Source organism: Dehalobacter sp., from assembly GCA_023667845.1.
Lineage (GTDB): Bacteria > Bacillota > Desulfitobacteriia > Desulfitobacteriales > Syntrophobotulaceae > Dehalobacter.
The window spans coordinates 1-115343 of the sequence record JAMPIU010000125.1 but is presented as its reverse complement, the minus strand read 5'-3'; the positions used below and the strand labels follow the sequence as shown (position 1 = coordinate 115343).

General features: G+C 43.1%; 115 protein-coding genes (1 of these 115 running past the window's edge). 93 read left to right on the top strand and 22 right to left on the bottom strand.

The window, feature by feature from the left end:
• From NC238_09830 to NC238_09820, 3 genes are all read left to right on the top strand, one after another.
• Positions 1-534, top strand: the 3' portion of a protein-coding gene (locus tag NC238_09830) for a manganese catalase family protein (GenBank protein ID MCM1566228.1). The gene continues 21 nt to the left of window position 1, outside the view; the window shows 534 of its 555 coding nt (coding positions 22-555); its start codon lies beyond the left edge, outside the window; its stop codon occupies positions 532-534.
• A 59-nt stretch (positions 535-593) separates the two neighbouring features.
• Positions 594-1928, top strand: a complete 1335-nt coding sequence (locus NC238_09825; GenBank protein MCM1566227.1) for an aminotransferase class V-fold PLP-dependent enzyme — start codon at positions 594-596, stop codon at positions 1926-1928.
• 76 nt (positions 1929-2004) lie between these two features.
• On the top strand, positions 2005-2487 hold the full coding sequence (locus tag NC238_09820; protein ID MCM1566226.1) for a DsrE/DsrF/DrsH-like family protein: 483 nt from the start codon (positions 2005-2007) through the stop codon (positions 2485-2487).
• Between the two features lie 43 nt (positions 2488-2530).
• Here the strand turns inward: NC238_09820 and NC238_09815 are convergent, their stop codons facing one another.
• Positions 2531-2812 carry a hypothetical protein gene (locus NC238_09815; protein MCM1566225.1) on the bottom strand — a complete coding sequence of 94 codons (282 nt, stop codon included), beginning with the start codon at positions 2810-2812 and terminating at the stop codon, positions 2531-2533.
• 261 nt (positions 2813-3073) lie between these two features.
• On the opposite strand from NC238_09815, the gene NC238_09810 reads away from it, so the two are divergent.
• The 4 genes from NC238_09810 to NC238_09795 all read left to right on the top strand — a co-directional run bounded on the left by NC238_09810 (position 3074) and on the right by NC238_09795 (position 6234).
• Complete coding sequence (locus tag NC238_09810; GenBank protein ID MCM1566224.1) at positions 3074-3574, top strand: hypothetical protein; 501 nt, start codon at positions 3074-3076, stop codon at positions 3572-3574.
• 15 nt (positions 3575-3589) lie between these two features.
• Positions 3590-4591 (top strand): flotillin-like protein FloA, encoded by a 1002-nt coding sequence (floA, locus tag NC238_09805; protein MCM1566223.1) that lies wholly within the window; start codon positions 3590-3592, stop codon positions 4589-4591.
• A 10-nt stretch (positions 4592-4601) separates the two neighbouring features.
• Positions 4602-5228, top strand: a complete 627-nt coding sequence (locus NC238_09800) for a hypothetical protein (protein ID MCM1566222.1) — start codon at positions 4602-4604, stop codon at positions 5226-5228.
• 667 nt (positions 5229-5895) lie between these two features.
• On the top strand, positions 5896-6234 hold the full coding sequence (locus NC238_09795; GenBank protein ID MCM1566221.1) for an arsenate reductase family protein: 339 nt from the start codon (positions 5896-5898) through the stop codon (positions 6232-6234).
• A 42-nt stretch (positions 6235-6276) separates the two neighbouring features.
• Here the strand turns inward: NC238_09795 and hisC are convergent, their stop codons facing one another.
• Complete coding sequence (hisC, locus tag NC238_09790) at positions 6277-7344, bottom strand: histidinol-phosphate transaminase (GenBank protein ID MCM1566220.1); 1068 nt, start codon at positions 7342-7344, stop codon at positions 6277-6279.
• Between the two features lie 232 nt (positions 7345-7576).
• Here hisC and NC238_09785 point away from each other — a divergent pair, with 232 nt between their 5' ends.
• The 12 genes from NC238_09785 to ligA all read left to right on the top strand — a co-directional run bounded on the left by NC238_09785 (position 7577) and on the right by ligA (position 19759).
• The gene (locus NC238_09785) at positions 7577-7882 is read left to right on the top strand and encodes a YerC/YecD family TrpR-related protein (protein MCM1566219.1); all 306 of its coding nucleotides are present in this window, start codon (positions 7577-7579) and stop codon (positions 7880-7882) included.
• A 30-nt stretch (positions 7883-7912) separates the two neighbouring features.
• The gene (hisZ, locus tag NC238_09780; GenBank protein ID MCM1566218.1) at positions 7913-9070 is read left to right on the top strand and encodes an ATP phosphoribosyltransferase regulatory subunit; all 1158 of its coding nucleotides are present in this window, start codon (positions 7913-7915) and stop codon (positions 9068-9070) included.
• A gap of 74 nt (positions 9071-9144) precedes the next feature.
• Complete coding sequence (gene hisG / locus NC238_09775) at positions 9145-9807, top strand: ATP phosphoribosyltransferase (protein MCM1566217.1); 663 nt, start codon at positions 9145-9147, stop codon at positions 9805-9807.
• A 33-nt stretch (positions 9808-9840) separates the two neighbouring features.
• Entirely contained in the window at positions 9841-11127 is a 1287-nt protein-coding gene (hisD, locus tag NC238_09770; protein MCM1566216.1) for a histidinol dehydrogenase, read from the top strand.
• A gap of 70 nt (positions 11128-11197) precedes the next feature.
• On the top strand, positions 11198-11782 hold the full coding sequence (gene hisB, locus NC238_09765; protein MCM1566215.1) for an imidazoleglycerol-phosphate dehydratase HisB: 585 nt from the start codon (positions 11198-11200) through the stop codon (positions 11780-11782).
• A 71-nt stretch (positions 11783-11853) separates the two neighbouring features.
• Positions 11854-12465 (top strand): imidazole glycerol phosphate synthase subunit HisH, encoded by a 612-nt coding sequence (hisH, locus tag NC238_09760; protein ID MCM1566214.1) that lies wholly within the window; start codon positions 11854-11856, stop codon positions 12463-12465.
• A complete protein-coding gene (gene hisA, locus NC238_09755) occupies positions 12462-13193 on the top strand; it encodes a 1-(5-phosphoribosyl)-5-[(5-phosphoribosylamino)methylideneamino]imidazole-4-carboxamide isomerase (GenBank protein ID MCM1566213.1) in 732 nt (243 codons plus the stop codon). Before hisH ends, hisA begins: the two co-directional genes overlap by 4 nt.
• Before the next feature lie 102 nt (positions 13194-13295).
• Positions 13296-14054 (top strand): imidazole glycerol phosphate synthase subunit HisF, encoded by a 759-nt coding sequence (gene hisF / locus NC238_09750; GenBank protein ID MCM1566212.1) that lies wholly within the window; start codon positions 13296-13298, stop codon positions 14052-14054.
• 114 nt (positions 14055-14168) lie between these two features.
• Positions 14169-14849 (top strand): bifunctional phosphoribosyl-AMP cyclohydrolase/phosphoribosyl-ATP diphosphatase HisIE, encoded by a 681-nt coding sequence (gene hisIE, locus NC238_09745; GenBank protein MCM1566211.1) that lies wholly within the window; start codon positions 14169-14171, stop codon positions 14847-14849.
• 56 nt (positions 14850-14905) lie between these two features.
• The gene (locus NC238_09740; protein MCM1566210.1) at positions 14906-15223 is read left to right on the top strand and encodes a MazG-like family protein; all 318 of its coding nucleotides are present in this window, start codon (positions 14906-14908) and stop codon (positions 15221-15223) included.
• Between the two features lie 149 nt (positions 15224-15372).
• Positions 15373-17643, top strand: coding sequence for a DNA helicase PcrA (gene pcrA / locus NC238_09735; GenBank protein ID MCM1566209.1), 2271 nt, complete (start codon positions 15373-15375; stop codon positions 17641-17643).
• A gap of 115 nt (positions 17644-17758) precedes the next feature.
• Positions 17759-19759: an NAD-dependent DNA ligase LigA gene (gene ligA / locus NC238_09730; protein MCM1566208.1), complete on the top strand. Its 2001-nt coding sequence runs from the start codon at positions 17759-17761 to the stop codon at positions 19757-19759.
• Between the two features lie 102 nt (positions 19760-19861).
• Here the strand turns inward: ligA and NC238_09725 are convergent, their stop codons facing one another.
• Positions 19862-20587 carry a hypothetical protein gene (locus tag NC238_09725; GenBank protein MCM1566207.1) on the bottom strand — a complete coding sequence of 242 codons (726 nt, stop codon included), beginning with the start codon at positions 20585-20587 and terminating at the stop codon, positions 19862-19864.
• 416 nt (positions 20588-21003) lie between these two features.
• Between NC238_09725 and gatC the strand changes: the two genes are divergently transcribed.
• From gatC to NC238_09680, 9 genes are all read left to right on the top strand, one after another.
• The gene (gatC, locus tag NC238_09720; GenBank protein MCM1566206.1) at positions 21004-21288 is read left to right on the top strand and encodes an Asp-tRNA(Asn)/Glu-tRNA(Gln) amidotransferase subunit GatC; all 285 of its coding nucleotides are present in this window, start codon (positions 21004-21006) and stop codon (positions 21286-21288) included.
• Positions 21289-21439: 151 nt separating this feature from the next.
• Entirely contained in the window at positions 21440-22903 is a 1464-nt protein-coding gene (gene gatA, locus NC238_09715; protein ID MCM1566205.1) for an Asp-tRNA(Asn)/Glu-tRNA(Gln) amidotransferase subunit GatA, read from the top strand.
• Positions 22904-24355: an Asp-tRNA(Asn)/Glu-tRNA(Gln) amidotransferase subunit GatB gene (gene gatB, locus NC238_09710; protein ID MCM1566204.1), complete on the top strand. Its 1452-nt coding sequence runs from the start codon at positions 22904-22906 to the stop codon at positions 24353-24355.
• Positions 24356-24494: 139 nt separating this feature from the next.
• Positions 24495-25688 (top strand): homocitrate synthase, encoded by a 1194-nt coding sequence (gene nifV / locus NC238_09705; protein MCM1566203.1) that lies wholly within the window; start codon positions 24495-24497, stop codon positions 25686-25688.
• A 27-nt stretch (positions 25689-25715) separates the two neighbouring features.
• Positions 25716-26402 (top strand): CPBP family intramembrane metalloprotease, encoded by a 687-nt coding sequence (locus tag NC238_09700; protein MCM1566202.1) that lies wholly within the window; start codon positions 25716-25718, stop codon positions 26400-26402.
• A gap of 81 nt (positions 26403-26483) precedes the next feature.
• Positions 26484-27824: a 23S rRNA (uracil(1939)-C(5))-methyltransferase RlmD gene (rlmD, locus tag NC238_09695; GenBank protein ID MCM1566201.1), complete on the top strand. Its 1341-nt coding sequence runs from the start codon at positions 26484-26486 to the stop codon at positions 27822-27824.
• A 132-nt stretch (positions 27825-27956) separates the two neighbouring features.
• Positions 27957-29204, top strand: a complete 1248-nt coding sequence (locus NC238_09690; GenBank protein ID MCM1566200.1) for a recombinase family protein — start codon at positions 27957-27959, stop codon at positions 29202-29204.
• 97 nt (positions 29205-29301) lie between these two features.
• Positions 29302-29616: a hypothetical protein gene (locus NC238_09685; GenBank protein ID MCM1566199.1), complete on the top strand. Its 315-nt coding sequence runs from the start codon at positions 29302-29304 to the stop codon at positions 29614-29616.
• Positions 29617-29789: 173 nt separating this feature from the next.
• Positions 29790-29966, top strand: coding sequence for a hypothetical protein (locus NC238_09680; GenBank protein ID MCM1566198.1), 177 nt, complete (start codon positions 29790-29792; stop codon positions 29964-29966).
• Positions 29967-30091: 125 nt separating this feature from the next.
• Here the strand turns inward: NC238_09680 and NC238_09675 are convergent, their stop codons facing one another.
• A complete protein-coding gene (locus tag NC238_09675) occupies positions 30092-32404 on the bottom strand; it encodes a molybdopterin-dependent oxidoreductase (GenBank protein ID MCM1566197.1) in 2313 nt (770 codons plus the stop codon).
• Positions 32405-32485: 81 nt separating this feature from the next.
• Positions 32486-32701, bottom strand: coding sequence for a 4Fe-4S binding protein (locus NC238_09670; protein MCM1566196.1), 216 nt, complete (start codon positions 32699-32701; stop codon positions 32486-32488).
• 110 nt (positions 32702-32811) lie between these two features.
• Between NC238_09670 and NC238_09665 the strand changes: the two genes are divergently transcribed.
• The 5 genes from NC238_09665 to NC238_09645 all read left to right on the top strand — a co-directional run bounded on the left by NC238_09665 (position 32812) and on the right by NC238_09645 (position 37237).
• Positions 32812-33486 carry a MerR family transcriptional regulator gene (locus NC238_09665; GenBank protein MCM1566195.1) on the top strand — a complete coding sequence of 225 codons (675 nt, stop codon included), beginning with the start codon at positions 32812-32814 and terminating at the stop codon, positions 33484-33486.
• Between the two features lie 138 nt (positions 33487-33624).
• Positions 33625-34677 (top strand): amidase domain-containing protein, encoded by a 1053-nt coding sequence (locus NC238_09660; GenBank protein ID MCM1566194.1) that lies wholly within the window; start codon positions 33625-33627, stop codon positions 34675-34677.
• Positions 34678-34759: 82 nt separating this feature from the next.
• Entirely contained in the window at positions 34760-35206 is a 447-nt protein-coding gene (locus tag NC238_09655) for a DUF4829 domain-containing protein (protein MCM1566193.1), read from the top strand.
• Positions 35207-35497: 291 nt separating this feature from the next.
• A complete protein-coding gene (locus NC238_09650) occupies positions 35498-36535 on the top strand; it encodes a virulence RhuM family protein (GenBank protein ID MCM1566192.1) in 1038 nt (345 codons plus the stop codon).
• Between the two features lie 201 nt (positions 36536-36736).
• On the top strand, positions 36737-37237 hold the full coding sequence (locus tag NC238_09645) for a hypothetical protein (GenBank protein ID MCM1566191.1): 501 nt from the start codon (positions 36737-36739) through the stop codon (positions 37235-37237).
• A 132-nt stretch (positions 37238-37369) separates the two neighbouring features.
• Here NC238_09645 and NC238_09640 read toward each other — a convergent pair whose 3' ends face one another.
• Positions 37370-37603: a DUF2922 domain-containing protein gene (locus NC238_09640; GenBank protein MCM1566190.1), complete on the bottom strand. Its 234-nt coding sequence runs from the start codon at positions 37601-37603 to the stop codon at positions 37370-37372.
• Positions 37604-37640: 37 nt separating this feature from the next.
• Positions 37641-37871, bottom strand: coding sequence for a DUF1659 domain-containing protein (locus NC238_09635; protein ID MCM1566189.1), 231 nt, complete (start codon positions 37869-37871; stop codon positions 37641-37643).
• A 310-nt stretch (positions 37872-38181) separates the two neighbouring features.
• On the opposite strand from NC238_09635, the gene NC238_09630 reads away from it, so the two are divergent.
• Positions 38182-39147 (top strand): DUF3102 domain-containing protein, encoded by a 966-nt coding sequence (locus NC238_09630; protein MCM1566188.1) that lies wholly within the window; start codon positions 38182-38184, stop codon positions 39145-39147.
• Positions 39148-39616: 469 nt separating this feature from the next.
• Here NC238_09630 and NC238_09625 read toward each other — a convergent pair whose 3' ends face one another.
• Together NC238_09625 and NC238_09620 are read right to left on the bottom strand one after the other, a co-directional pair.
• Positions 39617-41287 carry an ATP-binding protein gene (locus tag NC238_09625; GenBank protein MCM1566187.1) on the bottom strand — a complete coding sequence of 557 codons (1671 nt, stop codon included), beginning with the start codon at positions 41285-41287 and terminating at the stop codon, positions 39617-39619.
• Positions 41288-41333: 46 nt separating this feature from the next.
• Positions 41334-44228, bottom strand: coding sequence for a PAS domain-containing protein (locus tag NC238_09620; GenBank protein MCM1566186.1), 2895 nt, complete (start codon positions 44226-44228; stop codon positions 41334-41336).
• A gap of 226 nt (positions 44229-44454) precedes the next feature.
• Between NC238_09620 and NC238_09615 the strand changes: the two genes are divergently transcribed.
• The 10 genes from NC238_09615 to NC238_09570 all read left to right on the top strand — a co-directional run bounded on the left by NC238_09615 (position 44455) and on the right by NC238_09570 (position 53379).
• Entirely contained in the window at positions 44455-45426 is a 972-nt protein-coding gene (locus tag NC238_09615) for a DUF3231 family protein (GenBank protein ID MCM1566185.1), read from the top strand.
• A 79-nt stretch (positions 45427-45505) separates the two neighbouring features.
• The gene (locus NC238_09610) at positions 45506-46474 is read left to right on the top strand and encodes a DUF3231 family protein (protein ID MCM1566184.1); all 969 of its coding nucleotides are present in this window, start codon (positions 45506-45508) and stop codon (positions 46472-46474) included.
• Between the two features lie 757 nt (positions 46475-47231).
• Positions 47232-48182 carry a rhodanese-like domain-containing protein gene (locus NC238_09605; protein MCM1566183.1) on the top strand — a complete coding sequence of 317 codons (951 nt, stop codon included), beginning with the start codon at positions 47232-47234 and terminating at the stop codon, positions 48180-48182.
• A 2-nt stretch (positions 48183-48184) separates the two neighbouring features.
• Positions 48185-49138, top strand: coding sequence for a flippase-like domain-containing protein (locus tag NC238_09600; protein MCM1566182.1), 954 nt, complete (start codon positions 48185-48187; stop codon positions 49136-49138).
• Entirely contained in the window at positions 49119-49592 is a 474-nt protein-coding gene (locus tag NC238_09595; GenBank protein MCM1566181.1) for a C-GCAxxG-C-C family protein, read from the top strand. Before NC238_09600 ends, NC238_09595 begins: the two co-directional genes overlap by 20 nt.
• The gene (locus tag NC238_09590; protein ID MCM1566180.1) at positions 49528-50214 is read left to right on the top strand and encodes a TIGR04283 family arsenosugar biosynthesis glycosyltransferase; all 687 of its coding nucleotides are present in this window, start codon (positions 49528-49530) and stop codon (positions 50212-50214) included. The genes NC238_09595 and NC238_09590 overlap by 65 nt, the downstream gene beginning before the upstream one ends.
• Positions 50211-50915 carry a TIGR04282 family arsenosugar biosynthesis glycosyltransferase gene (locus tag NC238_09585; protein MCM1566179.1) on the top strand — a complete coding sequence of 235 codons (705 nt, stop codon included), beginning with the start codon at positions 50211-50213 and terminating at the stop codon, positions 50913-50915. Before NC238_09590 ends, NC238_09585 begins: the two co-directional genes overlap by 4 nt.
• Before the next feature lie 3 nt (positions 50916-50918).
• Positions 50919-51605 carry a TVP38/TMEM64 family protein gene (locus NC238_09580; GenBank protein MCM1566178.1) on the top strand — a complete coding sequence of 229 codons (687 nt, stop codon included), beginning with the start codon at positions 50919-50921 and terminating at the stop codon, positions 51603-51605.
• Positions 51606-51621: 16 nt separating this feature from the next.
• Positions 51622-52632 (top strand): arsenosugar biosynthesis radical SAM protein ArsS, encoded by a 1011-nt coding sequence (gene arsS / locus NC238_09575; GenBank protein ID MCM1566177.1) that lies wholly within the window; start codon positions 51622-51624, stop codon positions 52630-52632.
• Between the two features lie 282 nt (positions 52633-52914).
• Positions 52915-53379 (top strand): VOC family protein, encoded by a 465-nt coding sequence (locus NC238_09570; GenBank protein ID MCM1566176.1) that lies wholly within the window; start codon positions 52915-52917, stop codon positions 53377-53379.
• A gap of 208 nt (positions 53380-53587) precedes the next feature.
• Here NC238_09570 and NC238_09565 read toward each other — a convergent pair whose 3' ends face one another.
• From NC238_09565 to NC238_09545, 5 genes are read right to left on the bottom strand one after another with little or no spacing between them, the layout of a single operon-like run.
• Positions 53588-54358, bottom strand: coding sequence for an ABC transporter permease (locus NC238_09565; GenBank protein ID MCM1566175.1), 771 nt, complete (start codon positions 54356-54358; stop codon positions 53588-53590).
• A 49-nt stretch (positions 54359-54407) separates the two neighbouring features.
• Positions 54408-55172 carry an ATP-binding cassette domain-containing protein gene (locus NC238_09560; GenBank protein ID MCM1566174.1) on the bottom strand — a complete coding sequence of 255 codons (765 nt, stop codon included), beginning with the start codon at positions 55170-55172 and terminating at the stop codon, positions 54408-54410.
• The gene (locus tag NC238_09555) at positions 55169-55522 is read right to left on the bottom strand and encodes a DUF1048 domain-containing protein (GenBank protein MCM1566173.1); all 354 of its coding nucleotides are present in this window, start codon (positions 55520-55522) and stop codon (positions 55169-55171) included. The genes NC238_09560 and NC238_09555 overlap by 4 nt, the downstream gene beginning before the upstream one ends.
• A 2-nt stretch (positions 55523-55524) precedes the next feature.
• Positions 55525-55896 (bottom strand): DUF1048 domain-containing protein, encoded by a 372-nt coding sequence (locus NC238_09550; GenBank protein ID MCM1566172.1) that lies wholly within the window; start codon positions 55894-55896, stop codon positions 55525-55527.
• A 2-nt stretch (positions 55897-55898) separates the two neighbouring features.
• On the bottom strand, positions 55899-56222 hold the full coding sequence (locus tag NC238_09545) for a PadR family transcriptional regulator (GenBank protein MCM1566171.1): 324 nt from the start codon (positions 56220-56222) through the stop codon (positions 55899-55901).
• 747 nt (positions 56223-56969) lie between these two features.
• Between NC238_09545 and vanR the strand changes: the two genes are divergently transcribed.
• Positions 56970-57668, top strand: coding sequence for a VanR-ABDEGLN family response regulator transcription factor (gene vanR / locus NC238_09540; GenBank protein MCM1566170.1), 699 nt, complete (start codon positions 56970-56972; stop codon positions 57666-57668).
• A complete protein-coding gene (locus tag NC238_09535; protein MCM1566169.1) occupies positions 57658-58812 on the top strand; it encodes a HAMP domain-containing histidine kinase in 1155 nt (384 codons plus the stop codon). Before vanR ends, NC238_09535 begins: the two co-directional genes overlap by 11 nt.
• Positions 58813-58833: 21 nt before the next feature.
• On the opposite strand, the gene NC238_09530 is transcribed toward NC238_09535, so the two are convergent.
• A complete protein-coding gene (locus NC238_09530; protein MCM1566168.1) occupies positions 58834-59544 on the bottom strand; it encodes a VanZ family protein in 711 nt (236 codons plus the stop codon).
• A gap of 282 nt (positions 59545-59826) precedes the next feature.
• Between NC238_09530 and NC238_09525 the strand changes: the two genes are divergently transcribed.
• Positions 59827-60852 (top strand): D-alanyl-D-alanine carboxypeptidase, encoded by a 1026-nt coding sequence (locus NC238_09525; protein ID MCM1566167.1) that lies wholly within the window; start codon positions 59827-59829, stop codon positions 60850-60852.
• Between the two features lie 326 nt (positions 60853-61178).
• Here NC238_09525 and NC238_09520 read toward each other — a convergent pair whose 3' ends face one another.
• From NC238_09520 to NC238_09510, 3 genes are all read right to left on the bottom strand, one after another.
• Complete coding sequence (locus NC238_09520; protein ID MCM1566166.1) at positions 61179-62483, bottom strand: hypothetical protein; 1305 nt, start codon at positions 62481-62483, stop codon at positions 61179-61181.
• A gap of 2 nt (positions 62484-62485) precedes the next feature.
• Complete coding sequence (locus NC238_09515; GenBank protein MCM1566165.1) at positions 62486-64054, bottom strand: glycosyltransferase; 1569 nt, start codon at positions 64052-64054, stop codon at positions 62486-62488.
• 386 nt (positions 64055-64440) lie between these two features.
• Positions 64441-64974, bottom strand: a complete 534-nt coding sequence (locus NC238_09510) for a hypothetical protein (protein ID MCM1566164.1) — start codon at positions 64972-64974, stop codon at positions 64441-64443.
• 558 nt (positions 64975-65532) lie between these two features.
• On the opposite strand from NC238_09510, the gene NC238_09505 reads away from it, so the two are divergent.
• The 33 genes from NC238_09505 (at position 65533) to NC238_09345 (ending at position 97925) form a co-directional block, all read left to right on the top strand.
• Positions 65533-66093 carry a DNA-3-methyladenine glycosylase I gene (locus NC238_09505; GenBank protein ID MCM1566163.1) on the top strand — a complete coding sequence of 187 codons (561 nt, stop codon included), beginning with the start codon at positions 65533-65535 and terminating at the stop codon, positions 66091-66093.
• Positions 66094-66138: 45 nt separating this feature from the next.
• On the top strand, positions 66139-66309 hold the full coding sequence (locus tag NC238_09500; protein ID MCM1566162.1) for a MazG-like protein: 171 nt from the start codon (positions 66139-66141) through the stop codon (positions 66307-66309).
• 183 nt (positions 66310-66492) lie between these two features.
• Entirely contained in the window at positions 66493-67686 is a 1194-nt protein-coding gene (locus NC238_09495) for a radical SAM protein (protein MCM1566161.1), read from the top strand.
• A 90-nt stretch (positions 67687-67776) separates the two neighbouring features.
• On the top strand, positions 67777-68178 hold the full coding sequence (locus NC238_09490) for a hypothetical protein (GenBank protein MCM1566160.1): 402 nt from the start codon (positions 67777-67779) through the stop codon (positions 68176-68178).
• Positions 68178-68714, top strand: a complete 537-nt coding sequence (locus NC238_09485; protein ID MCM1566159.1) for an L-2-amino-thiazoline-4-carboxylic acid hydrolase — start codon at positions 68178-68180, stop codon at positions 68712-68714. Before NC238_09490 ends, NC238_09485 begins: the two co-directional genes overlap by 1 nt.
• A gap of 1 nt (position 68715) precedes the next feature.
• Complete coding sequence (locus tag NC238_09480; protein MCM1566158.1) at positions 68716-69999, top strand: FAD-dependent oxidoreductase; 1284 nt, start codon at positions 68716-68718, stop codon at positions 69997-69999.
• Between the two features lie 394 nt (positions 70000-70393).
• Complete coding sequence (locus NC238_09475) at positions 70394-71032, top strand: cobalamin-dependent protein (protein MCM1566157.1); 639 nt, start codon at positions 70394-70396, stop codon at positions 71030-71032.
• 3 nt (positions 71033-71035) lie between these two features.
• Positions 71036-72208, top strand: a complete 1173-nt coding sequence (locus tag NC238_09470; protein MCM1566156.1) for a uroporphyrinogen decarboxylase — start codon at positions 71036-71038, stop codon at positions 72206-72208.
• Positions 72209-72221: 13 nt separating this feature from the next.
• Positions 72222-72365: a hypothetical protein gene (locus NC238_09465; protein ID MCM1566155.1), complete on the top strand. Its 144-nt coding sequence runs from the start codon at positions 72222-72224 to the stop codon at positions 72363-72365.
• A gap of 247 nt (positions 72366-72612) precedes the next feature.
• Positions 72613-73248, top strand: coding sequence for a cobalamin-dependent protein (locus tag NC238_09460; GenBank protein ID MCM1566154.1), 636 nt, complete (start codon positions 72613-72615; stop codon positions 73246-73248).
• 3 nt (positions 73249-73251) lie between these two features.
• Positions 73252-74421, top strand: coding sequence for a uroporphyrinogen decarboxylase (locus NC238_09455; protein MCM1566153.1), 1170 nt, complete (start codon positions 73252-73254; stop codon positions 74419-74421).
• A 16-nt stretch (positions 74422-74437) separates the two neighbouring features.
• Complete coding sequence (locus NC238_09450) at positions 74438-74581, top strand: hypothetical protein (protein ID MCM1566152.1); 144 nt, start codon at positions 74438-74440, stop codon at positions 74579-74581.
• A 555-nt stretch (positions 74582-75136) separates the two neighbouring features.
• Positions 75137-75853: a Crp/Fnr family transcriptional regulator gene (locus NC238_09445; protein MCM1566151.1), complete on the top strand. Its 717-nt coding sequence runs from the start codon at positions 75137-75139 to the stop codon at positions 75851-75853.
• 137 nt (positions 75854-75990) lie between these two features.
• The gene (locus NC238_09440) at positions 75991-76296 is read left to right on the top strand and encodes a dehalogenase (GenBank protein MCM1566150.1); all 306 of its coding nucleotides are present in this window, start codon (positions 75991-75993) and stop codon (positions 76294-76296) included.
• Positions 76297-76311: 15 nt separating this feature from the next.
• On the top strand, positions 76312-77703 hold the full coding sequence (locus NC238_09435; protein MCM1566149.1) for a reductive dehalogenase: 1392 nt from the start codon (positions 76312-76314) through the stop codon (positions 77701-77703).
• Between the two features lie 308 nt (positions 77704-78011).
• On the top strand, positions 78012-79667 hold the full coding sequence (locus NC238_09430) for a reductive dehalogenase (protein MCM1566148.1): 1656 nt from the start codon (positions 78012-78014) through the stop codon (positions 79665-79667).
• A 21-nt stretch (positions 79668-79688) separates the two neighbouring features.
• Positions 79689-80006 carry a tetrachloroethene dehalogenase gene (locus tag NC238_09425; protein MCM1566147.1) on the top strand — a complete coding sequence of 106 codons (318 nt, stop codon included), beginning with the start codon at positions 79689-79691 and terminating at the stop codon, positions 80004-80006.
• 122 nt (positions 80007-80128) lie between these two features.
• Positions 80129-81397, top strand: coding sequence for a 4Fe-4S binding protein (locus NC238_09420; protein ID MCM1566146.1), 1269 nt, complete (start codon positions 80129-80131; stop codon positions 81395-81397).
• Between the two features lie 129 nt (positions 81398-81526).
• Entirely contained in the window at positions 81527-82504 is a 978-nt protein-coding gene (locus NC238_09415) for an FKBP-type peptidyl-prolyl cis-trans isomerase (protein ID MCM1566145.1), read from the top strand.
• Between the two features lie 33 nt (positions 82505-82537).
• A complete protein-coding gene (locus NC238_09410; GenBank protein MCM1566144.1) occupies positions 82538-83236 on the top strand; it encodes a Crp/Fnr family transcriptional regulator in 699 nt (232 codons plus the stop codon).
• Positions 83237-83573: 337 nt separating this feature from the next.
• Positions 83574-83882 (top strand): dehalogenase, encoded by a 309-nt coding sequence (locus NC238_09405; protein ID MCM1566143.1) that lies wholly within the window; start codon positions 83574-83576, stop codon positions 83880-83882.
• Positions 83883-83895: 13 nt separating this feature from the next.
• On the top strand, positions 83896-85263 hold the full coding sequence (locus NC238_09400) for a reductive dehalogenase (GenBank protein ID MCM1566142.1): 1368 nt from the start codon (positions 83896-83898) through the stop codon (positions 85261-85263).
• A 350-nt stretch (positions 85264-85613) separates the two neighbouring features.
• Positions 85614-86897 carry a methyl-accepting chemotaxis protein gene (locus tag NC238_09395; protein MCM1566141.1) on the top strand — a complete coding sequence of 428 codons (1284 nt, stop codon included), beginning with the start codon at positions 85614-85616 and terminating at the stop codon, positions 86895-86897.
• Positions 86898-87209: 312 nt separating this feature from the next.
• A complete protein-coding gene (locus NC238_09390; GenBank protein MCM1566140.1) occupies positions 87210-88862 on the top strand; it encodes a reductive dehalogenase in 1653 nt (550 codons plus the stop codon).
• Positions 88863-88880: 18 nt separating this feature from the next.
• Complete coding sequence (locus NC238_09385) at positions 88881-89198, top strand: tetrachloroethene dehalogenase (GenBank protein ID MCM1566139.1); 318 nt, start codon at positions 88881-88883, stop codon at positions 89196-89198.
• Between the two features lie 128 nt (positions 89199-89326).
• Positions 89327-90586 carry a 4Fe-4S binding protein gene (locus NC238_09380; GenBank protein ID MCM1566138.1) on the top strand — a complete coding sequence of 420 codons (1260 nt, stop codon included), beginning with the start codon at positions 89327-89329 and terminating at the stop codon, positions 90584-90586.
• Between the two features lie 155 nt (positions 90587-90741).
• Complete coding sequence (locus tag NC238_09375) at positions 90742-91692, top strand: trigger factor (GenBank protein ID MCM1566137.1); 951 nt, start codon at positions 90742-90744, stop codon at positions 91690-91692.
• 37 nt (positions 91693-91729) lie between these two features.
• Positions 91730-92434 (top strand): Crp/Fnr family transcriptional regulator, encoded by a 705-nt coding sequence (locus NC238_09370; GenBank protein MCM1566136.1) that lies wholly within the window; start codon positions 91730-91732, stop codon positions 92432-92434.
• A 216-nt stretch (positions 92435-92650) separates the two neighbouring features.
• The gene (locus tag NC238_09365) at positions 92651-94306 is read left to right on the top strand and encodes a reductive dehalogenase (protein MCM1566135.1); all 1656 of its coding nucleotides are present in this window, start codon (positions 92651-92653) and stop codon (positions 94304-94306) included.
• A gap of 15 nt (positions 94307-94321) precedes the next feature.
• Positions 94322-94642, top strand: coding sequence for a tetrachloroethene dehalogenase (locus tag NC238_09360; GenBank protein MCM1566134.1), 321 nt, complete (start codon positions 94322-94324; stop codon positions 94640-94642).
• Between the two features lie 124 nt (positions 94643-94766).
• Positions 94767-96032: a 4Fe-4S binding protein gene (locus NC238_09355; protein MCM1566133.1), complete on the top strand. Its 1266-nt coding sequence runs from the start codon at positions 94767-94769 to the stop codon at positions 96030-96032.
• Between the two features lie 128 nt (positions 96033-96160).
• Positions 96161-97144: a trigger factor gene (locus tag NC238_09350; protein MCM1566132.1), complete on the top strand. Its 984-nt coding sequence runs from the start codon at positions 96161-96163 to the stop codon at positions 97142-97144.
• 37 nt (positions 97145-97181) lie between these two features.
• On the top strand, positions 97182-97925 hold the full coding sequence (locus NC238_09345; GenBank protein ID MCM1566131.1) for a Crp/Fnr family transcriptional regulator: 744 nt from the start codon (positions 97182-97184) through the stop codon (positions 97923-97925).
• A 90-nt stretch (positions 97926-98015) separates the two neighbouring features.
• On the opposite strand, the gene NC238_09340 is transcribed toward NC238_09345, so the two are convergent.
• The 3 genes from NC238_09340 to NC238_09330 form a co-directional block, all read right to left on the bottom strand.
• The gene (locus NC238_09340) at positions 98016-99266 is read right to left on the bottom strand and encodes a 4Fe-4S binding protein (protein ID MCM1566130.1); all 1251 of its coding nucleotides are present in this window, start codon (positions 99264-99266) and stop codon (positions 98016-98018) included.
• Positions 99267-99350: 84 nt separating this feature from the next.
• Entirely contained in the window at positions 99351-100643 is a 1293-nt protein-coding gene (locus tag NC238_09335; protein MCM1566129.1) for a reductive dehalogenase, read from the bottom strand.
• Positions 100640-100951: a hypothetical protein gene (locus NC238_09330; GenBank protein ID MCM1566128.1), complete on the bottom strand. Its 312-nt coding sequence runs from the start codon at positions 100949-100951 to the stop codon at positions 100640-100642. The genes NC238_09335 and NC238_09330 overlap by 4 nt, the downstream gene beginning before the upstream one ends.
• A gap of 360 nt (positions 100952-101311) precedes the next feature.
• On the opposite strand from NC238_09330, the gene NC238_09325 reads away from it, so the two are divergent.
• From NC238_09325 to NC238_09265, 13 genes are all read left to right on the top strand, one after another.
• Complete coding sequence (locus NC238_09325; GenBank protein ID MCM1566127.1) at positions 101312-102964, top strand: reductive dehalogenase; 1653 nt, start codon at positions 101312-101314, stop codon at positions 102962-102964.
• A gap of 15 nt (positions 102965-102979) precedes the next feature.
• Entirely contained in the window at positions 102980-103297 is a 318-nt protein-coding gene (locus NC238_09320; GenBank protein ID MCM1566126.1) for a tetrachloroethene dehalogenase, read from the top strand.
• A 122-nt stretch (positions 103298-103419) separates the two neighbouring features.
• Complete coding sequence (locus NC238_09315; GenBank protein MCM1566125.1) at positions 103420-104676, top strand: 4Fe-4S binding protein; 1257 nt, start codon at positions 103420-103422, stop codon at positions 104674-104676.
• A 159-nt stretch (positions 104677-104835) separates the two neighbouring features.
• Positions 104836-105789 carry a trigger factor gene (locus NC238_09310; GenBank protein MCM1566124.1) on the top strand — a complete coding sequence of 318 codons (954 nt, stop codon included), beginning with the start codon at positions 104836-104838 and terminating at the stop codon, positions 105787-105789.
• A gap of 270 nt (positions 105790-106059) precedes the next feature.
• Positions 106060-106752: a Crp/Fnr family transcriptional regulator gene (locus NC238_09305; protein MCM1566123.1), complete on the top strand. Its 693-nt coding sequence runs from the start codon at positions 106060-106062 to the stop codon at positions 106750-106752.
• Positions 106753-107098: 346 nt separating this feature from the next.
• On the top strand, positions 107099-107785 hold the full coding sequence (locus tag NC238_09300; protein MCM1566122.1) for a Crp/Fnr family transcriptional regulator: 687 nt from the start codon (positions 107099-107101) through the stop codon (positions 107783-107785).
• A gap of 352 nt (positions 107786-108137) precedes the next feature.
• The gene (locus tag NC238_09295; protein MCM1566121.1) at positions 108138-108449 is read left to right on the top strand and encodes a dehalogenase; all 312 of its coding nucleotides are present in this window, start codon (positions 108138-108140) and stop codon (positions 108447-108449) included.
• 14 nt (positions 108450-108463) lie between these two features.
• Positions 108464-109819, top strand: coding sequence for a reductive dehalogenase (locus tag NC238_09290; GenBank protein ID MCM1566120.1), 1356 nt, complete (start codon positions 108464-108466; stop codon positions 109817-109819).
• A 364-nt stretch (positions 109820-110183) separates the two neighbouring features.
• Positions 110184-110954 (top strand): creatininase family protein, encoded by a 771-nt coding sequence (locus tag NC238_09285; protein ID MCM1566119.1) that lies wholly within the window; start codon positions 110184-110186, stop codon positions 110952-110954.
• 132 nt (positions 110955-111086) lie between these two features.
• Positions 111087-111398, top strand: a complete 312-nt coding sequence (locus NC238_09280; protein MCM1566118.1) for a dehalogenase — start codon at positions 111087-111089, stop codon at positions 111396-111398.
• Between the two features lie 16 nt (positions 111399-111414).
• Complete coding sequence (locus tag NC238_09275; GenBank protein MCM1566117.1) at positions 111415-112788, top strand: reductive dehalogenase; 1374 nt, start codon at positions 111415-111417, stop codon at positions 112786-112788.
• A gap of 271 nt (positions 112789-113059) precedes the next feature.
• Positions 113060-113695 (top strand): cobalamin-dependent protein, encoded by a 636-nt coding sequence (locus NC238_09270; protein ID MCM1566116.1) that lies wholly within the window; start codon positions 113060-113062, stop codon positions 113693-113695.
• A gap of 92 nt (positions 113696-113787) precedes the next feature.
• Entirely contained in the window at positions 113788-114954 is a 1167-nt protein-coding gene (locus NC238_09265; protein MCM1566115.1) for a hypothetical protein, read from the top strand.
• Positions 114955-115255: 301 nt separating this feature from the next.
• Here the strand turns inward: NC238_09265 and NC238_09260 are convergent.
• On the bottom strand, positions 115256-115343 hold an 88-nt coding region (locus tag NC238_09260), incomplete at its 5' end, for an IS3 family transposase (GenBank protein ID MCM1566114.1).

Here is a 115343-nt window from a genome sequence, read left to right as displayed (position 1 = left end):
TTACTATATCCGGTTTATGTTGAGCAGAAAAATGAGAAGCTGGCCTGGACCTTATTGGAACATATCGGCGGGAAAGACGGGGAATTTACTGCTTTTACACGTCATATGTATCAACGCCTGCATGTGATCAATCCATATATTCGTGATCTTTTGGGTATGATTGCTTCGGAAGAGCTTGCGCATATGGAGATTATTGCAGCTGCAGTCAGAAAGCTTGGCCTTGCTGATTTGCCGCTTGCCAATTCCGGGCAGGAGTCCTGGAATATGGAATATGTTGAGAAGAGTACGGATATTAATGAGATGCTCAAAATCAATGAAGAAGCGGAGATCAGGGCTAAGAGACTGTACCTGCGGCATCTCACACTGACTGAGGACACTTCACTAAAGAAAATGCTCCAATTCTTAGTCAACCGGGAAGAAGTTCATCAAAGATTACTAAAAAAAAGCGGTGTTTTAGTGGCTCAGGAAGCCAATAATGAGCAGTTCTCGACGCTGATTCATGAATATAAAATGAGTCTGCGCGTAATGAAGTAACAAATTTTTGCTTGGTCAATAAACTATGAGGGGATCATTATGTTATAGGGGAGAGGAAAATGAGTATTGCTATTACCAAAATGAATTACGGTAAACTGGTTATCGGAATTGATGCGGAGGTTGAGCTCAAAAACGGTAAAAACTGCAGGGGAATCAATTTTGACAATGCAGCAACGACGCCGCCTTTTGTTTCAGTGCTCCAAGAAATCAGCAGTTTTGCGCCGTATTATTCGTCAATTCACAGGGGGTCCGGCTACAAGTCCAAATTGTCTTCGGAAAAATATGAAAATGCCAGGAAAACAGTGATGGATTTTGTGGGTGCAGACCACAAAAGGGATGTGGTGATCTTTGTTAAGAATGCCACAGAAGCTATCAATAAAGTGGCCTTCAGACTGTCACAGGACATGGATCCATACATAAAAAGTGTTATCCTTTCCACTTCCATGGAGCATCATTCCAATGACCTTCCCTGGCGGGAAAAGTATGAGGTCGACTATATTGAGGTGGATGAATGCGGCAGGCTAATTTTTAACGATTTCATTGAAAAGCTGGAAAAATATAAAGGCCGGGTCAAGCTGGTAACTGTAGCCGGAGCTTCAAATGTAACAGGTTATGTCAATCCCGTACATCGAATTGCTGAATGGGCCCATAAATATGGCGCCAAGGTCATGGTTGACGGATCACAGCTGCTTCCTCATCAGCCGTTTGATACGAAGCCTTCCGCTTCCAGTAAGCATATCGATTTTCTTGTTTTCTCCGCACATAAGATGTATGCGCCTTTTGGGACCGGCGTTCTGATTGGCCCCAAAGACTTTTTCCTGAAGGGAAGCCCCGATTATCAGGGCGGAGGAACAGTCAAAGCCGTAACCCGCGATTTTGTAATCTGGAATGATCCTCCTTCCAAAGATGAGGCTGGAACGCCCAACTTAATGGGCGTGCTGGCCTTGGCCGCAAGTATAAAAACCTTAAGTGCAGTCGGGATGCGAAATGTGTACAAGCATGAAAAAACCCTAACATCTCAACTGATTCAGGGACTAAAAAAAATAGACTGTATCGACATATATTGTGCAGAAGATCAAAGTCAGGAACGAGTCGGGATTGTTCCCTTTAATATGAAGGGCGTTTATCATGAGAAACTGGCGGATATACTAGCTGGAGAAGCCGGTATTTCTGTCAGGAGTGGGTGTTTTTGCGCGCATCCTTACGTCCAAAAGCTCATGAAAGTCGAACCAGCCATCTTAAGCGCAGTTGCAGATCATCTTCCGGAAAACAGACCCGGGATGGTCAGAGTCAGTTTTGGTTTATACAATGAACCTCACGAAGTTGGCAGGCTACTGGAAGTATTGCAGGAAATTGCCAAAGACAGAAGACGATATTTGAAAATGTACAGCTAAGGCAGTCAAGCCTGCATAAAGATAAGAACCATTACCGAGAATAAAAGCATACATCTAAGAAATGGTGGTGCTTATCATGGAAAAAGAGAAGAAACTCAGCCTGATTTTGTTCAGCGGGGATTATGACAAGGCGATGGCTGCCTTGATCCTGGCCAATTCGGCCCGCGAGCTCAACATGAAAGTCAGTATCTTTTTCGCTTTTTGGGGTCTGTGCCTGATACGCGATCCGGAGAAGATGTCTTTGGAAGACAAAACGGTTTATGAAAAAATGCTGGGAATGACGGCACCGAAAGGTCCGGAAGACCTGCCGCTTTCCCGGATGAATATGGCTGGTATTGGAAAAGCCATGCTGAAACAAATGATGGAAGACCAGGACGCACCCAATCTTTCCGCTTTTCTGAAAGGAGCGCAAAAAAAGGGGGTAAGCTTTTACATATGCAAGCTTTCCCTTGAGATCATGGGTTTTACACTTGAAGAAATGATTCCGGATGTCAAAATCATGACAGCGAAAGATTATCTGCAGGATGCCCTGGAAGCGGACATAGAGCTTTTTATCTGAACTGGTTATCGACTTCTTGTTTTACACGGTTTCCTTAAAGTTGTTATATCTTCGGTATCCGGTATTCGTTCTCTGTATTATCCGCATCAATTACAGTCATATATTCCCGCTGACTGTCATTGGCAGTTTTATTCCACGTCCCTTGGCGAAAGGCATTTGCCCCGAGTGCGGTCTTTTTCTTCTTGCTGAAAAATTTCTGATAGATGACGCGGGTGGAAATCCCGATGCCCAGGAGAAGCAAGAAGACCCAAGAAACTATTGCTGCCAGGAAAATCGTTCCCAAAGCAAAAATGGAATATAGAAGATATTTTAATAAATCAGGCATTTATATCACCTCTGACTATTATTATAAGCAGTAAGCTTAAGATATGATTAATGCAGACAAATGATTAATGCAGATCATTAATATGCAGAATGAATCATACATTATCGAATAAGCTCTAAGGTGAATTTAATCATTGCCGGATATTGTAAGGTTTAGGAAACGGCTGTCTTTACGAATGAATTCATGAATCTGGCGTGACAGCACGAAGAAAGAATAGCCCGAAAAGTAAAATTATGCTAAAATAAGCGAAGAAAGGGGGATGTGAATTTGGATGTTTTTGTCGGGATTTCTCTTTCCCTGATTATTGTAGGAATCATTCTGGTTATTCTGGAAATATTCATTATTCCAGGCTTTGGCGTCTCTGGAATCATCGGACTTTTGATGATGATCGGCGGAGTATTTTTAGTGGCTGATTCGTTCGCCGAGGGTGTCGTGTATCTTCTGATCATACTTATTGTGGCAGGGCTGCTGATCTATATTGGGTATAAAACAGGTCGGCTGAAAAAACTCTGGCGCAAGGTAGCTTTGGGGGAAAAGCAGAGAACCGAAGAAGGCTTCGTAGCACCCAAAACAGATTATATACACTATCTCGGGAAAACCGGAAAAGCCCTGACCCTGCTCCGTCCGGCAGGCACAGCGCAGATTGAAGGGGAACGGGTCGATGTCGTCACAGATGGAAGTTTTATCCCGAAAGATTCTGCGATAAAGGTCATCGCGGTTGAGGGTACAAGAATCATTGTGAGCAGGGAAGAAAATGAATAGGAGGTCATAAAACATATGACAACAGCACTTGTTACAACGGTGATACTGATTATGCTGGTTCTGATTATTCTAATGGTTCTCTTTACGTTTATTCCGGTCGGTCTCTGGATTTCGGCTTTGGCAGCCGGTGTTAATATCGGCATATTCACGCTGATCGGGATGAGACTTAGGCGAGTCGCACCGATCAGGATTGTGAACCCATTGATTAAAGCACATAAAGCTGGTCTGGGACTTACCCCGGCACAGCTTGAGGCCCATTACCTTGCCGGAGGAAATGTCGACAAGGTCGTTAACGCATTAATTGCTGCGGAAAGAGCAGCTATACCGCTTAAATTTGAAAGAGCCGCAGCCATTGATTTGGCAGGACGTGATATTATGCAAGCGGTGCAAATGTCCGTTAATCCGAAAGTTATCCAAACACCCACTGTCTCTGCTGTTGCACAAAATGGGATTGAATTAAGAGTCATAGCAAGAGTCACAGTTCGGGCAAACATTGACCGTCTGGTTGGCGGAGCTGGTGAAGAAACGATTATTGCACGCGTCGGAGAGGGCATAGTAACAAGTATCGGCAGTTCCTCTTCCCATGCCAATGTCCTCGAAAATCCGGACATGATATCCCAGGCCGTTTTGAATAAAGGGTTGGATTCCGGAACAGCTTTTGAAATCCTCTCAATTGATATTGCCGATGTCGATGTCGGCAAAAACATCGGAGCGCAGCTGCAAACAGATCAGGCTGAGGCGGACAAGAGGATTGCCCAGGCCAAAGCGGAGGAACGCAGAGCGATGGCGGTGGCCAGGGAACAGGAAATGAAAGCGTCCGTTCAGGAAATGAGAGCAAAAGTTGTGGATGCGGAAGCCGAGGTGCCGCTGGCACTGGCGTCAGCTTTAAAAGAAGGACGCCTTGGCGTTATGGATTATTACAATCTGCAAAACGTGATTGCAGATACCCGCATGCGGGATAATATCGCTGTCACAGCCAAAGGAGATGAACCGGAAACGACGATACCCAAGAAGTAGGTGATGTTCAGTGGATATCATAACATTTATCATTATTGCGGTTGTAATTTACAGCTTCTTTGCCAATAAAGACAAACCTCCGCAGCGCAGGCCTGTTAGGCCGGAGGACAATATGCCGCCGTCCGAACCTCTGATAGCCGAGATGGACAGGGACATTTCCCGGATGGAAAGAAAGAGAAAAGGAAATTTCTTCGAAGATCTGGAAAGACAGCTCAGGGAATCTGTGGAAAAGGCTGAGAGAGAGCTGCAGGTTGGACCGTACGGATCAACCGTCAAGAAAAAGGCTGCTGCCCCTCCAACTTCTGCTTCTTCAGTTCCGCGGAAAGCTGAAACCGTCCAAAAAACAGAAAACAAATGGAGAGAAGAAGGACGATCGGACTATGATCGGTATATTTCGAACGAGGGCACCCAGGGCACTGAAGGCCTTGGCGGTGATGAAGGAGCCGCAGACCAGGAAGGAACCTGGGGAGCCGAAGGCAGTGATTATGCCAACAGGCAGATCACACCGAGAGATCAAATTTCCCAAAAAAGAGCGGCTTTCAGTCTGGGTTTGTCATCTTCGGAAGTGATGCGTGGCGTGGTCTGGGCTGAGGTTCTAAAGGAACCAAGGGCCAGGAGAGCATTCCCGCGAAGATAAACAAGATAAAAGTTTCAATATATTACAAATGAGATGAAGAAACTCAAAATATACTCTCCCATTGGCAGTGAACTGCTCGGGAGGGTATATTTTTGCCCCTTGAACAAAAATAAAGTACCATATTATGGAAATATGAATAGAATAAAGCGAATACAGAATAGCAGGAGGTGCAAAAAATGGCTGTTGACGGTGCTGTAGGCGCTTATGGCGGAGGCTTAGGCGGCGGATGTCTTTGTGGGATCGCTATTGTCGTTGTAATCATATTATTGTTGATTGCAATGGGAATCGTATTCTAGGATAACGAAATAATACAAGTGTCCCGGAAAGGAGGCCCAAAGGATGTATAGAGGTGGCTGTTGCTGCAGTATGCCGGTTGCCAGACCAGTGGCTGTACCCAATTATGGGGTAGCAATTATTGCGATTGCAATTTTGATTCTAATTGCCCTTGGCGTAATATTCTAATTCTTACGGCTGAATCTGCTGGATGGTAAGACAAAAAATAAATGAAAATTGCTTGCGTAGTCGGGGATGTCCAAGAAATTTGGACATCTTCGTTTTTACGTGTTATTCTTTATTTTTGATACAAAAAATGGACAACAAGCTTTATTTAGCCAAAAAGAACAGAAGATACCGGGTCGAAGCCTGATCCGGAGGTTAAGGAGAGTTCATGAACATACAGATATTTGGGATCAAAAAGTGTTTTGATACAAAAAAAGCGGAACGCTGGTTTAAAGAACGCCGCATTCAATATCAGCTGATTGATCTGGACCAAAAGGGATTAAGTAAAGGGGAACTGCAGAGCATCAAAGCAGCGGTTGGCCTGAACAACCTGTTTAATACCGGAAGCAAGGACTATTTCCGATTAAACCTCGACAAAATCAGCAGTTCCAATGTCAGGGAAGAATTGCTGCTGAACAATCCAAGTCTCTACCGGACACCGATCGTCCGCAACGGCAAACAAGCCACGGTAGGGTATGTGTCTGAAGTTTGGGAATCATGGGATTAGTCCTTGTCTTATAAAAAATCTGCTCGCCATTATATTACAATTTTAGAGTTGACAAGGTACTAGTTTACTAAGTGCTTGGAGCAAGCTGTCCATCTCCTCGTCACTGCCGATACTGACACGCAGGTAATTGTCAATCTTGGGTTGGCGGAAGTACCTAACCAGAATGCCCTGCTGTCGGAGTGCGGTAAAGGTCCCTTCGGCTTGGAGCATGGGATGGGATATGAAAATAAAATTCGCCTGTGAAGGAATCACTTGCCAGCCCATTTGCCTGAGTATCGGAACAATTCTTTCCCTGGTTTGCATCACTTTCTGTCTTGTGGCTTGAAAGTAAGCTTCATCCTTCATGGCTGCGATTGCTCCGGCCATTGACAGGCGGTCTAACGTATAGGAATTAAAGGAGTTTTTGATCCGGTCCAAGCCTTCCATCAGCTCATCCTGACCTAAAGCAAAGCCTACCCTTAAGCCTGCCAGAGACCGGGACTTGGACAGAGTCTGGATCACCAGCAGATTCGGATACTTCGTAATAAGCGGAATGGCAGTTTCACCGCCAAAATCGATATAAGCTTCATCAACGATGATCACCTTATCTGGATTGCGGATAAGGATTTTTTCTATCATTTCCATCGTTACATAGTTGCCGGTAGGGGCATTGGGGTTTGGGAAAATGACGCCGCCTTCGGAATCGTAGAAATCAGGCGGGTATAAAGAAAATTCTTCCCGCAGCGGAACTAGCCGGTAGTTCAGCTGAAACAGATTGGTATAGACCGGGTAGAAACTATAGGTAACATCCGGAAACAAGATCGTGCTGCCCGGATCAAAAAAAGCCATAAACGCAAAAGCCAGGATTTCATCGGAGCCGTTTCCAACAAATACCCACTCCTTCTTCAGGCCGTAATATTCGGCTACGGTCCGGCGCAAGTCCTCTCCGTTCGGATCGGGGTATAACTTCAGTTTTTCATTCGCAGCTTCTTTGATCGCTTCGAGAACTAAGGGCGAAGGTGGATAGGGACATTCGTTCGTATTCAGCTTGATATATTTTTTGTCTTTCGGCTGTTCTCCCGGTATGTACGGTCTCTGACCAGCCGCAATTTTGCTCCAGTATTTGCTCATTTGCTCACTCACTCTTTTCAGTAAAATAAACCACCGATTTCCTTCATTTCTGGGTAAAAAAATAAGACGTTGAGTAGATTATATCCTGAGTATATCGGGCCTGCAAGCCAATTCTGATTAATCTTTTTAAACGGAATTACGATTAAAGATTTTTATTCATATTGTACTTGACACCGGGCGAATACTTTAATAAACTAAAGTGTAAAAGAGATAACCCCGGAGGTAAGTAATCATGTTGAGTGACGAAAGGATCAGGGACACCCTGACCGATTCTCTTTTTGAAGCGATCCTTCTGCTCAAGACGAAAGAAGAATGTTACAGCTTCTTTGAGGATCTGGCTACGGTAGCGGAGATCAAGGCCCTAGCGCAGCGGCTGGAAGTTGCCCGCATGCTGGAGGAAGATGTGACCTATTCCAGGATTGCTGAAATTACCGGAGCAAGCTCTGCCACCATCAGTAGGGTCAAACGCTGTTTAAACTATGGCGCCGACGGTTACAAGATGGTTCTCGAGCGGATGGAGAAAAAACACAAAGAATAAGAACTTTCAGAAAAAAGAGGTGCAATAATTATGGAACGTTCATCATTGGGGCTTAAAATTCCGGAGGGGATGATCGATCTTCTGCCGGCTGAATTAGCACAGCTGGAGGAACTGGAAGGAAAAGCAATCAGTGTGTGTAAAAATTGGTCCTATCAGAAAGTTGCGACTCCCGGGCTCGAATACCGAGCCTGTGTGGAGCCTGACGCAGACAAGGATGACCATCTATATAAATTCTTTGACAAAAATGGTCATATTCTCGCGTTAAGACCGGAATTTACGACCCCGATTGCCAGGATGGTTGCCACAAGACAGAAAGGCGGACAATTTCCTCTGCGGTTCTGTTATAGCGGTGATGTTTACAGGAATGATTCCGCCCGTTACCGGGAGTTTAGACAGGTGGGTGTTGAACTGATCGGCTCGGATAATGACATTGCAGACGCTGAAGTCATTGCGCTGGCCATAGAAATCATGAAGACGCTTGAAATCAAAAATTTTCAGCTGAACCTCGGGCATAACGGGATTTTCTCGGGGCTTGCCGAAGAAATGAAGTTTGAAACCAAAGTCAGGGAGGAGCTGGAAGACGGTATAGCCCGCAAGGACATGGTCAAACTTGAAAAAATCATTTCTTCCAACGATTTGCCTGAGTCGGCAAAGGAACTTCTTCTTTCCCTGCCTTATCTGACCGGCAAAGAAGAAGTCCTTGATAAGCTCCAGAACTGGACACATATCAAACCGATAAGAAAAGCTGTTGAATCTTTACGGACCATCTATTTGTATTTAAAGGAATTCGGAGTTCAGGACTACGTATCCCTGGACCTTGGAATTTTAAGAGGGTTCTCGTATTATACCGGCGCAATCTTTGAAGGCTATCTTCCGGGGATTGGCGTTCCGCTGATTGAAGGAGGACGTTACGATGGCCTCTATGCAGATTTTGGAATGAACCACGGCGCAACAGGCTTTGCGGTTAATCTTGGCTTTATACTTGAGAAGGCTGCAGATTTTGAATTGGATATGGCCGATGTTCTGGTTTACGGACAATCCCCCGGAGCTGTGATCAAACGCTGCCGGGAACTCAGAAAGAGCGGCAAAAAAGTTGAGATGGCCCTCGGATTCCTGGCAGACACCGATGCCAGAAACATGGCGTCCAGCCGCGGAATTGCGCTGCTGGAGAAGATTGAAATTACATAATCAATAATCAATGATTTACCATTTACTTTTAGACCATTGGTCTAATCATGAATCTTTGGAAGGGGCTTTGCATTGTGCCGAAGAATTATTTAACCATAGCGCTGCCAAAAGGAAAATTACTGACGGATTCAGTGGCGCTTCTGACGGAAGCAGGGCTGGACTGCAGATCAGTAGAAAATGATTCCCGTAAACTGTTGTTTGATCTTCCTGGATCAGAGGCGAGAATCATCATTTGCCGCCCGACGGATATCCCGACCTATGTGGAGCAGGGAGCTGCGGATATCGGTTTTGTCGGCAAGGATACTGTAATCGAACAAAACAAAGATGTCGCCGAGCTGGTCGACTTAAAATTCGGGTACTGCCGCTTTGTCGTGGCGATGCCGGAGGAAAGCCTGCCGCAAAAGCTGCCGGATGGCCTGTATGACCTGAGCGTGCTGAATCATAAGAGAGCGGCAACCAAGTTCCCGAGAGTCGCCCAGCTGTTCTTCAATGAGCACGGCATGCAGGTCACACCAATCAAGCTGCATGGTAATATTGAACTTGCTCCCCGGGTGGGTCTGGCTGAAATGATTGTGGATATTGTCTCAACCGGCAAGACCTTAAGGGAGAATAAACTGGCCGAGGTTGCCCAGATCCTCGAAGCTACGAGCAGAATGATTGCCAACCGTGTGTCCTATCGTGTAAAATACGAACGCATTCAGGGACTTGCAGAAAAAATCAGAGTCCTTGTCCAGTAGTACGACTGACATTGCCAAAGGAGGCTTAAGACGATGAAGACTGTGCAAAAAATTCAGGATATTGACCTGAAGAAGCTTATTAATAAATCCTACGGCGATAACCACGACCTCGAAGAAAAAGTTGCAGGAATTCTGCAAAAGATTCGTGAGCAGGGGGATGAAGCCCTATATGACCTGACTGCCGCGTTTGACGGGGTTGACCTGAAGGCCTCGGGACTGCGGGTCACCGATCAGGAGATCTGGGAAGCTTATAAAAAAGTAGATGATGTGTATCTGGAAGCAATTAGCCAGGCGATCAACAACGTCAGAACCTACCACGAAAAGCAAAAAAGGGCTTCCTGGTTTGACGCAGCTGAAGACGGCAGTGTCCTCGGCCAGATCATCCGCCCCCTCCAGCGGGTAGGTATTTATGTTCCGGGAGGAACAGCGGCTTATCCATCCTCCGTTCTAATGAATGCGCTTCCGGCAGCCGTAGCCGGAGTCGAGGAGATCGTGATGGTATCTCCGCCGCTGAAAGACGGAAGCCTTTCGCCGGAGGTTTTGGTCGCTGCCGCAGAGTGCGGCGTAAAAGAGATCTATAAGGTCGGAGGCGCGCAGGCGGTTGCTGCTCTTGCTTTTGGCACAGTGTCGATTGCGCCGGTGGATAAGATTACGGGGCCGGGCAATATCTTTGTCACCCTCGCCAAAAAAATGGTCTACGGAACTGTCGATATTGATATGCTGGCCGGACCGAGCGAGATCCTTATCCTTGCGGATGAAAGCGCTGTCCCGGAGGAACTGGCGGCAGACCTGCTTTCGCAGGCGGAACATGACAGGCTTGCCTCAGCAATTCTGATTTCGCCGTACTCCGATTTGTTGGAAAGGACCGTGATTGAGGTGGAACGCCAGCTTGAAGCGCTTCCACGGGCTGAAATTGCCAGGGCATCCTGGGAGACCTACGGGGCGGCGATCCTGGTCAGGGATATTCAGGAAGGGATGAACCTTGTCAACCGTATTGCCCCCGAACACTTTGAACTCGCTGTGCAGGAGCCGTTCGCCTGGCTGGGCAAGGTGAAAAATGCCGGGGCGGTATTCCTGGGAAGATATACGCCTGAACCGGTCGGCGACTATTTTGCGGGACCGAACCATATCTTGCCGACAGGAGGAACCGCACGCTTTTACTCTGTCCTTAGCGTCGACACCTTTGTCAAAAGAATCAGTGTGATCAATTATTCCGAAGAAGCACTGCAAAGGGATGCCGCCCAGATTGCGTATCTTGCCCGCAAAGAAGGCTTGGAGGCGCATGCCAGAGCCATAGAGGTCAGACAGAAGTGGCGTTGAAATCGTGATGGCGGAAGAACAGTATCTTCATGTATAATAAAAGGATAAGGTTAGTAAGGGGGCCTATAGAGTGAGGAGTGCCAATCTAAACAGAACGACCCTGGAGACGGAAATTACACTGACGCTGGCGATTGACGGCAGCGGGAGAGTAAGCGTGGATACCGGAATCGGTTTTTTTGACCACATGCTTGATGCCTTTTGCCGGTTTGCCCATTTTGATCTGGAAATTGAAGCCGGAGGAGACCTGAAAGTTGACCAGCATCATTTGGTGGAAGACTGTGGGATCGTCCTTGGACAGGCGTTGAAAGAAGCGCTGGGGGACAAGTCCGGAATTGAGAGAGTCGGAGATTGCCTGTTTCCGATGGATGAAGCCCTGGTTCAGGTTGCCGCAGATATCTCCAACCGGGGATTTCTGGTCTGGAAAGTGGATTGCCCGGAAGGGATGGTCGGTGATTTTCCGGTAGAGATGGCGGAAGAATTTTTCCGGGCATTGGCGACGAATGCCGGCATCACACTGCATATCTGCATGTTGGACGGAAAAAACAGGCATCACATTCTGGAGGCCATATTTAAAGCAACGGGCAGGGCCCTCGGACTTGCTGTGAGGAAAAACAGCCATGTTGACGGCGTACCCTCCACCAAGGGGAGCTTATAGAATAGAGCTTTTAAGGTTGACAAGGTACTAGCTGACAAAACAGCATGTAATTACTGGAGGACATCATTAGAATGATAGGCATAGTAGACTATGGACGCGGAAATCTGCGAAGTGTGGAAAAGGCGTTTGAAAAACTTGGGTTTTCAGCGGAGATCATGGAGTCTCCGGAGAAGCTAACCGGTACGGCCGGAGTTATTCTGCCTGGAGTCGGCGCTTTCGCGGATGCTATGGATGCGCTGGCGAAAGGCGGCTGGCTTGACCCTTTAAAACAGTATGTACAAAGCGGCAAACCTTTTCTGGGCATCTGCCTCGGTATGCAGCTGCTTTTTGAGATTGGCGAGGAACATGGAGAACATGCCGGTCTTGGTTTTCTGAAAGGCCGGGTGGTCAAATTCCCGCCGGGTTTGAAGATACCGCATATGGGCTGGAATACGCTGAATGTTGTCAGACCGAACAGGATCTGTGATAATATTCCGAACCATTCTTATTTTTATTTTGTTCACTCTTATTTCGCTCAGCCAGCCGATCGGGACTGTATTGCCGGGACCAGCGAGTATGGACTGGAGTTCCCTGCGTTGGTCGGCAAAGACAATGTCTGGGGTGCGCAGTTCCACCCAGAGAAGTCCAGCCCCTGGGGTCTGGTCATGCTCGATAATTTTGGGAAATGGGTGAAAAATCAATGATCATATATCCGGCAATCGATTTAAAAGACGGCAAAGTTGTCCGTCTCCTGCAAGGAAGAATGGAGGATGCAACCGTATACTCCGACAATCCTGCCGGGGTGGCGGCTGATTTTAAGGACAGAGGATCAAAGGTTCTGCATATCGTTGACCTGAACGGGGCGTTTTCCGGAAAACCCGTCAACGATGAAGCCATTCGGGATATTGTCAAGAATGTATCGTTAAAAATTCAGGTGGGCGGCGGTATCCGAACGCTGGCCAGAATCGAAGAACTGCTGGAATTAGGTGTAGCCCGGGTCATACTCGGGACAGTCGCGGTAAGGGATCCGGAGCTTGTGACGGAGGCTGTCCGCAGGTATGGCGATCAGATTATTGTCGGCATCGACGCCAAAGACGGTATGGTCGCGGTTCAGGGATGGGCGGAAAGCACCAACCTCAAAGCGGAGGATCTCGGCAAAGCAATGAAGCAAGCCGGGGTGTCCCGGATTGTCTTCACCGACATCTCGCGGGACGGGATGCTTGGCGGACCGAATATTGCCAGCACGGTCAGAATGGCTAAAACAACCAGCTTGCAAGTGATTGCTTCCGGTGGCATTTCCGTGCTGGACGATCTGATAGAATTAAAGGCTGAAGCTGACCGTGGAATAGCAATCGAAGGGGCAATTGTGGGTAAAGCGATCTATTCCGGCGCTTTCACATTGGAAGAGGCCCTTAAGGTTATCTCTGAATAAACAATTCCTATTAAAAAATCACTGATATATGAAGATTTTAGTCACTGTATTGGAAACAGTTATTTATTACAGTGACTAACCCAAGCAAAAGGAGCAAATTTAATGCTTGCCAAACGAATCATACCCTGCCTCGATGTTCATGACGGCCGGGTAGTTAAAGGGACTAATTTTATTCATCTGCGGGATGCGGGCGACCCTGTGGAACTTGCTTCGTTGTATGACCGTGAAGGTGCCGATGAACTTGTCTTCTTGGATATTTCGGCTTCTGCCGAAGGACGGGAAACGATGGTCGATGTCGTCCGAAGAACTGCTGAGAAAGTGTTTATTCCGTTTACCATTGGCGGGGGGTTAAGAACCATTGAGGATATCCGGAGAATGCTGCGGGCTGGAGCAGATAAAGTCTCCTTAAATACGGCTGCAGTTCAAAATCCGGAGTTAATCGAACAAGGGGCTCTCGCCTTCGGCAGCCAGTGCATTGTTGTCGCAATCGATGCCCGCAAAGTCGGAGAGGGCCGTTGGGAAGTGTATACGCACGGAGGCCGCAAACCGACCGGGATCGATGTTCTGGAATGGGCCAGGAAAGTTGAAGAACTTGGGGCGGGTGAAATCCTGCTGACTTCGATGGACCGTGACGGAACCAAAGAGGGCTATGACAACGAACTGAACCGGACCGTGGGCAGAGCAGTATCTATTCCGTTAATTGCGAGCGGCGGGGTCGGAACACTTGAACATATGGCTGAAGGTCTGACGGAGGGGGAAGCAGATGCAGTACTCGCTGCATCCATTTTCCATTACAGGGAATACAGCATCAAAGAGACGAAAGATTATCTGACAGGAAAAGGCATACCCGTTCGAAGATAATCTTAAAGAAATTGATAATCACAGAAAAGATAAGCAAATTTGGATATTGAAAAAATATCTTAGTAATTAGATCCCCGGAAAATAATGATTGAGAAAAGTTAGGAGTCAACCGAGATGAACAGTAGATTTGAGTCAGGGAGCATTGATATTTCCAAAGCCGTACAGGCTGTGAAGTGGGATGAAAAAGGTCTTGTTCCGGCCATTGCCCAGGATGCCGAAAGCGGAGAAGTGCTAATGCTCGCCTACATGAATCAGGAAGCACTGAAAAAAACCCTGACTGAAGGCAAAGCGTGTTATTTCAGCCGCAGCAGAAGCCAGCTGTGGGTCAAGGGAGAAACATCAGGTCATTACCAGGAAGTCGTCGATATCCGGTTTGACTGTGACCGGGATACGATTCTTCTGAAGGTGAAACAAAGTGGAATGGCCTGCCATGAAAACTATTACTCCTGTTTTCACTACCTGCCGGGCTCTGAAACGTGCTGCGGCGAACCGGATACCAAACCTCCTGTCTCTTTGAGCAGGACTTTGGAAATATTGGCTGAAGTTATCAAGCAGAGAAACATCGAGAGGCCGGAAGGTGCCTATACGACCTATCTCTTTACTAAAGGGATCGACAAGATCCTAAAAAAAGTTGGTGAGGAGTGCGCGGAAGTCATCATTGCCGCCAAAAACGATTCGCTGAGTGAGATCCGCTATGAAGCTTCCGATCTGCTGTATCACCTGTTGGTTCTGCTGGAAGACAGGAACGTTCCTTTAACAGAGATTGCCGAAGAACTCAATTCAAGAAGAAAATAAATATATATATTTGTTCAAAGTGAAGATGTCGTAATGCCTGTAAAGGGAGAAAGAGCATGAACGAAAAAGTAACGAAAACCATTACATTGCCGCGGTTGAACAGATTGAATCCATCCCTTGAAAGCACCGCGTTAAAAATCATGGAAGAATCTGGGGAGCTGGCCCAGGCGATCGGCAAATTCCGGGGCTTAAACGGAGAAGCACTGCGGGTAGAAGAGGCAGAGGCGATGCAGATGGTCGCTAAGGAACTGATGGATGTTGCCCAGACTGCGGTAACCATGATGTTCGTTCTGGAAGAGCATTACGGTATTGATCTCAATGAGGTTCTGACATCACATCTCAGCAAATTGAAAGATAAAGGATATTGCGATTAATCTCTTGCTATTAATCTAATTATTTTTCTCGAACACTTGTTCCCTTTTTGCTTTTTCTGTGGTAAAATAAGGATAATGTTTTGTATCGGTCATAAACGAGTATATTCGGAGATTTCAATTTGGAAATGACAAGAAAGGTGATCTTATCAATGTATTATCTTAAGGACCTGAACCCTGTCCAACGGGAAGCAGTTGAAAGTGGAGACGGTCCTCTTCTTATTTTAGCCGGGGCCGGTTCAGGCAAGACAAGAGTATTGACTTACAGGATCGCGCATCTGGTGGCCAAAGGCGTTAATCCCTGGAACATCCTGGCGATTACGTTTACAAATAAGGCTGCCAAGGAGATGAGAGACCGCGTTCTTGCGCTGGTAGGCAGTGAGGGTGAGGGGCTCTGGGTAGCGACCTTTCATTCTACCTGCGTGCGGATCTTAAGGCGGGAAATCAATGCCCTGCCGGGATATTCCCGGAGCTTTGTGATCTATGATGCTGGGGACCAGCTGACGGTGCTTAAAGAGTGTCTGAAGGAACTGAATCTCGATGATAAAAAATTTGCGCCGCGGGCTGTTTTAGCGACGATCAGCGATGCCAAGAATAAGCTTTTAGGGCCGGATGCTTTTGCTGCGGAGGCCAGAGATTTCTTTACCGAAAAAGCGGCTGCGGCCTATCGTCTATACCAGAGAAAGCTTTCCAGCAATAATGCCTTAGATTTCGATGATATCATCATGCTGACAGTGAAAATATTCAGGGAAAACCCGGATGTCTTAAGCTACTATCAGGAAAAATTCCGTTACATCCTCGTCGATGAGTATCAGGATACCAACCATGCCCAGTATATCCTGATCAAGCAGCTTGCTGCACGCTATCGCAACCTTTGCGTCGTCGGGGACGACGACCAGTCCGTTTACGGCTGGAGAGGCGCTGATATCCAGAATATCCTGGATTTTGAAAGAGACTACCCGGAAGCCAAAGTGTTGAAGCTGGAACAGAATTACCGTTCGACGCAGAAGATTCTGCGGGCGGCCAACGAAGTCGTCAGCAATAATTATAATCGCAAAGGGAAATCCCTCTGGACAGAAAATACGGAAGGAGAGGAAATTGTTCTCTTTAAAGCGACAGATGAGCATGACGAAGCCCGCTTTGTGACTGGGAAAATTCGTGATCTGGCTGATACAGAAGGCAGACGGTATAACGATTTTGCGATCCTGTACCGCACGAATGCCCAGTCTCGGGTGCTGGAAGAACACTTCATGAAGGAAAGCATACCCTACAAAATATATTCCGGGGTTAAGTTCTATGAACGCCTCGAGATCAAGGATATCCTGGCCTATTTGCGGCTGCTGAACAATCCTGCCGACCGCGTCAGCTTCGCCAGGGTCATTAATGTGCCCAAAAGAGGTATTGGAAAAGTCAGCCTGGATAAAATACTGGAGTACGCTGAGGAACAGGGCATGCCGGTTCTGGATGCGCTGGCTGAAGTGGCATATATTCCCGGTCTCCAGACCAAAGGAGTTGGCACACTGACGAATTTCCATGAACTGATGCTTGGATTCCGTCAAGAAGCTCAAAAGGGTGTGCCGCTGACCGAGTTGACGGAGAAGATCATAAGGGATACAGGATACATGGCCACTCTCCGAGCGGAAAATACTGTGGAGGCTGAATCCCGGATAGAAAACCTTAATGAATTCCTTTCCGTAACAGCCGAGTACGATAACAACCTTCAGGACTACCTTGAGGATCCTGATCTGGAGACTGACCAGAATATGCTTATTCTGGGAGGATTCCTCGAACAGGTTTCTCTGGTCGCAGAAATTGACAGTTTTGATGAAGCGGAAGACGCCGTGAAGTTGATGACCATGCACAGCGCCAAAGGATTGGAATTCCCAGTTGTATTTGCAGTCGGAATGGAAGATGGGATCTTCCCGAGCAGCAGAAGCCTTTTGGAACAGGTTCTGCTCGAGGAAGAACGCCGGCTGTGCTATGTTACGATCACCCGGGCTAGAGAAAAGCTTTTCCTGAGCACGACGGAACAAAGGATGGTCTATGGGCATATCCAGAGCAGTGTGCCTTCGCGATTCCTAAAAGAAATACCCGAAGAGCTTCTGACAGAGGAGACTTCCCGTCGGGAAATTCTCGGTAGGGGATTCGGGCTTTCTTCCCAAACCAGGAACTATGCCGTCGGTGATACTTACTCTTCAGGCAACTCCTTTGCCGGACGTAAAAGCTGGAAGGATAGTGGAGCGTCCGTTGTCAGCTCTAATCCCGGAAGCTTTCTGGTCGGTGACAAAGTCGAGCATCCTAAATTCGGTCACGGTATTGTAATGTCCGTAAAAGGCGAAGGGAACAGTGCCGAAATCACGGTTGTTTTCAGCGGTGAAGTTAAGAAACTGATTGCCGAGTATGCCCGACTGTCAAAGATCTGACGGGTTATTCTGATGCTAAATTCGACAATTTGGTAATCTTTTGGTCAATCTTTTTTGGCGAAACGGCAAATAAGCCTTCGCAGGAAAAATATAAGATAAGGTAAGGGGTTCCGGTATGGATCAAAATAACCGTTTGGTCGAACTCAAGAATATGATCGAAAAGGCCAATTATCATTATTACGGCTTGGATGACCCCATTTTTACGGATGCCGAATATGACCTTTACTTAAGGGAACTCATTGAGATCGAACATCAACACCCGGACTGGGTCACACTTGATTCTCCTTCCCAGCGGGTCGGGGGTTTTATCGCATCCCAGTTTCCAAAGGTCCGGCACCCGGAACCGATGCTGAGTCTCGATAACGCTTTCAATGCTGAGGAATTGATGGACTTTGACCGTCGGGTGCGCAGTATGGTACCCGATGCGGAATATGTCGTAGAATTGAAGATCGACGGGCTGACGGTAGCCTTAACTTACCAGGAAGGTATTTTGCAGCGGGGGGCAACCCGCGGTGACGGTGAAGTAGGGGAAGAGATCACAGCAAATGTCCGGACCATTAGAGCGGTGCCGCTTCGGCTGTACAACGCAGATGACGGGAAATTCGAAGGTTCTGTGGATGTCCGTGGCGAAGGATATATGCCGAAGGAGTCCTTCCTCCAGCTGAATACGGAGCGGGAAGAAGAGGGACTTTCCCTGTTTGCGAACCCGAGAAATGCGGCAGCCGGTTCTCTGCGTCAGCAGGATTCCAGGATTACGGCTCAGCGGAAACTGGGGTATTTTGCGTATCAGCTGATTCAGGCCGAACAAATGGGGATCAGTACCCAGACCGGAGTGCTGGAAGCCTTGAGCAGGTTCGGATTTAATGTCAATCCGAACTATCAGCTGTTTTCAACCATGGAGCAAGTGATTGCATATTGCAGCCGGATGACGGACGAACGGCACGGTTTCCCTTATGAAATCGATGGCTTGGTCATTAAGGTGAACAGCTTTTCTCAGCAGCGCGAGCTCGGCTATACGGCCAAAAGCCCGCGCTGGGCGACTGCTTATAAATTCCCGGCCGAACAGGTCGAGACCCAGGTGAAGGATATTGAGATCAATGTGGGCCGGACGGGAGTGCTCACCCCGACTGCGGTTCTTAAGGACGTATTTGTAGCCGGTTCTACCGTGGGGAGGGCCACACTGCATAATCTGGACAATATCCGGGACAAGGACATCCGGATCGGCGATTACGTATTAATTCATAAGGCCGGAGATGTGATTCCTGAAATCATCAAATCGCTACCCGGAAAACGCACCGGCCAGGAAATTGTGTTTGAAATGCCTGCCAACTGCCCGTCCTGCGGCAGTCCAGTTTACCGGCTGGAAGGAGAGGCCGCCCACCGCTGTCAGAATATCTCCTGCCCGTCGCGCCAGAGAGAAGCCCTGATCCATTTTGTGTCCAGGGACGCGATGAATATTGAAGGTCTCGGGCCCGCTGTGGTCAGCCAGCTGCTGGATGCAGGGCTTGTCAAAGACGCCTCCGATTTATATTATCTTCAGTACGAAGACCTTGTTCAATTAGACCGGATGGCTGATAAATCAGCCCGCAACCTGCTTGCTTCGATCGAAAAAAGCACAGAGCGCGGCCTGGCTTCACTGATTTTTGCGATGGGTATCCGGCATGTCGGCGTCAAAGTCGGCAAGATCCTGGCCGCAAGGTACCGAAGCATGGAAGCTCTGGAAAATGCGACCGAGGAAGAACTCCGGGAAATCGGCGATATCGGCGGCATCATGACCAAAAGTATTGTGAGTTTCTTCAGTGCCCCTGCGAACCGCGAATTCCTGAACCGGCTGAAGGCAGCCGGTGTCACCATGACCGCAGCGAATACGTCTGTTTCCCAGATCCTTGCAGGGAAGAGCATTGTGGTGACTGGAGCACTTCGATCGTGGGAACGGCGCGAAATCGAGGACCTGATTGAACAGCTCGGCGGTAAGGCCTCATCAAATGTAAGCAAAAAAACATCCCTGGTTCTCGTCGGTGAGAACCCCGGTTCAAAGTATAATAAAGCCAGGGAACTCGGAATCCCGGTCTATACCGAAGATGAATTTAAGGCGCTGATTAATGCCGAAGAATAAGTGCCGAAGAACGATTTGCTTACGTTCCGTAAACATGCAAATATAAACATAGAAAATAAAATAGCTGCTAACACAAGTCAGCAGCTGTCAAGCTGGAAATTATTACGGCTTTACAATTGGTTTAGGATCTAAAGCGAGGTACTCTTCCGTAATTGGGATGTAGTAAAAGCCATCTTTGATGTCACTATTGATTCCGGCTACAATCTCCGGCAGATTATCGCACTTGATATCCAGAAGGTTCAGGAGCTTATTGGACCAGCCGTTGGGCAGGGGATTAAGCATAATCAGATTTACGTGCTGGAACAGGGATTTGATTTCCGAGGATATTTTGTTCAGAGATCCGATGGCAGCCCATATTTCGATGAGTGAGCCGTCTTCTTCCTTGCGGTTGGCTGTAATATAATCGAGTCGGCCGAGCTGCTCTGCAAACTCAGGAATATTCCAGTACTTGGACGGAAGATCGATGAAAATCCGGACTCGGTTTGTTATGTTTTTTTCGTGGATTGACCAGGTAGCAAGGCATTCCAGAAAAGTGATGATTCGGGGTGCGTAGTCGCAGGCACAGTAGTATATACCTGGTTTCGTAGGTTCAGTGACCCAGGAAATATCGGTTTCATAAGGATTGATCGTGTGGACAGAATTATTGGGAGGATTGTACCAAATACGTTTTTCTGAATCTGTCAGGACGATGTTGATAGAATGATCCTCAACAAAGTCTTTTCCCTGGAGTATGGACCAAATGAGGCGGGTCTTTCCGGAACCCGCTTCTCCGAGAATAAGGTGACTTCCCGGAAGAAACTTTTCAAAGGGTCTGACATTCTGCTCCATTGGCATTACTTCCTTTCTGATTCAGTTGTATATTTAAAATAGTGATTATTTTCTCCTTAAGCATCATTATCGATACTTTTTCTTAAAGAAAAATGAGAGTGTTTCAGCGTTTTGCCAATGTAATTGAATTACATAGTTCTACGTCAAGTATCTGATCACCTTTTAATTTTTTCAGGCGGCCAAAACTTTTTCTTTGTCTTTTTTCTGATCATCTTATTTAATCTACTCGCTATCTTCTCGTTATCAGTTTGTTATTTTTTTTTATCATTTCTACTCATCGTGGTTTATACCGATTAGTCATAAATTCTTATATATAACTTGGATTTGCTTGCTTTTTTGGCTTTTCCTTGCCCCGCAGGCTCATTTTTGTTATATTTATTTATATGTCCATTTGAGAAAGGCGGTGTTATTGAGTTATGAAACTATCCAGAGAAGAAGTGGAACACGTTGCTCTTCTGGCCAGGCTGCAGCTTTCAGAAGAGGAAGTGGAATTATATACGGAGCAGCTGAATTCGATCCTCGGGTATGCTGAAATGCTCCAAAAGCTCAACACGGATCAGGTTTCTCCGACCGCGCATGCTGTGCAGCTTTTTAATGTTTTGCGGGAAGATGAAGTAAAACTTTCGATGAGCCGGGATAAAATCTTAATGAATGCACCTGACGAAGAGGACGGGTTCTTCCGGGTTCCCAGAATCGTCTAGTATAAAACAGAGACTGATCCAATTAAAAGCTTTGTTGATAACAGAATTTACAAACTCAATCAGTAACTGATCAACAAGCAGGTTGCTTTCTGACAAACGATAATTGAACGTCTCTCTGAGTGTCTCAGATTCGGAAAGGAGTACCAGGTTCATGACAATATTCAAGTCACTAGAAGAATTACATCATATGCTCGTAAACAAAGAAATCAGCTGCGTGGAATTAACCAGATCGTATCTTGATTATATTGACAGTGCGGATTCCCAGGTTAAAGCGTTTCTGACGGTTACCGCAGATTCGGCGCTGATGAAGGCAGCAAAAGTCGATAAGAAGATTGCCGGCGGCGAGAGCCTTGGACCGCTCGAAGGGCTGCCAATGGCCATGAAAGATAATATGTGTACAGAGGGAATCCCGACGACCTGCGGTTCCCGGATTCTAAAGAATTTCAATCCGCCTTATGACGCTACGGTGACCGAACGGCTGAAGGCGGCAGGAGCCGTGCTGCTCGGCAAACTGAATATGGATGAATTTGCGATGGGATCGTCTACCGAAAACTCCGGTTTCCATCCGACTGCGAATCCGTGGGATCTGGAAAGAGTTCCGGGTGGTTCTTCCGGGGGGTCGGCGGCCTGCGTCGCAGCAAGAGAAGTACCGTTTGCGCTCGGTTCGGATACTGGCGGTTCCATTCGCCAGCCTGCAGCTTTCTGCGGAGTCGTTGGTCTGAAGCCTACCTACGGCGCTGTGTCACGCTACGGCCTTGTGGCCTTTGCTTCTTCGCTTGACCAGATCGGACCGCTTACGACGAACGTCAGGGATAATGCCCTGGTCCTGAATGCGATTGCCGGCCATGATCCGAAAGATTCGACTTCAGTACCGTTTGTTAAGCCAGATTATACCCAGTTTTTAGAAAATAATGTAAAAGGCCTCAAAATTGGGATTCCCGATGAATATTTTGCTTCCGGTCTGAACCCGGATGTTGCTGAAGTTATACAAAAGGCGATTCGGACTTTTGAAAGCCTGGGGGCGGAGATCGAGCGCTGTTCACTACCGCATACGGAATTTGCAATGCCGGCTTACTATATTATTGCTCCGGCTGAATGCAGCTCCAACCTGGCCCGCTACGACGGAGTGCGCTATGGTTACCGTGCGGAAGCCGACGATATGATTGAGATGTTTAAAAAGACCAGGGAAAAAGGCTTTGGTCAGGAGGTCAAGCGCCGGATCATGCTCGGGACCTATGCCCTGAGCTCGGGTTATTACGACGCCTATTACCTGAAAGCCCAGAAAGTGCGGACGCTGATCAAACAGGACTTTGATCGCGCTTTTGAAAAATATGACGTGCTGTTGTCTCCGACGGCACCCACCACTGCGTATAAGATCGGCGAAAAATCAGATCCTTTGGCGATGTATATGGGAGATGTCTATACGATCCCGGTTAATCTGGCCGGTTTGCCGGCCATCTCAGCGCCGGCGGGATTTGTCGGCGGCATGCCGGTCGGAATGCAGCTGATCAGCAAGCACTTTGAAGAAGGTACGCTGTACAAAGCCGCTTATGCGTTTGAACAAAATACTGAGTATCATCTGCAGATGCCTGCGCTGCTCAAGGAGGTGCGCTAGATGTCTTTTACTGATAAATATGAAATGGTTTGCGGCGTGGAAACCCACGTTGAGATGGCTACGAAAACCAAGATCTTCTGCGGCTGTTCGACGGAGTTTGGCGGCGAGCAGAATACGCATGTTTGTCCGGTCTGTCTGGGACTGCCAGGCGTCCTGCCGGTGCTGAACAAAGAAGTCGTCAATCTAGCGATCAAGGCGGGTCTTGCTTTGAACTGCGAGATCGCCGAATTCTCCAAATTTGACCGTAAGAACTATTTCTATCCGGACCTAACAAAGAATTATCAGACGTCTCAGTATGATCTGCCGATTTGCAAAAACGGCTGGCTCGACGTTACGGTGAATAGAGCGAATAAACGTATTGGCATCACGAGAGCTCATATGGAAGAGGATGCCGGAAAACTGGTGCACAGCGGAGAGACTATCATGACTTCCAGCAGTTCCGGGGTTGATTATAACCGGACGGGTGTACCACTTCTGGAAATTGTTTCGGAACCGGATATGCGCTCTATAGATGAAGTTCTGGCTTACCTGGAACAACTGGTCCAGATCATGGATTATGCCGGAATTTCCGACTGCAAACTCGAACAGGGTTCCGTCCGTTTTGATATCAATGTCTCGCTTCGCCTGAAAGGGACCGAGCAATTTGGCATACGGACAGAGACTAAGAATCTGAACTCTTTCAGCTCCGTCCGCCGCTGTCTAGAATACGAAACCGAGCGTCAGGCTGAAGCCCTCGACGACGGCGGAGAAATCATTCAGGAAACGAGGACCTGGGACGAAGGCAGAGGAATGACGCTGTCTCTCCGATCCAAGGAAGAGGCCCACGACTACCGCTATTTTCCGGAGCCGGATTTGATGCCGCTCGTGATCGACCGAGACTGGGTCGAGAGAATCAGAGCTTCCTTGCCGGAGCTGCCTGCCGCCAAAAAAGCAAGACTGCAGTCCCACGGCCTGTCGGAATACGACGCAGGGGTCATTACCGCAGCTAGAGCGATGGCAGCATTCTTTGACCAGGCACTCGCCAGAATCGATGACGCGAAACTTCTTGCCAACTGGGTCATGGGAGATTTAAGCGGCCTGCTGAAAACCAACGGACGCTCCTTTGAAGATTCGCCCGTCTCTCCGGAACAGCTGGCAGGGATGCTGACGCTGATCAAGAAAGGCGATATCAGCGGCAAGATCGGCAAGAATGTGCTCGAAGAAATCTATAACACCGGTAAGGATCCGGAGACGATCATAAAAGAGAAAGGACTTGTCCAGATCAGCGATGAAAGTGAACTTGGAATAATTGTGGACGGCATTCTTACTGCTAACGAAAAATCCGTCGCTGATTACCAAGCCGGCAAAGAAAGTGCGCTTGGATTTTTAGTCGGTCAGGTCATGAAAGCAACCAAAGGACAGGCTAATCCCGGTCTGGTCAACAAACTGCTGAAAGAAAAGCTGGCACAGTAAAATGCGATAAAAATGTAATATAACGCAAAATAAAGGTTATTGTTAAGTGCAAATAAAAAGCACAGTAGAGCGGAATATGGCCAAAATAATAAGATAAGCTTAAATAATATAAGAATGAACACGTTTAGAGGTGGATAAAATGGGAAAAGTACCGGATACCGGATTGGTGATTGTGGATACAACCCTGCGCGACGGGGAACAGACCGCCGGGGTTGTCTTTTCCAATCAAGAGAAATTAAGGATTGCCCGGATGCTTGACGAGATCGGGGTTAACCAGATCGAAGCGGGAATACCGATTATGGGCGGTAAAGAACTTGATGCCATCAAAGGTATCTGCGGCCTCGGACTGAAAGCCAGTATCATAGGCTGGAACCGCGCCGTGATCAAGGACATTGAAGCATCGCTGTCCTGCGGCTGTGATGCCGTGGCCATTTCCGTATCGACCTCGGACATTCACATCAAACATAAATTAAAAACCACGCCCGGGGCAGTTCTTGATATGATGATCAAAGCAACGGAGTTTGCGAAAAAGCATGTCGATTATATCTCCGTCAATGCCGAGGACGCTTCGAGATCAGATATGAACTATCTCGTGGAATTTGCGACGGAGGCCAAAAAGGCCGGTGCAAACCGTCTTCGCTACTGTGATACGATTGGCATCCTCGATCCTTTTCTGACCTTTGATAGAATCAAAACCTTAAGAGAACGCGCCAATATTGATATAGAGATGCATACGCATAATGATTTTGGGATGGCGACGGCCAACGCTTTAGCCGGAGTGAAGGCCGGAGCCAGATTTATCGGCGTAACCGTGAACGGTCTTGGAGAAAGAGCCGGCAATGCAGCGCTGGAAGAAGTCATCATGGCTCTGAAATACCTGGAAGAAACGGACCTTGGCTTTGTTACGGAGCGATTTGTGGAATTATCCGAATATGTTTCCAGGGCTTCAGGACGTATTCTTCCGCCCTGGAAAGCCATTGTAGGCAGTAATATGTTTGCGCATGAATCCGGTATTCATGTCGACGGTGCCCTGAAAAACCCGAAAACCTATGAAGTATTTCGTCCTGAAGAAGTCGGGCTGGAAAGGCAGATTGTGATCGGCAAGCACTCAGGTACAGCCTCGATTAAAGCGAAATTCAGGGAATATGGCAGAGAGCTTACCTCTGAGCAAGCCGATAAGATTCTGAAGCATGTAAGATCCCTTGCAGTCGATATGAAACGCTCACTTTTCGATAAGGAACTGATTTATATTTACAAAGACCTTTATGGAACTGAAAAAGAAGTAGAATTACTCTCAGATGGAAATATGCCGAGACTGAACATCCATGATTAAAAATAACATAACTGGAGATAGGTATAAATGAACGCTTTGGAAAACCCCAGATGGAACTTCTGGCAGGCTCTTTACCTGATTCTTATTGTCTATGTTCTGGAATTTGTTTTGGGCTGGCTAAAGCCGCTAGAGAACCTTGGCTATCTGAAGGGGTATATCAGCTATCTTGTCATCGGTTTTGGCGAGGGTCTACTCTTTTTTGTTGCACTGTTTTTATTTTTCAAGATCCTGCGCGGATCGTTTGCTGATTTGGGGCTGACCAATTTAAACTGGAAATGCCTTCTAGCCGGACTGGGCGGCGGGATCGTGCTGTTCTTTGCTGTAGGTCTTCTGGGAAATGTCCTCGTGGAATATTTCGGGCAGCCCGAACCCCAGAGCTTTGCACTGGTCGTTGAGGGCGTTGATTCTATCTGGCAGCTGATGCCGCTGGTTCTGCTAGGCGGTTTTATCGTACCGCTTAAAGAGGAAATGATTTTCAGGGGACTGATCTATCCTCCGCTGCGCCAGGGGTATGGCAAAGCGAAGGGCATTCTTTTTGCAGGACTGTTTTTTGGACTGATGCATTTCGATCTGATAAGATTTGTACCGCTGGTGATTGGAGGCCTGGTGCTGACTTTCCTATACGAAAGAAGCAAGAGCCTTTGGACTTCAGTCATTGCGCACGGGGTCTGGAATATTTTGATGGTCATCCTGATGTGGTGGCAGCGAGGCTAAATGAGGACCGGGATGAGGCGAGACTGCGCCTGAGGTCAGATAATGTTCCGACGAGATCACCAAGAGAGGAAAGAAAGCTCCATGGTAAAAAAAAATCATAGGCCGGACCTTCAAGATAATCCTCTCGTTTATCAAGAACGCATCAGCGGTAAAACCCTGGAGATAGAAATCCTCCGCTTGGCTTCGGACGGATCCGGCATCGGCTATACCGACGGGATCACCACGTTTGTCCCAGGAATGCTGCCGGGGGAAAAAGGCCGGGTACAGCTGACGGAACAGAAAAAATTCTACAGGCGAGCACAGATTGTAGAAATTGACTGTTTGTCCGAAGAAAGAGTATCACCGCCCTGCTCAGTTTATTCAGCCTGCGGCGGCTGCAACCTTCAGCATATTAAGTACCAGACCACACTCACATGGAAACAAAGGTGGGTGGAAGATGCCCTGCGGAGAATCGGCGGATTCACCAATATTCAGGTCGAACCGGTTCTAGGCATGGACGACCCTTGGCGCTACCGCAACAAAGCGGTTTTGCACCGTGATCAGAAAGGCCGGTTTGGCTATTATCGTGGTAAGTCCAAGGATGTAACGATTTTTGACGATTGTCTTCTGCTTAGTCAGGAGATCAACCACAGAATAAAAAAAATGCAGCAGGTGATCGGAGAATGCTGCGAGGAAACCAAGACAGCCACGTTCCGAGAAAGTAACCGGGGCAAGGGGTTGCTGGTCTTTGACGGCAATACGGAAAACACGAAAGAACTGGATCAGCTAATCAGGCATTTGAAGGGACAAGTGGAATTTTCTCCCCAAAGCTGTTCAATCGCGATTCCCCGAGGAAATAACGAGTTTGAGGGAAGCGGGGCTCAGCATCTGAATGAACACTTAGACGGTCTACGCTTCAAAGTCTCCCCTAGGTCTTTCCTGCAGGTCAATCCGGTGCAAACGGCCGTGCTGTATGGACTGGTACTTGATTGGGCCGGACTAACTGGAAAAGATGAGGTTTGGGACCTCTACTGCGGTATCGGTACGATGACCCTAATGCTGGCCCGGAAAGCCAAAAAGGTATTGGGCATCGAGGAAAATCCGTATGCGATCGCTGATGCAAAAGACAATGCCGCGGACAATAACATCACCAATGTCCGCTTTGTGGAAGGGAAAGTCGAGAAGAAGATGGCCGCACTTTCCGGAACCCCGAGCCTCGTAGTGTGCGACCCGCCCCGGGCTGGCATGGAGCCGGAAGTCCTTGAAGGACTGCTTGAGATCAGTCCGGAAAGAATCATCTATGTATCCTGCAATCCTGCCACACTGGCCAGGGATTTAAAAGTGCTTTGCCGGAATACTTATCGAATCGAGCGCGTACAACCGGTGGACATGTTCCCGTGGACGCAGCATGCGGAAGCCATAATCCTGTTGCAACGGCGGTAACCTTGATATGTCAAGGGTTTGAGAGGATGGAAATGAAAACATGTTTTTGACGTGAGAGGATGCTTTCACGTCTTTTCTTTTGGTAGAATATAATGGGGCTGCCCATTGAAGATAGATAATTCAGGAAAGCAAATGAAGAATGTAAGAATTATACCGGCTATACCTAAGGAGAATAAAAAGCTTAGGGTGGCCGCTTATTGCAGGGTCAGTACATCTGGTCCAGAGCAACTGCGTAGCCTTGAGATACAAATAATGACTTATACGAAGATGATAAAAAGCCGTCCTAACTGGATTTCTGCCGGTGTGTTCCATGATATTGAAAGCGGACTGCGGCGAAGTGGCAGAACTGGTCTGGACAAAATGCTGAGGAAAGCAGCTAAAAGTAAAATCGATTACATTATCACCAAGTCAATCAGCAGGGTATCGAGGGATACGCTGGAGGTTTTGAAGATAATAAGATTTTTAAGAGGGAGAGGGATCAATATGCATTTTGAGAATGAGAAGCTGGATTCAATCGAAGCAGATAAAGAATTCGAGATTACACTGCGGGGGATGCTGGCGCAGGACGAAAGCCGGAATACCAGCGAGAATATTCAGTGGGGATTTCAGCGCAAATTTGAAAAGGGCGAGATCTTTACAAAGTATAAGAATTTCATGGGTTATGACTGTGTAGATGGTGAAATTGTTATTGTGCCTGAGCAGGCAGAGGTCGTCAGAAAGATGTTTGAATTGTATTTGCAAGGGCTGTCATTGGGACAAATAAAAACTTATCTGGAATCTCAGAGAATTAAAACTGTAACGGGCAAGGATATTTGGGATGCGAAGACGATTCAGAGAATGTTGACCAACGAGAAATACAAGGGAGATACAATGCTTCAAAAGACCTTTACCGAGAATTTTATGACCGGTAAGAAAAGTAAAAATATTGGACATCGAAACAAGTATTATGTCAAGGACAGTCACCCGGCCATTGTTTCCTCAGAAGTATTTGATAAGGTACAGGAGGAAATGGCAAAGCGCTCAAGGCTCATCAACAACGAGGATGGCACAGTAGAAATCAGGGGGAGCAAATATAACGGTAAATACCTTCTTGGGAATTTGCTCGTATGCGGCGATTGTGGTGCCTCTTTTAGGAGAAGAACGGAACGAGGCAAGGTGGTTTGGAGATGTGCAACGAGGATTGAAAAAGGGAAAGAGGCATGCCCGCACTCTCCTACTGTAGATGAAAGATGGGTACATGATACTCTAGGTGATGCTGTATGTCGGAATAGAGTTTATGATGAAGGCACAATCAGGAATGAAGTTGATAAAGTCCAGGTTTTTAATTTGTTTATTATGATTTGCTATAAAAGTGGAGTGCAGGTTAAAATCTGCTTTTGATATATCCTTGCATTGTTAAATCCAAACTAATAAAATAATATTTATAAATTTTCCCATTTTTCGGATAGGGATGTTAAACACAAGGATACGTGAAACAATGGAATATAAAGAGCTTTATAGAAAATACCAAAAGCTACTGGAAGAAAATAAAAGGCTGAGGATGGAAAATGAAGATTTCAAAATTCAGCTTGGGTTAACATTGCCGGTATTTGGCAGTGAAACTCATGCAGTACAAGAAGATCAAGAGTTACCAGACCAATTTAATGGCTCGGGACAAGTAACCAACAGCAGTTCGCCACAGTATAAAATCAATTTATTCATGTCATTGTTCAGAGGCAGGGACGATGTTTATGAGAAACGATGGCAGAACAAAGAAGGTAGCACCAGGATATTCTCCTGTTTGTCTAAATGAGTGGGTAAAGGGAATCTGTAGCAAGCCAAAAATTAAATGTTCCGACTGCGCAAACGGAAATTATGCAATTCTTGATTCTAATGCGATAGACAGCCATTTGAGAGGAAAGGCGGTATTCGGCATTTATCCTATGCTACCGGATGAGACCTGTTACTTTCTTGCGATGGACTTTGATGACGAAGGGTAAACTGTATATGGTAGAGGATGGTATTCGCAAACAGATATTTGCCTATTTAGATAATCAAGTAGTCCATGTTACCTATTATGGGAAAGAGCAAATTGAGGATATTATACCGCTGCTTACCCAAAGGATGATTGCTTATCAGGAACGAATGGCTGAGGTACAATAGTAAAATAATGTGTAATTGATAAGTTTAGAAGAGTAGAGGGTCATAAATTCACTCAAATCATATTTTATACACAGCCAAAGGCAACGGTCCCGGGAAAAGCGGTCTGGGAGGATAAAGAGTATGAATTATTCTTTATCTCCTACTTTGTATATTCTACATAGCATACTTTTTAATGATTCCGAACCGGTTTCCGGATCATAACCCATCTCGCCGAATGTTAGGTTGATACTCGATTTTTTCCAGCCATGTTCGGGTGGTGCTTCCTCAGGAAACCACCATGCGTATTGAGCGCAGAGTACATTCTCAGCTATCCCGTCAAATAGTTTGACACGCATTTTTACTCTGCCATGGGGGGTCTCAATCCATACCCAGTCACCTTCTAAACATCCTATAGATGTAGCAGTTTTGGGGTTTATTTCTATCAGTGGATCTGGATTTCTGTGGCGCAGCGAACTGATCTGGCGGCCTTCGCTATGGAAGTAATCGGCCGTTCTAACCCCTCCAATCAATATCAGGGGGTACTTTTCGGCCACTTGAGGAGTTGAAACCGGTGAAAAGGCTGGTTCACGATAGATTGGGAGAGGTGAAATTCCCAGTGAAGCCAGGGTATCAGAATATATCTCAAATTTTCTTGAAGGTGTGTGAAAAAAGTGTTTCTCTTTTTCATAAGCAAAATATCTTGCCTTACCAACTAAAATACCTTTGTCGCAGAACTCCTCAAAGCTGAGACTGGTACCTTCAAGCATCCAGTCAGTAAGCTCTTGGTGGCTGTGCCAAGGAAAGGCATCATGCATGCCTAAGCGCCGGGCTAGCAGGATCATAACCTCTTGATCATCAAGGGTATCCCCTATTTGAACAACTTTTTGCCTTGGAAATACACTGAAAGTATGGGCACCCGAGTTATGTACCTCGTCGTACTCCAGCCAGGTTGAGGCTGGCAGAAACAAATCGGCATAATGCGCCGTAGGAGTTATGAAGAAATCGGAAACCACTATGTAGTCAATGAGTTTTAAGGCTTTTTCTATAAGCAGGGAGTTGCTCATGGTGAGCAGCGGATTAGCCCCCATGATCCATAAAGCCTGGATACGGTAAGGATTATTGTTGACGATAGATTCCCAGAAGGTCGGCGGGTGAACCACCGGAGACAGGGGATATCGTGCCCCGCTTAATTTGGCCATCAGTTTAAGTGCCTGCCCATCCCCCTGATTTTGACTGAGTTTTGTAAGCTGAGGATAAAGATTGTATTTTAAAACATCCAAAAACTTCAAGGTCTTGTCCTGGATAAAGTTTTTGGCGGGAGAACTGTTTTGTTTTTCGTAATCTCTGTCCAGGGCATACTGATAATTCTGCAATGGCATAAAGCGAAATCCGGAAAAATGGGGGTCCAGGTAGGGAAATTTTACGCGTAAGCCATGGGGACGTTCGAAAATAATGTCTCCACCAGGTACATGTAAGTTACCCGTGATTGCCCTCAGTATCAGCAGTGAGCGGGCCGTATGGAAATTGCACATACTGTGGTCGATGCCGTTCCCCCACTGCATACATGCCGGTTTAACCGTGGCGTAGGTACAGGCGGCTGTTCTAATGTCTTCAGCGCTCACACCGACTATCCCTTCTGCCCATTCCGGTGTGAAATGCTTTACATGCTCCTTGAGACGGTCGAATCCCACCGTGTATTTATTAACAAATTCCCTATCTATCAAGTCTTCAACGATGATGACGTTGATCATAGCTAGGGCCAGTGCTCCGTCAGTACCGGGTCTTAATTGCAGCCAGTGATCAGCGTTTTCTGCCGGTGAAATGCGTCTGGGATCTACTACTATTACTTTTCGTGCATTTTTCAAAGCCGTCTGCAGCAAAGCTCCACACATTCCGTCAGCAGAATTATGCCCTTTAGGACCAGTGATGTTACATCCCCATATAAGTACACATTGCGGTTCCACTCCACCCTGACCATAAACGTCGCACACCGGCATCTCAGACATCCCTTGTGTAAATATATTGGCATAAACACGGGGCCAGAAACAGATATGAGCCACGCCGGTGAAGTTAGGCGTCCCGAACGCATTAGCAAAGCGGGCTCCCAGGTTTTCGTAAGGTCGACCTGTTCCGTGCATCATACCGAAATACTGTGGCCCGTTTTCTCGTTTTATCTTGAGAAGTCGCTCCACCATCTCATCAAGTGCTTCATCCCAGGATATTTGCTCCCATTTATTTTCACCGCGTTTTCCTACTCTGCGCAAAGGATGTAGCACTCTGTCCGGATGATATAGCAATTCTACCGAAGCAGCCCCCTTGGCGCAAATGTAGCCACTACTGGTAGGACTTGATGGATCACCGGTAATTTTAACTACCCGTTCACCTTCCATATGAACCAAAACTTGACATCCTCCGTGGCACATGCGACAGGCCGATTTAATGATTCTCTTATTCTCCATACGGCTTTCACCTCGGTTAGTCTTATTTTTATCGTAGATAAATTTCTCGCTTATTAACACGAATTATCCTTAAAAGGTCAATCATGCCTCTGTTTCCTTGTTAAGCCTAGTTATTGCTCCATATTCACATACCTTTTCACATTGATAGCAGCCAACACAGTTATTGGGATGAGCAATTTTAACATGTTTATGAAAAGGTAGATTTATTTTTCCGAGTACGTTTTTTTTACAGGAAAGAATACATTTCCAACATGCATGACAGAGCTTAGAGTTAATCGTTATATGATTATTGTACATAAGCTAAACCCCCTTTAAATAATAAGTGTAAAGCTACACTTTACACTTATTATAGTTTGTTTTTTTTCAGTTGTAAATATATAATTCTAATAGATGGGAGTTTGATTTAATTGGAAAAGCTATATCGAATGAAAGAAATAACTCAATATACCGGTGTTAGCAAGTCATCCGTTTTATACTATGTATCATTAGGCTTGCTTCCAGAGCCTACAAAAAAATCGAAAAACATGGCATATTATCCTGCTTTATATCTTCAAATTATCCCTGTAATTCGGTATCTGCAGGAAAATATGCATTTGCCTTTAGGTGTTATAAAGGGAGTTATTGATGGTATTGGTTTTGAAAGAGTCACAATAGAAAATGCCCTTCATTATTATGAAACATTCCTAAGCCCGCTCAAACAAGGGGAGGATAGGGTTTTTTACAACAGCGATGAATTCATAGATAAATCAAATCTGGAATCAGACGAAATACGCCAATTGAAGAGTAATGGATTACTTTTTCTATCAGGCAGCGGATTCTATTCTAGTGAAGATTTGCTTGTAGCAAACGCTTATAAAAAACTAAGAGACTATGGAATTACTTTTTCAGATATAAAAAGATTAGGAGATATGATTAAAGAATTAGCATATGTAGTCCATGAACTATATCACGAAAATGCAAAAGGATTAAATTCGGAAGAAGAACAAAAGCTTACGAAAGTAATGTATAAGGAACTTGAGACAATGTTTGGTTATCTTATTAGTAAAAACATGCAAGTAATTTATAAGGAAGAAAATAAATAAGTCCTGATTCTATAGGATGAACAATAGAAGGAATGTTTAAGATATAAAAGACCTATTTCATTAATACTCCTGGATATTGATTATTTTAAAGAGTTCAACGATTCATATGGACATATGGCTGGTGATGAGTGTACTTATATGTATAAGACGCTACATGAATCTATGGTTGAAGGAAACAAAGCAGTTGGCTTATATTATAAGAATTATAAAATTACATTAGATTATAAAGACATTGCAATTTCCGAAGACAATGCTACAGTAAAAGTCAAAATGCGTCTTGACTATAACTGCTCTACCACACCAGATGCAGACTCGTCATTTATTGACGAATATACTTTTAGTATGGTTTTGAGAAATAAAGTCTGGAAAATAAATAATATTGCTGTAGATTCTTTGGATAGTAAACTATTCAAAGATGCAGTTGATCAAAAGGTGAAACAAGGATTTTCCGAAAGGAATGCAATCACAGAAGTTAAAAATGAAAAAATGAAAAATATCAAAGAAATGATAAAATATATTGACGGCAATAAAGCAACAGTTCAAACTACTAACACAGGAAAAAACTTTTCAATATGCTCAAGTTTTTCTTACAACCGCATGCTGGGCAGAAACTACGCACAGAGGTTTACTCAAACAGTTACAGATCTTGATGATTATTTCTTTTACTATATATCAAGTAATGATTGTACTAACTTTGTTTCTCAATGCGTATGGGCAGCATATGGCGGTTATGTGGAAGGCAATGATGCACAAACAATAAGTAATATTACAAATAAGGTACGTATGGTATCAGGATACCCTAATGGATGGTATGGTGGACTACAAGGAGGTGGAGGCACTCCGCAGTGGGAAAATGTTGGAAATTTTTATACCTATGCAACAAGCAGCAAAACCTATGGTCCTAAAGGCACTGGGTCAAACAATAATCAACCTTACTACAATCTCGCACCAAGTGCGATAATATATGGAAACGTTATTCAGTTAAAAACCATTAATGTACATTCCGATTATTATCATTCCGTTTATGTGACATATCCGCAAAGCGGAGCAAGCTACTATTATCAAGTTTTGGTTTCTTACCACTCAAATAACAACTACAACAGGCCTCTGTGGGAATTAATTCAAGCATTTGGCGAAAATAGCTGTTACATGAGAATGATTTCTTTTAGTACCGCAAATTTTGTCAGTTAGATATTCTAAAAATGGTATGCCATCATTTTATTTGTGATAAAATGATGGCATATCTAATTAATCATTCCAAACGGAGAGTATTATGAAAAAGTGGGTATTGTCGTTTTCTATAATTTTATTGGCCGTAATAGCAATTATTATAGCCAGCAATCATTTTTCAAAGACGATTAACAATTCAGACATTGCTCAAGGGAAGCAAGTTGTCGAGGATTATTTTACAGCACTTCAAAATGAGGATGAAGAAGGCGCAAAAAATCTCTTAGCAAAACATAAACAAGGAATATTTGAAACATCTGATAAACCACATAGGTGGAAACCGAAATTAATCTCTATGGAGTATGCTGATAGCAGTTATCTTTATTTACAGTCGGGAAGTTATAAAAGCGTATATGAGCATGATCCATATAAAGTAATATGTATGAGAGTTACATTTTTTGATAATATAGAAAAACATGAAAACTATTATTATTTTTATCTTACTAAAGAAACAAAAAATGATAAATGGGTTATCTTTGATTGGGGATATTAATCTTGTACAAAAGATAGTCACCAAAATGATGCTGATTGACGATAATTCACTGGTAATGATTATTATCAAGAGGGGATACCAGATGGGTACGGCATCTTTTTTGTATCCTCAAGGCATATCGAAAATTGTGTTTTATTGTCGAAAAAATAATGTTGAATTTAAAGTAAGAATTTTATGAAGCTATTTTGTGAGTTTTTAAGACCAAATATATGTTTATCGGTTGACCTGAACATATGTTTGGTTTTATTATTATATTATGAATAATGATTTACATATTCTGGAGGTAATGCTGTGACGGAAAATAAGAAAAAGCGCCAGGATAAATTACAAATCAGAAACAGTACAGCGGAATTTCTGATTTTCACTTTGCAAGCAAATGAAAATACAATAGAAGTCCGAGTTGAAGATGAGACAGTTTGGCTGACGCAAAAATTGATTGCCGAGCTTTTTGATAAAAGCAGAAGTACAATTACTGAACATTTGCAGAATATTTTTAACGAGAGCGAGCTTGACGAAAATTCAGTATGTCGGGAATTCCGACATACTGGCGCTGATGGGAAAGAGTATAATACAAAGTTTTATAACCTTGACGCCATCATTTCGGTCGGATATCGGGTGAATTCACTCAGAGCAACCCAGTTTCGACAGTGGGCGACCGGCGTATTGCGTACCTTCGCCATCCGGGGATATGTTTTGGATAAAGAAAGATTAAAGAACGGAACTTTCTTAAACGAGGAATATTTTGAGTATTTACTGGAAGAAATCAGGGAAATCAGGGCAAGCGAGAGAAGGTTCTACCAAAAGATTACGGATATTTATGCCACCGCTATTGATTATAACCAGCATACCAAGTTAACAAAGGATTTCTTTAAAACTGTGCAAAATAAACTGCATTATGCAATCCATGGAAGCACAGCAGCCGAAGTCATTTATAACAGAGCGGATAGCACCAAAGATTATATGGGTTTGACTACCTGGAAAAATGCGCCGCACGGCAAAATCGTAAAAAGCGATGTCTCTGTCGCTAAGAACTATCTTACAGAAAAAGAAATCAAATCTTTAGACCGGTTTGTCACGATGTATCTCGATTACGCTGAAAGTCAGGCGGAGAGAAATATACCAATGACTATGGAGGACTGGGCCAAGAAGCTCAATGCATTTTTGCAATTCAATGAAAAGGATATCTTAGAGAATGCAGGAAAAGTGACTGCTGCTATTGCTAAGGAATTTGCGGAGAACGAATTTGAGAAATACCGTATAATTCAGGACAGGCTTTTTCAGTCGGATTTTGATAGATTAGTTGACAGCATCGAGAATGACGAAGTGTGAAGGAAGGTCCCAATTCTGCGTGCTAATGGCTTATATTTCTCATCAAAATATTTGGGGGACTTATTATATGGTTAATGCAGTTAAACAATTACGGATTTTCATAGCGTCACCAGGCGATTGTGTATTAGAAAGAGAAACAGTTCGACGCATTTGTAAAGAGATCAAACGATATTAACCATTTGCAGAGCAAACCGGATTTCTTTGGACGTATTCGGCTGGGAGGAGATATGTTCTAATGTTGGACGTCCCCAATCCATCATTAACGCAGCCGTAGAAGAATTTAATCCGGACTGGTTTGTCTTTATTTTCTGGCATCGTTTTGGCAGCGACGCTGGCCTGGGTATGACCGGTTCAGAGGAAGAATGGAACTTGGCGCGGCAACTGAACGAAAGGGGCGGAGGCCATCCCAGGGCTAGTATCTTTTTTAATAAGAAGAGTGCCATATCTTATGAACAAGACAGCTATCAGATTGAAGCTTTGCAACGTTTTCGCGATAAAATATTTGGCGAGTATCAAGCTCTAGCCTGTTTTTTTAATGGAGCGAGGGATTTTGAAGAAAAATTTCGGGACAACTTAACAGATATCTTATTCAACCTTGACAGCGAACATCGTAAAATTACGATCAATCAATTAAGACAGGAATTTTTGGCAGCTTCAAATGTACTGTTGAAATATCAGAGTACAAGACAATTTTTCGAATAGAGAACTTGCATATATGTTTTGGGCTGTTCCTATTGTTATAGAGCTTATTGCTTCGATTGCGGGAAGTAATGTACTGGAGGGAAAAGGGCTGAAGCTGTTGCCAAAACAACAGCTCCAGAGCGCTAGGCGCGCTTATCCTTCGGGAGGATCATAGAGATCCTCCACGTTGTTGTCGTAGACCTTAACGTCCCGCATTAATTGTAACTCCCCACTGGAAGTGAGGAAAATATTCCGCTCGATAACCGTATCCATGACGGCTTCGCACTGAGCCTTCGTCAGGCCTTCGATCGGATCCGGCACGTTAATGCCGAAAGTTTTGCCACCTGTGGTGGCAAACGTCAGGCGAACATATCTGGTATTTGCCATATGATCACCTCCTTTCCCGCCCAAACCGGCAGAAACCTTATCCCTCTTCGAACTCAAGCCGGTAATTCTTCTGCAACAGGATATCCTGCAGTTCATGTTGGCTCAAACTGTATAAGGCTGAAATGACATCATAAAGGGCTTGCTCCGTGGCGTCAGGCTTAACATAATTCAGTCCTTTTTTCCTGAGGATCGGACCGCCGGCCGGCGTCGTACCGATCTGATAGCGTCCGGCTAGAACCGAACTTAACGGGATCATGGTGACAGGCATGGCTGTGCACCTCCTTTCTCTTTGACAGGCCGGACTTGTCTTGCCTGTCCTCATTAACTACTTTATGAATATTTTGTCCCGGGTGTTACAGGTTGTCCCTAAAAATATCCGGAGTCCAAAAAAAGCAGAAGCCCAGCACACGATTCAATCCTGAACCGGCCGGGTTTCTGCTTATCTTTACGATCCTCCGCAATAATAGCTTATGCCTTGTCTGAATAAATTGTTACAATCCTGTCCTTTTGCAATCCGATGTGCAGGCCCTGCCCTTCCGGCATATATTGTAATAATACCCAATGATTTAGACCGGTGCTTGTTCCAGATTCCGCGACAGTATCGGAAACTGGGACATCCTATTGGGCCAAAAAACACACAGGGAAGCGAGGAACGGGAAGAGCTTATGAACGAAGTGATTGACATGAACGAGACAATGACCGTACGGACGCCGCAGTTAATCGCGTCGGAAATTAACCTGATCAAAAGACAGACCCATCGGATCGTGCTCAGCAGCGCCATCGAGATCGGGCGGCGACTGACGGAGATCAAGGAGCAGGTCAAGTATGGGGAATGGGGCCGTTGGTTGAAAGAGGAGGTCAGCTACTCCCAGGATACGGCCGAAAAAATGATGCGCCTCTACCAGGAGTACGGCGTCAAACAGCTTTCTATCTTCACCGACGGCGAACCGGACCAGGAAATACCCGAACTGAGCTTTTCACAGGCCTACATCCTCTTAGGCGTACCGGAAGAGGAAAGAGCCGCTTTCATCACGGACACGGATGTCGCGAGAACGTCTACCCGCGAGCTGCAAAAGGCGATTGACGACTGGAATCAGGCCCGGCGGGAAAAGGAACAGGCCGAACAGAAAAAAGCGGTCCTGCAGCAAGCCCTGGAGGAGGAAAAGGAAAAGTCCGCCCGGCTGGCCCAAGCGAACGCCGCACTAGATAAAAACGCCCAGGAATTGTTTACGGCCAAGAGCCGGCTAGAGCGAAAAGCCGAAAACCTGCAGAACGAGGTAACCTCCATCAAAAAAACAACCGCTTATAAATCCCTGAACTCCCTGCGCAAGAACTTAAGCAGTGCGTCGACCAAGGTACGCGCCAACAATATCGCCTTTCTCTACGGGGAACTGGACCGGGTGGTCAAAGAACTGTGGTTCCAGCTCGATAAGATCAAACAAAGCGACCCGGACACCTTCGTTGCCTATAAGGATAAAGTCTATGAGTTTCTGATTCAGCGGGCGCGGGATGAGATGTGGGCAAAGGATATTCCGGAACTGTAAACAAAAATCCTATTGTAAAGAATCCCGTTGTCACGACCAAACAGCGGGATTCTTCTCTAATTGAATACTACTTTTGTTGGTGGCTTTAGTACTGATTGAAACGCGACGTAAAAAGTCATCAAGCTGATGTGCATCTCAGAGCCGCCTTGTGATACAAGGGGTTGCTTGACACTCCGAAATTTTCTTATAGGTGAAAAAATTGTCGCAGGGGATAACGTAGATAGTCCAAGCGGAGAGGTTTTACGCAACGAGTTCTTCATTACATTACAAATTTAATGATACCTTATCGTTTTCTGATTAAACAAGACAAATTACTCATGGAAAATAAATTACTCATTGTAGATTAATACCAACAACAAATTGAAAAACAAATAAACCCAGCAGTCACTTAGGCAGCTGTTGGGTTTATAACTTGTTATTCTTAGGTTTATCGATAGATTAAGAATACTTTGAAAGAAAAAAGTAAAGATCACGCGGAGACCGAAATAATATCCCAAAGGGTTTTGCTGATTTTATCCAGACAAAAAGGTTTAGATATAACCCCCTTGAAGCCATAACTTTTAAAATCGGTCATAATAGCGTCATTACCGTAGCCGCTCGAAACAATGGCCTTGACATCGGGGTCTATCCTAATCAGCTCTGTGATGGTCTGCTTGCCTCCACGGCCGCCGGGGACAGTGAGATCTAGGATGAGCGCATCATAAGGCACGCCTTTTTCCTTGGCATCTATGTAAAAACGGATCGCTTCCTCTCCATTTGCGGCAAAGGAAGTCGTATACCCCAACTGGGCAATCATATCTCCGATAACGGTTCTTACGGTAATCTGATCATCCATAACCAAAATTTTACCCCGTCCCAGGAGAGGCGAGTCGCTGTTTTTTTTCTCAGACGTAGCTGTTCCCGGCAAGGCGGGAAGATAAACATACACAGCTGTTCCCAGACCAAGTTCGGACTCAACATAGATGTGACCTTCGTGTTTCTTGACCACGGAATACGAAGTAGCTAATCCCAACCCGTTCCCTTGGGCCTTCGTCGTAAAGTAAGGATCAAAAATCCTGTTGAGCTGGTCTTTGGGAATGCCCACACCGTGATCCTTCACGGTTATCTTAAGATAGGGACCTGGGTTTAACGGCAGTCCCTCTTCCGGTGTCACATAGGTGTTCTCACAGCTTAAAGATAACGTTCCGCCATCGGGCATGGCTTGCTTGGCATTGATAATCAGATTATTGACCACCTGGCTGATTTGGCTGCTATCTACTTTGGCGAGCCATAAATCATCGGGTAGATCAAGTTCATAGCGCACATTGGAACCCCGCATCGCAAAGATCGCGGAATCATGAAGTAATTCAGCGATGGATATTTGCGCTTTAAGGGGTGTTGCACCCTTGGCAAAAGTCAGCAGCTGTCTGTTTAAATCCTCAAGCTGCCTGCAGGCTTTTTCTGCCTCAGACAGGAGCACATGGCTTTTTTCCGCTGAATACGAGTTCATATTGATCAAGGAGATATTACCCCAGATGACAGTAAGCAGATTGTTAAGGTCGTGGGCGATGCCCCCGGCCAGAAGTCCTAAAGCATCCAGTCGGTCATACTTTAGACGCTCATCCTCATTCTTTTTTCGTTCGGTAATGTCCATGATTGCAACAAAACAAAGGGTGTTATTTTCATCTTTTTCGTTGGCGATTATCCCTTCCATCAAAGCATAAAAAACAGTCCCGCCATTTTTCCGGAGTTTCAGCTCGCAGTCCAGCTTTATTTTTGTCCACTTAAGTTTCTGACAATACGCAGAAAAAGTGTCTTGGTATTCCTCTGTCACATAGCTGGTAAAGACCTTACCCAATAAATTGCTCTTCTCAGCTCCGAAGAGAGCGGCCCCGCTCCGGTTTATTTCTAGGATCCGACCATTGGTCTCCAAGGTGAAAAATCCTACCGGGGCAAAATCATATAATCGCATATATTTGTCCCGGGACAATTCGTTCTCCAGACCAATCCGCTGCAATTCTTCATTTTGTATGGATAATTCGATATGATAAACCTCAAGTTCCTCATCCACAAATGAGCAGTCAGCCGCGTTTGCTTCCAAGCCTTTGTGCCTTTGGTCCATCAGCCTTTCCGCGTTCTGGCGTAAAGCTAGAGAATCCATCCAACCACCAACTTTCACCTCTCAAGGTTAAGAAATAGCTATAAACTTATTTATCCCCGGTTATGTCCCTGAAGACCAAGAGGATTAAATCTGCAGCCGGCTTTTTGCTGTTAATTCGGTGGGCATCAATGGAAATGATTTTGTGGCCAATATCCGGAAATCCATACTCCACCCGAAAATTTCGGTAGGAGGTGCCTTCCGTGATAATGGAAGACAGTTTTTCTATAAAATCGGGAATGTTCCATTGTCCGCTGCCAAGTTGAGGAAGGAAGCATCCTTCAGTTTCGAACGGCTTCACTTGGAAAAAGTGATAAAAAGCCATGTTCGCCGACAGAACTTTGAAGTCATCGTTCAGCACAAGGAGGGGGTCGTTGAGAGCCTCAATGATATTATTGGCATAATCACGTCCCTTTCTCAACTCAAGGTTCAGTAAATCCAGTGACTTCAGCTTGCTGATATCAACAAAAGAAACCACAACCCCGGCCACCAGGTTTTCAGAAGTCCGGTAGGGTGTCATCCGCATCAGATGCCATACGCCATCCAAGGTCACAACTTCTTTCTCTGTTTTTACATTGGTTGCCAAAACTTTTTCCGCTTCGCTGACAATATCTTCATTGCGGAGCCTTGATACCAGATGGGCTAAGGGCCGGCCAACATCGGAAGGAATGATGTGGACCATCTTGGGGGCTAATGGCGTATAACGCATAATGTTCAAATTACGATCCAGGAATATAAAGGCAATTTCAGCGCTGTTGAAAAGATTCGCCATATCGTCATTAGATTGGGACAGTTCGTTCAGCTTATTTTGCAGTTCGTTGTTAACCGTTACGACTTCCTCATAGAGGGACTGCATTTCTTCCCTAGAAGTCTCCATCTCTTCATTGGAACTTTGTAATTCCTCATTCGCGGAGTGCAGTTCTTCGTTGGCAGCCGTTGTCTCCATGTAGGATAATTCGATCTCTTCGATCGTTTTAAATAGCTGAACCTTTGTATTCTGCAGTTCATTCTCCAATTCGCCGATCCGCGTTACCGTGGCTGGTGCGCTGTCATGGTTATTATTTAGCGGTATATCTATCGGTAAGGCAGATACTTCCTCAAAAATAACCAGGATCAAACCCATTAATGTCTCAGGTTCCGCTATCGGCTTAACACTAAAATTAAGCGTGACTTGTTCGTCATTAATGATAACCTTCACGCCTTCAATCGTAAGATCTTCTTTATTTTTAGCAGCCTGACGAAGTGCCGCCCTTATGCTATAGCGCATTTCCTCCTTGACCATGGTCGCGATGTTCAGGCTGGCTTCTCCTGCCGCCAATTCAAAATATTTTCCGCTGCGGCCATTGATATAGATGATATCTCCCCTTTCATTAACAATAAAACAGGCCGGGGTATAGCTTTCTAACAACATTTTTTCGATCGAATTGATCATACCTGATTTTTCCAATCCTGCAACGCTTGTTAAACCCGCAGTAGCCCTCGCAGCCGTGACTAAAGACGAACCGGGAAGTAAAGTTGTCCAGGGCCTGGACATGACATCCAGACGCTTATATAATTTCCATTTACTGTTGACCACTGTAAAAAGGTTTGTATTGTTTCCAAAAGATTCGGAGGGGCCTAAAAAGAGGATGCCATCGGGCAGAAGGCTGAAGTGAAAAAGGTTGGCAATCTTTTTTTGCAAGGAATTTTCAAAGTAAATTAAAAGGTTCCGGCAACAGATCATATCCACCTTTATGAAAGGCGGGTCTTTAATAAGATTATGCGAAGCAAAAATGATGGTTCCCCGGATCTCCTTTGAAATCCGATATTGATTTTCTTCCAGCTTAAAAAAGCGTTTTAAACGCTCAGGGCGGATATCGTCCGCGATGCTTAAGGGATATAAGCCGGTCCTGGCCGTTAGTACTGCCTCTTCGTCAATATCTGTAGCGAAGATCTGCAGGGTCATATTCTTCCGCGATCTATTCATGTATTCCTGGATGAGGATTGCCAGGGAGTAGACTTCTTCTCCGCTGGAACATCCGGGAATCCATATTCGCAGGTTATATCCTTCCGGCTTGTCCGCCAGTAAACCTGGAATCACTTGATTCTCCAAAACCTGGAATGCTTCAGGGTCACGGAAAAAACGGGTTACATTAATCAATATCGCTTTGAAAAGGGTTTCCACTTCTACCGCGTTTTTCTGCAAATAGTGAACATACTCATCCAGATCTTGAATATGGCAAAAGCGCATTCTGCTTTCTATCCGCCGGTAAATCGTGCCTTTTTTGTAAAGAGAGAAATCGTGTCCGTTATGCATTTGGATAATAAAAAGCACTCTTTTTATTATTTCAGCGTTCTTACCCAAATTTTCACTCATACTCTGCGAAGCTCTGCTTTGCAGCCACTTACTATGGACAAGGAGCTGGCCGCCCATCTTCTCAATCGGTAATACATAATCTGCAGATCCCCAACCCGGGGTACTGCCGGTGGAATCAGCACAGCCAGCTAAGCCCGCGTCTTCAATCATTGCCAGACCAAACTGCGCTTTGATTTCTTTTAAGCCCAGTGCGCCATCATTACCTGTGCCGGAAAGTAGGATACAGATTGCATTTTCACCCTGGTCATAGGCTAGAGCGCTAAAAAAATAGTCCAATGGTTTGCGCGGATTAGGAAGAGGTTCCCTTAAATAAAAATCACCCCGTACAACTCCGGTATCTTTATCTTCCGGGCAGAGGAACACATGATTGGGTATCAGCTTCATTTCGTCTTTAACCGCTAAAACAGGCATCGCGGTGTATTCCTGCAGGACCTGAACCTTCATTTCGTGACAGCCGACAATAACAAAGGCCATCCCACAGTCGCCCGGTATATTTTCAAAAAAAGCCTTAAAGGCCTTCTCGCCAACAGCCGAGGTTCCGATTCCCACAATTGGAAGACTCTCGGTTGTGTTCAAGTCGTTTGGCATAAAATAACCTCTGTTCATTCCGATTTTTATCTATCAAATGTTTATCTGTTAATATTGGACATGATTAGAGTATTACCTCTATTTTTCTTTAATTTATATTATACATCTCAGTGGGCGAATAACTTGTCGAACCCGAGTATGTAATGAGGATATTCTTTATACCGTATATTCATAAAATAAACTTGCCAAACGGATACTAAAACAAAATTTTAATGAGGTGATTGTTGTGGGTTCTCTGTTAAAAAAAATATCCGGTGAAGAAGTTATTGATATCTTTGCAGCCTTCAATTTATGGAATTCCTTAAGAGCGCGTTATGGAAGTATTGAAACCCTTCAGCTGTATCGAAACTTTATCCACGACCGCGATTTTGATCTTCTGCTTAGTCATTTCTTAGATACTTTTATAAAGGAATCTACGGTATTGGAAGATGAAGCAGCCCGCCATGCGGTAACCTTACCGAAGAGACCGGCAGTGGATATTCGGATCGATAAAAAGCTGGATGAGCTTACAGACAGATATATTTACAGGAGAATATTTGAAGACCTGATTACGCAAATGATGGTTCTTGGCCGGGCTTATCGGACCACGACAAATCATGACCGGCTCAGAGAACTTTTTAAGAATGCTCTGTTAGGTCACGCTTATCAATTTCAAACATTATTTAAATTTGGCAAATTAAAGAGCTGGGAGGATAATCCTCCGGCTTATAAGACCTCTAAACCAATGAAAAATGAGGATTTATCCATCAGTGAAGCTTTCCATCTTTGGGATCATCTTAATTTTAGATATGACCGGTTGGAATTAGTCAATTACTTCATTCGTTCTACCCATGACACCAGCTTTATCGCTGTCTTGGATATGGGCTTGGTAATTCTCAAAAAGCAGATCGGAACAATTGAGGAACTGTGTCTAAAATATAGTGTCCATGTGCCTGAAAGGCCACCCGCTGAAATGGTACAGCCCATAGATCCGGAAGTCATGGACGACCAATTTATGTATCGGATTCTTCTCTTGGGAATTCAGAATTCTGTGGACATGCACATGCGGGCGGTACTGGAGATGGTAAGAAATGACAGTCTGCGCGAGATATATATCGATTTTTTTAAGGCCGAAATGAGCTCGTATGATCGATTCCTAAAATACGGGAAAGCGAAAGGCTGGATAAAAGTACCGCCCATGTATGGCGAGTTAGTATAAACTAGTGAATACTATATTGATATTTGCTTCAAACTAAACAACAGTATTCAAGAAATAAGCATAATCGGAGGTGACTGATTTGGTATCAATTTTTAAAAGAAACAGCCTGGAAACAGTTGATATTATTACAGCGTTCAATTTATGGAATACTCTTAGAGCTCGCTATGGAAGTATAGAAACATTTCAGATGTATAAAAACTTTATTCATGACCGTGATTTCGATCTTCTACTCAATCAATTCTTGAGTACCTTTTTAAAGGAATCAAAGATTTTGGAGGAGGAAGCAGCCCGCTATTCGGTAACTTTACCCAAGAGACCTGCTGCGGATCTTAAGATTGACAAAAAGGTCGATGAGCTTACAGACAAATTTATTTACAGAAAAATATTTGAAGATCTAGTAACTGAAATGTATGCTTTAGCTAGGGCTTATCGGACCTCGACGACGAATGATCGTGTGAGGGAACTGTTTAAAGAGGCCCTTTTAGGCCACGCTTCACAGTTTCAGCTCTTATATAAGTATGGAAAACTTAAAAGCTGGGAGGACAACCCCCCGGCTTATAAGCCCCCCAAACCCATGAAAAAAGAGGAGTTATCAGTCAGTGAAGCCTTCCATATCTGGGATCATCTGAATTTTAGATATGACCAGTTGGAGTTAACCCAGTTTTACGGAAGTTTTGCCCATGACCCGAGCTTTAAAGTAATGTTGGAGATGGGAATTAAAATTCTCAAAAAGCAGATCGAGCTATTTGAGCAACTGTCTCTAAAATACAATGTCCCTGTACCTGAAAGACCACCTGCTAAAATCGTGCAACGCGTAGATCCGGAAGCCATGGAAGATATATTTATGTATAGAATACTTCTCGCAGGGATTCAGGATTCTGTGGACCTGCACATGAGAGCCGTATTAGAAACGGTAAGAAATGATCACCTGCGCGAAATATTCATCGATCTATTCAAAGTCGAAATGAGTACGTATGATAAAATTCTGGTATACGGAAAAGCGAAAGGTTGGACAAAAGTACCGCCTATGTATGGAGAGTTAGTATAAATTAATATTTATCTTCACAACGAAGATTTTTCTTTTCTATAGAGGATAGGGTTTTTTTACCTCTGAAAAGCCACCCTGAACTATCTGTGATGCAGGGAATTTGCCAAATGATCTGGCAGTTGTTATGGGAATATAAAATGAAGGATATATTGGAGAATTATATATTCCCTATCAAACACAGCCAACAAAGGATTCACGGCCGTAAGCTTGCTTGCAGCTGCAATCGCCCTACTTGGGTTCTTCCTGGCCTGGGATGTAGGAAGCTCAGCGATAGAAGGGAAGAAGATATTCAGCAAAGTGAGCCGGAGCGATTTGTTAATATAGCATAAACTCTGATAGTTGCCTGGTAAATAAACTTATTTTTCCACTCAAAATCCACACTCCATATGGTATTATCCTGCAGGTAATAAATTTGGTCACTGTAATAAAACTGAATGAATATGTTAAAATATAGGAAAACTGTTCTTGTAATTAAACGGAGATTGCCCTCGAAGGCCCCATCAGCTTCAAGCGGCATCTTTTTTGTTCCCTAACACTTTCCATAAGGGCTTCCAAACTGTCGAAATGACCAATAACCTCCAGGTCTGAAACAGAAACTCCAGATGAATGTAACTATAACATGTAATAAGAATTGATAAATTCGATGGAATATAATCGTCGTTATAGATAATATGTATTTTTAATTAATCATCTGCCTGCTATACTTAAACTTGTACTAACACTAAATGGATGAAAGGTCCGAAGGAGATTGGAAAATATGAGATTTAAAAGAGTATTTGTTTTATTTATGGCTTTAATTCTAGTCCTTAGTCTTGCGGCTTGCGGTAAGAACGCTCCGACTGCCACGCCTGGACCTGAATCGGCTCCCACTCAACAGACTGACCGGATTGACGAACAAAAAGCCACGCTATTTGTGAATGCCGACTGGTTGAAGGCTAATTTAGAAAAAACCGTTGTAATCGATGTTAGAACAGACAAAGAATATGCCGATGGACATATTCCGGGAGCTGTGAATGCGGTATGGCAAACCTTTGCCAATGTCAAAGGAAAACCGGGGGATCCTGCCTGGGGTACACTTTTACCAAAGGAAGAACTGGCAGCAGCCATCGGTAAATTAGGAGTGAATGGAGACAAAATGGCAGTGGTTTATGGCCAACCACCGGGCTGGGGTGAGGAAGGCCGCGTACTTTGGACTTTTAATGTAGCCGGAATAAAAAACGTCAAAATTCTTGATGGCGGTTTATCGGCTTGGAAGAATGCCGGTGGGGCTATAAATAATGCTCAGGTAAGCCCTATTCCTGTGACTTTCAGCATATCCGCGCTTGATGAACAGATTAATGCGACACAAGACTGGATTGTGGCCAACCAGAAAAACATCAAGATTGTGGATGTTCGCACAGACAAAGAATGGGCTGGCGCTACAGACTTTGGTGAGGCACGGGGCGGACACCTACCGGGAGCCATTCACCTAGCCTTTGAAGAAATGTTTAATAACGACGGAACATTAAAAAGTTCCCAAGAACTGAAAGCTCTCTTTACCGGTGCAGGATTAAAAACTGATGATACGATCGTAACTTATTGCACCAAAGGGATTCGTTCAGGGCATATGGCTATGGTTTTAAAAATGGTTGGTTTTGAAAAAGCCCGTAATTATGATGCGTCATTTTATGAGTGGTCAGGAAATAAAAATCTGCCTCTTGAAAAATAGGGATGTTAAAAAAAAATCAAGCGATACTTCTTAAAACTGTTGTTTCACTGGGCCTCTTATCCTGGCTGGTTTATACCATTGATTGGTCGCAGTTAAGGCATGTACTGGAAGAAGCCAGAATTACCTGGCTTCTTCCAGCCATTCTGCTTATTTTCCTGTCCATGTATGTAAGTACGGTCAAATGGCAGATTTTATTGCGGGCCCAAGGTTTTAAAACAATTTTTAAGGATTTATGGATGTTTTACTGGATAGGCATTTTTGCGAATAACTTTTTGCCATCAAGTATCGGAGGGGACAGTATCCGCATAATTCTTACCGGAAAAAGGCTGGGGGATATGGCGGGAGCCGCTGCATCTATTACAGTGGAACGCATACTTGCCACCTTTGGTTTGGCAGTCACCGGAGTCCTGGCAAGTTCGTTTGCAAGGCAGATGAGTTTACAGGTCAACGGTTTGTTTATTATTTTAATTATAGTCTCTTCAGGGTTAACTATGCTAATTGCTCTGGCCAGTCCGCCCGGCTTTCTCCTAAAGAAAAAGGGGCGTTGCGCACGGTTTCTAGTTGGATTGTGCCAGCATGGAGGTTCACTCAAAGAGCATTGGAGAAAGGTTTTTTTAGTGGGGGCACTTTCGGTTCTGTTCCAGTTAACGGTGGTGGGAGTAAATTACACGATTTTTAGGGCTTTAAATATCACGGAGCTTAGTTTTATAGAGGTGATCTATATAATTCCGGCCATCTCCGCCTTATCCATGATTCCCTTGGGTATCAACGGGTATGGGGTACGGGAGGGGGCTTATGTTTTTCTGCTTTCGACCTATGGAGTCGACAAAGGGCCAGCCTTTGCGGCTTCTCTTATCTTTGCGTTTTTAGTCAGCTTTTGCAGTTTATATGGTGGTTGGTTCTGGTTAATTCATCGAAGGAAGGACAGGGAATGCAGTGTTGGAGAAAACTGCTGAAGTGCTCGTTCGTGAACATATGAAAGATGGTTTCAATTGTTGCCAGTCTGTTCTATACGCCGCCAGTCAGGTTTTTAACATCAAACTCAATGAAGATACGTACGGAGCGGCGGCATTATTCACTCGCGGAATGGGCAGCGGCTGTACTTGCGGAAGTCTAGTCGGTATGGTCATGTTTTCCGGTATTATATCGGAAAAGTATAATCTGAACCAAGGGGAGGCAATAGCGCAGAGGCTGCACACGGAGTTTTCACGGGTCTTTGGGTCAACCTGCTGCCGTGTTTTGCGCAAGAAACATGGTTTTTGGCGAAATATCGGCAATACGGGGTGTATAGAACTAACAATACAGTCAGTAAGTATCCTTATCAAGGTATGGGAGGAACAGGAGTGTGCCAATTTTCCCACGAATATCGGTAGTTATTCCAACTTTGAACGAGGAACAGAAGATTGCTGATCTCCTGGAAAAGCTGCAATATCTATCAGAGCTTGAAGTTATAGTCGTAGATGGTGGGAGTAAGGATAACACGCGACAAATATGCAGCAGATATCCGGTTCGACTAATTTCGGCTCAACGCGGAAGAGGAACACAGTTAAACGCCGGTGCCGATGTTAGCCGAGGCGAGGCGCTGATTTTTTTGCATGCCGATACAGATTTTGAAAGCAGAATTTTCGCAGATATTGAAGCCGCTCTTGATGCCGGTGCTACATGGGGCTGCTGTACAATGGCTTTTGATTATGATGACACGTTTTACAGAATGTTGGCTTTTTTTTCTAACCTTCGCAGCCGCTTTTTTTCCAGCTGCTATGGCGATCAGGTTATCTACTGCAGAAAGGAAACCTTTCAGAGAGCGGGAAGATTTCCTCCCATACCTATCATGGAGGATATGGAGTTCTCCAAAAGGATGCGCCGGTTTGGCGAAGCCTTTGTTATTGAGGGTAAAGTCGTAACGAGCAGCAGACGTTTTCGCAACCGCGGATTGTTCCGAACCATCTGTAAAATGCAGATGCTGAAATTACTTTATAAACTTGGGGTAAATCCTGAATTACTCGTCTTAAGGTATAGGGAGAAGTCATGAAAAAAGTGATTGCCGTCATGAGCAAAATACCACATCCCGGCTATACTAAAACTCGTCTTCAACGTGTAATCACCGACGAGGAAAGTGCCGCTTTCCACCAAGCCAGTCTTAGAGATATTCTGAATACCGTAAACAGCACAGGACTACCCGGTTACGTTTATTGGTACTCTTCATTAGCCGATTTGCAGTCGCCAAATCTGGCTATTTGGGATGACTATCATTTTCAGGAACGATTGCAGCAAGGGAATTGTTTAGGAGAAAGAATGCAAAACATTGCAGAGGAGGGCTTGTCACACTATCAGTCCATTTTAATCATCGGCTCAGATATTCCCGAAATCAGCAGGGCAGTTCTGGAAGAGGCCTTTGACAGGCTTAGGGAAGTTGATGTTGTCTTAGGACCCGCCCAAGACGGTGGTTATTATCTAATAGGCTTAAAGAAAAATTGTCGCGATCTTTTTTGTGGTATACCCTGGAGCACATCTGAAGTGCTGAAAAGGACTCTGCAGGCTGTAAGAGATAAGGGGCTTACCTATTCGCTACTGGAAAGCTTGCAGGACATTGATACATGGGAAGACATGCTGGCTTACTATCGGCGGGGCTTAGCGGGAAAAGAAACATATAAGGGATTGCAGTCGTACAGGATTGCAGAATTGTTAGTGCAAAAATATAGCTTAGATTTTAGTTTGGCCGAAGGGAGTTGAATTATGGACAGGAGATATAAAAACTGGACTATTAAAATAGGTGTTTTAGCGTTGATTGTCGGCAGTTACTATTTTGTACAGCCGGTTCATTCCGCGGTAAACAAGGCGATCTTTATCTTATCTATGGTTAATATACCAGCAGCAAAGGAGTACATTCTGTCGTTCGGCATATGGGCACCGATTGTATCCTTTTTTCTGATGGTCTTTCAATCATTAATTGCACCCCTTCCGGCTTTCGTGATAACCTTTGCCAATGCCGGATTATTCGGCTGGATTAAAGGAGCAATATTGTCATGGAGCAGCGCTATGGCAGGAGCGGCTCTATGCTTTGCCATTGCCCGCATCTATGGCCGGACGGTTGCAGAAAAACTAACCACCCGTTCTGTACTCAAGCAGGTTGATGTTTTCTTTGAAAAGTATGGGAAATGGGCAGTATTAGTAGCCCGTTTGCTGCCTTTTGTCTCTTTTGATATAGTCAGCTATGCAGCTGGCTTAACCTCAATGGGCTTCTGGGAATTCTTTTGGGCCACGGGCCTAGGCCAGCTCCCGGCCACAATTATTTATTCCTATGTGGGAGGAATGTTGGTGGGTAGTGTAAGAACATTTGTCTTCGGACTTCTGATACTGTTTTCATTAAGTATAGTCATATTTGTCTTACGGCAAATGTGGGAGAAAAAGCATAGTAACTAAAAGGGTGTGACACACCGTGGAATCTTATTACAAATCAGCGGATTTAATACCGAATTGCTTGCAATCTGTTAAAGGTATCAAACCGTTTAAGGAAAAACTTAAGGAAGTAAATTTATATCCCCTAAGGAGCAGCAATTCTATCAATACGCTTCAGGTCAATGTAGGCAAGGTATGCAACCTGTCCTGCAAGCATTGTCATGCCGAGGCAGGGCCTCATCGCCGGGAATCTATGAGTCAGCAGACTATGTCTTTTTGTCTTCAAGCCCTGGCTGATAATCATATTCCCAACCTGGATATAACTGGGGGAGCCCCTGAATTAAACTCCCACTTATCCTGGTTTTTAAATGAGGCAGTTAAAATAGGCAGCCATGTCATGATTCGGACAAATCTTACTGTACTGGCTTTAGCTGAATATGCCCCTCTGCTGCAGTTGTTCGCCAGTAAAGGTGTTGAGATAATATCCTCCTTACCTTGTTACAAAGAAGAGAATACTGAGAGACAGAGGGGAAAGGGAGTTTTTCAAACCTCTATTCAGGTTCTTCAGCGATTAAATAATTTAGGCTATGGAAACGAGAACAGTCAGTTAAAGCTTAATCTGGTTTATAATCCGGGTGGCGCTTTTTTACCACCGCCCCAACACATGATTGAAGTGGATTTTCGCAGAGAGCTTTTGAACCGTTACGGAGTTCGTTTCAATAATTTACACACTCTTACGAATGTTCCGGTTGGACGTTTTCTGACTTTTCTTACTGAGAGCCAGAACCTGGAAAGGTATATGTCACATTTGGCCGGTGCTTTTAACCTATCGGCTGTATCGAAAGTCATGTGCCGGGAATTGATTTCTGTGGGATGGGACGGTCAACTTTATGACTGCGATTTTAACCAGATGCTGGGGCTGAATTGTCAACCAAGATTTGTTCAGGATTTTAATCTTGCTACCCTTCAGGACCGTAAAATTATGCTTAATAATCATTGCTATGCTTGTACTGCGGGAGTTGGTTCAAGTTGTGGTGGCGCTTTGGCTTAAATCGAGGTACTATATAAATTGGAAACTTTGGGCATCATCCCATAATATTCATGCATTGCGGCCCGGTTCGATATAAGGTGGATGCCAGAGAGCAAGCTGAAAAAGACCTTTTGAGCACTATATTATCCCACGCTTTACGCCTTTTAGAAAACCGAGAATAAAAGATTTTTGATTCTTTTAATTGGCATCAATATGTTTATAACCAGCTAATTTTGCAGAGTTGTGAGCTGCACATTATCCATATAATAGCAATTTAAACACTCACATTGGAGGATAGCGAGAATGAAATATACCTGCACCCTAATTGCAGTTAGAGACATGGAAAAAGCAAAGCAGTTTTATTACGACGTTCTAGGATTAGAAGTCGTTGCTGATTTTGGGGCAAATGTTACCTTGACAGGAGGCATTGTCTTGCAGACTGTAGATTCCTGGCAAGGCTTTATTCATAAGCCGTATGAAGAAATTATTTTCGGCAATAATGCCTGTGAGTTGTATTTTGAAGAAGATGACATCGACGCCTTCGCTGCCAAATTAAACAGGATCAATAATATCGAATATGTTCATCCGCTCTTAGAGCATTCGTGGGGTCAGCACGTCATTCGTTTTTATGATCCGGATAAGCACATCATTGAAGTCGGAGAAAACATCATGATGGTAATGAAGAGATTTATAGACACCGGACTGTCGATTGAAGAAACAGCCGCTCGTATGGATGTGCCGGTTGATTATATTAAAACACTTTTGTAAAAGTAAAATAAGGCCGGGATTCCCAATCACTGCCGCCGGGCCATTTTAGGGATGCCGAAACCGTGACCTGGAATAATAAAGAGTGTCGAATCGAATGTTTAAGGGGTATAACGATGGATTATCAAAAACCGGTTATCGAACTGATCAAGACCAGGAGATCCTGCAGGACCTATAACGGAATGGAGATTCATTTCAATGCCTGCAAACATTAAGCTGCTTTCCGTTTGTACGCGCGCATCGCAAACAGATATGCGACGATCAGTACGCTTAAGCACCACGCGAGTGCAACCCAAATATCATTTCCGACAGGTTGCCCCGACAGGAGCGCGCGGATGGCGTCCACTATCGAAGTCACCGGCTGGTTTTCGGCAAAGGCGCGAACGACTGACGGCATCGATTCGGTCGGTACAAACGCCGAACTGATAAATGGGAGGAAGATAAGCGGGTAGGAAAAGGCGCCTGCACCGTCCACCGATTTTGCGGACAGTCCGGCAATCGCCGCGATCCAGGTCAAGGCCAGCGTAAACAGCGCGAGTATACCAGCCACGGCAAGCCATGACAATACGCCTGCCGACGAGCGGAAGCCCATTATGAGCGCTACGAGAATGATGACAACAACCGAAATCACATTGGATACCAGTGAGGTCAGCACATGCCCCCACAGTGCGGCCGAACGCGCAATCGGCATGGAGTGGAACCGTTCAAAGATGCCTCTTTGCATATCCATAAACAGACGGTAAGACGTATAGGCGATGCCGCTTGCAATTGCAATCAGCAGGATGCCGGGCAGCAGGTAATTCACATAGTTATCCGTGCCGGTTTGAATCGCGCCGCCCAACACATAGACGAACAGCAGCATCATCGCGATCGGAGTGACGGTGACCGTGATAATGGTATCCATGCTGCGGAAAATATGACGCATGGAACGTCCGAGCATAACGCTCATATCGCTGAAAAAGTGTTTCCTGATTGTTTCCATTTACTTCTCCTCCTTTTTACCGCTCTTTGCCATCCGTGGCACCGCGGTATTAGTCCATCCGTGGACGTTTGCCGATGATGGCCAGGAATATCTCCTCCAATGTCAGCTGTTTTTCCACATACTCCACCTTGGCGGGCGGGAACAACTTTTTCAGCTCCGCGAGTGTGCCGCCCGCGATAATCCTGCCCTCATGCAGAATGGCAATTTGATCGGCAAGCTGTTCAGCTTCATCCAGATGCTGCGTGGTCAGGAATACCGTCGTGCCGCTGTTAGCAAGTTCTTTGACAACCTTCCAAACCTCAATGCGCGCCTCGGGATCGAGCCCGGTGGTCGGTTCGTCGAGAAAAATAAGCTGCGGTTTTCCGATCAGGCTCATGGCGATATCGAGCCTGCGGCGCATACCGCCCGAATAAGTGGATACCCTGCGGTCGGCGGCCTCGGTCAGGCCGAAGCGGTTCAGTAAATCATCCGCGACCTGACGCGGGTTGTCGAGGTGCCGGAGCTTGGCGATCATAATAAGGTTTTCCCGCCCGGTCAAAATCTCGTCCACGGCGGAAAACTGCCCAGTCAGGCTGATCGATTGCCGTACATAGTCGGGCTTTGCCGCAACGTCGAAGCCGTTGACGGTGGCAGTTCCGCTATCCTGTTTGAGCAGCGTGGTGAGGATTTTGACAATCGTTGTCTTGCCCGCGCCGTTGGAGCCGAGCAGAGCGAAAATACTGCCCTTTTCCACCTCAAAATTCACGCCTTTTAGGACATGAAGCTTATGGTAAGACTTTTGCAGTCCTTTCACTTGGATTGCGATGTCTTTCATTTAGAATCTTTCTCCCTTCCGAATTTGTTCATAATGTCACGGTTTAATTTTTGACGAAAGTTATCGGTCCACACTTTCGTGTCGCGCAAAAGCTCGTCGCAGAACCCGACAACATCTTCGCCCGTCACGTCGAGAACGTGCTTGCCGTCCGCTGCGCTGGCCTCAAACAACTCTATCAATTCGTACTGAGTTTTCAACATGTCAGAGCCGTCTCCTCCCGCAAAATTCCACATGTATCCCTGGATTTTTTTAAATACGAACCGATAGTCTTCAGGCAGCGCTTCTACTCTTGCCATTTGCTCCCTATACTCTTTTTTGTCCCCGATCATCTTTTTGATAAGCTCCAGCATCGTTATTGTCCCTCCTTGTTAAACCTTGCCATAACCTCTTTGTTTAGTTTTTCTCGCAGTGTTTCAGTATTGGCACCCGACGCGCGCATAAACTCATCACAAAACTTGCCGACGTCACTGCCTATGACATCAAGAACCTGTCTGCCCTCTGCAGCGCTTGCTTCGAATAAATCCACTAAGTCCGTAAACATCGTCAAGTCCGTAAATATCGTCATGTCACCGCCAGGGGGGCCAACGGTAAACATATAATGTTGAATTTTGCGAAATGCAAACCGATAATCTTTCGGCAGGGCGTCAACCCTTTTCATCATTTGTTTATAGGCCCGTTTTTCTTCCATGTCGCCTATTATCAGTTTTTTAAAAGAATCAAGCATTGTTACTGCTCCTCCTTTAATTGGTTGATTTTCGACGCGACAAATTCCCATTTTTCCCAGAACCTCTGCAGTTCCTCGCGTCCCGCGTCGTTGAGCGCGAAAAACTTTCGCGGCGGCCCCATGTCGGAGGGCTTTTTGGTGATCTCTACCAGCTTGCTTTTTTCAAGCCGGATCAGGATAGTGTACACCGTTCCCTCCACAACATCTGGAAAGCCGAGGGCGTTCAGCCGCCGTGTGATTTCGTAGCCGTAGGTTTCTTTGCGGCTTATAATTTCAAGGACGCAGCCCTCAAGCACGCCTTTGAGCATTTCTGTTAGGTTTTCCAGTACAATCGCCCCCTTGCTATTCTGTATGACTGGTATGGAGTGTTACTTAATACTGCTATATAGTAAAACATAGTAGACACTTTGTCAATAGCGTTTGCTCTGATAATAAATTTCATCTATAACGGATGCTAAGCGCAAGCAGATGACCTTCCGCTAAGGGGAAACCAGATGGGTAGGACATCTTATGACCGGCGTCCGGTTTGGCAGCATAATTGTGAACGATGCCTTGCCTGTATTCACTGGTGTCCTTGTGAAGCAATAGAATATGGCACAAAAACAGTCGGACACACGAGGTATCACAACCCCACTGGCAAACAAATACAACATTTCGCTTGAAAACTTCATGGAGAAAGGCATCCCCGTGGAGTATGCGATCACCTAAGTGAAAGGATACTATTGAGGTAGCAATCGCTATGAAGGATATGATTGCAAAGATGCCGGATTGCCTCTGCTCGATGACCATGAAAGGTACCTTATTATTGAATTATTTTATCATGGCAAGAGTGAACGGACTTTGTCTCTGGAAATAGGAGTTCCGCCGATGACGATCCAGGACCGCAAGTGCAATTTATTGCTTAAACCCTTGCTATTGTCAAAATTGATATTTATATTGGTGTAAAAGACTATCAGTATCGCGATATTCAGAAATTCTTAAGATTATAATAAGTAAAAAGCTATAAAATGGATTATTGCTTTGCGGTATAATAATTATGGGGTCATATACTTAAAAGAAAGAAGATGACGCTCTTGGCTGCAAATATTTTAATAGTTGATGATGAACAGGCTATTGCCGATTTGGTAGAAGTTTATCTGAAAAACGAAAATTATAATGTCTTTAAATTTTATGACGGCAAGGATGCTCTTAACTGCATTGAAAATGAAAGATTGGATCTCGCCATTTTGGATGTCATGCTTCCTGATGTAGATGGTTTTTCTATCTGTCAGCAAATCCGGGAAAAGCATAACTTTCCGGTTATCATGCTGACAGCCAAAGAAGAAGAAATCGATAAGATTACCGGGCTGACCTTAGGTGCGGACGACTATATCACCAAGCCGTTCCGTCCCTTGGAGCTTATTGCCCGTGTCAAGGCGCAGCTCCGGAGATTTACCAAATATAATTCTTCAGAGCGAAATCAGGAAGAACACTTGATTGCTTTTTCCGGCTTGGTATTGGACATGGACACCCATGAATGTACGTTGAATGAAAAAAAGCTAGCTCTCACTCCTACTGAATTCTCCATTCTTTGGGTCCTTTGTTCCAACCGCGGACGGGTAGTCAGTTCGGAAGAATTGTTCCAAGAGGTATGGGGAGACAAGTATTTCAGCAACAGTAATAATACGGTAATGGTTCATATCAGGCATATAAGGGAAAAAATGCAAGACAGCGCGGAGCATCCTAAATATATCAAAACGGTATGGGGGGTTGGCTATAAAATTGAAGAGTAAGAGAGCTAAAAGAAAGAATGATTATATAAAATTAAAAAGGAAAGTATTTTTGCAAATAAGTCTGATCACAGTTGCCGCAGCTGTGACTGTTTTTCTGTTGCGGCAAATCCTGCGTGGACAGTTCGGAGATCTTATCGTTAAATTTTTAATGAACGCTTTTCATTTTAATAATTCGGACGCCCTGACAATCTATCAGTTGGTGATTCGCAACAATATGGATATGATTCTTATTGTTGTAAGCCTGATTTTTTTAGTTATCCTTTTTCGATTTTTTGTTTCTTGGTTCACAAAATATTTTGATGAAATCAGCGCCGGAATGGATAAACTTACTGAGGAATCAGATTCTGAAATTACATTATCGCCAGAATTGGATTTTATGGAAAATAAGCTAAATCAGATAAAAAACAACTTAAAAAAACAAAACAAGGCTGCTCTTGATGCCGAGCAGCGCAAAAATGATTTGGTAGTTTACCTGGCTCATGATATCAAGACACCTCTGACCTCCGTTATAGGATACTTAAGTCTTTTGGATGAAGCTCCTGATATGCCTCCTGAGCAGAAGGCAAAATATGTCGGTATTACCTTGGAAAAAGCTTATCGTTTAGAGCAGCTTATCGATGAGTTTTTTGAGATTACAAGATTTAATCTTCAAACGATTGTTTTGAATAAAGAGAAAATCAATTTACAATTCATGCTCCAGCAAATGGCGGATGAATTCTATCCCATGCTGACTCCGCGAGGAAAGCAGGTGTCCGTCAATGTGCCCGACGGACTCACCCTGTGGGGAGATGCAGACAAACTGGCCCGGGTATTCAATAACATTTTGAAAAATGCGCTGGCCTATAGCTATGAAAACAGCGTCATTGACATTTCTGCTCAGCAGCAGGAAAAAAATATTGTTATAACTTTTACGAATCAAGGTAATGCAATCCCACGAGAAAAGCTGGAAACGATATTTGAGAAATTTTTTCGGCTGGACACATCCCGTTCTGCCAATACAGGCGGTGCCGGGCTTGGACTGGCTATTGCCAAAGAAATCGTCAACGCGCATGGAGGCAATATCTTCGTGCAAAGTAATACAGAAAAGACAGTCTTCACTGTCGTGCTTCCACAAAAGCAAGAAAAAGACAAGTTATCTGCTTAAGTCAGATAGCTTGTCTTTTTGTTAATTAAATAAAGATCTTAAAAATGGGTAAATTAAAAATGGGTTATACACAAAGAACATACCGGCTAATGCGCTGGCCATATAAAAACATGCCTCTTCACGAAGGAGCAAGGGAATTTTTTCGATATTGGGACTTTGGACAGAAACCTTCTTCTGTAATTTTGCTAAATATTCTTGCAGCAGCCTGAAAATTACCCATCCGATTAACGCTCCGAGAGTATTCATCAGTAAATCATCAATATCCGTTACTCTTCTATTGAACAATTGGCTCAATTCTATAATAAGAGAGAATGTAATACCGAATAATGCTGTTTTCCATAACACTTCATACTTTTTCCAAATACACGGAAGCATAAATCCAAGAGGTATAAAAAGTAATATATTTTCTATGTATGGGCGAACACCCTCTGTAAGCCAACGAAATGGAATCAGATTAATCTCATCCGGTTGAATATTCAACCCCTTTGGTGTTATTATACCAAAGCTGTTATGAACAATATCCCTTAAAATGGTATAAATTCCAGTAAAATCTAGAACACCAGTAAGGTAGTACACAAAGATATATACGATTACAATATGTTCAATTGACAGTTTATAGCCAATCTTTTTGCTTTGAGAGGTCAGTAGTATATGGTATGGAATCAAGAATGGCAAAGTACTAATAAACCATGTAATCGACACTATAATAAACATTAAAATCGTAATGATCACTAAATTTACCTCCGTTGTAATTAACTTGTTTATTCTAGGATATTTAAAAAAGAAATGTCTTAATAAAACCTTAAGATAGGGTGATTTTCTCCTTAATAAAGTTTTATTCCTATTTTTACAACTATCAGGATGCAGTAGTGTCGCAAAGAACATGTATGTCACAGTGAAACTCCAGATACCGTTATAAGAAAATCTTAAGAAATTCATAAGCTGGAATTCCAACATAGCTCCTTGTTCTGTGGTTGAATAATATCAGCACAGAATAAGGAGCTGTTTTAGAGTATGGTACGAAAAATAAAAAAGAAAAAGTCAGGAATACGCATATTTGTAACTTTTTTGTTGACGGTTGTCATTGCTGCTTTAGCTTACAAATCCATCATTACTCCAGGAAACCACCAAATATTTGAGAAAGAATATGACGATAAAGCCTCGTCATATTCTTCTTTAAAGGTAACCCCCGATTCTTCTGACGATAGAACAACACCGGTTCCTTCGTCAAAGATAGAACCAGATCTCTCAGCTTCTATATCTTTCGACAAGCTGAACAGTCCTAATGCGATTTTGATCCGGTTAAAAGATCATACCATCATGATGCAAAAAAACAGCGAAGAAAAAATCTATCCTGCTTCTTTGACTAAGATGATGACAGCCATTGTGGCGATAGAAAATTTACCTGACCTGAAGGAAGAAATTAAACTTACCAATTCTACGTTTCAGGGACTGTACGAAGCAGATGCATCAATGGCAGGTTTCCAACCGGGTGAGCAGGTCAGGGCAATCGATCTGTTATACGGAGTAATGCTACCGAGTGGCGCGGAGTGCTGTATTGGACTTGCTGATCAGGTTGCGGGATCAGAGCAGAATTTTGTAAAAATAATGAATCAAAAGGCGGCAGGTCTTGGTATGGACAATACCCATTTTGAAAATGCGATCGGACTTCACAATGAAAACCACTACACAACAGTCAAGGATCTGGCTATTCTTCTAAGCTATGCTTTGCAAAATGATACTTTCCGGGAGATTTTTACTTCATCCCGTCATTCCACACAACCTACGAATAAGCACCCTGGCGGGATAACCTTTTACAATACCATGTTTGAGGACTTCAACAATCAAAGCATTATCGGTGGGGAAATTTTAGGAGGGAAAACTGGATATACCGATGAGGCCGGTCTATGTCTCGCGAGTCTCGCCAAAGTGGGTAAACAAGAATATGTTCTGATTTCAGCTGGTGCAAAAGGAGATCACCTTTCGGAACAGTATAATATTACCGATGCATTAGCTGTATACAACAGTATAAGAAAATAATAAGTTCTTCATAAGAATTTATTTAGATTTTGCACTGCCGCATCCACAGGCTTTTTTCTGAAATACATCCTGCCGCCAAGGCCATACTAGGTTTAACGGCATCTCTTTTGTACACTCAAGGCACGTTGAGTGTTGCGTTTTGATAGAGAAAAAATAGCCTTATTTCAAGCGGTTCCAGCTATTGCAAATAGAACATGCGTTTGGTATGATGGCTATAAAGAAATCAATCTATCAACTGACAACAAATTGTAGGCAGTTGAAAATGACTGCCGAGGACCGTAAAAGCAGAGAAACGGATGTGGCTGATACCGAACAACTTTTGCGCATTAGGCTCCGACAGGCACATTCGTTCCTTTAACTTGAGGATATCTTCCTTCTTTCTGCGGAGAACTTATTTTTGTGGATACTTTTTCACTATTCTTTAAAAATTTTATTATTTTTAGCCACGCTAACTTCGTATTTTCAAAATCGTTATGATGATCTTCCACATGCGTATGATAAAATTCAAGCTCATTCAAAATAATTTTAAATTGGTCATTTGCAAAATAATCACAAATTTTTGGGATAACATTTTCTAAGTTCTTTTTTATTTTCGCGATTTCTGTTTGGTAATTGCTTCTTTGCGTGATATAAAGCAGGAGTGGCTTGTACCTGATCCAGCCGATGGAAGCTCTTAAAAACCTCTCCGTATTTACTCCCGAGTCAGCTCTCATCGCTTTTAATTTATTAGGAAGCACACCGAGAAGCAAATGTTGATAGGTAGAGAAGCCATCATGGAAGGTATAGCAAGGAACTTTTCTTATTGTACATTCACAAATACAGGTGCTTAAGAAAGTGTCTTCTCCTCTTGCTCCCGGCGGGTTATAAAAGGGAAATAATTTATCAAGATTTTTAAGATTAAAGCCCAGGTTAGCACCCGAAATGAATTTCATGCCGTTTTTCTCTTTAACAACTTCAGTAATTTTGCTATTGACAACATCAATGTCAGCATACGTAACGCCGCCATTATCCATTTTTTCTTTAATTGAATCCCAATTAATAATATCGTTGCTAAGTGATTCAATAAAAATCCTAAAATCGTCTTCCGAAAGTTTGCCGTTGAAATCCAATTGGGGGATGGGAGAAATGTAACCGCAATGATGCCCATGAGTCATGTCCGCATGGATAATATTCTTAATATGCGTTGATAGAACCTCTTGGCCTTTCCAAGCAAGGCTATTGTTAATTTTTATATTAGCTATAGGGTATTCGTCATCATCAAAGAAAATAAGATAGTCCATTTTATTTTTTAAGGCAAAATACAGAACTGCATTTCTTTTCATAGCATAGCCATCGCCAAATATAAGCTCAGCCTCTTTTAAATCAATAACCTTCTTTTCAATAAGAAATTGAGCCTCGTTTGTTATGGCAGCATCGCCTAGGTAATAGGCCGAGTCTACCGTATCCAGGATTTCTTCGTCCGTAATTTTGTAATCATTCACGATGGTGTCTTTATACGTCAAATCGTAAGCGACAAACAGGTGGAGCGCAATTCTTGTATTATCGACGAGTCCGGATTCGTTCCAGTTGTTCACATAGGTTTTTACCACATTTTTAAAATTTTTGCGTCCCGTTGCAAAGCCGACACCCACATTTATTTTCTTTTCCTCAATATATATACGACCTCGCCCGCTTCCCATTTGATCAGATTCGGAGTTGTATCCATAATCGAATCATATTGTTCTCTGTTCCCGTAGATGGCGTCCGGATCTAAAAGCTGATACCTTTGATACTTTCCCGTTCTGTCTTCCTGTGTAGCCCAACCAAAATGCTTTATTCGAAATACAATTTCAACGCTTGGCAAAGAGAATGTGTTTACTGGAAATCTCCCGCAATGCTGAGGGATTTCATTCCATTTATAATTAAAATCAGGCTGGTATCTCATTAAAAATGGCCGATAAATACTATGGGCATTCCAATATTTGTCCTCGCGATAGTGGGTTTCATTCCACATATCATATAGCCTGAAACAATATAAATCGTAATCTTGATTTTTAATCAGGTTTTGGGCGTGATCCCAAAAACTGTCTTCCAACATCTCATCAGCATCAAGGTTTAAAATCCAGTCCGGATTTGTTTTTATCGTTTCATGCCATTGTTTTTTCCTGAGCTCAGCCTCGTGGGTAAACATTGGCTCTTCATTTTGGATGATATGCAGAGGTATATCCTTCAATATTTCTCGGCACAAATTAATTGTATGGTCTGAGCTTCCATCATCAATAATAACTGCTTCATCAATGTACCCGCTTAAACTACTGAGGACCTGCTTTAGATAGCGTCTTTCTTCATTTTTCACAACCATCGAAAGCGTGATTTTATTTCCATCTTTTTTAGATTGTCTTACAAAGGCAAGGTCTGCGTCGCTACTTTTTACATAAGACGCTACCCCGGCTAAGTCCTGTTCCCTGTAAATATGGTACGCGGGATAATGGGTATCAACAAATAGGTCAATACCAAGCACCGCTGCCCGTATGCAGAAAAACCTGTCTTCGCCATGGATGGTTAAGTTCTTGATTGGTTCAAAGCTAATACCCGCCGCCAAGGCAGCGCTGCTGATCAAGGTGCACGCGCCTAACCCGCCTACTTCATACACGCCGGGAAGTCTGAGTTGGTTTAAAAACCTGCTTTGTCGTATCTGCATCTCTTCTTCACTCAGTTTTTCACCCAATTCCTTGGGCACCAAGTCATATTCGTCAAACAACCAAACATTGGGTTCCAAAGGCCTATCCTTATGCCACCGGCTCCAGAAGATTTCAGAGATAATATCCTTATCCGTGTTTTTTAGCTGTTCAATCAGACCGGGGTGTAAAACCAAATCGGAGTCCACCAAAAATAGATAATCGTAATTATTTTCAATTGCGTAATTAATAATGCTGTTCTTGTAATTTGCCACCTTCAACATTAAGCCGTCATCCCAATAATGGGATTCATCGTCGCACAGATAGTTCCCTTGTTTTTCACCACAAATGGTGACAACCAATGATGCCTCTCTTGCAAAATCAGCCAGCAGCTTGCTGGAATTTTCATCCTCATTGTCATCGATAAACATATAATCCAATATAATTGTATTCCTGGTAAGCTTTTTCAGGGACGCCAAAAATGCCTCCAGTATTTTCGGCTTTTGATATACCGGACTGCCAACCAATACTCTTTTTTTATTCAATGATGCTAACTCCTGACTTTTCTATTGATGCTTTTTAGGTTTCTTTTCCGGGACTGTTTCCGGTGTGATTGTGGGTTGCAGAGGGGCTTTCTCAAGTATTTTCTTCTTTTTCTTCAACTTTTTTGGATTCTTGTCTCCCATTTCGTATCATCTCCTTACTTATTTAGAAATAAAAGTAATTCATGGATAATATTTACTGGTTAAGGTTATAAAAAAAAGCCACTTTAAATAAAAAGTGACTTCTCGCAGTCTTATCAAATTTTATTATTAGCACTCTTCGACTCCGAGTGCTAATATTTAGTGTAGCATCAAGTAAGCATAATGTCAAATAGCATGTCAAATGCAGGCAAATGAGTAAAATGATTTTTATGACAGATGTGTCAAAATCAGCCTAACACACGAGCCATTCTCACTTGTTCGCTCGTCTTTTCAGTTGGTTCCAAGTAGTCGTTTTGAGGGGGAGCATCGAATAATGAATCATGTCCAAATAGAGCAGCAGCGAAAGTGGCAAGTATTCCATACACGATATTAGTACCAACATAGGATAGATTGCTTGCCGCATCTTTAGGTTTGACACGATTTTTAGGAACAACATTTGGAATGGCCGTAGCGATTGCGCCGATGGCAGTCCCGGCTACTATTCCTTTAACCAGAAGCTTATCGCGACCGCTTTGGGTTAAACGCTTAATAATATAATTAGCTCCAAGGATGCTGACGGCAGAGTTCATAATTAAGCCAAGAGCTTGTCCTTTTGAGCTTTTTGCTTGACCCTTGGATAAAAACATCCCTGCCGCAGCTTCCCGATATGATCGTTTAGATATCCGTATTCGCCTGGATATTCCATCAGCAAGAGTCATTCCTGCCAAACCAATAACGCCTGAAACAATTGCAAGTGTTTCCCTATCTTTTATTTTATACAAAGTAATCATCCTCCTTTATTAGATATTTTATGATATTTTATGATTAAACAAAATAAATTACACTGGAAAGTAATTCATTTATTGTCCGTTGTAGATTGATACATACAATATACTTTTAGTTGACTTTGTTAGCATTTATAATGATGAAAAGTAGAGGGCGACAGCAATTTCACAGTGAAGCGGTGAAAAGAGTCTGCTCAAATCCGGTTAAGGTTGAGATTTCGCCAGTTTCGTCAATATCATAATTATTTATAGGTAGAATACTTTTGTAAGTCAGGCTAAAAATAATTGAAAAGTACCAACAAAAAAAGAGCGTTCTGGCGTTCGATTCCAGACACAGCTATTTTTGCGCATAGCAAAAAAACATTGATCCAACACATATATTTTATTTTTTGTGCTAAGTTAAGTAGCTTTTTTAAGTAAAGGCTACTTAAAATTTTATACGGCCAGGCCTGTCCCAAATTCGAAGGCGCATTCGAATTCGTCAGCGCTGACGATTATGGGAAAAGTTAAAATGGTATAATAGCAATGTGTCAAAAAATGACTGGGAGGATTTCCATGAGTGCATGTTTATGGCCTGGAAAAAATCAAATGATGCAACTGTATCATGACAACGAGTGGTGTGTACCAAGCCATGATGATTCGTATATATTTGAAATGCTTACATTAGAAGGTGCTCAATCAGGATTATCATGGAATATCGTACTTTCCAAAAGAGAAAACTATAAAAAAGCTTTCCACAATTTTGATATTGCTTATTGTTCAAAGTTAAGCGATGAAGAATTAGAAAACATCAGAGAGCAATACAATGTTATTAAAAATCTATCAAAACTTAAAGCTGTAAGAAGCAATGCCTTAGCAGTCACCAACATACAATTAGAATTTAGAAGTTTTTCAAACTTCTTATGGCGCTACGTTGATTTTAATCCGGTGATAAACAATTGGGAATCCGATGGACATATTCCTGCTCAGACTACTCTATCGGAACAAATCAGTAAAGATTTAAAAAAACGAAACTTTAAATTCGTCGGCCCGGTGACCGTCTACTCATTCATGCAAGCAATCGGCATGGTGGATGACCATATAAGAACGTGCCCTAACCATTCGGCAAACAGATAAACCATAAGTTTTTATAGAAAGAAGAGGAGGAAAATAAAAGATACAATGTCTCAACAGGGGCGTTGGCCGACAAATGGGGAAACTGTATCCGAACTGGAACATAAACTTGGCGAATGCATATGGTGGCTGATTATTTTGGCTGAACGCATGAATATTGATATCAGCGAAGCATTGGAGAAATTCCTATCCAAAACTGAAAAACATTTAAGTGATTGAGTTAATTAGCATATGGAAGAGGGAATCTAATAAAAATAGTCCAAATCATCACTTACTGATACAGACTATTCTGCTGATATGTGTGATAATTATGATGGAATTGTATTTCAGAATTAAACGAATAAGCGGAATGCTGCTTATCAGTGGGCCAAAAGATAAAGTGAATGATGAGGTTATTAACACATGGCTAAATTTAAGAATCAAATTGCCCTGGTCAAAGCATTGTTGTCAAACCCGCAGATCATTAGGGTAAAACCTTCGATTAATTGGTTCCTGGCTAAATATATGGGAAAGTTCAATTTGTTGAATATAGGCGGGCAGCTGATCATTCATTCGCATCTGCCTTCGGTAAACAGCAAAGCCTTTACCCGCTTCATCAATGAGCATCTGCTGGCAAGGACGGAGGGACCCTCCCACGCTCAAATCGGCTTGACTAATGTCTGCCCACAGAATTGCCGATATTGTTATAACAAGAATAGAAGCGGGGAGCTGCTAAGTACCGCTGAAATCAAGCAGCTCATCCAGGAACTGAAGAAAATGGGCGTTTTTTGGCTGGGCTTTACCGGTGGGGAACCGCTTATGAACAAAGATATCGTTGAGATTGTAAAAAGTGTCGGAAATGATTGTGCCATAAAGCTGTTTACCACAGGCATGAGCATTACGGAGCAACTGGCAGCGGAGCTTAAGCAAGCAGGCCTTTTGTATGTCTCAATCAGCCTGGACCATTGGGAAAAAGAAGAACATGACCGGATCAGGGGTTGCGTTGGGGCTTATCAAAAGGCGCTCGAGGCGATAGATATATTTAAAAATATAGGTGTCCATGTCAGTGTATCAGCGGTCATATCCAGAGAGATGCTCCAGAAAAATCAGGTGCAGGAATTTCTTAAGTTCCTGATCAGCCTTGATATCCATGAAGCCTGGCTGAGTGAAACCAAGCCGACGGCAGAGGCCTTCTGGAACAAAGCTGCAGTCATCACCGAAGAGGAACGCTTAAGCCTGGTCAGCTTGCAGGACAAATACAATAAAGAGGGAAAAATAACGGTTAATTATCTTGGACATTTTGAGGGGGGAGAGCACTTCGGCTGTAATGCAGGCCACAAAATGGTCTATATTGATGCATTTGGGGAGGTAAGCCCCTGTGTGTTTACGCCCATGACCTTTGGTAATGTACGGAATAAGCCGGTGCAAGCCGTTTTTTCAGAGATGAAAGCGCATTTTCCGTCGGAAAGCTGCTGTTTTATGAACAAAAACTATGAATTGCTGAAAAAATATTATCAGGGAAAGTCTCCTTTAAGCAAAGAGGATACCTTGGAGATGATGAAGGAAGCCCGGTTTAGCCCGCTGTCCAAGTTCTCACGATTGTACCAGATGCGATAAAGTGATAGGAACAGTTGCATAGATGCAATAAATAGCGAGCAATAAATAGTGAACAATGAATAGCGAGCAATATAAGATGGGGGTATAGGTGTGAGATTGTATAAACTGTTCAGTCTTGCCGCAGCAGTAATATTTGCCGTTGTAGGATTCATTTTTCTATTTTTCCCCGACTCGGCCTTGATTTTTTTTAACAGGTTTTCATCTTATTTCGGATTGCCCCAGTCTCCGGTACAAGGTAGCAGCTTTTATCTGACGCTGGCTGCGGCTTACATGTATCTTGTAACGGTGCTTGCAATTCTGATGTACCGCTATCCGCAGCAAAAGATTTATCCGTTCTTGTTGGCTCATGGCAAACTGGCATCTTCGTTTTTTTCAATTTATCTATTCCTGATGCACCAGCATTACCTAATATATCTTACCAACTTTGTGATTGACGGTTGCATAGGTATTGCAGCCTTAATCCTCATGGAAATGAAAAAAACAGGGGTTTGATGATGCTTCAGAAAATTATGCGGCTCCGCATGCCTGAATTTATCAAAAAGAAAAAGCTGAATGAATTATTCCGATTGACGGCTGATGCCTTCCGATGTGAGCTGCCGGAGCTTAAGGGGCTTTCTTTTGCCGAGTGCTTGTCGGAATACGCTATATTTACCAAGGAACAGGCCGAGAGCTATTTGCAGAGCGGACGCCCTCCTGAAGAACTGAAACAGCGGTTGTATCAAAATTCTTATATTTTTGGACAAGGCTTAAGAAGAAGCCTTCATATCATAACCTGGGAAGAAGCTGTCACGGTACTTACAGTTATTTATAAGCTTATGGGCATCGATTTTCAATATGACAGGCAGGGCGAGTTTATCATTAAACAGTGCTTTTTCAGTAAATATTATTCCGGAGAAGTCTGCAAGCTTATTTCTTCACTGGATGAAGGACTGGCGGCGGGAGTTTCAGGCGGCGGCAGGCTGTGTTTTAAGCAAAGAATCACTGAAGGCGGCAGCTGCTGTAAAGGATATTTCAGCAGGGAGAGTTGAAATGAAAAGAGTAATCGTAGTTGGCAGCGGTGCAGGCGGAGCAGCCGCGGCCAAGAAGCTGCAGGAGAAATTTCAGGTAACTGTTCTGGAGACAGGCAGAGAGTTTAAGCCTTTCTCCTTTAGTTGGCCTGCCTTGGAGAAGCTAAAGAAAACCGGACTGTTCTTTGATGAAAGGGAAATACAGCTGCTGTTTCCGTCCATGAAAGTCCATAAAACCGAAGATGGCATGGTTATGGTCAGCGGGACCGGCCTGGGCGGGACGACCACGCTTTCTGCCGGAAATGCGCTTCGTATGGACAAAGGGCTTAAGGAGCTTGGAATTGATCTGGATGATGAATTCGAGGAGCTTTATCGGGAGATTCCCGTTACAAATAATCATCAGAATAAATGGCGGGATACCACCAAGGAATTGTTTGAAATATGCAAAGAAATGGATCTGAATCCCCAACCTTTACCAAAGCTTGGAGATTATGAGCGCTGTACCAACTGCGGGAGATGTGTCTTGGGCTGCCGGTACGGTGTGAAGTGGGACAGCCGTCAATTTCTGAAGGCCGCACAGGATTCAGGAGCGGAACTGGTTATAGGCTGTAAGGTCTCCAAGGTAGTTACAGAAAAGGGTTCCGTCAAGGGAGTACAGGCGCAGAAAGGCATGAATTCCGTATTCTATCCGGCTGATATTGTCATCCTAGCGGCAGGCGGTTTTTCTACCCCTGTAATCCTTCAGAATTCGGGAATTGAATGCGAAAGCAGACTGTTTGTTGATCCGGTCCTCTGCGTAGCTGCCGAGTATGAGGGAAGCCTTCAGAACACGGAGCTTTCCATGCCCTTTGCTGTACAGCGGGAGCATTATATTTTGTCCCCGTATTTTGATTATCTAAGTTTTTTCTTTAATAAAAGCTGGCGGTATCCTGCCTCGGATACCTTGGCCCTGATGATCAAGCTGGCGGATTCAAATGCTGGAAGTGTTGATAACAAAAAAATCAATAAAACACTTACTGGTATTGATAAAGAAAGACTGCAGGAGGGAGTCGGGATCTGCAAGGAGATACTGAACAGGTATGGTATAAGGAAGGACAATATTTTCCTTGGAACGATCAATGCCGGGCATCCCGGCGGCATGCTGCCGCTCACAAGACAGGAAGCGGAAACCTTTCACAATCCCAAGCTTCCTGAAAACCTGTACGTTGCCGATGCAACGCTATTTCCCGAGTCTTTGGGAAATCCGCCCATACTTACGATAATGGCTATGGCGAAGAGAGTCGGTAAAATTATCATGGAGCTATGACCACGACAATTGTCCGGTTGGAGCGATTAGGTAAAAACTTAGTGAAACAATATTAAAAAAAGGGAAATAATAAAATTAATACATCTATTTTGGATATGTGCTGAATCATTGCTGAAAAATCAGAAGAAGATGCCAAAACTAAAAGGTGAGGCCTTTGAAACAGCAATTATCGAACTACAAAGGCAATTAGACAGTATAGGCTGGATCAATAATACAAATTATAACTAAAAATTTAAAAAATATGAACAAAGATTTAGTTGTAACTATAACACATATTATTAGCAAATGATATATTTACTTGTATAGACAATAGAATGGAATGAGGATATTGTTCCAGGCTAAGAACTGCAAGCACAATCGGTATGAAAGAAAAATTTAAGGAGGATGATTTGAAGTGGTGGATTTGAAAGTCCTGACTCAAGCAATGTCCGATTTGGACGAAGACGTGCTAAACAAGGCTATTGATGAAGTACTAAGTAAAGACGACAATGCCGCAGAAGCTCAAGAAGTTGTTAAAGCTTGTCAGCAAGGTATGACACTCGTAGGTGAACGCTATGATTCGGGCGAGTACTTTATCGGAGACTTGGTCTTTGCCGGGGAAGTGTTGCAAAGTGTAATGGACAAGCTCAAACCGGCTTTAAGTGCAGGTTCCTCAGCAAAAGGCGGAAAAATTGTCCTGGCTACAGTTTTTGGAGATCTTCATGACATAGGCAAAAATATATTCAGATCAATGGTTGAAGCCGCAAATTTTGAGGTAATCGACCTGGGGATTAATGTTCCGGTTAATCAGATCGTGGACAAGGTTAAAGAGGTTAACCCTGATATTGTGGGCTTAAGCGGCGTATTGACTTTAGCGCTGGATAGTATGAAAGAAACAGTTAATGCGCTTAATGAAGCAGGCTTTAGAAATTCAGTTAAGGTTATTATCGGCGGCGTACCCGTTAATGAGAATGTATGTAAAAGCATAGGTGCCGATGCCTTTTCGACAAACGCAGCTGAAGGTGTAAAAATATGCCAGAGATGGGTGGGTTGATCAATGAGTGAAGTTATGAATCTATATCAAGAACGTTTGGACCGTGTTTTTAAAACCTTAAGATTGGAACAAGCAGACCGCGTTCCGGTGCTGGCTACTTACGGAACTTGGAGTTCTTACTTTGCAGGGTATACCGATGCAGAAACCAATTGGGATACGGATAAATGCGGTAAAGCCCTAATGAAAGTAGCAGATGAGCTTTCAGTAGATATGATCCATATGATTTACAACAGGCCGGGTGGCGTGTATCAGGCGTTGGGGAGCAGTGCATTCCACTATTTAAGTGATAGCAATATCGTACAGTATTCTGATGAGTCTGCCCAAATAATGAAAGATGATGAATATCCTGAATTTACCAAAGATCCGTTCAAGTTTTTGGTAGAAAAGGTCTTGCCGCGAAAGTATACCGAACTGGCTAAGGATTCCCCGATGAAGGATTTGGCATTCGCCAAAGGCGCCATGAAGTTTGGAATGTATGGTGCCCAAAAGGGAGGCATTGAGGGCGCGCTTGCCGCGCAATACGGAATGCCTTTGTTATTTGATGGCATTATCTTACACCCATTGGATTGGATTGCTGATTTCTTCCGGGGCATTAAAGGCGCATTTATGGATATTCGCCGTCGTCCGGCGGAATTCGCGGAGGCCATCCAAGCGTTTACACCGTTGGTAATCAGGCTTGGCATGGGTCAGGTGCACATGGGACCGCCGAAACCAAACCCAAAAGTTCTTCTTTTCCCGCTGCATTTGCCTCCGATGCTTAAAACGTCGGATTTTGATAAGTTTTACTGGCCGTCGTTTAAAATGATTATGGAATTTTTTGCTGCCCATAATGTCTATGTGATACCGTTCTACGAAGGCGATTGGTCGCGTTATTACAATCATCTTCAAGAATTGCCGGCCAAGAAAACAATGGGCTGGTTTGAACATGGCGATCCCAAAGAGCTTAAAGATAAACTCAAAGACACCCTGTGCATCATCGGACTTTTCCCAGCAACTCTGCTGCAATATGGGACCAAGGAAGAATGTATTGCCAAAGCGAAAGAATTAATCGACGGTATGGCAGGCGGAGGCTACATTTTTGGTACCGATAAGGAACTTCTTGCACCAGCGGATGGTAAGGCGGAAAACATCATCGCCGTAAATAAATTCGTCATGGAGTATGGGATTTATAAATAGGAGGTGCTTCACAGTGGAAGAACAATTGTTGATCTCTTGGAGTGATATCGTTAAAGAGCATCCGGAACTCGCAGACAAAGATCCCGCAATGGGAATGAATTGGGATATCGGGCAGGAAATGATTTTTGCCTATGTAACTTTCCTGGCGCTCTTTTAAAACAAAGAGAATAAGGAAGATTAAACAAAACAACCGGGTTTAAACCCGGTTGTTTTGTTTAATCATAAAGGGGAGACTTAACGATCATCATTGGAAAAAATCAAAAGACCTATGAACAAATTATCGCCCACTAATTCATATGTTTTCTGCAAATGATATCTTTACTTGTATAGACGAGTTAATGGAATAAGAAAATTATTTCAGAATTACAAAACTAAACAAAAAAATTTAAGGAGGATGATTTGAAGTGGTGGATTTGAAAGTCCTGACTCAAGCGATGTCCGATTTGGACGAAGACGTGTTAAACAAGGCTATTGATGAAGTACTAAGCAAAGACGACAATGCCGCAGCTCAAGAAGTTGTTAAAGCCTGTCAGCAAGGTATGACACTCGTAGGTGAACGTTATGATTCGGGCGAGTACTTTATCGGAGACTTGGTCTTTGCCGGGGAAGTGTTGCAAAGTGTAATGGACAAGCTCAAACCGGCTTTAAGTGCAGGTTCCTCAGCAAAAGGCGGAAAAATTGTCCTGGCTACAGTTTTTGGAGATCTTCATGACATAGGCAAAAATATATTCAGATCAATGGTTGAAGCCGCAAATTTTGAGGTAATCGACCTGGGGATTAATGTTCCGGTCAGCCAGATCGTGGACAAGGTTAAAGAGGTTAACCCTGATATCGTGGGATTAAGCGGCGTATTGACTTTGGCGCTGGATAGTATGAAGGAAACGGTTGATGCGCTTAATGAAGCAGGCTTCAGAAGTTCAGTCAAGGTGATTATCGGCGGAGTACCGGTTAATGAGGTTGTTTGCAAAAGCATAGGAGCCGACGCCTTCTCGACAAACGCCGCTGAAGGTGTAAAAATATGCCAAGGATGGGTGGGTTGATCAATGAGTGAAGTAATGAATACTTATCAAGAACGTTTGGACCGTGTCTTCAAAACTTTAAGGTTGGAACAAGCGGATCGCGTCCCAGTGCTAGGTACTTATGGGACTTGGGGTGCTTACTATGGAGGATATACTGATTCTGAGACGAATTGGGACATAGATAAATGCGGTAAAGCAATGCTGAAGATGGCGAATGATATTCCGATGGATATGCTTCATCAGCCTTTTGCCAGACCCGGCGGCGTTTATCAGGCGTTGGGGAGTAAGGCATTTCACTACTTAAGTGACAGCAATATTGTCCAGTATTCCGACGAATCTGCCCAGATAATGAAAGATGATGAATATCCGGAATTCAGCAAAGATCCGTTCAGGTTCTTGGTAGAGAAGGTGTTGCCGCGAAAATACGCCGAGCTGGCTAAGGATTCACCGATGAGGGATTTAGCATTTGCCAAAGGCGCCATGAAGTTTGGGATGTTTGGCGCCCAAAAGGGAGCCATTAAGGGTTCGCTTGCCGCGCAAGGAATGCCCGTGCTATTTGACGGCATTATTTTACACCCAATGGATTGGATTGCGGATTTCTTCAGGGGCATTAAAGGAGCATTCGGGGACATTCGCCGTCGTCCGGCAGAATTTGCCGAGGCTATCCAAGCGTTCACACCGTTGGTCATCAGGCTTGGCATGGGTCAGGTGCACATGGCACCGCCGAGCCCAAATCCGAAAGTCCTTCTATTACCGCTGCATTTACCTACTATGCTGAAAGTAGCGGACTTCGACAAGTATTACTGGCCGTCGTTTAAAATGATCATGGAATTTTTTGCTGCCTACAATGTCTATGTAATACCGTTCTACGAAGGCGATTGGTCACGTTTTTACAATCATCTTCAAGAACTTCCGGCTAAGAAAACAATGGGCTGGTTCGAACACGGAGATCCCAAAGAAATGAAACAAAAGCTCCAAGATACCATGTGTCTTATCGGACTTTTCCCGGCGACTTTACTGCAATATGGCACCAAGGAAGAATGTATTGCCAAAGCAAAAGAATTATTGGATAATCTGGCACCTGGCGGAGGATACATTTTTGGTACCGATAAGGAACTTATCGCGCCGCAGGATGCTAAAGCAGAAAACATTATTGCCGTAAACAAATTTGTCATGGAGTATGGTATTTATTAATAGGAGGTGCTTCACGGTGGAAGAACAATTGTTGATCTCTTGGAGTGATATCGTTAAAGAGCATCCGGAACTCGCAGACAAAGATCCTGCAATGGCTATGAGCTGGGATATCGGACAGGAAATGATCTTTGCCTATGTAACTTTCCTAGCGCTCTTTTAAAACAAAGAAAATAAGGAAGACTTAAAAGACAAAAAACAAATCAAAACAGCCGGGTTTATCCCGGCTGTTTTTACTAAAGGACATAGAAAAAACAATAATGATTATCATCGGAGAAAAAATCAACGGTACGGTTCCGAAGGTAAAGCAGGCATAGTGTCTTAACGCGGATTAAAGAATAATAAAAGTTTATATTGTATAATATATGCGCTATAGTTGCATTCCTAAGATAGTAAAGCACTTAATAGCCGCACTTAATAAATCCTCAATTATTTCTTTGAGACGTGCCACTATACAAACCAAATGATAAGAATATTATCTTGGTCAAATCTATTATTAGACCAATTTTGTATTATACACCTAGGCATTCTCGTCTTATGATTTTCAATCTTCTTTCACTTAGTTTACCATAAAATATTTAGAAAATTATTAATGTATGCAAACATTTAAAACATTTCATACAAAATAAAGTGGGGAAAGGGGAGATGGGCATTTAACCAGCATATTGCCAGCCACATATTACCCGGCGGTTGAAAAAATGACGGGGGGAAGACGAGTATGAAAGAAGATCTTGAAAAATTGGACGTAGTAGTTCCGGATACATTCTTTCCAATTGAGAAACTAGTTAAGTATACTCATTTGGGGTCTGTAAAAACTTATCCGAAAGGAAGTACGGTTGTTTTTCCGGGAGATAGAATGCTAACTCTAGGTTATGTGATTTATGGAAGGCTTAGAATCAATGCGTTTATTGAGGATGAACGGGAAAAATTGATGTATTTTGCTGGGCAGCATTGTATACTGGGTCTTTTATTCACAGAGTTCAGTGGCATCTATGCTGTTGCCACAGAAGACAGCCAAGTTTGTTTTTTTACCGAGCAGCAAATAAGACAAATCTTTCGTACAGACGACGATATTGTTATTGATGTTCTTAAGAACTATCAATCGAAGATAAATTATTATGCAAAACAAGTAACAGAAATGAATTATTTTAATCCTACGGTCAGAGTTGTAAGGTTGCTTTACAAACTTTGCCTCGCCAGTGGTATCGAAGTAGACGATTGTATAGAGATTAATATTGATCTATCCATGAAAGATATATCGGAAATTACGGGGACGCACTATGTAACAGTGTCTAAAGTATTGGGATGGTTAAGAAGGCAGAATATCTTGGAAAAAAAGAAAAACAAAATAATTATCCGTAATTTGGCAAAGCTTAATATATTGACACATGAAACACATATTTTAGAAGCGACAAATGAAAAAATTATAAAATAATTGCGATAAATTTTTAATTATTTAAACAACAGGCAAATGAAGTTTTAAACCGGTTTAAAGCTTCATTTGCTTGTTGTTTTGTATAATGTACTTGTATGAACAAAATCTACTTCATTAACTGGAAGGAGGTGAAAAATATGAGCACATTTTTAATTTTTATTGCCGGTGTGTTATTTTTAGGCGGAATTATTTTCATTAAACCCCGTGCCAAGCGTGAATTAATGTGGAAAACGGTCCTTAACTGGAGCTTATTTGTACTATGGTATGCCATTACTTGGATTGGTATTTCCTTTGTTTACATTAATGCCAGCGTTGGCCACGTCAAAGCAACAAGTACGGCAATATTCTTATTCTTGGGAATTTCTGTGGTACTTGCGGTTGTTTTGGCTCGTCTGTTAGGTTTTATTGGCGTAAAAAAAGCAAGCAATGCTGTACAAGCTTAGAAGGGAGGTAATAACATGGTAGAAAAAACCGAACAAAAACAAAGATTAGAGATGAACCGCCGCAATTTTCTTAAAGCTGGAATGGCCGCAACAGCAATGGGGGTCATAGGAGCGATCAAGGCTCCGGCTAAATTGGCGGATGCTGCTGTTCCAAGTAGTGTTAACTACTTAGCCCCGGCCAAAGGGCGATGGTCTAAACTCCATCCCGAGCATAACTATGGCGGAGCTAGCGTCCGTTTTGCAGAAAATAATGATCAGTGGTTAGGGACATCCAAGCTTGTTGGGACTGTAAAAAATACCAATGAGGCTGATATGGGGTTTAATTTGGCCCGGAGGGGGCTAATTAGTGATAGAGCCCATAGAGGAGTTTTTAATTTCGTTCCTAAACATCCTCAAGGAGGAGCAATAAGTGCGACTCTCGGTTTGGTTGCCTCAGAAGCTGCAGTAGACGGCAAACCGGCGCCTGAGAAATTACCGATTCCCGACCCCGAGCAAATGTCCCAGCATATTAGAGACCTTGCCTATTTTCTGAGAGCTGATGAGGTTGGTATTGGACAAATGCCTTCTTATGCCTACTATTCCCATAAAGTTAATCCCACAAAGAATTTGACTTACCAACCGGTAGAGGAATGTGTTTACCCAGTAACACAACGCTATCCCTATGTAATTGTCGTAATGGTCGACCAGCATCTGGAGACTATGTTGGGATCCACCGGCTATGACGGAGTCAGTGCATCTCAATCTATGCGCAGTTATCATGCTACGGGTAATATTGCGGTTATTATTGCAAAATACATCAGAAGTCTCGGCTATAATGCCAGAGCCAACCATGCAGGAAACTATATGGCCGTCATGCCACCCCTAATATTAGCGGCAGGGCTGGGGGAATTAACCAGAACAGGAGACTGCGCAGCCCATCCCCGGCTAGGATTCCGCCTTAAAGTAGCGGCTGTTACCACAGATTTGCCACTGCTTCCCAATAAACCAATCGATTTTGGCATGCTGGATTTTTGCAGAGTATGTGGAAAATGTGCGGCTGAATGTCCATCCAAAGCCATCACGTATGATAAAGACCCAATTGAATATAACGGTTACTTACGTTGGAACAGCGACATGAAAAAGTGCACGGAATTCCGTGTATCCAATGAAGAAGGTTCTTCCTGCGGACGTTGCATGAAAGTCTGTCCCTGGAACTCCAAGGAAGATTCTTGGTTCCATGAAGCTGGGATGTGGATTGGAAGCAGAGGGCAAGCCAATTCAAAGCTTCTCAAGTCAATTGACGATATGTTCGGCTATGGTACTGAACAAATCGAGAAGTACAAGTGGTGGTTGGAGTGGCCGGAACTTTATAAGATACCTGCCAGTATCCCTCCGGCTCCGGCCCCAGCAGCTCCTCCTGCTCATTAAAAATATTTCTTCGTAATAGAACAAGGCGCTCTAAGCGACGGGTTTTTAACCCGTCGCTTAAATTTTATTCCATTACGGGAGGAGACCTTCTTCCATGGCTTGTTCACGTAATATTTTAACATGAAATGTTTTAGAGAAATTTAGTATGTGTAAAAAATAAAGCAAAAATCTTCTTTAAGGTTTGGCATTATAAATAAGAAAATATTAATGGAAATATTTTTAAAATTGTATCACTGGATATAGTCAATCATTTTAGCTGAAGTAAAATACAACTGAAATATTAATACCAATTAGGAGGAGATACTTGCATGGGAAACAACTTAAACAGGCGAAGCTTTTTAAAAGCTTCACTCATGGGTACCGTCGCTGCCGCTGTCGCAACGGCTGCGGTGGCAAAGGAAACATTTAACCCTTTAGTTGCCGAGGCAGCAGACATCGTGGCACCTATCAAAGAAACATCGGAATTTCCTTACACAGTCGATGAAAAGTATCAACGGTTGCCGGGTGACAAGATCTACTATATCAAGGCGTTTGATCCGGAAGAAAACAAGACGCCGATCAAATTCGTGCACGAAGATGTTTCTACAATCACGGGAAAAAAAGACACGGGGAAAGATCTTCCAAGGCTTAACGCTGAAGCCCTTGGAATAAAAGGCAGGCGGGCAACAGTGTCCGAGACAGAGGTTAGGGTTATAGCCCAGCATGATGGTACTTCTCCACCATTGCGCGATGGAGAAGAAGGATGGCGTCAAATAGATGTTGCTTTGGCTTTCGCAGCCTGGGCTGTGGAACTGTCGTACAGCGGGTTTACTGCGATAGGCAGCGGTCCGTCTGGTATATCTTATCAGTACCCCATTAACCCCGAAACGAATGAAGTGGCGAAAGAACCGGTAGCTGTCCAGGGAATTTATAACTGGGATAATAGTTTAGCAGAGGCAAGACGGAATGAGGGAAGACAATGGAAATTCAGCTCTGCCGAGGAAGCCACAAAATATATTAAAAGAGCAGCAATCCATCTGGGGGCGGATCTTGTAGGCATTGCACCCTATGATGATCGCTGGACCTACGCCAACTGGTGCAGACCAAAACACAAGCCGTTCAAACTACCTAATGGCAGAACTGCGTACGTTCCGTATAACCTTGATAAAGTACTTAAAAATGAGGGAGCAGAAGTCTTCGGACTGAACAAGTTTGATGCGGATTGGGAAAAATATGCCGGCTTTAAGCCAAAATACGTGATTGCTGTAGCGTTTGAAATGAGTTACGAGGCTTTCCGTACTGCACCATCGATCCTTCAGAGTGCTGGACCGGGTATGGCTTATTCAAAAATGGGAGAGATGACCATCAAGCTTGCAACTTTTTTAAGAGATCTGGGGTACAATGCGATCCCTTCAGGAAACGACACAGGGATGAGCATTCCGATTGCAGTCCAAGCCGGTCTCGGAGAGGCCGGAAGAAACGGGTTGCTTATTACTCAAAAATTCGGTCCTCGGGCTCGCATCGCCAAAGTCTATACAGATTTGGAACTAATTCCTGACAAGCCAAAAAGTTTCGGAGTCCGTGAGTTCTGCCGCTTATGTAAGAAATGCGCGGACGGTTGCCCGGCTCAAGCTATTTCTCACGAGAAAGAAGCAAAGGTCTTGCAACCGGAGGATTGTGGTCCGTCTGAGGTTCCTTACACATCAAAATGGCACGTCGACGCTCACCGTTGTAATTCATTCTGGGCCTATAACGGCAATGACTGCGGAGTATGTATAGCAGTATGTTCTTGGAATAAGATCGGGCAATGGAATCATGATGTTGCCAGAATCGCTACCCAAGTTCCCTTGGTTCAAGATGCGGCGCGTAAGTTTGATGAATGGTTTGGCTACAACGGCCCGGTAGACCCCGAAGAACGCATCGAGTCCGGGTATGTTAAGAACAAAGTTATTGATTTCTGGAATAACATGGAGCCGATAAAATAATTGGAGGTGTAATCCATCATGATGACGATTGTAGATGTCCTGACTTGGATGAGTTTCGGCATATTATTGCTTTTAATTCAATATGGCATTTGGCGGTATTTGAAGAGTAAAGAAAAGAATACGATTGGTTTTCAACTTGGCGGTTTTTGTGCAAACTTTTTCTTGGTGTTTTCTTTAGCTTGGGGTTACGCCAGTTTTGTTGAAGGGGAATATCAAGCAGTTGCTATGGGCTTTCTTTTCTTTGGCGGTGTAGCGCTGATTCCGGCCATTATTACCTATAGGCTGGTAAATCGTTCCTCAAAGGAGACCATAAAAAAAGGTGAAGCTAACACAATTTAGGAAAGAATTAAAATAACGTGATCGGTTTTGGACACGCAGCCACTTATGTTGTATTAGGTGGCTTGCGTGTCCGTACTATCAAACATATGGTTCAAAAAAACACATAAGATGAGGATGAAGATGTGGAAGGGAAAAGGAAGAACCCGGAGACCTATTATTTGGCTGTACTTTTCTTAACTGCGATAGCGGCGATCTTTTACGGTATCTTTTGGACAAGTAAAACCATTGATTACGAGGCGGTTATTCAGCAGAACATTCCTGGTGTCACATCCATCGAGAAAATGATCGGGGGCCAACGTGCTTATCAAGTTGATGCTGCAGGAAAGAAATATTATGCCGTCTGTGACTCGGCAGTAGGATATCAATCCCGCATCGAAGCCATGACCATCGTCAACCAAGAAGGCTTCGTGGAAAAAGTGATGATCACCCAGCAGGGTGAGACTCCCATCTTTTTTGAGAGACTTTATACCAGAAAACTGTTTAATCAATTTAAAAACCTTTCCGTCAAAGAACCTATTTATTTAGGAGGGGCCTCAGGATATTCCGGTTATCTGAATGAAAGACAAACCAATAATTACATTGACCGGGTAACCGGTTCTACCGTATCGTCTCATGCTATAGCGGCGGCTGTCAACAAAGGGACTGCGTATATCGCATCCAAATTCTTCAATACGCGCTGGAGCAATCCCTATGACAGTTTTCAATTTAACCGGCAGGATTTGGCGATGATGATGATCTATATTATCGCGCTCGCTGCAGCCTTCATCAAGAAACTCGTGCGGTTGCGGATTTGGATACTTTTAGCAGCATTTGGTGTTATGGGTTTTTTCGTAAAAGAATTTGTGGCAGCCAGTAATTTGTTCTCATTAATAACGCTGCAAATACCCGGCTTCACCAATCTGGGATGGTACGTGCTTATGGGTGGAACATTGAGCTTTATAGTTCTCTTAGGCAAGAACATTTACTGTGCGTGGATCTGCCCTTTTGGAGCAGCCCAGGAGGTTATCAATAAAGCAGCAGGTTTTAAATCTCTGGGGATTTCCCCGCAAGTCACCAAGAAATTGAAGCTGGCTGCGCCGACCATCCTATGGGTGGCCATCATGCTTGGAACCTTCTTAGGGGACTATGGGACATTGGATTACCAGCCGTTTAGTGCATTCTTCCTGTTTAAAGCCGTATGGGTCATGTGGTTAATGCTGCCGGTATTTATTTTCATCAGTCTATTTATCAGCCGGTTTTATTGTCAATTCTTCTGTCCAGTCGGCTTTATACTCAACTTACTCAATCGTTGGCGGAATAACGGGGTGAAAGTATGGAAACAAATGTGGGTTCAAAAATGGAACCGAATAGGGAACCAAGGATGGAACAAAGCAAAAAGCAACAAAGCTTGAAAATAAAGGATCTGTTATTTATTGCCTTAATACTGATACTCGGAGCAGCTCACATCATCGTAATGCTACAATCAGTCGGCATTATCCGGGCAGACCGTTAAAAATTTCCGGAAGGGGAGGAAGTCTCAAATGGCAGTCAACATGGACGTTAGAAGCGAGATGAAACAATTCCAACTTGGACAATACAAAGGATTAAACGTCGATCGTTTTGATGTCTCCGTCAAAGAAGAAGAACTTAATGAAGCGCTTAATTATGTTAAGAAATCTTTGGACGAAATCCAGGTCGAAAAAAATGATGAACCGATCGAAACCGGAGATTATGTCATCGTAAATTTTGAAGGAACGGAGAATGGCAAGATAGTCCCCAAATTAAGGGACAGGGGCTTTAAGTTCAGAGTGGGTGATGAAAACTTTATAGAGGAATTCTCCACCAACCTGCTTGGTAAGAAGACGGGCGAAACGGTGATATTTCAAACGACGGTACTGCCTGATTTACTGGAATACCAAGCCTTATGGGGAAAACAGATCACTTTTTCGGTCGAGATTGTAAAAGTATATCGTATTAAAGAGCCGGAATTAACTGACGATATTGTCCGGGAAATTGATCCGCAGGTAGAAACGTTGCAGGAATTTGAAATCATATTAAAGAATAAAATTTTTCAGGAAAAAGTAAATAAAGCACAAATCGCTAATATGAGTAAAGTAATTGGGGCAATAGCTGAGAACTGCAAATATGAATTCGAGCAGGAAATATTAGTCGAAGCAGCGGAGGATTTGTATCGAAAGTTTGTTGAGGAGCTTAAGGCCGTTTACAACATGGAACTCATTGTTTACTTAATCCAAAGGAAGCTGTCATCTGATGAGCTGCTGAACGAGTGTAAGGAAGAAGCTTCAAAAAGAATTCTTGGAGAGAAAATTTTAGATGCAGTGATCAAGGCAGAAGGAATTCAGCTTACGGATAAAGAAATGCTCTATGAGAAAGTCCGGTTGCAGAACCGTGAGAAAGCAGAGAAAGTAGAACTGTCAAGAGAAAACAATATACAAGATGTCCAATGCTTACGTAGAAAAGCGATGGACTTTCTGTTAGAGGCAAATCTAGCGCAATAATATCTTAGACCAAGATATAACGAGGTAATCGGTATGTATACAGTGAATTCTTGTACGTACTTGCAGTGGGTGGATCCGCCAGTTGTTGAAAGCGTTGTAAGTCATGCGACGAGTAAAGGAGTTAAAGTATCATATAAAAAAGGGACGACCATTCTGCACGAAGGCGAGTTGGTGCAGAATGCGCACTTTTTAGCCAAAGGCTGGGTTGCTTACTATGTCAACAATCTTCGTGGAGAGTCAAAAATTGCATGCCTGGTTGGTCCAAAAAGAGTATTCGGGTTAGGTGAGGCATTTGATATGCTTCCAATTAATTCAAGTGTCAAAGCAATTGAAGATTGTGAGATCTATCTGGTTTCCAAGGCCGACCTGATAGAGTCAATGGCTGATAACTTAGAGGCAAGAATTGCAGTGATAAGCATTTTATACAACAGATTACGCTGTGTTATTGAAGGTGCCAACCTATTTTCTTCTTTGTTATCTCCGAAAGAAAGATTAATAAATTTTTTCGTATCGATGCTACAATCCTACGAATGTAAAAAACATGGAGATTGGTTTGAACTGCCTGTGAACTTATCTCACGAACGGATAGGAGAAATTATCGGTGCCTCAAGGGTTACGGTATCTCGAATTATCAGTAAGTATAAAATCACAGGTAAACTAAAAAATTGTAAGAATAAACTTTATGTTCACAGGGAGCTGATACTCGAGGAATATGGAGAAATAGGAATTTAAGAAACGGATACCGTTAGGAAAAAATATAGAATTTTATACCACAGTCAAAAGCCAGGAGAAAATCCTGGCTTATTTTTTTGAATATTAAAACCAGATATCATTTTGTTATCGAATCCCAAAACTGAAAAGAATATTAGCATATGTTAACAAAAAACTTACCATGCGCTAATAATTTTTTTTTTTTTAAAGTGTTATGATCTCGTTGACGATAGATTTCTCGCAAACCGTTCATCCGGTCAATTCAGATTTACAAACAGATGTATTTTTTTGTAGTCGGTTGATTCAACGTAGGTGTAAGGTTTCTGAGAAATGCAAATTGTATGGAGGAGGTGAAAAAATGGGAACTTTCTTAGTTTTTTTAGCCGGAATTTTGTTTTTAGCTGGGATCCTCTTTATTAAACCCCGGGCGAAAAAGGACCAAAAATGGAAAACTGTCCTGAACTGGGGATTGTACGTTATTTGGTATCTGATTACCGCCACTGGAATCTCTTTTGTTTATATTAATTCCATCGTAGGACATGTTAAGGCCACAAGTACTGCAATCTTTTTGTTCTTAGGATTATCAGTTGTTCTCGCCGTCGTACTAGCCAGACTTTTAGGCTTTCTCGGTAAACAAAGACGTACAAATTCAAGCGTAGAAGTATAAAGAGGTGAAAAAAATGTCCAGGTTTTCTGATCATGAAGGAAAGCAGCAACAGCCGAAATTACAGATGAACCGACGCAACTTTTTGAAAGCTGGTGCCGCTTCTGCTCTTGGCATGGGGATTCTCGGAGCGGTAAACGCTTTACCAGCAAAGGCTGCGGATGCAGTGACGAATGCTTCAGTGCCCCAGAACGGCGCAAAGTCCAAACTTCATCCCGTTATAGATTATGGCGGTGCTTCCGTCAGATTTGTCGAACACAATGACCAGTGGCTAGGCACATCGAAGCTTGTCGGCACGGTCAAAAATACCCACGAAGCCGAGATGGGATTTGCTCTGGCTTGTCGCGGCAAACTTACGCCGGAATCTCAAAGAGGGTACTACCACTTCCAATTTGTTATGAAGCACCCCTTAAATGCCGCTATTGGCGGGTTCGCTATGAATCTTGCTCCTGAAGAAATGGTTGACGGAAAGCCCTCACCGACCAAGTTACCGATTCCCGACCCTGAGCAAATGTCCCAACACATCAAAGATTGCGCATATTTTTTACGGGCGGATGAAGTCGGGATTGGCAAAATGCCTGCTTTTGCTTACTATAGTCATAAAATGCCGAGTCAGGATGATATGCTGAAAGATGATTTGACCAACGCAATGCCGGTAACCGAGAGGCTGCCGTATGTTATTGTCGTAATGATTGACCAGCATTTAGAGACCATGCTGGCCTCGACCGGATATGACGGTATCAGCGCCGGTCAATCCATGCGCTCTTATCATACGACCGGAGTCGTTACGGTTATCTTGGCCAATTATATCCGATCACTTGGATATAGCGCCAGAGCGCATCATTTGACAAACTATGCGGCAACCATGCCACCCTGTATTATTGCTGCAGGACTGGGTGAGTTAACCAGAACAGGTGACTGCGCTGCACATCCGCGTATGGGATTCCGCCACAAGGTGGCAGCAGTGACCACGGATTTGCCGCTTGTTCCTGACAATCCGATTGATTTCGGTATGCTGGATTTTTGCCGAGTCTGTGGCAAATGTGCAGAAAATTGTCCCTCCAGCGCTATTACCTTCGATAAGGAACCGGTTGAATACAACGGTTACTTACGTTGGAACAGTGATATGAAAAAATGCACCGTATTCCGTACAACCAATCAAGAAGGTTCATCCTGCGGCAGATGTATGAAGGTATGTCCGTGGAACTCCAAGGAACAATCCTGGTTCCATACTGCCGGCACCTGGATCGGCAGCCATGGAGAAGCTTCCTCCAGCCTGTTGAAAAAAATTGATGATATGTTCGGTTATGGTGATGAGCAGATTGAAAAATATAAATGGTGGCTGGAATGGCCGGAACTGTACAAAGTACCGGCAGCCCATTGATATCTTTAATCACTAAGTCTATTGCAGTTATATAAATAGTATAACTGGATCCGGATTGGAGATGCCCTAAATCATACTTGGGGCATCTTTTTCAATTTAGGTGCGGCAGCCTTTCCGCGAGGCAGAAAATGTATATCGGCTTCATTCGGTATTGGGTTATAAATCGCCGCTAATTCTATGAAATATCTAAAATATTACCATTTAAATGACCGCATGAGCCAATATGGCACAAAATATTCCAAAAAATTTATTGACATTGCCAATCATTGTTAGTTACTATTAACCTAATCTATTATTAACTGTTGTAGGCTAAATACAGGAATAAATAAGAATAAAGAGGTGGATATATTTTGAAGCTTACCATTACGAAAAAACAATACATAAATATTTTCATTATTGTTTTACTTTTTCTCATAGCTGCCGGTGTAAATATTGTTCTAAAGGGAATGGTGGCCAATGGACAATGGAGCAGTCTGGAAGATTTGCTCAATACAGTGATAAAAGCAAGTATTCTGTTTTCCTTTGTCGGCTTGATTTTAAGCAGTAGTCTAGCCTACCTGATATATCGAAACGCAAAATTTCTACGCATGTATACCGATTATAATAAAGACCTTTCCGAGGGTAAACTAGCTTCACAATTTGACGTAAATACAGACGGCTTATTGGATGACCTGCTTGCTGTCACGAATAATTTAGTCGTTAATCGGCGCGCGCTTATTGCAAAGCTTATGGAAACTGCTGAAAATTTAGAAAACACCAGCGGGGAATTATCTTCGACCGTACAGGAAACGACCGCCGTAAGTGCACATCTTTCCGATATGTTAGGCCAACTTGCAACCGGGGCAAAAGACCAAGCGATCTCTTTAGAACAAACAAGTGTGGTTATCGAGCAGCTCTCCGCAAACGCGCAAGAAGTTGCTGCCAATGCAGAAAGCGTCAGCCAAAGCAGCGGAAAGGCTGCACTGGCCGCAGAATCCGGGTTCAGTCAAGCAGAAAATGCCATTAGAAAAATAGAAAAGATTAGTGAAGCATCCGTCCAAACATCCGAAGTTGTTTCTATATTAGGGGATCAATCCATTCAGATTGGCAATATTGTTGATGTCATTAAAGATATTGCCGAACAAACCAACCTATTGGCTCTTAATGCCGCTATAGAGGCGGCCCGGGCAGGCGAACAGGGAAGAGGTTTTGCTGTTGTAGCCGATGAAGTACGTAAACTGGCGGAACAATCGTCAACTTCCGCAGCCCAGATTGCAATTCTTATCGGTAATATTCAACGGGAGACAGAACGTGCTGTTGAAATGATGGAAAAAAGTAAGGATGAAGTAGCCGGAGGCGTCGAGGCTGTCAAGCTGGCGGGGAGATCATTCCAGACAATTGTCGAGGAGATTAAGACTGTTGTCAGTCAGATTCAGCAGGTTACGACTGCGGCACAGGAAATAGCCAGCGGAACGACGCAAGCTGCCATTTCTATCGAGAGTATTGGTGCCATAGCTGAACAAACGGCTTCCAGCACGCAAGAGGTATCTGGCGCTTCGGAGGAACAAAATGCTAAAATGCTTTTGGTAAACCAATCCGCAGAAACATTGGCTCAGCTAGGTGAAGGATTATCCCGGCTTATTGGTAAAAAATAAGCCTAGTATTTTCTTCTTCAGAACCGTACGTGAAATATAGACAGTGAAATAAACAGACTCTATCGGCAGAATATGCTTAATGAAGCAACAAGAACCTACTTATTATTAGACCATTTTTCAAGTGTCTAATCTAATAAGTAGGTTCTTTTATGTTTACGGCCTTCCCCTGCTATCTTCTCGGAAAAGGTAATATTTTGGAATGAATATAAACCATTTTTTCTAAGGTGTATCACCGTATACAGGTTCGTCGATTGAATCTAAAGTACGATAAACATGAAATTAAAATTACCTTATTTAGGGAGGAGAGACTTCATGGGAAACTTAGACAGACGAAGTTTTTTCAAAGCTTCACTCATGGGCACCGTTGCCGCGGCTGTGGCAACGGCTACGGTTGCAAAGGAAACATTTAATCCCCTAGTTGCCCAGGCGGCAGACATTGTAGCGCCTATTAAAGAAACATCGGAATTCCCTTACACAGTGGACGAAAAGTATCAACGTTTACCAGGGAGCAAGGTCTACTACTTAAAGGTTTTTGATCCGGAAGAAAACAAGACGCCGATTAAATTTGTCCACGATGACGTTTCGGCAACAACCGGAAAGAAAGACACCGGAAAAGATCTGCCGAGAATTAACGCTGAGACCCTTGGTATTAAAGGCCGGCAGGCAACAGTCTCTGAAACAGGCGTTATATTTTTTGGCCAACATGATGGTACTATTCTGCCGCTGCGGCACAAAGAAGTCGGCTGGCGCCAATTGGACGTAGCCTTGAGTGTTGCAGCTTGGTCGGTAGAGTTTTGGTACAACGGGTTTACTGCACCCGGCAGTGGTCCGGCTGGAATAATCCAGCATTATCCCATTAATCCTGAAACCAATGAAATGGCAAAAGAGCCTGTGGTCTTCCAAGGGATGTTTAACTGGGATAACACCATGGCTGAAGACAAGCGGAGTCAAGGATTGCAATGGAAATTCGACTCAGCGGAAGAAGCTACAAAGATTGTGAAGAAAGCAGCCCGTTTTCTAGGGGCGGACCTCGTCGGAATTGCGCCCTATGATGACCGCTGGACCTACGGTAACTGGTGTAGACCAAAAACCATGCCGTTCAAATTGCCAAACGGTAGAACTGTGTATACGCCGTATAACATTGAAAAATATCTTAAAAACCGCGAAGTGGAAGTGTTTGGACTAAGTACTTTTGAAGCTGATTGGGTGAAATATGCCGGTTTCCAACCCAAAAATGTAATTGCATTGGCTTTTGAAATGGATTATGAGTCTTTCCGAACGGCGCCATCAATCATTGAGAGCGCTGGGCCCGGCAAAATTTATTCCAATATGGGAGAAGTTTCTTTTAAACTTGCAACTTTTTTAAGAGAGCTTGGGTACTATGCGATTCCGTCGGGGAATGACACTGGAATGAGTGTTCCCATCGCTGTCCAAGCCGGTCTAGGGGAAGCGGGAAGAAACGGAATGCTTGTCACGCAAAAATACGGTCCTCGGGTTCGTATCGCCAAAGTCTATACAGATTTGGAGCTTGTTCCAGACAAACCGAGAAGCTTCGGAGTCCGTGAGTTTTGCCGCCTGTGTATGAAGTGTGCGGATGCTTGTCCTTCTCAGGCCATCTCTCACGAGAAAGAAGCAAGGGTTCTGCAGCCCCAGGATTGTGGTACTTCTGAAGTTCCTTATACATCAAAATGGCACGTTGACGCACACCGCTGCAACTCTTTCTGGGCCTATAACGGTGGGGACTGCGGAAACTGTATTGCGGTCTGTTCCTGGAATAAAATCGGGCAGTGGAACCATGATATAGCCAGAATTGCTACCCAAGTTCCGTTGGTTCAGGACGCGGCTCGCAAGTTTGATGAATGGTTTGGCTACAACGGTCCTGTAAATCCCGAAGAGCGGATTGAATCTGGCTATGTCACGAACATGGTTAATGATTTCTGGAATGACACCGAACCTACAAAATAAAGAGGAGGGATATCCTACATGACGATTTTCGATGTATTAATTTGGATGAGTATCGGTATATTGATGCTGGTGATTCAATACGGTATTTGGAAATACTTGAAGCTTAAAGGGAAAAATACGGTTCCTTTGCAGTTATGTGCTTTTTGTGCCAATTTTCTGTTTGTATTTGCTTTGGCTTGGGGTTATTCCAGCTTTGCTGAGGGAGAATACCAGGCTGTTGCCATGGGCTTTTTATTTTTCGGCGGTGCGGCGCTGATTCCGGCTGCGATAACGTATCGATTAATTAACCGTCCGTCGAAGAAGAAGGCAGACAATTCCGAAACCATCTCGGTTTAATCAGGTAAAAGTAAAAGGTTAAAATATTTAATTAAGACGTAAACAGCCACTTTGCCTTGCGAGGTCTTAAGTGGCTTACGTCCTTTATTATCAGACGGTTGTTCTGAAATTAGAAAAGGATGAAAAAAGTGGAGAGGAAGAAGAGAGATATTAAGTCCTATTATTTAATGGCATTATTCTTTACGGCGATTGCAGCAATCATTTATGGCGCCTGTTTTGCCGAAAAAACAATTGATTATCCTGCACTTATCAGGCAGAACGTACCAGAAATTACGTCCATTGAAAAAATCGTAGGAACTATACGCGCTTATAAGATTGATGCTGCTGGGAAACGGTATTATGCAGTTTGTGACTCAGCGGTAGGATATCAATCTCGGATTGAAACCATGACAATTCTCACCGATAAGGGTTTGGTAGAGAAAGTCATTGTTACCCGGCATGCCGAAACGCCTGTGTTTTTTGACAGGCTTTATAGCCAGAAATTTTTTGATCAATTTAAAAGCCTTTCTCTCGGTGAGCCCATTTACCTGGGAGGCGCCTATGGTTATTCCGGTTTCCTGGACAGAAGACAAACAGAAAATTTTATTGACAGGGTAACTGGCTCAACGGTATCATCGCATGCTGTTGCCGAAGCTGTTAACAAAGGGACTTTGTATATAGCATCTCAATTCTTTGATAAGCAATGGACGAACCCTTATGACATTTACCAATTGAACAGTAAGACTTTAGCAATGATTGTGGTTTTTCTTGTCGCGCTGATCGCAACTTTTATAAAGAAAATCTCCCGTTTTCGGATTTGGTGGCTTTTAATCATTATTGGAGTTATGGGTTTCTTTGTCAAAGAGTTTGTGACGGCAAACAATCTGTTCTCGATTGTAACGTTACAAATACCCCGCTTGACAAATTTAGGATGGTACGTGATTATGGTCGGATCGTTGGGCTTTGTTGTTCTCTTTGGGAAGAATATTTACTGTACATGGGTTTGTCCTTTTGGAGCTGCACAGGAGTTTCTAAACAAAGCCGCAGGATTTAAATCTTTAGGGATTTCTCCGCAAGTTACCAGGATTCTGAAGTTGGCCGCCCCGACCATCCTATGGATTGCAATCATGCTGGGGACCTGGGTTGGAGACTATGGAACCTTGGATTATCAGCCTTTTAGCGCTTTCTTTTTGTTTAAAGCTGTATGGGTGATGTGGTTAATGTTACCCATTTTTATCTTCATCAGCCTGTTTATTAACCGGTTTTACTGCCAATTTTTTTGTCCCGTTGGCTTTATACTCAACTTACTAAATCGTTGGCGGAATAATGGGGTGAGGGTATGGAATCAAATATGGAACCGACTATGGAACGGAATATGGAACCAAAGATGGAAAACCAACAAAGGCTAAAAATGAAAGATCTGTTATTGATCGGCTTGATCATCATGCTTGGTGCTGCACATGTCATTGTAATGCTTCAATCGGTTGGGATTATCCGTGCGGATCGCTAAAAAACCGGCAGGATAGGTAGTATCAAGTAGTAGTCAATATGGAGGTTGTAAGAAATGAAACAATTTGAACTTGGAAAGTATAAAGGATTAAATATCGGAAGCTTTGATGTATCAGTTAAAGAGGAAGAGCTTGATGAAGCAATTAACTATATTCTTAAATCTTTGGACGAAATCCAGGTCGAGAAAAGGAATGAGCCAATCGAAACAGGGGATACTGTAATCATTAATATTGTTGGAACAGAAACGGGTATGCCTTATCCGAAAGTGAAAGAAGATGGTTTACAATTCAAGGTGGGTGACGATAATGTTTTGCCGGAGTTCTCAGCTAAGCTGCTCAGACAGAAAATGGGCGACACTGTAGTTTTTGATACGACAATACAACCTGTCTTAATTGAATTTCAAGCCTTATGGGGGCTCGAGATCACATTCTCCATCGAAATTGTTAAAGTATTTGTGATTGAAAAGCCGAAATTGACAGAGGAAACCATACAAGAGATTGAGCCAAAGGTAAAAACGCTGCAGGAATTTGAAAAAATGCTGGAAAATAAAATTCTTATAGAAAAAAGGACCAGAGCACATGTGGCTAATATTAATAAAGTGATGGCCGCTCTGGCAGAACAATGCAAGTATGAATTCGATGAAGAAATCTTGAATCAAAAAGCAGAGGATTTATATTTGAAATTTACCAGAGAGCTTAAGGAATTTCACAATACAGAACTCATGGTTTACTTACTGCAAAGAAAGATATCTGCCGACGAGTTATTGATTGAGTGCAAGGAAGAGGCTGCGAGAAAAATTCTCAGAGAGAAAATTTTGGACGCTGTAATTCAAGCAGAAGGAATTCAAGTTACTGTCAAAGAAATTAATGATTTAAAAGAACAATGGATGAAAAACCTGAAAAATGAGCAACCCGCTGATCTGACGAATGATATCGATGCTCTAGAGAACCAATATTTGCGCAAAAAAGCTATGGATTTTTTAGTAAATACTAATTTAGTTAGATAGTATTTTTGTTTAGACTATTATTCTGGGGGTGATAGTCATGTATTTTGATAATTTAGCGGTACGTTTGGAGTGGATAGATCCACCTGTAGATGAAATTCTCTTTAACTTCGTTAAAAGGAAAAATAACAAAGAGGTATTCAAAAAGGGTGCAACCATATTTCATGAAGGGGATGTCGTATATTATGCGTGTCTAGTCACCAAAGGATGGGTAGCTTATTGTCTAAATAGTATCTGTGGGGAATCAAGAATTGCTTGTCTGGCAGGTCCCGGAAGAATCTTCGGCTTAGCACCGGCCTTTTGTCAACTGCCAATTAACATAAGTATTAAAGTTCTTGAAGACTGCGAAACCTATAAGGTGTCCCGGGACGATCTGATTCAAGGAATGCTTGCGGATATTAATTTGGGAATAGAAATAGTATCCACTGTTACGATGAGATTGATGTGCGCTTTTGAAGGAGCTAATATATTTTCTTCCTTGTCATCTCCAAAAGAAAAGCTAATCTATTATTTCGTGTCACTGATTCAGTCCGGGGAATATAAAGAGCATGACGATTGGTATGAGTTAACTGTCAATTTGTCTCATGCGCGAATAGCAGAAATTATTGGTACCACGAGGGTTACGGTATGTCGAATGTTCCATTATTACAAAAACGTAGGCAAGCTAAAGAATGACAATAATAAAATTTATGTTCACAAAGGAATAATCATGGAAGACTATGAAAAAATAGGTGTTTATAGATAGTGGGTTTGTTTGATTATTAATGGTGGCTTCAGCGAAATGAACTTGTGTCGTACCCTCTGGGCGCGTCACAAGTTTTTTTATTTGCATTGATCTTACACCAATAAAAATTTAGCCAAAATTAATTTAACAACTGTGCTGCTGAGCATAGTGGCAATAATTTGAGAAAAGTATAATGAAAACGAAATCATGATTTTATATTAAGGAAGGAGAAATTACATGGCAAACAATGTAAGCAGAAGGTCTTTTTTCAAAACATCACTTATGGGTACTGTGGCTGTTGCCGTGGCAACGGCGGCAGCGGCAAAGGAGACTTTTAACCCATTCGTGGCTGAAGCGGCGGACATGGTAGCTCCGATCAAGGAAACCTCGGAATTTCCTTACATCGTCGATCCAAAATATCAACGTTTTCCGGGAAATAAGATTTACTATCAAAGGGTATTCGATACCGAAGAAAACAAGACGCCAATGAAATTTGTGCATGATGATGTTTCCGAAATCACAGGGAAAAAAGATACCGGAAAAGACCTACCGCGGATTAATGCCGAGAAGCTTGGAATTAAAGGGCGTAATGCAACCGTTAGCGAAACGGGAGTAATTTTTTTCTCTCAACATGATGGTACTGTTCTGCCGCTGCGCCAGAAAGAATTAGGCTGGCGCGCATTGGACGTCGCCTTGTGTACAGCGGCTTGGTCAGTGGAATATAATTACAACGGATTTACGGCGCCTGGTAGTGGTCCGGCAGGTGTGATTGCACATTATCCCATTAATCCCGAAACGAATGAAATGGCGAAAGAACCTGTGGTTATTCAAGGAATGTTTAATTGGGATAATTCCAAAGCTGAAGAAAGGCGGAGTCAGGGAAGGCAATGGAAATTCAATTCTGCGGACGAGGCCAGTCTGATTATGAAAAAGGCAGCCCGCTTTCTGGGAGCGGATTTAGCCGGTATTGCACCCTATGACGATCGGTGGACTTATGCCAACTGGAGCAGACCAAAAGCCCGACCGTTCAAAATGCCTAATGGCAGAACCGTTTATGCTCCGTTTAATATCGAAAAATTTCTTAAAAATCAGGAAGTGGAAGTTTTCGGATTGAGTGTTTTCGAAGCAGACTGGGAAAAGTATGCCGGCTTTAAGCCAAAATCCGTTATTGCCATGGCTTTCGAAATGGATTACGAAGCATACCGCACGGCCCCGTCGGTCCTTCACAGCGCCGCACCGGGCAAAGCTTACTCGAACATGGGAGAAGTGGCGTATAAGCTCGCAACTTTTTTGAGAGAGATAGGGTACAATGCGATTCCGTCGGGAAATGACACCGGGCTGAGCGTTCCTATTGCGGTTCAAGCCGGTCTCGGGGAAGCAGGGAGAAACGGACAGTTAGTTACTCAAAAATTCGGCCCCCGGGTACGTATCGCTAAAGTTTATACGGATTTGGAGCTTACTCCTGACAAGCCAAGAAGTTTCGGTGTACGTGAGTTCTGCCGCTTGTGCCTGAAATGCGCGGATGCTTGCCCGGCGCAAGCCATCTCTCACGAGAAAGAAGCAAGGATTCTGCAGCCCGAGGATTGCGGCCCGTCGGAGAATCCCTACACATCAAAGTGGGAAGTTGACGCTCAACGTTGCAACTCTTTTTGGGCCTATAACGGTGGAGATTGCGGAAACTGCATCTCAGTCTGTTCCTGGAATAAAATTGATCAATGGCAGCATGACGTAGCGAGAATTGCCACCCAAATTCCTTTGGTTCAAGATGCGGCCCGTAAATTTGACGAGTGGTTCGGCTATAATGGCCCAGTAAATCCTGAAGAACGGATTGAGTCAGGCTATGTCGCCAATATGGTCAAAGATTTCTGGAAGGATACCGAACCGACAAAATAAAGGAGGAAGACCAATATGACAACAATTTCTGGTGTAATCGTATGGGCTATTCTAGGCATGTTGCTGTTGCTTATTCAATACGGTATTTGGCTGTATTTAAAGGGGAAAGGGAGAAACACGATTGGTCTGCAAATCGGTGGTTTTATTGCAAACTTCCTGCTAATATTTACTTTGGCTTGGGCATATTCCAGTTTTATGGAACGTGAATATCAAGCGATCGCAATGGGCTTTATCTTCTTTGGCGGTGCAACGCTGGTTCCGGCTGTAATTACGTATAGATTATCGAATCGTTCGCTAAAGAGGAGCAAAGAGAATTCTACAACTACCTCGGTCTAGATAAATTGAAGGAATAAAATGTTTGAAAAATACGCCGGCCACTTATCCGTTTGGCTTAGTGGCTTGCGTACTTTATTGCGTCTATGAAGTATTTATTCCCAAAAACAGCGAAGGATGAAAAAAGATGGCTAAAAAGAGAGACCTGGAATCCTGCTATCTGATCGTACTATTCATAACTGCAATCGCGGCGATCTTTTACGATATCTTTTGGACGAGTAAGACCGTTGATTACGAGGCGGTTATTCAGCAGAACATTCCTGGTGTCACATCTATTGAGAAAATGATCGGGGCCCAACGTGCTTATCAAGTTGATACTGCAGGAGAGAAGTATTATGCCGTTTGTGACTTGGCCGTAGGCTATCAATCACGCATAGAAGCCATGACCATCGTCAACCAAGAAGGCTTCGTGGAAAAAGTCATGATTACCCAGCAGGGCGAGACCCCCATCTTCTTTGCAAGACTTTATACCGGAAAATTGTTTGATCAATTTAAGAACCTCTCCGTCAAAGAACCCATTTATCTTGGAGGAGCCTCAGGATATTCCGGTTATCTGGATGAAAGACAAACCAATAATTACATTGACCGGGTAACCGGTTCTACCGTATCGTCTCATGCTGTAGCTGAAGCTGTCAACAAAGGAACTGCGTATATCGCATCCAAATTCTTTCATACGCGCTGGAGCAATCCCTATGACAGTTACCAATTTAACCGACAGGATTTTGCCATGATAATGGTCTATATCATCGCACTCGCTGCAGCCTTCATCAAGAAACTTGTGCGGTTACGGATTTGGATACTTTTAGCAGCATTTGGTGTTATGGGTTTTTTCGTAAAAGAATTTGTGGCAGCCAGTAATTTGTTCTCCTTAATAACGCTGCAAATACCGGGCTTGACCAATATAGGATGGTACGTACTTATGGTTGGAGCCTTGAGCTTTATTGTGCTCTTAGGTAAGAATATTTACTGTGCGTGGATCTGCCCTTTTGGAGCAGCCCAGGAGGTTATTAATAAAGCTGCAGGCTTTAAATCCCTGGGGATTTCCCCGCAAGTCACCAGGAAATTGAAGCTGGCTGCGCCGACCATCCTATGGGCTGCCATCATGCTTGGAAGCTTCTTAGGCGACTATGGAACATTGGACTACCAGCCGTTTAGTGCATTCTTCCTATTTAAAGCCGTATGGGTCATGTGGTTAATGCTGCCGGTATTTATTTTCATCAGTCTGTTTATCAGCCGGTTTTATTGTCAATTCTTCTGTCCAGTCGGCTTTATACTCAACTTACTCAATCGATGGCGGAATAATGGGGTGAGAGTATGGAAACAAATAGGGGACCGAATATGCAACCAAAGATGGAACCGAATATGGAACCAATGGAAAAGCAACAAAGCCTAAAAATAAAAGATCTGTTATTTATAGCTTTAATACTGATACTAGGAGCAGCTCACATTATCGTAATGCTTCAATCAGTCGGTATTATCCGAGCGGATCGTTAAAAATTTCCGGAAGGGGAGATATCTTAAGTGGCAGACAACATGGACGTTAGAGACGGGATAAACCAATTTGAACTTGGACAGTACAAAGGATTAAATGTCAATCGTTTTGATGTATCCGTCAAAGAAGAAGAACTTAATGAAGCACTCAATTATGTTCGGAAATCAATGGATGAAATCCAGGTCGAGAAAAGTAATGAACCAATCGAACCCGGAGATTACGTCATCGTAAACTTTGAGGGAACAGAAAATGGTATGACAGTCCCCAAATTTAGGGAGAGAGGCTTTAAGTTCAGATTAGGTGACGAGAACGTCTTACAGGATTTCTCCGCCAACCTGCTTGGCAAGAAGATGGGTGAAACAGTGATATTTGAAACCACGATACAACCTGTTTTACTGGAATACCAAGCCTTATGGGGGCAGCAAATCACCTTTTCCGTCGAGATTGTAAAAGTATATTGTATGAAAGAGTCGGAATTGACAGACGATATGATCCGGGAAATTGACCCGCGAGTAAAAACGTTACAGGAATTAAAAGAATTATTATCAGCAGAGATCAATCAAGAGAAAAAAGCAATAGCACGCGCAGCCAACATCGAAAAAGTGTTTCAAGCTCTGGCGGATGGAAGCAGGTATGAATTCGATAGAGAGACCTTAAATCAAGCAGCAGAGAATTTATACCGGAAATTTGCCAAGGAGCTTAAAGACGTCCACGACATGGAACTCATTCATTACTTAATGCAAAGGAAGATAACGGCCGATGAGTTGCTGGCTGAGTGTAAAGAAGAGGCTGCCAAAATAATTCTGGGAGAGAGAATTTTGGATGCAGTGATTCAAGCGGAAGGGATTCGGCTTACTAGTGAAGAAATGAAGCAGGCAAAAGAACAGTTTAAGAAAAGCCGGCAAGATGATCAGGAAGCCGGTCTGTCCGAAGAGCTAAAGATGTTGGAGACCCAACTTTTGAGAAGAGCAGCTATGGATTTTTTGCTGGAGGAGAATTTGGCAAGACCATAATCCTTTTAAATTAATACGTTTGGGGGGCTGAGGTAACATGTATATCTCCAATTCGCTTGTGTATTTACAGTGGATTGAACGGCCGGTTAAAGACATTGTTATCAAACATGCTTCAAGTAATGGAACTAAGGTATCATTTAAAAAGGGTACCATCATCATTCCGGAAGGGAGTGTGGTGGAACATGCGTATGTTGTCATTAAAGGATGGGCTGCATATTATCTGAATAATCTCTGTGGAGAAGAAAGAATTGCCTCTTTAGTAGGCCCTGGAAGGGTTTTTGGCTTAGGACCGGCATTCGATCAGCTTCCGGTTGCTGTAAGCATTCACGCTATCGAAGATTGCGAGGCGTATAAGGTTTCCCGAAAAGATTTGATTCAGGCCATGCTTGAGGACATCAATTTAGGAATTGAAATGGTATCCATTGTAACATTGAGATTGAGGTCAATTTTAGAAGGGGAAAATATATTTTCTTCTTTGTCAACTCCCAATCAGAGGTTAATCTATTATTTTGTTTCCTTGCTCCAATCCGGGGAACAAAAGAAACACGGGAACGGGGATTGGTATGAGCTGCCGGTAAACTTGTCCCATGAGCGAATAGGAGAGATTATCAGTGCCTCTCGGAGTACGGTATGCCGAATGATCAGCCAGTATAAACATACAGGGAAACTTAAAACTGTCAGAAATAGGCTTTTTATTAACAGGGGACTTGTAGAAGAATACGGGGTAATAGAAATTGATGGTTCGACAGATACTCGGCTACTAACCAAAATTAAAGATTAAGTAGCTAAAGTAGTACTTGTGTTTAGAGCAGATATATGGTTATAGATTCAGACCCCTTGAGCAAAAATCAAATCCTAAAATAGTATCTTTTTATTGTTTGGGACTTGAAGAGATAGTTTCTGATTTTTGAACAACTGTTCTATTATATAGTTGCAACATTTTTTTTGTAACCATATGGTTTGCGTTACTTAACAAGTCCATTACTGCACCTATCGGGCATAAGAAATTGCACCAGAACCTATAGCTAAATACCGCTATTACCAACACGATGATAAGTTCTATCCAATCAAATCCTGTTCCTTTGAAGCCAAATACTGTTCCAAACGGTTCAATATTTCCTGAAGCCGGATTGTTATTGATTATTACTAGAAGAATACCAAGCCATAGCAAGAAATAACGTGTTACTTTAAAGATTTTGGCAATTTTTAAACGGTATTTTACCCCACAAAGTTTATTGATTATTTCCTGCAAACCGCCAAAGGGGCAAACCCAAAAGCAATAAATATTTTTTCCTGTGAATAATGGCAAACCAATTCCTGTGAATAAAATTAAATACCATAAAAAATTTTCCCGTATTGAAGGAAAGAAACCTAACATCGCGCCTGTCAAATATTGCATAGAAATTGGACGATCGAGCCAAAAGCCAAGCACTATCATACTACAAAGAATAATTGGAAATCGAAGATTTAATTTCCTTTTAAAGAGAAGATTCAATTGCTTAGTGAAGAAAGAAAAAATAATAGCACAAATAAATATCAACATTACGGCAGCTTCTGCTGCTCCAAAATTCCATGGTTCACTTATTTCTTTGACTTCAAGGTTCAGATCCTTTTTGCCGACAGCATGGGATGCGTTGCGAATAGCTTTAGCTATCGCTTTTGAGGAGATGGTGGCACCTGAGACTCCGTTAAGGTCTATTCCCAGAACAAAAGGGGAGGTTACTTTTACATCCTTGAATTTATCCAAATAACCTTTACTTAGGACTTCTTCTAAATAAGAAGGGGTTTCTTTTTGTTCGGCAATAATTGTGCTAATAATTTGTCCGTTTAAATCTATACCTACTGCAATCTTCAGAGGACCACCATAACCATTGGCTTCTCCAAAAGCTACAAAACCAATCTCTTTTTGATTTGAATCTTTTGCCGAAAAAGTTAAAGGGTCTGAGGAGCTTTTTTCGAATTCTTCTGCTTGCGGATAAGCTTGCTTTAATACCCCAGCATATTGTTTGGCGTTATTTGTGTTTTCATTCGTTTTTTGTTTGTCTGAAATAAACCAAGCTCCAAGTAGAGCAATAATTGCCAGAAATATTATTATCTTTTTAACCAGCAAATAATTTTTCATTTTCTACATCTCCAGAGAGGTAGGGGAAGTGCGCTTTTCAAAGTAACACTTCCCCTATGACTATTGTTTATTTTGGGTCTTTAATTAAAGTTCAAAAGGTTTCTTTGCACCATATCCCAAAGTTTTATCCACGAAGACCAGAAAACGATCAAGAGGTGAGGCATGTTCTATGACCGAAGGTGTTATGTCATGGAACCAAGCTGTTCCTTTTACCTTATTGTACGGACACACTCCTATGCAAACACTGCAAGATGAACGATTTATTCTCCAAAAGTCAAAACATTTTCTTCCGTCGACAGGCCATCTGACGACACCGGGGCGGTTGGATATGTTGAGTGTTTCAGCTGTTTGTTCACCTGAGCTAATACAACCGTTAGGACAATTTTCCGCGCATTTTTTGCAGACATCGCAGAATGCTTTAACGCCCATATCCACAGGCTTATCTGGCATCAGAGGTGCGTCGGTAAGTACGGCACATAACCGTACCCGGGGACCGAATTTAGGCGTAATCAGCAATCCGTTTCTTCCTAATTCGCCCATACCGGCTTCAAGTGCGGCAGGAATTGTTGGCATCGTATCATTACCAATAGGGATAGCCGGATATCCTAAACCTCGGATGAACCTAGCCAGTGAGTCTGCAATTTCCACCATGTTAGAGTAGCCCAGTCCGGCGCTTGCTGAAGCACTGTAGGTTTTTAGATCACGAATTGGGTCATTTTTCATCTCGATCGCCGCTACTACAGCATACTTAAACTGTGCAGGATCTTTTGGCCAAGGCTTACTTGTCTTTTCTTTAAAGTTAAAGTATTGTGAATAAATCCAATTGGGGTCTAATTTGGCAATACCTACATCAAATGCACCAAGAAATAAGCCGGCGTTCTTGACCTTTCGGCTAAATACCTCAGGCTCTGCCTGAAAAGCATTTGGAGCTATCGTATCATCCCAAATCATGGGGTTATCAGTATTTTTAGTAGTAACTGTATTATAGGCTTCGGAGACTTTTTCATCCATGGTAATGACGGCATCGTCCCACCGCATTAAAGGTGATTGGGCGGAAACTCCAAAAGCGTTCATAAATGCCCCGTTATTATGCACGTGCCATGCAGCCAAGTTCATAGCCATGTATTCGTGCTCATCTTTTACACTAAAATCGCGAGCCTGTAAAGTTTTTCTCCAGGCGTTGTATTCAGCATCCCAAAACTTGCGGGCGAACATGGTATTCTTCTGATTGAAACGGCCATAATCCTTAGTCAACTCGTAAACTGGTTTGTCTACGGTTTTAGCCTGGGCTTCTTCCGGTGCTATCAAGACAGGAACGCTTAAGGCTGCTCCAGCCACTAGTGCTGTTTTCAAGAAATTTCTTCTTGAAGTCTTCATGCCACTTCCCCCTTTTTCTCCATGTTGATCGGGTTCTTTTTGCCCGGATTAAGCATTTTCCTGAGAAGGGGCAGTAATACCAGCATGATGGCTATTATAGCCGCTCCCATGATTGTGGCTGCTCTTGTTTCATGTTCAGCAATACTGAGACAGACAATATCAATTGCCAAAAAGGCAAGCGCATACCAAATGACAAAAACTCCCCATTGATACCATTTTAAAATAATTCCTTTTTCCTTTAAGCGCTTGTTGAATGTTTGGGCGACAAAGAAAGTAAACGCTCCTGCCGCCATCCAGATTAACCACACAAAAATCACTCTCCCTTTTTTCTTCACCTGCTAGTGATTACAGGCACTTAATCGTTTTATTTACCTTTTTGTTAGATACCCCCTTTAGACATTGAGATTTTGTTTTGTGATGAAAGACTATAGCTCTAAGGATAGCAAAATAATAAAAGAAAACATATTGCCCAGACAACAGGGTTTTTGTTATCTGGGTTACATATTTTCTTTATCTTTGAAGATATCCGTAATTTGTCAATCTTAAACATTTAAAAATGTTTTCAACAATAGTTTAACAAATGTGTTCCTAGACACAGAGACAATAATTTAGGATAGCCTACAATAAAAAATGGATTAATAATTCCATATTAAGGGAGGAGAGACTACATGGCGCACAATGTAAGCAGAAGATCTTTTTTCAAAACATCGTTCATGGGTGCCGTAGCTGTTGCAGTTGCATCCGCTGCAGCGGCGAAAGAAACTTTTAACCCATTGACAGCTGAAGCGGCAGAGATCGTAGCTCCAATCAAAGAGACCTCGGAATTTCCTTACACCGTGGATGCAAAATACCAACGTTTGCCCGGAAACAAGCTCTTATACCAAAGGGTCTTTGATCCGGAGGAAAACAAATCCCCACTTAAATTTAAGCATGACGATGTTTCTAAAATCACAGGAAAAAAAGATACCGGGAAAGAACTTCCCAGAATTAACGCTGAGACGCTAGGAATTAAAGGACGTGATGCAACCCTTACTGAAACGGGAGGTATTTTTTTCTCCCATCATGACGGTACGGTTTTACCACTGCGCAAGGATGAGTTGGGATGGCGTGAACTGGAAGTAGCATTGGATGTGGCAGCCTGGTCCGTAGAATATAAATTCAATGGATTCACCGCACCCGGGAGCGGCCCGGGCGGCGTCATTGCGCATTATCCGTTTAACCCTGCAACCAATGAATCTGGGACAGAACCGGTGGTTATCCAGGGTATGTATTCTTGGGACAATTCCAAAGTTGTGGAGAGACGTGGTCAAGGGCGGCAATGGAAATTCGATTCAGGTGAAGAGGCCAGTAGAATTGTGAAAAAAGCAGCCCGCTTCCTGGGGGCAGATCTGGTCGGCATTGCGCCCTATGATGATCGCTGGACCTATTCAACCTGGTCTCGGCCAAACCTTAAACCGTTCAAATTACCGGATGGCAGGACTGAATTTTTCCCGACGGATCCTTATAAATTTATGAAAGGGGAAGTAGAGACCTTCGGGCAAACCGTTTTTGATGCGGATTGGGAAAAATATGCCGGTTTCCAACCAAAATCTGTTGTTACGATGGTTTTTGAGATGGATTACGAAGCATACCGCACGGCCCCCTCCATCCTACACAGCGCTGCGCCGGGTAAATCTTACTCGAACATGGGAGAAGTGGCCTTCAAAGTGGCAAACTTTTTAAGAGAGATTGGATACTATGCAATTCCGTCGGGAAATGATACCGGAATGAGTATTCCAATTGCAGTCCAAGCCGGTCTGGGAGAGGTAGGAAGAGCTGGACAGCTAATCACCCAAAAATACGGGCCCCGGCTGCGTATCGCCAAGGTCTATACGGATTTGGAACTCGTCCCTGATAAGCCAAGAAGTTTTGGAGTACGTGAATTTTGCCGCCTCTGTATGAAATGTGCGGATGCTTGTCCGTCACAGGCCATCTCTCACGAGAAAGAAGCACGGGTTTTGCAGCCCGAGGATTGTGGTCCGTCGGAAAATCCTTACACGGAAAAATGGCATGTCGACTCTCATCGCTGTCTCTCTTTCTTTGCCTATAACGGTGGAGATTGCGGAAACTGTATCTCGGTCTGTTCCTGGAATAAAATCGATCAATGGCAGCATGATGTGGCGAGAATTGCGACCCAAATTCCTTTGGTTCAAGATGCGGCCCGCAAGTTTGACGAGTGGTTTGGCTATAATGGCCCCGTAAATCCTGAAGAACGGATTGAGTCTGGCTATGTTGCGAACATGGTGAAAGATTTCTGGAAGGATACCGAACCGACAAAATAAAGGAGGGAAACTAAAATGAAAATTGCGAATGACTTTGTTTGGATGTTTTTCGGTATGTTAATGCTCTTTATTCAATTTGGTATTTGGCAGTATTCAAAAAGCAAAGTAAAAAATACAATCCCTATACAGCTTTGTGGTTTTCTTGCGAACTTCTTCTTTATATTTACTCTGGCCTGGGGTTATGCTAGCCTTCTTGAGCACGAATACCAGGCTGCCTCAATGGGTTTTGTCTTTTTTGGCGGTGCAACGCTCATCCCGGGTATTATTACGTATAGACTATTAAACCGCTCAGAAAAAAAGAGCAAAGAGAATTCTGCAACTACCTCAGTCTAGATAAATGAAGGAATAAGATGCTTTTAAAATACGCCAGCCACTTATCCATTTGGCATAGTGGCTTGCGTACTTTATTACGTCTTTGCGTATTTATTCTCAATAACAGCGAAGGATGAAAAAAGATGGCTAGTAAAAAGAGAGACCTGGAGTCTTACTATTTGACTATACTATTCATAACTGCAATAGCGGCGATCTTTTACGGTATCTTTTGGACGAGTAAAACCATTGATTACGAGGCGGTTATTCAGCAGAACGTTCCTGGTGCCACATCTATTGAGAAAATCATAGGAACCCAACGTGCTTATCAAGTTGATGCTGCAGGAGAGAAGTATTATGCCGTTTGTGACTCCGCAGTAGGATATCAATCCCGCATAGAAGCCATGACCATCATCAACCAAGAAGGTTTGGTGGAAAAAGTGATCATTACCCAGCAGGGTGAGACTCCCATCTTTTTTGAGAGACTCTATACCGGAAAATTGTTTGATCAATTTAAGAATCTCTCCGTCAAAGAACCTATTTATTTAGGAGGGGCTTCAGGATATTCTGGTTATCTGGATGAAAGACAAACCAATAATTACATTGACCGGGTAACCGGTTCCACGGTATCGTCTCATGCGGTAGCCGAGGCTGTCAACAAAGGGACTGCCTATGTAGCATCGCAATTCTTTCATACGCGCTGGAGCAATCCTTATGACACTTATCAATTTAACCGGCAGGATTTCGCGATGATAATGATCTATATCATCGCGCTCGCTGCAGCTTTGATCAAGAAACTCGTGCGGCTCCGGGTTTGGATACTTTTAGCAGCATTTGGTGTTATGGGATTTTTCGTAAAAGAATTCGTGGCAGCTAGTAATTTATTCTCATTAATAACGCTGCAAATACCCGGTTTGACCAATGTGGGATGGTACGTCCTTATTGTTGGATCTTTGGGCTTCATTGTTCTTTTAGGAAAGAACATTTACTGTGCATGGATTTGCCCTTTCGGAGCAGCCCAGGAGGTCATTAATAAAGCAGCAGGTTTTAAATCCCTGGGGATTTCCCCGCAAGTCACCAAGAAATTGAAGCTGGCTGCGCCGACCATCCTATGGGTGGCCATCATGCTTGGAACCTTCTTAGGGGACTATGGGACATTGGATTACCAGCCGTTTAGTGCATTCTTCCTGTTTAAAGCCGTATGGGTCATGTGGTTAATGCTGCCGGTATTTATTTTCATTAGTCTGTTTATCAGCCGGTTTTATTGTCAATTCTTCTGTCCAGTCGGCTTTATACTCAACTTACTCAATCGTTGGCGGAATAACGGGGTGAGAGTATGGAAACAAATGTGGAACCGAATAGGGAATCAAAGATGGAACCAATGGAAAAGCGACAAAGCCTGAAAATAAAAGATCTGTTATTTATAGCTTTAATACTGATACTGGGAGCAGCTCACGTGATTGTAATGCTTCAATCAATTGGCATTATCCGGGCCGATCGCTGAATATTTTCAGAAGGGGAGGATGTCCTAAGTGACAGTCAACATGGAGGTTAGAGACGGAATGAAACAATTTGAACTTGGACAGTACAAAGGATTAAATGTCAATCGTTTTGATGTATCCGTCAAAGAAGAAGAAATTAATGAAGCCATCAATTATGTTCGGAAATCAATGGACGAAATCCAGGTCGAGAAAAGTAATGAACCAATCGAACCCGGAGATTACGTCATCGTAAACTTTGAGGGAACAGAAAATGGTATGACAGTCCCCAAATTTAGGGAGAGAGGCTTTAAGTTCAGATTAGGTGACGAGAACGTCTTACAGGATTTCTCCGCCAACCTGCTTGGCAAGAAGATGGGTGAAACAGTGATATTTGAAACCACGATACAACCTGTCTTACTGGAATACCAAGCCTTATGGGGGCAGCGTATCACCTTTTCCGTCGAGATTGTAAAAGTATATCGTATGAAAGAGCCGGAATTGACAGACGACACTATCCGGGAAATTGATCCACGAGTAAAAACATTACAGGAATTAAAAGAATTATTATCAGCAGAGATCAATCAAGAGAAAAAAGCAATAGCACGCGCAGCCAACATCGAAAAAGTGTTTCAAGCTCTGGCCGATGGAAGCAAGTATGAATTCGATGAAGAGACCTTAAAACAAGCAGCAGAGAATTTATACCGGAAATTTGCCGAGGAGCTTAAAGACGTCCACGACATGGAACTCATTCATTACTTAATGCAAAGGAAGATAACGGCCGATGAGTTGCTGGCTGAGTGTAAAGAAGAGGCTGCCAAAATAATTCTGGGAGAAAAAATCTTGGATGCAGTGATTCAAGCGGAAGGGATTCGGCTTACTAGTGAAGAAATGAAGCAGGTAAAAGAACAGTTTAAGAAAAGCCGGCAAGATGATCAGGAAGCCGGTCTGTCCGGAGAGCTAAAGATGATGGAGACCCAACTTTTGAGAAGAGCAGCTATGGATTTTTTGCTGGAGGAGAATTTGGCAAAAGGATAGTGTCAATGAGGTATTCTTCCATCTTACTATGTATAGAATTAGGAGAAGCAGCTTAAAGCTGCTTCTTGCCTTTTTGATTGTATTCAACATTTTCTACATTTGTATGCTGGATAACATACAGAATTCTTATTCTATGTTAATATTGATTCAAAAGATAAGATCTTTGTCCAATTGTATAGCAGTTTATAGTTTAATCATTTATAAAGGAGTATAATAATTTAAATTTATTGTCTAAATTTAATGATGTCATATTTGCGGGAGAATAAAAGTATGGAAAAAATAGCAAATAATTATGGGGCCTTACCGAATCATTTTTATCCGATGAAAAAGCTGCAAAATTATATTAACATGGGTGTTGTCCGTGAATATCGTAAAGGGGATTCCATTGTTTTGCCCGGAGAGTTAATAGATAGAATCGTCTATGTGCTTTCCGGAAAACTAAGTATAAGTTTTCTTAATGAAGATGGACGAAAAAAAATAATGTTCTATGCGGGCCCTTATACCTTTTCCGACAGATTATTCCCAGTTGATCCCTGTTTTGTTCATGTTGTTTCCGTAGAGGACAGCACAGTATGTTTTTTCTCCAAAGAACAACTTTCAGAAATCTTCCAGATGGATAAAGAAATGATTTTTGAATTCATTACATCCTATTCGTCGAAATGTAGTTATTTTATGCGGGAAACCCATGAGATGGCCCTTTATAGCCCATCAGCCCGGGTCTTGCGTTTACTTTATGATCTTTGTCTTAATCAGGGGAAATTGGTTGATGGCGTTTATCAAATTGACGTTAAATTATCCCAAAAGTCTATCTCAGAGATGACAGGTATTCACTATGTGACTATCTGCAAACTATTTGGATATCTAAGAAAAGAAAATATTTTGCATAAAACCACAAATAAGATCACAGTCTTTGACTTGCAAGGACTTAAAAATTTAATTAATGACTGGATGAAAATAAAATGATATCATGATAGTTTGTTATTAAGAGAAAGCAGTAATTCTAAATCCCTGCTTTCTCTTTTTTGACATAGAAAATATTTTTAGAAAGATTATGAACAGATAGAGCAGGTAATGAAAAAATTCTGAAGTAGCCGTAGAAATAGACGCAGTCAAAGTTACTGTAAAATTGAAGTGAAGTTTGAAATAGTAGCAATATAGCCAGGACTAAAAAATAACGGTAAAATAGCCATGGCTATTTTTTTAGGTCAATTATTCAATTATAATTAATAATGAGAATGAGAATAATAATTTAGCCTTGTTGTCTTGCCTAAGGCGTCCATCAAATCTCGCAGTATGGAGGGATAAAAAAATGGATCAACTTCTTAAAAGTTATATCCTGCCAGATACATTTTATCCTATCAGTAAACTTTTAGATTATTGCCATTTAGGATTCATACGTAACTATGGAAAGGGAGAGATCGTAGTATTTCCTGATGAAATACTGGATAGGGCAATATATGTAATCTCTGGGAGATTTAATGTTTATACGATCGTGGATGAGGGCAGGGAAATATTAATGTACACTGCCGGGCGGCATAGTCTTATGAATAGATTGTTTAAATCTGAAGAAGATGGAATTCAGATTGTTGCGATTGAGGATAGTAAGGTATGCTTTTTCACTAAAGAGCAACTGCTTCTAATCTTTAAACAAGACGAACAAATAATTTTTGATTTCTTTAGAAATATTAGTGCCAAGGCATTATATTTTTTAAAACATTTCACTGAAATGAAGCAATATGCCCCTTCTGTAAGGGTCTTACGATTGTTTTATGAACTTTACAAATCGAACGGAGAATCTAATATTGATCATTGGGAAATAAAAATAGCTTTGTCCAATAAAATGATTTCTGAAATAACCGGGATTCATTATGTTACAGTCAGTAAGATACTTGCAAGTTTAAGAAAAGAAAAAATTTTAATAAAAAAAAGAAAGGTAATTATTATTTATGATTTAGAAAAATTAAAAGAGATGATTGATGTGGGAATATCTTACTAATTGCTATTAAGAACTGCTTTTCTCAGTAATATGCTAAAGCAGTTTTTTTATTTTCATCTTCAGGGCGGCTTGCCAGTAGCCCACTAGGAGTATTAGCAAAACAGTCGGTTATTTCTTAAATAGATGCCCCTTCTATAGGTTAAATTGTTACTGTAGGCAATTCCATCTGGAATTGGCGAGCAAAGCAAAGTCAAAATATTGTTAAAAGCAGTGATCGCTAAATACGCCAAGAAGTAGGGCTATATACAATATTAGTATAGTAACTCGGAATCATGGATAACTAGTTTGATAAGACTGAGTTGAGAGTTTCCGAGAATCTACTGTCAGTCAATAAAAGGAGGTGAAAAAAGCCATGAGTATTTTTTTGATTTTCTTGTTTGGGATTCTATTTTTAGCCGGAATCTTATGTATTAAACCACGTGCCACAAAAGAGGTCATGTGGAAGACCGTGCTTGTTTGGGCTTTATATGGTATTGGCAACGCAGTCTTATGGATGGGAATCTCTTTTGTTTACATCAATGCCAGTGTCGGCCACGCTAAGGCAACAAGTACAGCTATCTTCTTATTTGGAGGAATTGCGGTAGTCGTTGCTGTGATCCTGGCACGTATGTTGGGTTTCATCGGCAACAAAAAAGTAAATGACAACAAGTCGGTACAGGCATGAAAGGAGTAAAAGGGATGCTAGATTCCATTGAAAGTAAAAACAATCCTGAAAAAAAAATTCAGGTGAACCGTCGCGGCTTCCTGAAAACAGGTGTGGCGGTAGCTGCCATGGGTGCCCTTGGAGCGATAAAGGCCCCCTCTAAGATTGCTGAAGCTGCAACTGTAACCAACTACGACTTTATTGCGGGGAATAAAGGTCAATGGTCAAAATTGAGGCCTGAACCTAATTACGGGGGTGCTTCTGTCAGTTATGCAGAGTATAATGACCAGTGGCTTGGGACATCGAAAATCGTTGGTACTGTGAAAAATACCAGTGAAAAAGATATGGGATTTTCGCTGTCTGCTCAAGGGCTTTTAGGGGCAAAGTCACAGGGTGGGCTTTTTCAACCAAGATATCCACTGGGTAGCGCTTTAGGCTTTGCAGTACATGCTATGGCCGATGAAAAAATGGTTGATGGTGTACCCAAACAAAACAAACTTCCAATACCTGACCCTGAGCAAATGAGCAAGCATATTAAGGATTTGGCTTATTATCTGAGAGCTGATGAAGTCGGAATCGGAAAAATGCCTGAATACGCTTATTATTCTGCTCAAATGGATCCCGGACTTTTCGGCGGTGGATTTAAGCTTCCCGTCGGAGAAAAACCGGTTACCGAGAGGATGCCTTATGTGATTGTTGTCGCGGTTGAGCAGCATTTGGAAACTTTTTTAGCGTCAACTGGATATGATGGAATCTCCAATAGCCAATCTACCCGGTGTTATCACGCTACAGCTAACATTGCCGTAATAATGGCTCAATACATCAGAGAATTGGGTTATCATGCCAGAGCATCTCATTATACCAATTATATAGCAGTTATGGGGCCTTGTCTAATAGCTGCAGGGATGGGGGAGCTTACCCGGACAGGAGACTGTGTAGCCCATCCTCGCATGGGATTCCGCAACAAGGTAGCGGCTATTACCACGGATTTGCCTTTGGTGCCGGATAAACCGATTGACTTTGGAATGCTAGATTTTTGCAGAGTATGCAATAAATGTGCGGAGAATTGCCCGAACGGAGCGATTACAACTGATCGTGACATGGTCGAGTATAACGGCTATATGCGTTGGAACAGCGATTTCAAAAAATGTACAATATTTAGAACATCAAATGAAGAAGGATATATGTGCGGGCGCTGTATTAAAGTATGCCCATGGAGTTCCAAGGAGGATTCGTGGTTCCATGAGGCCGGTGTTTGGATCGGCAGCCACGGAGAGTCTTCTGCACGCTTATTAAAAAGTATCGATGATATGTTTGGTTATGGTACTGAAATGGTCGATAAATATAAATGGTGGATAGAATATCCGGAAATGTATAAAATTAAAATGTAAAATCATTATTCCAAATGAATTTATGAGATTGGTTCAGCGGTGCCTGCAGAAGGCGCCGCTGAAAATTTTATTCTAGAAATGGGCGGTATATTTATCTTAAAAAATGATTTATTTGAGTATTGATTAGTGACTATCATAAAATAATTTTTTCATTTTATAAAATGAGAATCGCATTAATATAGCATGAAGAATGCCAAGAATCAGGCATTTCTTCATGCTATATTTGGCTTAAAATGAAATATGTGTTCGCATATCCATGTGAATAATAACACAGAAGATTTCAATATTATGCTTTATATTGTTAACGAATGGCGTATGAGGTAAAAAAACATATGCCAAATAAAAATAAAAGGGGATACGTATAATGAAACTTAACTATCTGTCTAATATGACAACAAAGCAAGTTAGGAATTTAAAAGAAAAAACAAACATTGCCCTATTTCCAATGGGTCCATGCGAAGTTCATGGGACACATCTGCCAATGATGGTTGATGTAGTTAGCGCTAACGAAATGACTGAACGGGCTGCCCAGAAATTGAAAGACAAAGGTATTGAAACATTAATAGCTCCCACACTTCATTATACTTTAGCTGATATTGCGAACTCATTTGATGGCAATATCACTCTGAAATTTGAAACTGTTGCTAATATTGTAGAAGACGTTTGTCTTGGCTTAGCCAAATGGGGCTTTAATAAAATAGTCATTATATGCGCTCATGGCGAACCTCAAAATAACGAAGCGATCAAAGAAGGAATCAAAAGAGCTTCACTGAAAAAAGATGGATTAAATGTTAAGGTATCCGCGTGGTTTCATCATGGACTGCCTAGAATGAGTTCAGTATGCAAAGGAGAACATCCGGAATGGGATTTTCATGCCGGAGAATGGGAAACGGGTTTAATTTTACTTAAATATCCCGAATTAGTGGATCAGGAAGAATTAATTAAGCTAAAACCTAATTATGAGGCAGAACATCTCTTTGAGAGAATTTCTGCTGGTAAAAACGACTGGAAAGATGTAGGCGCCCCGTTGGCATATTTAGGCGATCCACAAATCGCTACGAAAGAAACCGGTGACAAGGTATACGATATTTTCTCCGACATTGTAGTTGAAGAGGTACTTGAACTAATCAAATAAATTTTTTTTACCTGATGGTAGCCAATTATTATGTGCATAGTAACACAGAAGATTTTAATATGATGCTTTATATTATTAGCGAATGGCGCATGAAATAAAAATAGTTCCGCAATGAGGGAGGTGAAAAAAGCTATGGGTACTGTATTGATTTTTTTTGCTGGGATATTATTTTTAGCTGGAATTTTGTTTATTAAACCACATGCAAAAAAGGATGTCATGTGGAAGACCGTGCTTGTTTGGGCTTTATACGTTATTGGGAGCATTGTCTTATGGATGGGGATCTCCTTTGTTTACATTAATGCCGCTGTCGGTCACGCCAAGGCAACAAGTACAGCCATCTTCTTATTTGGAGGAATCGCAGTTGTAATTGCCGTGATTCTAGCGCGCCTGCTAGGATTTATCGGTACTAAAAAAGTAAAAGACAGTGAATCGGTATCAGCATGAAAGGAGGTAAAAAGAAATGACAGATTCTTTAGAAAGTAAAAATACTCCGGAAAAAAGATTTCCGGTAAGCCGTCGCGGCTTCTTGAAAACAGGAGCGGCTGCAGCTGCAATGGGAGTACTTGGCGCGATCAAAGCGCCCTCAAAAATAGCTGAAGCTGCGGTAAGCAACTACGAATACATTACCCCCAAAAAAGGACAATGGTCTAAGTTGAAACCCGAGCCTAATTATGGAGGCGCTTCCGTCAGCTTCGCAGAGTACAATGACCAATGGCTTGGCACATCCAAAATTGTCGGGACGGTAAAGAAGTTTAAAGAAAAAGAAATGGGATTTGCGTTAGTTGCCCAAGGTCTTTTAGGACCCAAAGCACAGGCGGGGTTCTATACGATCGGTATTAGACACCCGCTGAGTGATGCGCTTGGCTGGGCTATTTCCCCCATATTCGGAGAAAACATCGTTGATGGTCAGCCCAAAAAGGAAAAACTTCCGATACCTGATCCCGAGCAAATGTCCATGCATATTAAGGATGTTGCTTATTATCTAAGAGCTGATGAAGTTGGAATCGGGAAAATGCCTGAATACGGTTATTACTCTGATAAAATGAATCCCCCGATGATGGGAATTATCGGCGGTATGGTTCCAAGGGGAACTCCTCTTCAAGATGTACCCTTTACGGAGAAGATGCCTTATGTCATCGTTGTTGCGGTTGAGCAGCATTTAGAGACTTACTTGGCCTCAACCGGATATGACGGAATTTCAGATTCCCAATCTTTCCGGTGTTATCATGCGACCGCCAACATTTCTATAATTATGGCTAAATACATCAGAGAGCTTGGATACCACGCCAGAGCACACCATTTTGGCAACTATGGTGCCGTAATGGCGCCCTGCTTAATCGCTGCAGGGATGGGGGAACTTACTCGGACAGGGGACTGTGTAGCCCATCCGCGCATGGGGTTCCGCAACAAAGTGGCAGCGATCACCACGGACTTGCCTTTGGTCCCGGATAAACCGATTGATTTCGGAATGGCGGATTTCTGCCGTGTGTGCAATAAGTGCTCCGATAATTGTCCTTCCCAAGCTATCACGCGTGATAAGGACATGGTTGAATATAACGGCTATTTGCGTTGGAACAGCGATTTCAAAAAGTGTGCACAATTTAGGGCAAGCAATGATCAAGGAGTTAGCTGCGGCGTTTGTATTAAAGTTTGTCCATGGAGCTCCAAGGAAAGTTCATGGTTTCATGAGGCCGGAATCTGGATCGGAAGCAAAGGAGAAGCTGCCTCAAGCCTCTTAAAAGGTATCGACGATATGTTTGGTTATGGCACAGAGATTGTCGATAAATATAAATGGTGGTTGGAATGGCCGGAAATGTATAAGTTCAAATATTAATCCAACAAGTATAGGTAAAAAATTTCCAGCGTCGCCTTTGTAAGGGTCGCTGGAAATTTTTTGGCGTCTTTAACTTTTTCTTGGGATGTTGCAGACTTGCACAACAAAAAATATTTAAAATATGAGTAGTATTTACTAATGAAAATATATATAAATGTATATACAATACAACTTAAAAGAAGATAACGTTATCAATTTTTCGGCAATAATTTTTTTAAATTAATAGGTTAACATTATATTAATAATTTTTAAATACTGGAGGTAAATTAAAATGAATTTGTCGCTATTAACACAGAAAATTGGAGAACTTGATGAAGAAAAAGTAGTTGAAATGCTGAATGACTTTGTTAACACAAATCCCAGTCCAGATGAAACAAAAAAGGTGGTAGCTGCTTGTCAGAGCGGGATGTCAGTAGTTGGAGATTTTTTTGAAAAGGGGGAATACTTTGTCGGTGATTTGATCTTTGCCGGGGAGTTGTTAACCAGTGCAATTGATATTTTAAAGCCGGTTATGGACACCCAAAATGCTGGAACTGTCGGTTCAATGGTGCTTGGAACTGTTGCAGGCGACTTGCATGACATTGGAAAAAACATTTTTAAGAGCATGGCTGAAGCAGCTGGTTTTAAAGTATACGACCTGGGTATCGATCAATCTGCAGGTGAATTTGTAAAAAAAGTAAAAGAAGTAAATCCTACAATTGTTGGTTTAAGCGGTGTTTTGACTTTGGCATTGGAATCGATGAAAAATATTGTTGAGGCTTTAGAAGAAGCGGGATTACGCAACAATGTTAAAGTTATTATCGGTGGAAACCCTGTAACGAAGGAAGCTTGTGAAACAATTTGCGCTGATGCATTTACCTCGAATGCAGCAGAAGGTGTAAAAATATGCCAGAAGTGGGTGGGTTAATCGTAAGGGTTATGTGATAACCGCCAAATCAGTATCAGAGGAAAACCCGCAACGAAGAAAACTTGTGAATAAATAGCACAGGAGGATCTAGTATGAGTGATAAAATGAAATTGTATGATGAGCGTGTCAAAAGGCTCAAAGATGCCATCGAATTAAGAGAACCGGATAGGGTTCCTATTTATGGTCTGGTTGATAATTGGGCTCTTTCTTATTATGGGACAACCTTAGAAGAAGCATTAAAAGATGTAGAACTTGAATACAAAGCTTATTCCAAGGCCTTAACAGATTTTCCCTTTGACGGTGCACTCGCTTCACGCGTAACCTTTCCCCTTAATTTTGTGTATTCCTTAGGCGGCGGAATTTTTAACAATGCGACGGAAACCATTCAAATCGCCACCGGTCATTCGGAAATTATGGCAGTAGAAGAGTATGATGAGCTTATTGCCGATCCGATGAAATTTATCCGCGACAAAATTCTTCCTAGAAAACATAAGATTTTCCAAGAGGGGACGCTAGAAGAAAAGTTTGCGAAATATGCCAATTCGCTTTCCATCTTCTTCAAATTTGGTCAAACAACAAAGATGTTGGCGGATAGGTTTAAAACTGAACATGGACTTCCGATAACTAACGCGGGTGTAAACCATTTTATGCCCGGTGATATGATAATGGACTATTTAAGGGATTTCAAAGGGATTATGAGGGATATTAAAAAATGTCCTGATAAAGTGGCTGAAGCCTGCATGGCAATGGTCGACCCTATGGTAAAAGACACATTTGGAAAAATGCGTACTGTTTCTGATGACAAATATGTTCATTTATATCTGCATTTGCCGCAATTTATCAGAGCGAAAGAGTTTGAAAAGGTTTACTGGCCATCCTTTAAAAAATATGTTGAAGCAGTTGCAGCAAGAGGTGTCAAGATTCTCATTCTATTTGAAAAGAATTGGGAACATTTGTACGAGTACATCCAGGAGCTTCCAAAAGGATCGGTTATTGGATTCTTTGAAGAAGACGATCTCAGAAAAGCGAAGAAAGCCTTAGGAAAAACGATGTGTATTGCCGGTGGCTTACGGACAAACGACCTGTACTACGGAACAAAGGAAAAATGTATCGAAGTTGCCAAGGGATTAATCGATGATTTGGCTCCGGGCGGCGGATTTGTCTTTGCACCGGACAAAGTTTTGGCAACCAAAAATGATGCCAAGGCAGAAAATTTAAAAGCTGTTACGGAATTTATTGTGGAATATGGCTCTAAGTAATAGAAACTTCCATCTGTTATCTGAAAATAAATATGGAACCCTAAAGAATAGGAGGGTGTTCTTAAGATGAGTGACATGGAAATGATCTTTAAAATGGCAAGGGAAAGAATTTTATCACAGTTTCTTAATTCAGATCAGGAAAAAGATGGGGTTGAGTTGGCTTTAACGCTGCTCATGCTCTATTCATAGGTCTGACGTTACCAAGAAGTAAAATGTTATATCACTGGGGGCTGTATCACAACTTAGCCCCAATGAAGGACGTCAATAATGAACTGAACCCCAAAATCTGGACAGAATATAATTAAGCTGCGCTGGAGGACTGGATCCTGTATTGAACAGGACTCAGTCCTTTCAATTTGCTTTTAATCCTTTTGGTATTGTAGTATTCT

Bases quoted from the DNA above. Each gene is read 5' to 3' on its own strand.
- NC238_09570 (MCM1566176.1), top strand. From the start codon at position 52,915: ATGAAATATACCTGCACCCTAATTGCAGTTAGAGACATGGAAAAAGCA.
- NC238_09405 (MCM1566143.1), top strand. From the start codon at position 83,574: ATGGGAACTTTCTTAGTTTTTTTAGCCGGAATTTTGTTTTTAGCTGGG.
- NC238_09725 (MCM1566207.1), bottom strand. From the start codon at position 20,587: ATGGAGCAGAATGTCAGACCCTTTGAAAAGTTTCTTCCGGGAAGTCAC.
- NC238_09415 (MCM1566145.1), top strand. From the start codon at position 81,527: ATGGCAGTCAACATGGACGTTAGAAGCGAGATGAAACAATTCCAACTT.
- NC238_09485 (MCM1566159.1), top strand. From the start codon at position 68,178: ATGATGCTTCAGAAAATTATGCGGCTCCGCATGCCTGAATTTATCAAA.
- NC238_09280 (MCM1566118.1), top strand. From the start codon at position 111,087: ATGGGTACTGTATTGATTTTTTTTGCTGGGATATTATTTTTAGCTGGA.
- NC238_09495 (MCM1566161.1), top strand. From the start codon at position 66,493: ATGGCTAAATTTAAGAATCAAATTGCCCTGGTCAAAGCATTGTTGTCA.
- NC238_09635 (MCM1566189.1), bottom strand. From the start codon at position 37,871: ATGCCTGTCACCATGATCCCGTTAAGTTCGGTTCTAGCCGGACGCTAT.
- NC238_09295 (MCM1566121.1), top strand. From the start codon at position 108,138: ATGAGTATTTTTTTGATTTTCTTGTTTGGGATTCTATTTTTAGCCGGA.
- NC238_09480 (MCM1566158.1), top strand. From the start codon at position 68,716: ATGAAAAGAGTAATCGTAGTTGGCAGCGGTGCAGGCGGAGCAGCCGCG.
- NC238_09795 (MCM1566221.1), top strand. From the start codon at position 5,896: ATGAACATACAGATATTTGGGATCAAAAAGTGTTTTGATACAAAAAAA.
- hisA (MCM1566213.1), top strand. From the start codon at position 12,462: ATGATCATATATCCGGCAATCGATTTAAAAGACGGCAAAGTTGTCCGT.
- NC238_09675 (MCM1566197.1), bottom strand. From the start codon at position 32,404: ATGGAGAATAAGAGAATCATTAAATCGGCCTGTCGCATGTGCCACGGA.
- hisZ (MCM1566218.1), top strand. From the start codon at position 7,913: ATGGAACGTTCATCATTGGGGCTTAAAATTCCGGAGGGGATGATCGAT.
- hisF (MCM1566212.1), top strand. From the start codon at position 13,296: ATGCTTGCCAAACGAATCATACCCTGCCTCGATGTTCATGACGGCCGG.
- NC238_09680 (MCM1566198.1), top strand. From the start codon at position 29,790: ATGACGAAGGGTAAACTGTATATGGTAGAGGATGGTATTCGCAAACAG.
- NC238_09335 (MCM1566129.1), bottom strand. From the start codon at position 100,643: ATGAAGACTTCAAGAAGAAATTTCTTGAAAACAGCACTAGTGGCTGGA.
- NC238_09375 (MCM1566137.1), top strand. From the start codon at position 90,742: ATGAAACAATTTGAACTTGGAAAGTATAAAGGATTAAATATCGGAAGC.
- NC238_09400 (MCM1566142.1), top strand. From the start codon at position 83,896: ATGTCCAGGTTTTCTGATCATGAAGGAAAGCAGCAACAGCCGAAATTA.
- NC238_09410 (MCM1566144.1), top strand. From the start codon at position 82,538: ATGTATACAGTGAATTCTTGTACGTACTTGCAGTGGGTGGATCCGCCA.
- NC238_09585 (MCM1566179.1), top strand. From the start codon at position 50,211: ATGAAAAAAGTGATTGCCGTCATGAGCAAAATACCACATCCCGGCTAT.
- NC238_09605 (MCM1566183.1), top strand. From the start codon at position 47,232: ATGAGATTTAAAAGAGTATTTGTTTTATTTATGGCTTTAATTCTAGTC.
- NC238_09670 (MCM1566196.1), bottom strand. From the start codon at position 32,701: ATGTACAATAATCATATAACGATTAACTCTAAGCTCTGTCATGCATGT.
- pcrA (MCM1566209.1), top strand. From the start codon at position 15,373: ATGTATTATCTTAAGGACCTGAACCCTGTCCAACGGGAAGCAGTTGAA.
- NC238_09315 (MCM1566125.1), top strand. From the start codon at position 103,420: ATGGCTAGTAAAAAGAGAGACCTGGAGTCTTACTATTTGACTATACTA.
- NC238_09820 (MCM1566226.1), top strand. From the start codon at position 2,005: ATGGAAAAAGAGAAGAAACTCAGCCTGATTTTGTTCAGCGGGGATTAT.
- NC238_09655 (MCM1566193.1), top strand. From the start codon at position 34,760: ATGAAAAAGTGGGTATTGTCGTTTTCTATAATTTTATTGGCCGTAATA.
- gatC (MCM1566206.1), top strand. From the start codon at position 21,004: ATGAAACTATCCAGAGAAGAAGTGGAACACGTTGCTCTTCTGGCCAGG.
- NC238_09355 (MCM1566133.1), top strand. From the start codon at position 94,767: ATGGCTAAAAAGAGAGACCTGGAATCCTGCTATCTGATCGTACTATTC.
- NC238_09455 (MCM1566153.1), top strand. From the start codon at position 73,252: ATGAGTGAAGTAATGAATACTTATCAAGAACGTTTGGACCGTGTCTTC.
- rlmD (MCM1566201.1), top strand. From the start codon at position 26,484: ATGGTAAAAAAAAATCATAGGCCGGACCTTCAAGATAATCCTCTCGTT.
- gatB (MCM1566204.1), top strand. From the start codon at position 22,904: ATGTCTTTTACTGATAAATATGAAATGGTTTGCGGCGTGGAAACCCAC.
- NC238_09445 (MCM1566151.1), top strand. From the start codon at position 75,137: ATGAAAGAAGATCTTGAAAAATTGGACGTAGTAGTTCCGGATACATTC.
- NC238_09305 (MCM1566123.1), top strand. From the start codon at position 106,060: ATGGAAAAAATAGCAAATAATTATGGGGCCTTACCGAATCATTTTTAT.
- NC238_09825 (MCM1566227.1), top strand. From the start codon at position 594: ATGAGTATTGCTATTACCAAAATGAATTACGGTAAACTGGTTATCGGA.
- NC238_09265 (MCM1566115.1), top strand. From the start codon at position 113,788: ATGAGTGATAAAATGAAATTGTATGATGAGCGTGTCAAAAGGCTCAAA.
- NC238_09505 (MCM1566163.1), top strand. From the start codon at position 65,533: ATGAGTGCATGTTTATGGCCTGGAAAAAATCAAATGATGCAACTGTAT.
- NC238_09290 (MCM1566120.1), top strand. From the start codon at position 108,464: ATGCTAGATTCCATTGAAAGTAAAAACAATCCTGAAAAAAAAATTCAG.
- NC238_09700 (MCM1566202.1), top strand. From the start codon at position 25,716: ATGAACGCTTTGGAAAACCCCAGATGGAACTTCTGGCAGGCTCTTTAC.
- NC238_09435 (MCM1566149.1), top strand. From the start codon at position 76,312: ATGGTAGAAAAAACCGAACAAAAACAAAGATTAGAGATGAACCGCCGC.
- NC238_09580 (MCM1566178.1), top strand. From the start codon at position 50,919: ATGGACAGGAGATATAAAAACTGGACTATTAAAATAGGTGTTTTAGCG.
- hisC (MCM1566220.1), bottom strand. From the start codon at position 7,344: ATGAGCAAATACTGGAGCAAAATTGCGGCTGGTCAGAGACCGTACATA.
- NC238_09270 (MCM1566116.1), top strand. From the start codon at position 113,060: ATGAATTTGTCGCTATTAACACAGAAAATTGGAGAACTTGATGAAGAA.
- ligA (MCM1566208.1), top strand. From the start codon at position 17,759: ATGGATCAAAATAACCGTTTGGTCGAACTCAAGAATATGATCGAAAAG.
- NC238_09785 (MCM1566219.1), top strand. From the start codon at position 7,577: ATGTTGAGTGACGAAAGGATCAGGGACACCCTGACCGATTCTCTTTTT.
- NC238_09440 (MCM1566150.1), top strand. From the start codon at position 75,991: ATGAGCACATTTTTAATTTTTATTGCCGGTGTGTTATTTTTAGGCGGA.
- NC238_09385 (MCM1566139.1), top strand. From the start codon at position 88,881: ATGACGATTTTCGATGTATTAATTTGGATGAGTATCGGTATATTGATG.
- NC238_09660 (MCM1566194.1), top strand. From the start codon at position 33,625: ATGTATAAGACGCTACATGAATCTATGGTTGAAGGAAACAAAGCAGTT.
- NC238_09550 (MCM1566172.1), bottom strand. From the start codon at position 55,896: ATGCTTGATTCTTTTAAAAAACTGATAATAGGCGACATGGAAGAAAAA.
- NC238_09560 (MCM1566174.1), bottom strand. From the start codon at position 55,172: ATGAAAGACATCGCAATCCAAGTGAAAGGACTGCAAAAGTCTTACCAT.
- NC238_09340 (MCM1566130.1), bottom strand. From the start codon at position 99,266: ATGAAAAATTATTTGCTGGTTAAAAAGATAATAATATTTCTGGCAATT.
- floA (MCM1566223.1), top strand. From the start codon at position 3,590: ATGACAACAGCACTTGTTACAACGGTGATACTGATTATGCTGGTTCTG.
- gatA (MCM1566205.1), top strand. From the start codon at position 21,440: ATGACAATATTCAAGTCACTAGAAGAATTACATCATATGCTCGTAAAC.
- NC238_09525 (MCM1566167.1), top strand. From the start codon at position 59,827: ATGGTACGAAAAATAAAAAAGAAAAAGTCAGGAATACGCATATTTGTA.
- NC238_09555 (MCM1566173.1), bottom strand. From the start codon at position 55,522: ATGCTGGAGCTTATCAAAAAGATGATCGGGGACAAAAAAGAGTATAGG.
- hisD (MCM1566216.1), top strand. From the start codon at position 9,841: ATGAAGACTGTGCAAAAAATTCAGGATATTGACCTGAAGAAGCTTATT.
- NC238_09285 (MCM1566119.1), top strand. From the start codon at position 110,184: ATGAAACTTAACTATCTGTCTAATATGACAACAAAGCAAGTTAGGAAT.
- NC238_09565 (MCM1566175.1), bottom strand. From the start codon at position 54,358: ATGGAAACAATCAGGAAACACTTTTTCAGCGATATGAGCGTTATGCTC.
- NC238_09815 (MCM1566225.1), bottom strand. From the start codon at position 2,812: ATGCCTGATTTATTAAAATATCTTCTATATTCCATTTTTGCTTTGGGA.
- NC238_09325 (MCM1566127.1), top strand. From the start codon at position 101,312: ATGGCGCACAATGTAAGCAGAAGATCTTTTTTCAAAACATCGTTCATG.
- NC238_09360 (MCM1566134.1), top strand. From the start codon at position 94,322: ATGACAACAATTTCTGGTGTAATCGTATGGGCTATTCTAGGCATGTTG.
- hisIE (MCM1566211.1), top strand. From the start codon at position 14,169: ATGAACAGTAGATTTGAGTCAGGGAGCATTGATATTTCCAAAGCCGTA.
- NC238_09275 (MCM1566117.1), top strand. From the start codon at position 111,415: ATGACAGATTCTTTAGAAAGTAAAAATACTCCGGAAAAAAGATTTCCG.
- NC238_09300 (MCM1566122.1), top strand. From the start codon at position 107,099: ATGGATCAACTTCTTAAAAGTTATATCCTGCCAGATACATTTTATCCT.
- NC238_09310 (MCM1566124.1), top strand. From the start codon at position 104,836: ATGAAACAATTTGAACTTGGACAGTACAAAGGATTAAATGTCAATCGT.
- NC238_09620 (MCM1566186.1), bottom strand. From the start codon at position 44,228: ATGCCAAACGACTTGAACACAACCGAGAGTCTTCCAATTGTGGGAATC.
- NC238_09470 (MCM1566156.1), top strand. From the start codon at position 71,036: ATGAGTGAAGTTATGAATCTATATCAAGAACGTTTGGACCGTGTTTTT.
- nifV (MCM1566203.1), top strand. From the start codon at position 24,495: ATGGGAAAAGTACCGGATACCGGATTGGTGATTGTGGATACAACCCTG.
- NC238_09345 (MCM1566131.1), top strand. From the start codon at position 97,182: ATGTATATCTCCAATTCGCTTGTGTATTTACAGTGGATTGAACGGCCG.
- NC238_09370 (MCM1566136.1), top strand. From the start codon at position 91,730: ATGTATTTTGATAATTTAGCGGTACGTTTGGAGTGGATAGATCCACCT.
- NC238_09690 (MCM1566200.1), top strand. From the start codon at position 27,957: ATGAAGAATGTAAGAATTATACCGGCTATACCTAAGGAGAATAAAAAG.
- hisH (MCM1566214.1), top strand. From the start codon at position 11,854: ATGATAGGCATAGTAGACTATGGACGCGGAAATCTGCGAAGTGTGGAA.
- NC238_09390 (MCM1566140.1), top strand. From the start codon at position 87,210: ATGGGAAACTTAGACAGACGAAGTTTTTTCAAAGCTTCACTCATGGGC.
- NC238_09500 (MCM1566162.1), top strand. From the start codon at position 66,139: ATGTCTCAACAGGGGCGTTGGCCGACAAATGGGGAAACTGTATCCGAA.
- NC238_09425 (MCM1566147.1), top strand. From the start codon at position 79,689: ATGACGATTGTAGATGTCCTGACTTGGATGAGTTTCGGCATATTATTG.
- NC238_09600 (MCM1566182.1), top strand. From the start codon at position 48,185: ATGTTAAAAAAAAATCAAGCGATACTTCTTAAAACTGTTGTTTCACTG.
- NC238_09625 (MCM1566187.1), bottom strand. From the start codon at position 41,287: ATGGATTCTCTAGCTTTACGCCAGAACGCGGAAAGGCTGATGGACCAA.
- NC238_09430 (MCM1566148.1), top strand. From the start codon at position 78,012: ATGGGAAACAACTTAAACAGGCGAAGCTTTTTAAAAGCTTCACTCATG.
- NC238_09320 (MCM1566126.1), top strand. From the start codon at position 102,980: ATGAAAATTGCGAATGACTTTGTTTGGATGTTTTTCGGTATGTTAATG.
- NC238_09640 (MCM1566190.1), bottom strand. From the start codon at position 37,603: ATGGCAAATACCAGATATGTTCGCCTGACGTTTGCCACCACAGGTGGC.
- NC238_09365 (MCM1566135.1), top strand. From the start codon at position 92,651: ATGGCAAACAATGTAAGCAGAAGGTCTTTTTTCAAAACATCACTTATG.
- NC238_09740 (MCM1566210.1), top strand. From the start codon at position 14,906: ATGAACGAAAAAGTAACGAAAACCATTACATTGCCGCGGTTGAACAGA.
- NC238_09685 (MCM1566199.1), top strand. From the start codon at position 29,302: ATGGAATATAAAGAGCTTTATAGAAAATACCAAAAGCTACTGGAAGAA.